Genomic DNA, 115,343 nt, shown 5'->3' with positions numbered 1-115,343 from the left:
AACTGCACCGCGATTGCTAAAGCGGCAAAAGAATTGGGGGCCACCTTAGTGATGGGCTCGGATTCCCATGTGGCTTTTAGTCTCGGCGGGTTTGACCGTGCCTTAAGTATTATTGAAGCGGTTGATTATCCAAAGGATAAGCTGCTCAATCGCTCACCGATGGCACTGCTTAACTTCTTAGCTCAGCGGGAGCATAAAAGCGTTGCCGATTTAATGCCGCTGTTTAGCGACGATATGGCTTGAGCCGCCGACGTTAATAATGCGAAAGGATAACAAGGCGATGCATGCGCCTAATGGCGAGTCAGAATCGACAGTTACAGTATTGTTAACTGGCGCAGATAGCCAACTGTCTAAGGCTCTAATACGAGTGCTTGCCAAGGCGGCATATCGATTCGATGGTCGCACCCTTCGTGTGCACGCGCTTAGCCATGCCGAGTTAGATATTGGTGATAAACAGAGCGTTGCCGTCGCCTTTGCCCACGTTAAACCTGACTGGGTGATTAACTGCGCCGCCTACAATGCGGTCGATAGGGCGGAAACGGCGGCTGAAGAGGCTTATCGTGTCAATAGCCTTGGGCCTGAGTTATTGGCAAGCGAATGCGCGCTCACGGGCGCGCGTTTGGTGCATATCTCCAGCGATTATGTGTTTAGCGGTGAGCCAGTGGGGGCTTCTGAACTGGCGTTAAATCAGAGCGGGTTAACCGATAGCTGCTTAAGTAATAGTGGCTTAATTGAAAGCGGTTTAACTGAACGCGGCTTAACCGAGAACGCCACGCCTGCGCCCTTATCTGTCTATGGCCAGAGTAAACTCGCGGGAGAGCAAGCGGTGCTGCGCATCTTGGCTGAGCGCGCGATTGTTATTCGCACCGCATGGCTCTACGGTGTCGATGGACATAATTTTGTGAAAACCATGCTGAGGTTGATGGCCACTGCGTCAGATGCTCAGCCACTTACCGTGATAAACGACCAAATAGGTTCGCCAACATGGGTAGATGCGCTCGCACATCTTATTTGGCAGTTGATAGCGAGTCCGTTAAACGTCGGTTGCGGATCAGGATTATTCCACTATGCCGGGCAGGGGCAATGCAGTTGGTATGAATTTGCTCTCGAAATCCAGCGCCAAGCCTTGGCACTGAAGTTATTAGATAAAGCGGTGCCGATTACTGCTATAGATAGCCTAAGTTATTCGGCAAAGGCGCTTGAGAAAGGCAATAAACTGGCAGCAAGACCCAGTTACAGTGCGTTAAATAGCGATAGAGTGCGCCAGTGCTTAACTGGGCAAAATTTGGCATTAACCCATTGCCCCGAGCTGTGGTGTGACTGGCGATGGCAGCTTAAGGCCATGCTTGAAGATTATGCCGCAAAAGGCCTTTAGCCATTATCTCTAACCATAAGTGGTTGTGAATGACGTTCAGATCTTTTGAATACAAGATAAGTTGTATGCCAGAAGCGCTCCATCCAAGCTACTGATTTATTTCTCCAACCTGTTTTATTTTCAAGGCTGTGAATACGAATGCAGCCTAGGCAATGTCTCTTTTCAGCGTATCCTGCTTGGCTTAGACTCGACTTATTTAGCATTTATGCCCGTGGCCTAAGCCTTGCGCCTAAGTGAATTAGTCAGTGCCTTAGTCGATTTTGCTCGATGAATGATGAATTTGTTCTTAATTATCAATTGCTGCCAGTGGCATAATGCCGAAAAGCAAATCGAATACAGGTGGCTAAGTGACAGATAATACAGCGATGGCAGCGCATTTTTCGAAGGCCGATTTACTGCGGGTGGTAAAGATTGCCCATGCGGCAGGCGACGCCATCATGGCAATTTATGCCCTAGAGGATTTTGCCGTTACGCAAAAGCGTGATGAGAGCCCGGTGACGGCGGCCGATTTGGCGGCTCACAAAGTTATCTTGGCCCAGCTTACCGAGCAATTTGCGGGTATTCCCGTGATGTCGGAAGAAGCGGCGGATATTGCCTGGGATGAACGTCAACACTGGCAGACCTATTGGCTGATAGACCCTTTGGATGGCACTAAGGAATTTATTAAGCGAAATGGTGAGTTTACCGTCAATATTGCGCTTATCCATCAAGGTGTTGCTATTGCGGGTGTGGTTTATGCGCCCGTGCTCAATACTGTCTATTTTGGCGCCAGACACTTAGGCGCTTGGCGACAGGATGGGCAACAAGAGCGAGAGCTACAGGGCTGTAACCCGCCAAGACAAGTACCAATTGTTGTCGGCAGTCGTTCGCATCTAAGCCCTGATGTGGCGGAATATTTAAAGGATTTCGGTCAACACGAGATGTTAAGCGTAGGAAGCTCGCTGAAGTTTTGTATGTTGGCTGAGGGCAAGGCCGATCTCTACCCCAGATTAGGGCCTACGAGCGAATGGGACACTGCAGCCGCGCAGGCCGTGTTGGAAAGCGCAGGCGGCAAAGTTGTGTGTTATGACTCAGGTTTACCCTTAACCTACAATCAAAAACCTGACATATTAAACCCTTATTTTATTGCCACGGCGCCAGGCTGGGCAGAATAACGAACAATGCCAAGGACGTCTGTACTGACGCCTTGGTCGAATAACAGTGGAGTAAGTCATTCATGATACGCATGGGCATCGATTTAGGTGGCACAAAAATAGAACTCGTCGCCTTAAGTGAGGAAGGTAATGAACTGTTTCGTAAGCGTATCAATACCCCTCGGGATTATCAGGGCACCCTGAATGCCATCGTCGATTTAGTGAATGAGGCCGAAGCGACCTTAGGTGAAAAGGGCTCGGTTGGCGTGGGGATCCCGGGAGTCATTTCTCCCTATTCAGGATTAGTCAAAAATGCCAACTCGACCTGGATCAACGGTCATCCCCTCGATGTGAATTTAGGGGAACTGCTCGGCCGCGAAGTGCGGGTTGCTAACGATGCCAACTGTTTTGCGGTATCCGAGGCCGTCGATGGTGCTGCTGCGGGTAAATCCGTGGTATTCGGGGTGATCATTGGCACGGGCTGCGGCGCGGGTGTGGCCATTAACGGTAAAGTACACGCTGGCGGCAATGGTATTGGCGGTGAGTGGGGCCATAATCCGCTGCCTTGGATGACCAAGGAAGAGTTTAATACTACCCGTTGTTTCTGCGGTAATCCCGATTGTATCGAAACCTTTATTTCGGGCACTGGCTTTGTTCGCGATTACAACGAGGCCCTAAGCCGTGCGGTGAATGTACAAGCTGCGCCCGCCAAATCTGGTACAGATATTATGGCCTTAGTCGATGCGGGGGATGAAATGGCGATCGCGGCCTTTGATCGTTACATGGACAGACTCGCACGCTCACTCGCCCATGTGATTAATATGCTCGACCCGGATGCGATTGTCCTCGGCGGTGGCATGTCTAATATTGAGGCGATTTATCCAAGATTACCTGCATTATTAACTCGTTATGTTGTGGGAAGAGAGTGTCGAACACCTGTCGTACAGAACCTTTATGGCTGCTCTTCGGGTGTGCGCGGCGCCGCTTGGTTATGGGAAAAATAACCTACTAACGTTACTTTTTCCCTCGTGACAACGCATCGCCTTGGCGATGCGTTTTGCTTTCTTTTGATGTTATGATTGCGCTCCTTTGAATAATTGGGCACTAACGCATGTTTTGGGTTAAGAAAGTTGTCTCTCAGGCAATCATGCCTATTCCATTTATCCTGTTGTTATTACTGCTATCTTTGTTGGTTTGGCGCAAACCTAGGTTAGCAAAATGGGCGATTGGCGGTGCGTTTTCGCTGCTCCTAGTGCTCAGCAGTCAATTGAGTGTCGACTATCTCGTTAAACCGCTCGAGACTCAATATCCCATTAATTCCACGCCTATTGCTGGTACCTGTGTGGTCATGGTGCTGGGGTCAGTACACTCGGATATCCCAGGTGCTACTGCGGTACAATCTTTATCGACGGTCGCCTTAGCGCGGCTAACGGAAGGGCTAAGGCAACTCCAATTAGGTCAAGACTGCACCTTAGTGGTCAGTGGTTGGGAGGGCGAGCTAACGCAGCATCCCCATGCCGAAGTGATGGCAAAGGCGGCGATTGAACTGGGTGTGGATGCATCACGTATCGTTCAATTGCCCCTGCCGCGCGACACGATTGAAGAAGCGCACTATTTTAAAGAACACTTAGGTAATCAAGCTGTGCGATTAGTCACGTCAGCCTCCCATATGCCAAGGTCGATGGCGATTTTTAGCGGTCAAGGATTAACGGCGAGCGCCGCGCCGACGGATTTTAGGGCAAGAGACGGTTTCTACTGGCGCTTGACTGCGGATAACTTACTCGCCTCGCAACGGGCGATACACGAATATATAGGCCGTTTGTGGCTCTGGATAAAACAGGGATAAAAATATGACGCAAGAGTCCGATGTTGTCTCGGTTCGCCCGCTCTCAAAACGTAATGGTTTAACCTTAACGATAGTGGGGGCTAGCGCCTTTGTCTTAGGTTTTGGTTTATTTGTTATATTTCCCGAGCTATTTGCCGTGGGCCTAGTGTTTTTCAGCTTAGGTGCGATTGCCTTGATATTGGGCTTAGCCAAAGTGTACGAGCCTGAGACCACCTTAAGCATGGATGAGCAGGGGCTGACCTATTTTCATCGCCGCGGCAAAGTGGCGGTAAGCTGGAGCAATATTCAACGGGTAGATATTCCCCGAGTTACTCAGGGTGTTGATACCATTGAGCTTTCCTATATAGGCATTAAGCTTAAACAGTTAAATCCTATCCTCGATAACATTTCATTGCGCCTTGCGGCGGGTTTATTGACTGAGCAGCGGCCGTTATTGGTGACTGCAGCCTCACAGCAGGAAGATTTGGCGACCTTAGAAACCTATCTTGGCGCCGAATTTAGCCCGCTCGTCATCGAGGGGGACCGTTACCGCGGCGTGTTGGCGATGTTTGGTCATCGCTGCGTGATGCTCAATACTCATCTTGGCTACCATCTCTATATTCCCCACGACAGTTTAGACCGTGATCCGAGAGAATTTATTAAGCTCTTAAGGCAACGTATCGCACAAAGTGCGACTCAAGTTGATGCCACAACACATTAAAAGTACCGATAAAAAAGGGGCTCCGAAGGAGCCCCAATAAGTTGCAGAGAGGAGACTCGGGTTGTGCAGGGGGCAACCCGAAGGTACTAGTACTAGTGTGCTACCTCTGCGTGTACCTTATCTATGCCATAGGTTTTACCTTCAGCATGGCAGGTCGCGCATGATTCTACTGGTAGGTTAGTATCGGTCACAGCATCCGCTTCGACAATCGCACCGTTACTTCTAAAGTGAGCTACGGCTGCTGCATCTGAGTGAGCGTGACAGGTGCGGCATGATTCAGCAACAGGGCTAATGTAGTTGCTGCCCACTTTGATAGAACGTTTGCCAGAAGTTAAACCACCGTCAGCTGCGAACAGGGTTGCACCATCTTTGTGACAGGCTGAACATGCGGTTTCTGGTGATGGATAACCTTCTAATTCGCCTGCTGCATTGCGGAAGATGCCTTCGACAACACCGAAGTTACCACTGTGGAAACGGTGAGCAACGGTGAATAGGTCTTTGTTGTTAAAGGTGACGTCTGGATTCACAACTAACTTGCCATCTTCGCCTTTGTAACCTGTCGCACCATGGCCAGAAGCACCAGTGGTATCGTTGTGACAGTTCATACATTGATCGAAGGTGTAAACCCCGTGTCTGTAGCCTTTCGCATAGTCTAAGCTACCATGGCATGCGTTACATTTTGCTTCTTCAACTGTGATGCGAGCTGGGTCGTTCATACGGGCTACCGCAGGTGTACCGCCGCTTAAGTTAAAGAATTTCACTGCAGAAGTGTTACCTACAGGGCTAGTTGGACCATATTCAAGTCCTTCAGTATTACAGCTAACCACTTTACCCGCTTTGGCACAGAAGTTGGCTTCAGAACCGACGTAGATAGTGCCAGTTGCTTGTGCATCAGGGATATCTTTCACGAAGGTTAATACGCCACCTGACAAGGTACCGTTTTCCAGTTTCAGGCTAACGGCAGTAGGTTTAACGTCACGCCATGAGTAAACAGTGCCATCGGTGGCCACGTTGCCCAGTAGCAAACCGTTCGCAGCAAGTATCGCTGTTGGGTTACTGGTGGCATTGTAGGTTTTCAGGCTAGTGCCATCGGCAATGGCAGCGCCATTGAGTGTGACGTTAGCTTTTAGCGTTAGACTTTGCATGCCCGCAACTGCTGAAGTGCCTAGTGTCGCGCTGGTAAAATCGACAGTCATTAATGACGCATATTCAGCACGTTTACCGACACTGTGGACTGCTTCAGGCGTTAAGCTGCCGCTACCGTGACAGGATTTACATTGAGTGTCATCGGCTTGAGCTAAACCAAACTCAGAGTGGTTTTCACCGGTTGCGAAGTTAACATTGATATGGCAACCCACGCAGGCCTGAGCGTAGATATTGGTGTTATAGCTTGGTTCACCATCGTGACAAGACTTACATTCTTTCAAGTCTGATGGGAAACCAATTTCACCGAAGTATTCTTTGGCTTCGCCAGACAGATAGTCCGCATTATGTTCGCCCGCATGGATACGGTGGATCATAGGTGCAAAGTCGAATACCCAACCTTCAGCAAGTTGCGCATCACTTGGCACTTGGTCTGGGTTGTGGCAGGTTACGCAGTTTTTAACGTCTTGGTAGTTATGGTGGGCTTCAATCTTAGCTATATGGCCATCCACTTCACCGTGACAGTTTTTACAAGCCGCGCTCGATACTGTGTCTTTACCTGATGCCGCTAACTCATCGGTTGCAGGGATAAAGTCTACAGGCACTGAGAGCACCTTATCAGACAAGGCTACGCCGGCAGCGTTGACGATATTGTAAGCGCGTAAAAAGACTCTGTGTACCGCATTAGGATTGTCATTTGGATTGATGATTGGCGCCGCGCCATCATAGGTCCAAGTGGCAGTGTAAGTGCCTGGATTTGCAGTGTCTTCGGTTAATGTACACGCGTTTTTAGTACCGTTAAGGCCATTGAGTGTACAAGTTAAAGAGGTGCCCGCATTGTTTGCCATGGCATTGTTTTGCCATTCAATGGGAGCGCCCGTGCCCGAGGTGTTTTCATTCGCCGTTAACGAATAGAGGGCAATTTTGTCGAGTCCCATAAAGGGCACATCTTTGCCTGAGCTTTTTCCGGTTAAGCTGAACTTAACGCTAAAGCCTTTGCTACTGGTGACTTTAATGTCTGCTGGGCTGAGGGTGAATTTCAGATCAGTAATGGAGTCAGCGGTTTTAGCAAATGAGCCTGCAGGAAGTCCGGGTGTTCCTGGCGTGCCGGGGGTACCTGGTGTGCCAGGGGTTCCTGGTGCACCATCTTGCCCGTCTTTGCCGTCCCCGCAGGCGGTTAGACACAAGGCGCTGGTGAGCGCCAGTGCCAGTAGAGATTTATTGTAGTTTTTCATCATCGCGTCCCTTTTTCTTCTATAAGACTGCGTGTGCAGTGACTCTACTATAGGTCGATTCACCTACTTATAAAGTGGTATTTATAGGTTTGTATCTGATATGTGAACGATGATTTAACACACCAAAACGGTAATTCTAAAATCTGAAAATCAATATTTTAAAAGTTGAAATTTGTTGGGAAATGTATGAGATATCTCGCAGATTTTTTACTTTGGTTTTAGTGTTTTAAGTGGATTAATTTTCAATTAATTTTATCGGGTGATAGTGGTGAAGCTTATATGCCATTTGTTTTTGGGCCGTAAAAAGGTATGAAAATGACTCTTGCGTTGAGCCAATTTCTATCCCTCTTTAGGTGGGGTTTAACATTCAGAAGCAGATTTGCAACAAAGCGAATAGCACCTGATGGCATGGCAATAGGGCGGGATTTAGGCGTAAGTTTGGCTAAGCGCCGTCAGTAAGGAACTGACGACGAGTTCACATTGGGCAGGGCTGTAACGTCGGTGGCTGCGAGGCTTTTCAACTAAATAATATTGCGGCGGCATAATAGTATCGTGCAGGCGATGCAGTTCGGTGAGCGGTAGCGGTGCTAATTTGAGCCCCGGCATATGTTTGACCGTGTGCATATCGATGCCAGAGCAGAAGGCCACACTCTGCATGGTCAGTAGATGAGCGTACCATTCTTCTCTATCTAGTACCTTTTCGAGCGAAGGCAATAAGATCCCTTGGCGCTGACAGAAGAGCTCGAGAGGATCGATTCTGCTGTTAAATCCTTTGAGTTCAATGCACAAGAAGGGATGGCGACATATCTGTTCTAGACTAATATGGGTTTGAACTTGCCATATGGGATGCTGCTTAGCGGCGACCACGTAAATCATCGAGATCCCACCCAAGCGACTGACGGTTAACTCTTTGCTCTCTGTATTCTCCAGTGAGATCCCAAAATCTAATTCACCGGCGTGGATTAATTCGGCACTGTTTTCCTGCCACTTATGTAACCTGACTTGCCCTAACTCATCCACGGCTTCGGGGGAACTGAGCTGCGGCGCTAAAAAACTCAACAACCCATTACTCACCGCTATTTGTAGCGGCCGCTCAACATGGCTCGTCGCATTTTGAATTTGTAGCGCGGATTGCTCTAAGTGATATACCGAATCGGTAAACTGGCAGATAGCAAAATAGAGGCTCTCGGCTAAAGGGGTGGGTTTGAGCCCCTGTTGACGGCGGTAAAATAGCTCATCGTTAAACGTTAATCGTAGGGCATTCAGGCAACGGCTAATCTTAGGAGCCGATACATTTAACGCTTTAGCCGCACTATTTGCATGGCCTGTATCAAAAATGCTTTTAAAGACGAGCAGGGTAAAGACGTCGAGTTCACAGATCTGTTTTAGTAAGGGATTGCTCATGGGGATTGCCTTGCCTGTGCGCCCGAAATGCAGACATTATTGATAGGCAAGGTTAGCAGTTGCCATACGGCTTAACTGTGATCTAATCGTTAAATTAACAAATGCGTAACTAATGACATAAATGAACAATAGTAAAGGCAGCCAGCGTTTTTACTTAGTCTTGGCTTTCGGGCACAAGAGATGCAGAGGTTGACAGTAATACATTTGCAGAGCCGGGCGAGGGGAGCGGATGGGCATGGATGGTTTGGTGATCTTCCTTAATCCTTAATCCAATAAACTGACCACCTTCGCTGATCTGCATCGAGGTACACGCCACATCGCCATCGACAATACCATGGCCTTGGATGACTAAGCGCTCGCAAATCAATCGACCTTTAAAGTAGCCATCGATAATCATTTCACGGCATTTAACCTCGCTATGAAGCTTACCTGTCCGCTCTACAATCACATTGGCCTGTGACAGGATTTGTCCTTGCACTTCACCACCAATCAACACATCACCGGTAAATTCCATATTACCCGTAAGCTTAGTCTCTTCGGCGATAAAGCTTAGTGCAGGGGAGGCGCTTCGAGTAAAGGTGAACTTTTTGCCAAACATGCTGATGAGAAACCTAGATGATTAGAGGAGACGGTACAGTGAAATACTAACCTAAATACGCTGTGAAGCCCAGTAACTCTCAGTCATAAGGCTATTCCGCAGGCTTAATACTGATGGCTTGGCTTGGACAGGGGGCGACACAGGCACCGCAGCCAGTGCAGAGCTCGCTATCAATCTTGGGCATCGGCGCGTGACCCACGCTTAAGGTAAAGCTAATGGCGCGAGGCTCACAGGCATCCTTACAACTTTGGCACCAAATGCCCTGATATGTTAAGCAGTTATCTTGAATAACCGCTTTGTGTTGCCAAGGAGTTTGGGTCAAATCAAACAGCTTTTCTTCCGGGCAGACGGTGGCACATTGGCGACAAAAAGTGCACTCATTGTCCTTAAAGGAGACTTCGGGAAAGCCGCCATCTCCCTTGTAGATAATCTTAGTTTCGCAGGCAGTGATACAGGCCGAGCATCGGGTACAGATGTCAGTAAACTCAATGCCTTCGCACACCCAAGGCGGTCTAATGGCCGAGGATTTACGGCGGCTAAAGAGATTACGGCGGCTGTGATTGATGCTTTCTGTCATAGGTCTTACTGAGTTTAATTGTGATAAGGGATAATAAAAATGGCTTGGGAGTTACCGCAAGCCATTTAGACGATTAGCCTTTATAACCATTTGGATTGGTAGATTGCCAATGCCAACTGCTGTTCGCCATATCTTCTAGGCTGTGAGTCGCCTGCCAGCCCAAATCGGTTTTAGCATGATCTGGGTTTGCATAACAGGCGGCAATGTCACCCGGACGACGCGGCGCAATTTGATAGGCAATCGACTTACCACAGGCCTTTTCGAAGGCCTTGACCATATCGAGCACACTGTAGCCTTGGCCTGTACCTAGGTTATAGGTGACAAGTCCTGGTTTGGTGGCCAGCTTTTCAAGGGCTTTTAGGTGTCCAAGGGCTAAATCCACCACGTGGATATAGTCGCGAACGCCCGTGCCATCGTGGGTTGGATAATCATTGCCAAACACACTTAACGCTTCGCGTTTACCGACTGCCACCTGCGCGATAAATGGCATCAAGTTATTTGGAATATCGTTAGGATCTTCGCCAATCAAGCCGCTGGCATGGGCGCCAACAGGGTTGAAGTAACGTAAACGGGCGATATTCCAACTCGGATCGCTATGGTGTAAATCCGCCAGTATATGTTCCACCATCAACTTAGATTGACCGTAGGGGTTAGTGGCACCCGTGGGGAAATCTTCGGTAATCGGTAGGCTGGCAGGGTCGCCATACACAGTAGCAGAAGAACTAAAGACGAGGTTTTTCACCTTAAACTCTGCCATCACTTGGCAAAGAATTAAGGTGCCAGTCACGTTATTCTCATAGTATTTCAGCGGTTTAGCAACTGACTCACCAACGGCTTTTAATCCTGCAAAATGGATAACGGCATCGATGTTATGGTCGCTAAAGACTTTTTGCAGTAAGGCCTTGTTGAGAATATCGCCTTGGTAAAAGGTGACCGATTTACTGGTAATGCGCTCGACACGGTTAAGGGCTTCGATGCTTGAATTAGACAGGTTGTCTAATACAATCACTTCACTCCCCGCATTGAGTAATTCCACTACGGTATGAGTGCCGATATAACCGGCGCCTCCGGTCACTAAAATCGTCATTATTTAATTCCTTTTACGACTGTTTTTAAATATTGCGCAAAATCTTCACCGATTTCGCTGTGGCGCAGGGCGTATTCCACGTTAGCGCGCATATAGCCTTGCTTGTTACCGCAGTCATGACTCTTACCTTGCATGTAGTAAGCGTTTACGGTTTCTTGTTTCATTAACATCGCAATGGCGTCAGTTAACTGGATTTCATCACCCGCGCCTGCTGGGGTTTTAGCCAGCAGTGGCCAAATGGCTGCGGGCAACACGTAACGACCCACAACGGCTAAGTTAGACGGTGCTTCGTCAACCGGTGGCTTTTCAACGAGTTCGACCAATGGCTCTGACTCACCAGGTTGTAGATCATGGCCATTCACATCCGCAATACCATATTGGTTCACTAGATGATGTGGCACGCCTTCAACCATGATTTGGCCCACTTGGGTTTCATCAAACAGGCTCACCATGGCGGCTAGGTTGTCTGTTTTCAGGTTGCAGCTAGCATCATCGATAATCACATCCGGCAGCAACACGGCAAACGGCGCATCACCGACGACGGATTTGGCACATAAAATCGCATGACCTAAGCCTTTAGCTTGGGATTGGCGCACGCTAATCACTGTCACGTCTTTCGGGCAAATGGATTGTACCGCTTCGAGTAATTGGCGCTTCACGCGGCGCTCTAATTGCGCTTCTAATTCAAAACTGGTGTCGAAATGGTTTTCGATAGAGTTTTTACTGGCGTGGGTCACGAGGACGATTTCTTTGATCCCCGCATCAATGGCTTCACTAACCACATATTGGATCAAGGGTTTATCAACAACGGGTAGCATTTCCTTAGGAATTGCCTTGGTCGCAGGAAGCATACGAGTGCCAAGTCCAGCGACGGGAATAACGGCTTTACGAATTTGATGTTGTTTCATTGCGAACCTTCAGATTAAGGAGAGGCGGTTATTGGGCAATATTGTAAATGACCCACGCAGAAAAGCCATTTGCAAACACCGAAATTTGTCGGTTTTTCTGCATATTATCAGTCTATCGTCGTCATTTTTGAGCGGCAGTGTCAAGGTTTGCTAGCAGTCAGGCTCAGATCCGATTTGGATTCACCAAGGGTTTTAAATGCTTTGTAATATTTGCTTTACGTTTGCTTCACATTATCGCGTAAACAATAAACTGTGAGGGAGTTAACAAAAATCGAGGCTTAGATCACTATGGAGGCATTAGCGTCAGCCATGAAGTGAATTTTATGACTAAAGAGATAGCGCACACCGCGCCCTATGTTGCGCGAAGTGCAGATGATTCAGGGTATATCCATTACCCGCAGGAAGAACATGATATTTGGAGCCAATTATATGCTCGCCAAGCGGTGAACCTACCGGGGCGTGCCTGTAAGGAATATCTCCAAGGGCTCGATGCCTTGGCGATGCCGAAGGACCGCATTCCACAATTGGCGGAGATAGACAAAGTATTGCAAGCCACCACGGGATGGAAAACCGCGGCCGTGCCGGCCTTGATTTCCTTTGGCCGCTTCTTTGAGTTATTAGCCAACAAGGAATTTCCGGTTGCGACCTTTATCCGTCGCAAGGAAGAATTTGATTACCTGCAAGAGCCGGATATTTTCCATGAGATCTTTGGCCATTGCCCCTTGCTGACCAATCCTTCTTTCGCCCATTTTTCCCATATCTATGGTCAATTGGGCTTAAATGCCAGCAAGGAAGACCGCGTCTTTTTAGCGCGTTTGTATTGGTTTACCGTCGAATTTGGCTTACTCAAACCTCAAGATGGCGAATTGTGTATCTACGGCGGCGGTATTTTAAGCTCTCCCGGCGAAACCTTGTATGCCATGGAAAGCCAAGTGCCGGAGCGTAAGCCCTTCGATCTCTTAGATGTACTGCGCACACCTTACCGTATCGATATTATGCAGCCGATTTATTATGTGATTGAACATATTGATATGCTGGATGAAATTGCCAAGATGGACATCATGGCCTACGTGGCTAAGGCGCGTCAGTTAGGTTTGTTTGCCCCTAAGTATCCGCCTAAGACTAAGAAAGCCAGCTAATGGCTGACCATTAAAAAAACGAATTGAATAAAGTGTAATAAGGGCAACGGATTGATCCCCTAATGTTGCCAAGAGGAGTATGTATGACAGCGTTAACCCAAATGAAATGTGAAGCTTGCCAAGCCGATGCGCCGAAAGTGACCGATGCAGAATTGGCCGAACTTATCCGCATGGTCCCCGATTGGGGCGTGCAAGTGCGTGATGGCATCATGCAATTGGAACGGGTTTATAAGTTTAAAAACTTTAAGTTAGCGATGGCGTTTACCAATAAGTTAGCGGATCTGGCCGAAGAGGAATTCCACCATCCAGGCATTTTAACCGAGTGGGGCAAAGTGACTGTGACTTGGTGGTCACATTCAATCAAGGGCCTGCATAAGAATGACTTCATCATGGCAGCCAAGACCGACCAGTTGTTAGATTAAAAAATTCAATTTTAAAATCAGCGCTTTAACTGTGTGTTAGCGCTGATTTTTTCTTCCTGTTACAAATACGCTGTAAACTAGACTTGCCACTTTGAGCGTAACCTTCTAACGTATACACGCCCAGCTATTAATCCTGCCTTTTACGTTTGCGTAAACTATAGAGGCTTCGTCAAACGAATGTCTTACGAGGCTAAGCCTGAGGGCGTCAACCTTGAGATAATAGCTCTGCACGGTTTATCCCAAAATTCGAATCAAAATAGGGAATATCAGTCATTATGCGCTTGGAAGTTAGCTGTCAAGATCGCGTGGGTTTAGCGAAAGACATCTTAGTCGTGTTAGAACGGTATGGCATTAATCTCATCGCCATCGATGCCAGTAACCAGGGCTTTCTCTACCTGCAATTTGCCGAGGTCAGTTTTGATACCTTAAGTGCTCTGATGCCGCAGATCCGTAAAGTGGAGAGTGTTCACGATGTGCGAACTGTGTCGTTTATGCCTTCGGAGCAGGAACACTACGCCTTAAAAACCCTACTAAAAACCCTCCCAGACTCAGTGTTCTCCATCGACGTGAAGGCGCGCATTCGTATCGTCAACGAGTCGGCGCTACTCAATATGGGCATGGGGGAGCACGAAGTGCTCGATGAATCCTTAAACCATTGGGTGCAAGGATTTAACTTCAGTCGCTGGCTCAGTGAGAGCCAAGTGTTGCCTCAGGCGGCGCGGGTCAATATCGGCCAAAACGAATATCTGGCCGAAATGTTACCGATTTACTTACCCGATGAGGATGATAAGACCATTCTCGTGGGTGCAGTCGTATCGCTTAAATCGCCTGCGCGGGTCGGTAAGCAATTCAATGCACTGCAAAATCAAACTGCGGGCTTTGAAAATGTGTTAGCCAGCAGCGACAAGATGAAAGAAGTGTTGAAACAAGCTCGCCGCATGGCGCAGCTCGACGCGCCGTTATTAATCACCGGTGAGACCGGTACGGGCAAAGAGCTAATGGCCAGAGCCAGCCATGATGCCAGCATGCGCCGCGAGAAACCTTTTATAGCTATTAACTGTGCGGCACTGCCCGATAGCGCCGCCGAAGAGGAACTCTTTGGCTACGTCAGCCAAGGCAAAGTGATTAAGCGCGGCTTTTTTGAAGAGGCGAAGGGCGGCACAGTGTTCCTCGATGAAGTGGCCGAAATGTCTAAGGCGGCGCAGGTTAAACTGCTGCGGTTATTACAGGATGGCACCTTTAGACGTATTGGCGGCGACGAAGAAGTTCGCGCCGATGTGCGGATCATCTGCTCGACCCAGAAAAACTTAGCCGAGCTTTGCCAAACCGGTGAGTTTAGGGAAGATTTATACTATCGCATCCATGTGCTTAGCTACCATATTCCATCACTGCGTGAGCGCAAAGTGGATATCATTCCGCTGACGGAGATGTTCCTCGAGCACTACAGTCAGCAACTCTCCAGCCCAGTGAGACGAATTTCAGCCCAATGCCGCGATCATCTCTTAACCTATGCTTGGCCGGGCAACGTGCGCCAGCTAAAGAATGCGGTCTTTAGGGCGGTATCTATGTGGGATGGCTCGGGCGAGCTGACCGTTGAGCAACTTAAGCTGCCATCCTACGCCGAAGGTTTTGGTTATTTCGATAATGCCTTCGAAGGCAATCTCGATGATGCGATGAAGCAATTTGAGGCCAGCTTGCTGCGCCGCTTATATCCGGCTTACCCCAGTACTCGCCAATTGGCGAAAAAATTAGGGGTGTCCCACACGGCCATCGCCAACAAACTCAGGGAATACAAGATAGCCAAGCCAAAGTAATCTTGCTTTAAGCTTAGGATGTAACAGTATCGTTCCACTTTGTTGCCGACTTTTTCACCATATCGTTCTGCGAAATAGTGACAAGCGGCAACAGGGTATGAAACGTAATGATTAGTTTACAAAATGTGAAATAACAGGGTGAAATGTGATTTTGCTCACGCTATAGGAATCCGTCGTCGCTTCGGGTATTTCTACGCGCAGCAAACCCTATACGGCGAGTCTAAAAAGGCTAGATTGCCCGCACTCGTTGTCACCCATTCCCGTTAGCTGAGCGTATCGGCTAACCATAAATAGATAAAAAGCGCAGTACGCCGAGCCGTAGAAGCACAGGAGCAGATATGAAACTTGCCAGTTATAACAATGGTCGCCGTGATGGCCAGCTGATGTTAGTGAGCCGCGATCTTACTCAAACGGTTGCTGTACCCGCGATTGCCCACACTATGCAACAATTACTCGATGGTTGGGATCTGCTCAAGCCGCAATTACAAGAACTGTATGATGCGCTCAACGAAGGCAAATTACCGAACGCGCAAGCCTTCGATGAAGCCAAATGTTTATCACCTTTGCCACGTGCCTATCAGTGGGCCGATGGTAGCGCCTATGTCAACCATGTGGAATTAGTGCGTAAGGCGCGCGGCGCTGAAATGCCAGAAACCTTCTGGACCGATCCGCTGTTTTACCAAGGCGGCTCTGACAGCTTTATCGCGCCAAAGGCGGATATACCGCTAGCAAGCGAAGATTGGGGTATCGATTTCGAATCGGAAATCGCCGTGATCACCGATGATGTGCCTATGGGGGTGAGCGTTGAAAATGCTACAGCGCACATTAAGCTGTTGATGTTAGTGAACGATGTGTCACTGCGTAACCTGATCCCCGCAGAGCTGGCGAAAGGCTTTGGTTTCTTCCAATCTAAACCTTCGAGCAGCTTCTCACCAGTTGCCATCACGCCTGACGAGTTAGGCCACCGCTGGGAAGATTCAAAGGTGCATTTACCGCTTATCACCCATTTAAATGGCGAACTATTCGGTCGCCCAAATGCGGGTGTGGATATGACCTTTAACTTTAGTCAGTTAGTTTCTCATGTTGCTAAAACCCGCCCATTAGGCGCAGGTGCGATTATTGGCTCGGGTACGATTTCTAACTATGACCGCAGTGCTGGTTCGAGCTGCTTAGCTGAAAAACGTATGCTCGAAGTGATCGCTGACGGCAAAGCTAGCACGCCGTTTATGCGTTTTGGCGACACAGTGCGCATCGAAATGCTCGATGATAACGGCGCCTCTATTTTTGGCTCTATCGATCAGAAAGTGGTTGAGTACAAGGCGTAAGGCTTTTGCGCTAACACAGTGACAGATAATATGGACGGGGCTTTTAGCCCCGTTTTTTCAGCATGACATAAGGACAGAGTGAGATGAAACTATACGGTTATTGGCGCTCTAGCGCCGCCTATCGTGTGCGTATTGCCCTCAATCTTAAAGGCGTGAGCGCCGAACAGCTGTCGGTGCATTTAGTGCGTGATGGTGGCGAGCAGCACAAGGCGGATTATATCGCCCTTAATCCGCAGGAGCTGGTGCCAACATTGGTTTTAGGTGATGCAGAAGAGGGTGATGCCTTATCCCAATCCTTAGCCATTATCGAGTATCTGGATGAGCTTTATCCAAAGACGCCGCTATTACCCGCATCGGCGCTTGAACGCGCCCACGTGCGCGCCATGGCGTTAACCATCGCCTGTGAAATTCATCCACTCAATAACCTGCGGGTATTGCAGTATTTAACTCAGAAGCTGAATGTCGACGAAGAAGCTAAAACCGCTTGGTATCACCATTGGGTGGCGAGCGGTTTTGCGGCGCTCGAAACCCAACTTGCGCGCCACAGTGGCCGTTATTGCTTTGGCGACAATGTGACGCTGGCGGATTTGTGTTTAGTACCGCAGGTGTACAACGCCCAGCGTTTTAATGTGGATTTAACGTCGTACCCCAATATCATGCGGGTATGGGCTGAGTGTAATCAGTTGCCAGCTTTTGCGGATGCGGCGCCAGAGCGCCAAGCGGACGCGGTGTAACCCGTGATTAACTGTAAATAAGTGCTCTGAAACCGATTACAAAGTAGTTTGAGTCGCTATCATTTTTTATGTGTTTGATATTAAAGTAGACTTTAGGCATGACTGAAACGGAATTAGCTGCACTATTACGCACCTGGCTAAGCCAAGATCGGGGGCGGATGAGGGCGCTTGAATTGGCGCAGCAATGCGCCCAAGCGCATACCTTGCCGCAGTGGTGCTTGGCGGCGGGGGTTGTCCGCAATCTGGTGTGGGACAAATTGCATGATATTAAGCAGCGTCCGTTAAACGATATCGATCTGATTTACTATTGCCCCTTGGATACTCGTACTGAGCGAGATAGGGCGATAGAAGCATACCTACATACACTGGCGCCAGACTTACCTTGGTCGGTAAAAAACCAAGCGCGTATGCACCTTAATAATCAGGATAATCCCTATCAATCGACACACGATGCGATGTGTTATTGGCCTGAGCAGGAAACGGCTGTCGCTGTGTATCTTGAACATATGCCTAACACAGAATCTTCCGTCGTCGATAATTTACAACTCATCGCTCCCTTCGGTTTAAGCTCATTATTTGCCTTGCAGTTAACCCATAATCCCAAGCGTGCGTTGGCGGTATTTGAGCAGCGAATTACCACAAAGAATTGGCTTAAACAATATCCGCGATTGACTTTGGCTAATGACCTTGGCTAATTAAGTTACTTCATCAATATGAGTGTTGATATTTATTCTCTGGTTAGTAGATAAGTATCGGATTCTTAATTAACACCGTCTCCATCGTTTCCTCATTATTTTCTTTACCGACTGTATTTCATTCTTCAGCTTTTTTGCTGTCAAACGACACCAATTCCAGCGTGTTTTGATTTCAATCCATGTAACTGAAATGTAAATGGCGAACCAAACTATTTATTCTTTATTACTCCTTGCGGAGGTTATTAGTGATGGCTAATTAATGCGACGAGTCACAAAAAATAAACTGGTATTGTCAATAAATGTTTAGATAGCGTGACTCAGATCCCATGGCTTATACCTCAAAATAAGTATCGCCACTTAATCTTGATTTGGATCAATAAGGTAAACGAATTTATCTGGCAGTGTAGGCGTCAATTGTTAAGGATGTAATGTAAAACAAAAACCTATGTTGTACATATGGAGTATGATGATGAATAAAACTACTGTTTCTACACTGATTGCCGCCACCCTGTTAGCCGCTGGTTTCTCTGCTTCTGTTGCTGCCCATCAAGCGGGTGATATTATTGTTCGTGCTGGTGCTGTCGTTGTTGCACCAAATGAATCAAGTGATGATGTTGTAATTCCTGGTGTAGGTAATTTAGGTGAGTTTAAAGTCAGTAACGATACTCAACTTGGTTTGAATTTCGGTTATATGCTGACTGATAACATTGGTATTGAGCTATTAGCTGCAACGCCATTTAGCCATGATGTGTCTCTAGCTGGTGTTGGTAAAATTGCAGAAACTAAGCATTTACCACCAACTTTAGTTGCTCAATATTATTTCGGTGATGCTCAGTCTAAATTACGTCCCTATGTGGGCGTTGGTGTGAACTACACTAATTTCTTCGACAATGACTTCACCAACGACTTAGGTGGTTCATTAACCGATCTAAGTATGAGCACTTCTTGGGGTTTAGCGGCGCAAGTGGGTTTAGATTACCAATTTGATAAAAACTGGTTAGTGAACGCCTCTGTGTGGTACGCACAAATTGATAGCGATGTTAAATTTAAATACCAAGGCACTCCCGTTACAATCAGCACAGATATTAACCCATGGGTTTATATGGTCAGCGTGGGTTACACTTTCTAATCATCTGATTTTAAAGTAACAAAAAGGAGCCTGTGGCTCCTTTTTTGTTTTTCGCCGTTTTATAAAGCTAAACGCGGCATAACACTACTTTTTGGCCTTTTTCGGCTTCCAGTGGCGAGTATTATAGATAAACTCCGGCAGTAACTTCGTTAGCCAAGCCACTAAGCGCCATCGCTTGGTCACATAGACTCGGCGTTTACCCTGCTGCATGGCCTTAATGATCTGCGCCGCCACTTGCGGCAGCGGGGCAAGCCATAACGCACTTTGTTGCATGGCGGCCTTATCCAGTAAACCGAGTTGGATATCGGTAATGGTAATGGGCAACTTAAGCCGCTGGGCATGCATGCTTAAGCCTTCTAAATAGTTTTGCGCAAAGGCTTTAGAGGCATGGTAAGCCACACTTGGGCCGCCGCGCAGACCGGCAATCGAGTTGATGGCGGCAAGTTGGCCATAACCTTGCTCGCGAAATAATCTAAACGCCGTATTGCAGATAGCAGCAAAGCCCCGCACATTGACATCGATAATGTCCTGCTCAGGTAGCCATGGCAGCTCAGGATCGTAGCTATTGAGTCCGGTATTCACTAAGACTAAGTGGGCGCCGCCTAAGTCGTGCCAAACGCTTTCGAGTTGCTTGATGATGGCGCTTGGCTGTTCAATTTGCAGAGAAAAGACCTGAACTTTAGTGGGCAGTGTCGAAGCAAATTCGCTGAGAGATTCGACATCTTGGGCAAAAAGGGCTAATTCAACCTGCTGATCGGCCAATTGTTTGGCAAGTTCGCGGCTTAAATGTGAGCTAGCGCCCACAATTATCGCAGTTGCTTGGGTCATAAATTTTTCGGCAACGAAATGGTGGCTTATCATAGGAAGATATGCCCAGCATGACAAGATTTATAGCTTAGGCGTATAGACATCCAGAAGTCTTTATGTATGATTAGGAGAAATGAAATGAGACAAGGGTTAAGGATTAGCGGACTGACATCTGCATGGCAAAAATTAGCGGCTATGGTGTTACTCGCCGTCACCACGGTGATTTCAGGTTGTGCCATACCTAATGCGATTGTCGAGATTAAAGGTGAGGCCATGTACCGCGAGCGTATCGCATTGCCCGCCGATGCCAAGTTGATAGTGCATTTGCTTGATGTCTCTAAGATGGATGTGCCCGCCGTAGTCATGGCAGAGCGCGTTTCCCAAGGGGCGAAAACCCCAACGCCGTTTAGTTTTTCGATGGGGCGTGATCAGTTTGAAGCGGGGCATACCTATGCCATTGGGGCAAGGATAATGCTCGGTGATAAGTTATTGTTTATTAATACTCAAGCCTATCATGTCGACCTCAATTCGACTGAGCCTATGACGATACTGCTTGAGAAAGTCGGTCGCTAATTTGTTTACTCTTTGATGAGTGGCATACGCGCGCCGGAACCTTTGATTGTTGAATAGAAGAGGCGCGGTATGCCAGTTAAAATTCCAGATCATCTGCCTGCAGCAGGGATTTTAGAATCTGAAAATATTTTCGTCATGTCCGAGACCCGGGCTGCCAATCAGGACATCAGACCGATGAAGGTGCTGATCCTGAATCTGATGCCCAATAAAATCGAGACAGAAACCCAGCTTCTACGCCTATTAGGTAACACGCCTTTGCAGGTGGATGTCGATTTACTGCGTATTCACGATAAAGAGTCGAAGCATACCTCAATCGATCATATGAACACCTTCTACCGTGACTTTGAGGACGTGCGCCATAAAAACTACGACGGCCTGATCATCACGGGCGCGCCCCTTGGACAAATCGATTTCGAAGAGGTCACTTACTGGGACCATATCCGCGAGATTATCGATTGGTCACAGCAGCATGTGACGTCAGTCTTATTCCTCTGCTGGGCGGCACATGCGGGGCTTTACCATCTCTACGGCTTAAATCGGAAAATCCTGCAGCAAAAGCGTTCAGGGGTGTTTGTGCATCGCCGCACTTGCCAACATTTCCCACTGCTGCGCGGATTCGATGATGAGTTCTTTGCGCCACATTCCCGCTTTGCCGAGATGGATGTCGAGGAACTTAAGCAACATCCTGAGTTGCAGGTGCTGGCAGAATCCGATGAGGCGGGGGCCTACTTAGTCCTCAGCCGCAACAATCGCAATCTGTTTGTCATGGGGCACCCTGAGTATCAAAAATCTACCTTAAACGATGAATATCATCGGGATTTAGCGCAGGGATTAAATCCCAATGTGCCGCAAAACTATTATCGTAACGACGATCCTCAGGCCGATGCCATTGCCCGTTGGCACAGTCATGGCAGCCTGCTCGTCAGTAATTGGCTTAACTATTACGTTTACCAATTAACACCCTATGACTTAAGCGATATGTCGGCCGTCACGCCGTGGGAATCGCAGTAGTTTTCTCTACGCATTCGGCGTAGCACTGTTTTAGCGTTTGTTTTGGCGTTTATTTTACTGCTCTCTTAAATCGAGTGGCTTTGGCTAACCAAGGTCACTCTGTTTATCACGCTGTGTTCGCCATATCGTTTTGTAAGCCTCTTTTATCCCGCCTCTTTTTCCTCGGTTTAAATTGATTACGGGTTTGGCAACTTCTGCCTCACCGTATTAACGCGACTTTTCACTCCCTTGACTGTAAATCCTGACTGACAATTTTTGTGGGATTTTCTCGACACATTAGACCAAGGAATACTTGCTTTACGTTCGCGTAAACGTCAGAGTGGTTTCATTGTCACTATTTATCCGCCGCTGGCGAGTGTTACCGCCAAGGCACATTTAGCTTGGAGTCCCCATGAGTACTGAACAATTTAACCTAGAGATCGTTATTGTTGCCGCTAAACGCACCCCAATGGGTGGCTTTCAAGGCAGTTTGTCTGGCGTAACGTCTCCGAGCTTAGCGGCCACCGCCATCAAAGCCCTGTTAGCCGATACCCAAGTTGCGCCTGATAAGGTCGATGAAGTGTTAATGGGTTGCGTATTGCCAGCGGGTCTGGGGCAAGCGCCTGCGCGTCAGGCGACCTTAGGTGCAGGTTTACCCCTGTCTGTAGGTGCCACGACCGTAAACAAAGTCTGTGGCTCTGGGATGAAAACCGTGATGCTTGCCCACGATTTACTCAAAGCGGGCAGTGCTAAGTTGGTGGTTGCTGGCGGCATGGAAAGCATGAGCCAAGCTCCTTACTTGCTAGATAAAGCCCGCTCTGGCATGCGTATGGGCCATGGCAAGGTCTTAGATCATATGTTCCTCGACGGTTTAGAAGATGCCTACACTGGCGGCGCCATGGGCACATTCGCCCAGAAAACTGCCGACGAATATGGTTTAACCCGCGAGCAAATGGACGCCTTTGCCCTAAGCTCTCTGGAAAAAGCCAACGCGGCCATTAATTCTGGCGCCTTCAAGGCGGAGATTGTGCCTGTCACGGTAAGCGATCGCCGTGGTGATGTGACTATCGATACCGATGAGCAGCCAGGTAACGCCCGTCCTGAAAAAATCCCCACGCTGCGCCCCGCTTTTGCCAAAGACGGCACTATTACAGCGGCAAACTCAAGCTCAATTTCTGACGGTGCGGCGGCGCTGATGTTAACTACTCGCGCCAATGCCGAGCAGTTAGGCTTAACAGTGCTAGCCACCATCAAGGGCCACACGACCCATGCGCAGGAGCCATCACTTTTTACCACAGCGCCCGTTGGCGCTATGGCAAAACTGTTGAGCAATGTGGGTTGGTCTAAGGATGAGGTTGACCTGTTCGAAATCAACGAAGCCTTTGCCATGGTGACTATGCTGGCGGTTTCTGAATTAGGTTTAGATATGGCCAAAGTGAACGTGAATGGCGGCGCCTGCGCCTTAGGTCATCCTATCGGTTGCTCGGGCGCACGTTTGCTGGTGACCTTAATCCATGCACTTAAAGCCCGTGGGCTTAAGCGCGGCGTAGCCTCACTCTGTATCGGTGGCGGTGAAGCGACCGCTATGGCTATCGAAGTCTAATCAAAGGCTTAATCGCGAATCACGGCAAAACAATCAACAAGACCAAGACTGAGCTGGCAAGGGCAAACATCCCGCTGAGGATAAACATAATATCGCACCGCTAGCTCAACCCTAAACAAGGAAAAGGATTGCAACATGACCACACAAGTTAAGCATTACATCGATGGCGAATTCACCACAGGCACAGGAACATCACAAATCGTGGTGACCAATCCTGCCAATAACGAGCCAATCGCCCTTATCAACAGCGCTACGGCCGATGAAGTGCACGCGGCCATTGCCAGTGCCAAGGCGGCCTTTAAGACGTGGAAAGAAGTGCCCGTGTCTGAGCGTGCCCGTGTCATGTTGCGCTACCAACACTTACTTAAAGAACACCACGACGAACTGGCGACAATCCTTGCCAAAGAAACGGGCAAAACCTTTGAAGATGCTAAGGGCGATGTGTGGCGCGGAATTGAAGTGGCAGAACATGCCTGCAACATTGCTTCATTATTGATGGGCGAAACCGTTGAGAACGTCGCGCGTTCAATCGATACCTACAGTTACACTCAGCCTCTGGGTGTATGCGCGGGTATCACGCCGTTTAACTTCCCGGCGATGATCCCACTATGGATGTTCCCACTGGCGATTGCCTGCGGTAACACTTTTATCCTTAAGCCATCTGAGCAAGACCCAATGACGCCGCAGCGCTTAGTTGAGCTGTTTGTCGAAGCGGGCGCGCCAAAGGGCGTATTACAACTGGTGCATGGTGATAAAACCGCAGTAGATATTCTGTTGGCCGATCCTGCGGTGAAAGCCATTTCCTTCGTCGGCTCTGTGGCTGTCGGTCAATACATCTACAAAACTGGTACCGATAACTTAAAACGCGTGCAAGCCTTTGCTGGGGCGAAAAACCACTGCGTGATCATGCCTGATGCGAATAAGCAGCAAGTGATCAACAACCTAGTGGGCGCATCGGTTGGCGCAGCGGGGCAACGCTGTATGGCGATTTCGGTCGCGGTATTTGTTGGCGCGGCCAAAGAGTGGATCCCAGAGCTCAAAGAAGCGCTAGCGAAGGTCCGCCCAGGTTTATGGGACGATAAAGAAGCCGGTTACGGCCCGCTGATAAGCCCAGCCGCCAAAGCGCGCGTGCTCAAACTTATCGCCCAAGGTAAGGAAGAGGGCGCAGAGTGTTTACTCGATGGCAGCGACTTTAGTGTGGCAGGTTTCGAGTCTGGCAACTGGGTAGGGCCAACCATGTTCACTAAGGTCACGACCGATATGAGCATCTACAAAGAAGAAATTTTCGGCCCTGTGCTTTGCTGTATGGAGTCCGATTCATTAGAAGAGGCCATCGAACTGGTTAACGCCAGCCCATACGGCAATGGTACCTCTATCTTTACCGCAAGTGGCGCCGCAGCCCGTAAATACCAACACGAAATCGAAGTCGGCCAAGTTGGTATCAACGTGCCTATCCCTGTGCCATTACCTTTCTTCTCATTCACGGGTTGGAAGGGCAGTTTCTACGGCGACCAACACGCTTACGGTAAGCAAGCGGTACGTTTCTACACTGAAACTAAGACCATTACCTCTCGCTGGTTCGAGTCGGACATTGCCGTGGCCGCAGGTCCAAATATGAGCATTAACTTGCGCTAAGCGGTTTACAAACAGTTTCAACGCATTGTGAAACGGCAGGTGATTCAGTCTAAACGTGGCGCCAGTGGGCTCCATTGATGATAAGCCTGCCGATAAATTCACTGTGTATTACGCAAAAGATATTGACGAAAAGAAATGGCCAAAGAGTCATAGGAGAGCCAAATGGATTTTAATTTCAACGAAGACCAACGCCAATTTGCCGATCTGGCCCGCCAGTTCGCGGCGGATGAACTCGCCCCCTTTGCTGCCAAATGGGACGAAGAACATCATTTCCCTAAGGATGTGATCCAAAAAGCCGGTGAGCTGGGTTTCTGCTCCCTGTATTCCCCCGAATCGGAAGGTGGCATGGGCCTGTCGCGCTTAGATGCCTCGATTATTTTCGAGGAGCTGGCAAAGGGCTGTACAGCCACCACCGCCATGCTGACGATTCACAATATGGCCACTTGGATGGTTACCACTTGGGGTACAGATGCTCTGCGTCAAGCTTGGTCTGAGCCTTTGACTACGGGCAAAATGTTGGCGTCTTACTGCTTAACTGAACCAGGTGCGGGCTCTGATGCGGCATCACTGCAAACCAAAGCGGTACGTGAGGGTGATGAATACGTGGTATCAGGCTCTAAGATGTTTATCTCGGGCGCAGGTTCAACTGAGCTTTTAGTTGTAATGTGCCGCACTGGCCAAGCCGGGCCAAAGGGCATTTCGGCCATTGCCATTCCTGCCGACAGTGAAGGCATTATCTATGGCAAGGCCGAAGACAAGATGGGCTGGAACGCGCAGCCGACGCGTTTAGTCACCTTCGATAACGTGCGTGTGCCCGTTGCGAACCTGCTCGGCGAAGAAGGCCAAGGCTTTACCTTTGCGATGAAAGGCTTAGATGGTGGCCGTATCAATATCGCCACTTGCTCTGTCGGAACGGCGCAGGCGGCTCTTGAGCGTGCGACTCAGTACATGAACGAGCGTCAGCAATTTGGTAAGCCGCTGGCAGCCTTCCAAGCCCTGCAATTTAAGCTTGCCGATATGGCGACCGAATTAGTGGCCGCGCGGCAAATGGTGCGTCTGGCCGCCTTTAAACTCGACAGTGGCGACCCTGAAGCCACCGCCTATTGCGCGATGGCGAAGCGTTTTGCCACCGATGTGGGCTTCCAAGTTTGTGATGCCGCGCTGCAAATTCATGGCGGATATGGTTATATCAGGGAGTACCCCTTAGAGCGTCACTTCCGTGATGTTCGTGTACACCAGATTTTAGAGGGCACTAACGAGATTATGCGCCTCATTATCGCCCGTCGTTTACTCGACGAAAATGCCGGACAAATCCTCTAAGCTGCCCAGATGGGACTGTAGGATTTGGCGATAACAGATTGGAAATATAAGGGAGCCGAAACAGATGGAATATTTAGTTGAGCGTATCGAAGGCCACACGGCCATTCTGACGATGAACAATCCGCCGGCCAACACTTGGACCGCCCAGAGTTTGCAGGCGCTCAAGGCCAAAGTGCTGGAGCTTAATGCCAATAAGGACATTTATGCGCTGGTGTTAACTGGCGAGGGCAACAAGTTTTTCTCCGCCGGCGCCGATTTAAAACTCTTTAGCGACGGTGATAAGGGCAATGCGGCGAGCATGGCAAAACACTTTGGCGAGGCATTTGAAACCTTAAGCCAGTTCCGCGGCGTGTCGATTGCCGCCATTAACGGTTATGCCATGGGCGGTGGCTTAGAAGTCGCGCTGGCCTGTGATATTCGTATCGCCGAAACCCAAGCCGTGATGGCACTGCCTGAGGCCACCGTTGGCCTGCTGCCCTGTGCGGGCGGTACCCAAAACCTGACCGCTTTAGTGGGCGAAGGTTGGGCGAAGCGGATGATCCTCTGCGGTGAGCGGGTGAATGCCGCCCAAGCGCTGAATTTGCGTTTAGTCGAGGAAGTGGTCGAAACGGGTGAAGCCTTAAATGCGGCGATTGCACTGGCCGCTAAAGTGGCGAATCAGAGCCCAAGCAGCGTCACCGCCTGTAAGAAGCTTATCCAAGCTGGGCGTCATATGCCGCGCAGCCAAGCTTTACCGATAGAGCGTGAACTGTTTGTCGGATTGTTCGATACTGAAGATCAGGCCGAAGGCGTGAACGCGTTTTTGGAAAAACGTAAAGCTGATTGGAAGAACCGCTAATGACACATTTAGTAGATAAGGCTGCACACACGTCCACCACACAAAATGTGGTTTTTCAAACCTTAGCCACCGCCTCGGGTAAATTAGTTGGGGTGGTGACGCTCAATGTTGAAAAAGCCCTCAACGCCTTGGATCTCGATATGGTTCGAGCCATGACGGTGCAGCTCAATTTGTGGAAAAAAGATCCGTTAATCGCCTGTGTGGTACTCGATGGCAGCGGAGAAAAGGCGTTTTGTGCGGGTGGCGATGTGCGGGCGTTATATCACGCATCTGTTGCTGCTAAGGGACAAGTGACTGAGGTCGCTAAAGTCTTCTTCGAAGAAGAATATCGTCTCGATTATCTACTGCATACCTATGGTAAACCTGTGCTGGTATGGGGCGATGGTATAGTGATGGGTGGCGGTCTGGGCCTGATGGCGGGCGCGAGTCATAGAGTCGTGACTGAAACCTCCCGTATCGCCATGCCTGAAGTCACCATCGGGCTTTATCCCGATGTGGGCGGCAGCTATTTCCTCAACCGCATGCCGGGCAAAATGGGGCTGTTTTTAGGGCTAACGGCCTATCAAATGAACGCCGCCGATGCCTGTTACGTTGGCCTTGCCGATCATTATCTAAATCGTGACGACAAAGAACTGATGTTCGATGCCATGGCGACCCTAGACTGGAGCGACACGCCAGCGCTGAACCATCAACGACTCGACTCGATGATCAACGAGCTGTCGAACCAAGTGGACATCCCTAAGGGCGATAGTTTACTGGCCGAGAGCCAAGAGATGATCGACCGACTGATGGCGGGCAGTTTGACGGATATCGTCAGCCGTATGTCAACCTTAAGCACCGAAGAAGCCTGGTTAAATAAAGCCTGTGCGACCATGCTCGCGGGCAGCCCTATCAGTTGGCATTTGGCCTATATCCAAACGCAACTCGGCACCAAACTCAGCCTAGCGCAATGTTTTAAATGGGAATTAACCGTCAGCGTTAACACCTGCGCTAAGGGCGATTTCTGTGAAGGCGTACGGGCACTGCTGATCGATAAAGACAGACAGCCCAAATGGCAATTTGCCGATGTGCAATCCGTGCCAAACAGCGTTATCGAGGACATATTGACCTCACCTTGGGGAGAAGAACATCCCTTAAGCCAATTAAGCTAAGCCAATTAAGCTAAGCCAATCGATGGCAGGCAAAACGAGCGCTTTGCCTGCCATTTTTGTCTGGAATAACAACTATCTGGAATAATAAAGACACCAGAACACAGGAGTGATGGCATGAGTACAGTAGCATTTATCGGTTTAGGTAATATGGGCGGCCCAATGGCGGCCAATTTATTAAAAGCGGGCATGACGGTACGTGTCTTCGACTTAGTACCAGCCGCCATGCAAGCCTTGGCCGACCAAGGCGCCTTAGTGTCGAGCACGGCATGCGGCGCAGCGGCAGGGGCCAATGTGGTGATCACTATGCTGCCCGCGGGCAAGCATGTTAGAAACTTATACTTAGGCAATGGTAGCGAGAAAGGCCTACTCGACGTAGTCGCTGGCGATACCTTGCTGATTGATTGCTCGACCATTGATGCCCAAAGCGCCCAATTGGTGGCGGCCGAAGCGGCTAAGAGTGGTATCGAATTTATCGATGCGCCAGTTTCGGGTGGTACCGCGGGCGCGGCGGCAGGCACCTTGACCTTTATCTGTGGTGGCTCGGATATCGCCTTTGAGCGGGCACAACCTGTACTTAACGCTATGGGCAAGAATATCTTCCACGCGGGCGGCGCAGGAGCTGGGCAGATCGCTAAAATCTGCAACAACATGCTGTTATCTGTGTTGATGGTGGGTACTTCTGAGGCATTGCAAATGGGGATTGACCATGGTCTCGACCCTAAAGTGCTGTCGGATATTATGAAGGTCAGCAGCGGCGGTAACTGGACGTTAGAGAAGTACAATCCTTGCCCGGGCGTAATGGAGAATGTGCCTTCTTCTAAGGGCTATCAGGGCGGCTTTATGGTAGATTTGATGGTTAAAGATCTCGGCCTTTCTCAAGAAGCTGCATTATTGAGCAATTCGAGTACACCCATGGGCTCACTCGCGCGCAGCTTGTATGTGAATCATGCAAGACAAGGCAATGGTCGTCGAGACTTCTCCAGTATTTTTGAACAATTTGCACCACTTAAAAAATAGATAAACAAGGGATAACCAGATGGATTTAAAAGATAAGGTTGTCGTCATCACTGGCGGCGCGGGTGGTTTAGGCTTAGCAATGGCGCACAATTTTGCGCAGGCGGGCGCTAAGTTAGCGCTGATCGATGTTGATCAAGAAAAACTCGAGCGCGCCTGTGCCGATTTAGGCTCAGCCACCGAAGTCCAAGGTTATGCGTTAGATATTACCGACGAAGAAGATGTGGTCGCAGGTTTTGCTTACATATTGGAAGATTTCGGCAAAATCAACGTATTAGTGAATAACGCCGGCATCCTACGCGATGGCATGTTAGTTAAAGCTAAAGACGGCAAAGTGACTGACCGTATGTCATTCGACCAATTCCAATCGGTGATCAATGTTAACCTCACTGGCACCTTCCTTTGTGGCCGTGAGGCGGCTGCGGCGATGATCGAATCGGGTCAAGCTGGGGTGATTGTCAACATTTCTAGCCTCGCCAAAGCGGGTAACGTAGGCCAATCTAACTACGCGGCCTCTAAAGCGGGTGTGGCGGCCATGTCTGTGGGTTGGGCAAAAGAGTTAGCCCGTTACAATATCCGTAGCGCAGCGGTAGCCCCTGGGGTGATTGCCACTGAAATGACTGCGGCGATGAAGCCAGAAGCGCTTGAGCGTTTAGAGAAGCTTGTGCCCGTTGGTCGTTTAGGCCAAGCGGAGGAGATAGCCTCTACCGTACGCTTTATCATTGAAAACGATTATGTAAATGGTCGTGTCTTTGAAGTGGATGGCGGTATCCGTCTGTAATATAGTATCTTATTGATATTAAAGAAAACCGAGCATTTGCTCGGTTTTTTATTGGGTAAAGATAAGCGTATTAAAAGCGATTTTAGCTCAGGGAATTGGTGGAACGGAGTTGACATTTACTGGCTATCCTTCAACAATCGCACTCCACTTTTTTTACATAACTTTACAAATAGGGTTGACATTATAGTGATGGAGTTGATTATCTGAATGTCATGGCAGGATAAGGCCCTTTGGCTTGAAAAAATCACTAAGCGCATGATGTTAATCGTCGGTGTCTTAGGTGTCATAGTGATCTACGGCGGCTTCTTCTTTCTTCTCTTCACAGGTCGTTCGGTCGAGGTGATCCCGTGGTTTTTTCTACTGTCACCTTGGATTTGTATTTACTTTGGTCTCACGCGAGTGCAGCAGGCCAATGTCATCAAGTGGTTTATTAAAAAAGTAAAAAAATAAGCCCGCAAAGGGCAGTGGCATATTTCGGTTTGTTTAGTTGGCAAACTTGGGGAATACAATGGGGTTAGGACGCTATTTACCGTATCTGCTGAGTGCAGTTTTGCTGCTGGGCGGGTGTGAGCGTACGGATACACACGATTTACCCGCCAAGGAAAATGGCGATATTAAAGTGGCACCCTATGGCAGCTGGCAATCACCCTTGTCTGCGGCCGAGGTGTTTGAACAGGCCGATGATATTGCCGAGTTGCAAAGTGTTGGCGACGCAATTTATTTTGCCGAGTCCAGTGGCAGCGCACAGGGCAAAGTTGGCATTAAACGCCTCGATGGCCTTGGCAAAGTGACCGAAGTGGTTCCCCCCGATTTTAATGTCAGATCTACCGTGCATGAGTATGGCGGTGCTGCATTCTTAGGCATAGGTCAGAGCTTGTTTGCCACTAAATTGCAGGATCAGCTGTTTTACCGTTTCGCCCCGAATCAGCCACCATTGCCGTTAACCCCCAATGGCACCCGCCATGCCGATTGTGTGGCGTATCCCAAGGGCTCACGGATTATTTGTGTGCGTGAAGACCACCGTCAGGGCGGCGAACCTAAAGCCAGCCTAGTGACCATCAATCTTAACTTTGCCGGTGAAGGCGATACCTTTGTCACTGGTCATGACTTTATCTCTTCCCCCACAATTTCCCCCGATAACACGCAATTAGCGTGGATCTCTTGGGAACATCCCTATATGCCTTGGGATAACAGTGTGCTTTGGCTTGGGGATCTTGACCGTAAAGGTCAGTTAAAAAATATTCGTCAGGTGAATACGCCCAAGGATTCTTCGGTGACTCAGCCCTTATTCGGCCCCGACGGCAACTTATATGTGGTGTCCGATCTCAGTAACTGGTGGAACATCTACCGCGTGACGCCACAACAAACTTTAGTGCCAGTGCTGAGTAAAAATGCCGAGTTTGCCGTGCCCGATTGGCGCTTAGGCAATCATAACTACGCCTTCGAAAATGCCTCGACCTTGATAGCCAGCTATGTCGAAGGTAATCGAGCGGCATTGCTGCGTATGCACTTAGATACGGGGTTAACCGAATCCCTTGCCGTTGATTTTGCAGAGATTACTCAGGTGGTGAAGGGCGAAGATGGGGTTTATTTTATCGGCGCTAAGGCGACGCCAGAGAAGGGCATTTATCGAGTTGTCGGCCGTGGTACTGAGTTAGTTTATGCCCCTGCGCTGCCGAATCTTGACCCGAATTACGTGTCGCGGGCGAAAAATATCGCCTTCGCGACGGGTAAAAATCAGCAAGCCTATGGTTATTTTTATGGTCCGGTGAATCCCAATTACATCGCGCCCCACGACACCAGGCCGCCGCTTATCGTGATGTTACATGGCGGGCCGACGGCGCGCGCTTCACTTGCCTATCGCAGTGAGATCCAATTCTGGACCAGTCGCGGCTTTGCCGTGTTGGATTTAAACTTCCGTGGCAGCAGTGGTTTTGGCCGCGCCTATCGCCAGAGCCTGTATGGCAAATGGGGAGAAAGCGATGTGGAAGATGCGGTCAATGCGGCCAAGTATTTAGTGGCTAAGGGCTGGGTCGATGCGAATAAATTGGCGATCCGTGGGATTAGTGCTGGTGGCTTAACCGTCATGTCCTCCTTGGCGTTTTATGATGTGTTTCAAGCGGGGGTGAGTTATGAGGGGATCAGCGATTTTGAGCAGCTCGCTAAGGGCACACATAAGTTTGAATCTGGCTATTTAGATCAGCTTATCGGACCCTATCCCGAGATGAAGCAACGCTATCGCGAGTTATCACCACTCAATCACTTAGATGGCTTGAATGAACCCTTGCTGATTTTCCAAGGCTTGAGAAACAAGATTGTACCAACGGCGCAGTCGCGACAAATTTATGAGGCACTGAAGGCCAAAGGCGTGCCGACAGCCTATATCGACTATGGTGATGATTCCGACGAGGGGCGAACACCTGAGCATAAAGCCGCCGGCTTAGAAACCGAGTTAGCCTTTTATGGCAAAGTGTTTCACTTTACCCCAGCGGGTAAATTACCCACATTAGCCCTCGATAATGTGATGGCGCTTAAGCATTAAAGCCTTAGTGATAACGCCTCAGAGCTCGCGATAACCCCATAAAAAAGCCTGCATCCAAGCAGGCTTTTTTATGGCTGCGTGTTAATGCAGATGATTAAGCATTTAGTGCTGGTGATTCAGGCTATCAATAATGGCGCAGTGAGGCTGCTCACCGCCTTGGCACTCGCTGACCATTTGCTGTAACTGGCTACGCAGATTCTGCAATTTACCAATTTGCTCCTCAACATAGGCCAAATGGTTGCGGGTGAGTTGCTTCACATCCTCGGCATTGCGGCTATCGTTATTGCGAAGGCCAAGCAGGAGTTTGCAATCCTCGAGGCTAAAACCTAAGTCGCGGCACTGGTGCACAAATTTCAGCGATTCGATATCCCGATGGCGATACACCCTGTATCCCGCCTCGTTACGCTCACCGCAGACAAGGCCGATATCGTGGTAATAGCGTATGCTTTTGACGCTTAACCCTGTGTGCTTCGCGACTTCACCAATTTTCATACTGACCTCGGTTCTTATCTGTTCTAAAAACTCATGCAGACAAGTGTGATACTTGCTACAAAAACACCCTTGACTCTCCCGTGATGGGAGACTTTATCTTAACCCTATAGCGGTTAAGTTCAAGTGAGGAATCTTCCATGTCGCAGATAAAACTCTATGTCGCCACCATGAATTGCGCAGGCTGTGTGGCCAAAATTGAAAAGGCCTTTGCGGCCGAGCCGAATGTGAGTGCCCGTATCAATCTCGCCGATAAACAAGTGACTGTGGATGGCAAGATGAGCAGCGATGCGGCGCTGGCAGTGATGGATAAGGCGGGCTATCCCGCCCAGTTGATTGTGGACGCAAAGGCGGCCGCAGAGGAAAAACGGGTCGAAGATGCGGCTGAGTATCGCCTGCGGATGCGTCAGGCCATCGCCGCGCTCGCTGTCGGTATCCCTATGATGTTATGGGGATTACTGGGTGGCGAAATGATGATTAATAGCCCTAGCATGCAGCTTGGCTGGGGCATTATGGGCTTAGTCACCCTAGCACTTTTAGTCGGTACCGGACGCCATTTTTATCAGGGAATGTGGCGCGCGCTTAAAGCCAAAACCACCAATATGGACACCTTAATCGTGTTAGGCACCAGTACGGCATGGCTCTATTCCATGCTGGTGGTGCTTATCCCGAGTGCGTTTCCCATGGACAGTCGCCACGTGTACTTTGAGGCGAGCGTGATGATTTTAGGCTTGATTAACTTAGGCCACGCCCTAGAACTCAAAGCTCGGGGCAAGACCAGCGAAGCGGTGCAGCGCTTGCTCGGCCTGCAATCTTCTACCGCGATTCGTATTGGCGACAATGGCGATGAAGAGGTGGAAATCGACCAGCTCAAACTGGGGGATAAACTCAGACTTCGCCCCGGTGACAGGGTCGCACTCGATGGCGTAGTGGAGTCCGGCCAATCATTACTCGATGAGGCTATGCTGACGGGGGAGCCGATCCCCGTGCCTAAGCATGTTGGGGATAATCTCAGTGCGGGGACAGTCAATGGTAACGGCAGTTTAGTCTATCGGGTGACCGCAGGGCAGCAGGATACGCGCCTTGCCAAAATCATCGCACTGGTGCAGGAGGCGCAAACCTCAAAGATGCCGATTGGCCGTCTGGCCGATAAAATTTCGGCGGTGTTTGTGCCAACAGTTGTGGTCATCGCCTTACTCTCGGCAGCGATTTGGTATCTTGTTGGGCCAGAACCCGCGCTCAGCCATGCACTTGTGGTGCTCACCAGCGTGCTGATCATCGCCTGTCCCTGCGCCTTAGGGTTAGCCACACCTATGTCTATCATGGTGTCCGTTGGCCGTGCCGCTCAAATGGGCGTCTTGGTAAAAAATGGTGAAGTACTACAAAGCGCCAGCAAGGTCGATTGTGTGGTGTTGGATAAAACCGGCACAGTGACTCAGGGGAAACCCCAAGTGACCGATATCCATTGGATTGAGGCTAATGACCAAGCACTCAGTGATGAAGACAAGCGTGCGCTGCTTGGCGCTATCGCCAGTCTTGAGCAGCATTCGGAGCATCCGCTGGCCAGTGCAATTGTCAGCCATGTTAAGCAAGCCTCGATTCCATTACCTGTGACCGAGATTTTTACCAATCATCAAGGTAAGGGCATCGAAGGGCGAGTCGATGGCGCTGACTTTTTAGTGGGTAATCAAGCCCTAATGGCAGCATTTGATGTGCAGTCAGGGGAGGGTGTGACAGGCAGCCACTCAGGCTTTGCGGTAGAAGCCGCCGCGCAATTTGCCAAACAGGGCAAGACAGCGATTTATGTCGCCAAGGCGGGCAAGTTAGTGGCCACTATCGCCATTGCCGATCCGATCAAGGCCGATGCTAAAGAAGCAATAAGCGCAATACGTTCACAGGGGATTCGTGTCGTGCTGCTGACAGGAGATAATCCGCAAACGGCGCAGGCGGTGGCCGCTCAAGTGGGCATAGAGGAAGTGATTGCGGGCGTATTGCCCGAGCAAAAACAGCAGCATATTAAAGCCTTACAACAGCAAGGCCATGTGGTTGCCATGGTGGGGGACGGTATCAACGATGCGCCCGCCTTGATGAGCGCCGATGTGGGGATCGCCATGGGATCGGGCACTGAGGTGGCGATCGAAAGCGCAGATATGACTCTGCTGTCCCATCAGCTGATAGTGATTGCTAACTTATTGGCACTTTCCCGCGCGACCATTCGCAATATTAAGCAGAACCTGTTTGGGGCCTTTATCTACAACAGTTTAGGTATTCCAGTGGCGGCGGGCGTCTTGTATCCGCTCACGGGGATGCTGTTAAGCCCAGTGATTGCTGGGGCGGCGATGGCGCTGTCTTCCCTAACTGTGGTCACCAATGCGAATCGGTTAAGACAGCAAAAGTTATAACGCTTGCGCTCGCATGAGTGATAACACTTTGCCTCGTTAAATCGTGAGGCAGTGAGTAAGCACTCCCAATACAGCCCGCATTTGGCGGGCTGTATTGTTTGAACATAAATCTACACTTCAGCCTACACACCTGTACAAACCTTACATTTCCCTCACATCTAAATAGCTAATCACTTGAGTGGATTCATCCTGCTGTCATCCAATTCCATTAGCTTGAATCATTCGGTAAAAATGTTGCTGAAATAAGCTGTGAGCTTAGATTCATATCAGCATTTAAATAAGCCTTCTAGCTCGTTATTTTGCTTGACGATTCGCGGCTAAGTAGGCCTTTTTAGTTGATAATTTAGCCCAAACTGCTATAGTGCCACGTTTATTTTTACCCCCTCAGGTTAGACAACTTGGCTTTTGCAAATAGGTTTATACTTAGTTGCCTTGCCAGACGTCCGGCCAACCTAACTCGATTTGGAAGTTCATTTTGATCACTACAGCGAATATCACCATGCAGTTTGGCTCTAAGCCACTGTTTGAAAACATCTCAGTTAAATTCGGCGGCGGTAACCGTTACGGTCTTATCGGTGCGAACGGCTGCGGTAAATCAACCTTCATGAAGATCCTTTGCGGTGATCTAGAGCCGAGCAGCGGTAACGTATCCTTAGACGTCAACGAGCGTCTGGGTAAGTTAAGCCAGAACCAATTCGGTTATGAGGAATTCACCCTCATCGACACAGTGATCATGGGCCACCGTGAACTGTGGAAGGTGAAGCAAGAGCGTGACCGTATTTATTCTCTGCCAGAAATGAGCGAAGAAGACGGCATTGCCGTGGCAAACCTTGAGATGGAATTTGCCGAAATGGACGGTTACACCGCCGAATCTCGCGCGGGTGAACTCTTGCTCGGTGTGGGTATTGGTATCGAAAGCCATTTCGGCCTGATGTCTGAAATCGCTCCAGGTTTAAAACTGCGGGTGTTATTGGCGCAGGCGCTGTTCTCAGACCCAGACGTACTGCTGCTCGACGAACCCACCAACAACTTGGACATCGACACCATCCGCTGGTTACAGGACGTACTGAACCAACGCGACAGCACCATGATCATCATTTCGCACGACCGTTACTTCTTAAACTCAGTCTGTACCCATATGGCGGACTTAGACTACGGTGAACTGCGCGTTTACCCAGGTAACTACGACGAATACATGCAAGCGGCCTCTCAAGCCCGTGAGCGTCTGCTGGCCGACAACGCTAAGAAGAAAGCGCAAATCTCTGAGCTGCAAACCTTCGTGGCGCGCTTCTCTGCTAACGCTTCTAAGGCAAAACAAGCGACTTCTCGCGCGCGTCAAATCGATAAGATCAAGCTGGAAGAAGTTAAAGCCTCTAGCCGTGTTAACCCATTCATTCGTTTCGATCAGGAAAAGAAACTGTTCCGTAACGCATTAGTGGTTGAAAACTTAGCCAAAGGTTACGACACGCCGCTGTTTAAAGACTTAAACCTTATCGTCGAAGTGGGTGAGCGTATCGCCATCCTCGGTGAGAACGGTGTGGGTAAAACCACACTACTGCGTACCTTAATCCATGATATTCCTCAGGATGAAGGTCTGATCCAATGGTCTGAAAACAGCAACATCGGTTACTACGCGCAGGACCATGAGTCAGATTTCGAAAACGACATGACCCTGTTCGAGTGGATGAGCCAATGGCGTAAACCAGAGGACGACGACCAAGCGGTACGCGGTATTTTAGGCCGTATGCTGTTTAGCGCCGACGACATCAAAAAGTCAGTTAAAGTGCTGTCGGGTGGTGAAAAGGGTCGTATGTTATTTGGTAAGCTCATCATGCAAAAACCAAATATCCTGATGCTCGACGAACCTACCAACCACATGGATATGGAATCGATCGAATCATTAAACAACGCGCTGGAAAAATACGAAGGCACATTACTGTTCGTGAGCCACGACCGTGCATTCGTATCGTCACTGGCCAACCGTATCCTTGAAATCACCCCGAACGGCGTGAATGACTTCAAGGGCACCTACGATGAGTTCCTCGTGAGCAAAGGTATCGAAGGCTAATCACTGGTTTTGCCTTAAGGGTTCAGATAAAAACGCCGCTTATTAGCGGCGTTTTTGTTGCTGAGGTTTGAATTGCGCGCTTAATTTTGCGTTTAACTTCACCTTTAACTATGCGCTTAACTGTACGCTTAAGTCGGGCAATCCTTTAAGGTTTTGCTGGCCGTGTGGCGCTGGCTTAAGTAGCCCTGTGCCATGCCCGCCAGCATAATCAGCGTTACCCCCAGCATTTGCTGCGTTGTGAGCGCCTCATCAAATAACCACCAAGCCAGTGCGACCACCACCACAGGTTCGACATAGGAAAGGGTGCCATAGGTGACTGAAGGCAGCTGCGCGAGGGCTTTTACCGCAAACAGAATGGCTAAAAATCCCGGAAAGAAGCCAATCGCCAACAGCCAAGCAAATTGATCCAGACTCGGCACTAAGGGCGTCGTTAACACTAAGGGCAGTAAACAGAGGGCGCCGACACTGAGCTGGACTAAGGTGCTTTGATAGGGCGAGGCGGCGCTCGGTTTACGGTTGATTAAGATAAAACCGCAATAGGTGAGCAATGCGAGCAGGGCATAAAAATATCCCATAATTTCATTGTCGTAGAGTGACTGACTCGAGGTCACGGGCAGCATCAGCATAAAACCCATCAAGGCGAGCACCACAGTGGCGATGCTGGATCGCTTAAGCCTTTCGTGAAACACAAAATGGGCAAAGAGTGACGCCAGCACAGGGGCGAGATAGATAATCATGATCACCGTTGCCATTTGGGTGTATTCAATGGCCTCGATATAAAAAGCCATAAATCCCGCCAACATAGCGCCATTTATTAAGGTGCGCTTGCTCGGTTTATGGCGAATTTGCCGTCCCTTACCCGTTAACAGCATATAGGCCATTAAAAACAGCGCGCCGAGTAGCAGGCGGTAAAAGGTGATATGTTCGGCGGGCAGGGCGGCAAAACGGGCGAATACGCCAATGGTGCCCATTAGGCTCGCGGCCAGCAGGGCAAGCACTATGGCCAGTGCGGGTGGCGGTGTCATGTATCACCTTTAATGCAAATAATTCAACGACGAAGGAAGCTGAGTTTGCCTTAAAATTGCCGCCTAGGCGAGCGCTATTGCGAACGCCGTGTTGGTGTGGTGTTGCAAAGATGCTGACCACCCCACACCAGCAGAGATTGATGAGTTGACTGCGCTAGCAAGCCATCAATCCTCTGCTATACAATCGATTTGCGCGAGCGAAAATGATTCAAGGGATCTTGGCAATAACTGGCCTTAACCTGCTGCAACATTTGATAATTTTGCCCAAAGTAGCGTGCGGTCGGGATGGTATTGTCCTTAAAGCTGATAAAGGCGCCAGAGCTATTGGCAATGCAGGCATCGCGGCAGGTGTCTATCCAGTCGAGCGCCTTATTCACTCTAGGATACACAGAGTTAACCTGCATTAAGGCTTGCTCTTGGAGTTCGCTGTTCCACCATGCTTGATACTGAATAATGTAGGCCTGCTCCTTGTAGGGGAAGGCGCTCTGGCTTTTTTGTACCTCACCAAGCGTGCGATAAAAATCGCCGGCAATGGCACTTAGGGTGACATAGGTAAACAAGCCTAATTGCCGATTGCCATCAATCAGTTGAGATGTGGTGAGGCTGTCGATAAGCGCGATGTGCCCCTGTTTTAGCCCCTGTGCATGGGCCAAGCGCGATGTCACCCTATGGGGCGCGGGCTTGAGCAAATCCTGCGAATGTTGGCGCTGATTTTTATACAGCTGTATATCCGTATCATTAATCAATTCGGCCATTCTATGGTTTAAGACGGGTTGTAAATCCCGAATCGCCTCACGGTTCCAGCTCTCCATCAATTCATCGCCATAGGATTGGCTTAATCCACCCATGGCCGCCATTTGCACTCTTTTGGGTTTTAAGCCGACCTCGCTAAACTGGGTCTTGATAAAGTGCGCAAGGCTCGCAGGATTACCCTCCCAATAGCCGTACATAATGCAGTTATGTTTGGCCTCTTGAGGATCCTGCACGCCAGTGTTTAATGGCGGTTTTACCCCTGGCAAAACGGTGGGTTTGGCTTGGATTTTAAGATTGGTGCCCAGCAAACAAGGCAGATTATCGGCCAAAATAATCTGTTCCCAACGCTCCAATAATCTTAAGGTTGGGGTGGTTTCTCGTAGCTGTTGGCTATCCTGTTGATACGGGTTCCATTCCAGTTCAAATTTCAGCAGGCTTGGGGGCAGGGCAAAAGTTTGAATAAAAAAACGGGTTACAATACCGTAGCTTAAACCGCCTCCCCCTTTGAGCGCCCAGAGGAGTTCGGGCTTATTGGCCGCCGACACCACTTGGGTTTCACCTACGCCCAACACGATTTCTGCCTGCATTAAGCTTTCGCAGCACATGCCGTATTTTCGACACCAAGGTCCCCAACCGCCGCCCATAATAAAGCCCGCTAAGGCATGGGAGGCGCTGGTGCTGTGGGGCAGCATTAGGCCCTTTTGCGCCAGATAACTGGTTAAGGCTTGCATAGTGCAACCTGGCCCAACGGCGACAATGCCGCTGATGGGGTCGAGTTCGATGCTGTTCATCAAGGATAGGTCGATCACTATGCTATTGGTCTCGCCACTTTCCCCTTCGTGATCATGGCCGCTGGAACGCACACTAATGGCTAAGTGATAATCGACCGCCGTCTTGTAGACCAGTTTGACCTCTTGGCTGGTGTGGCATTTGATGATGGCGAGGGGCCTTTTTTGCAAGCGGCGATTAAACAGTTGGCAGGCATTTTCGTAGGCCAGCATCTGTTGTCCCGTGCTTACCCAAAAATCCTGCTCGGCATAATACTGGCCATCGGTAATGATATTGTCGCTGTCAATATGGCTGCGCACTTCGTTAATAAAGCGCATAAAATGCTTAGCTTGGCGGGTGACCACATTTTCGCTGATACGGATCTCGGCCGTTAATCGGTTCGAAGTTGATTGGCTGATAAAGCAATCAAATTCCAGCTCATTGCTCAGCTGTAAATCAATCTGTGACCGATGTGGTGTGAGGGATTTTAAAATATCAAAGCTCAGTTTAATATCGGTGCTTTCTTTGGCTTGATAGTTCGCCTTATAAATAAAATGTGGCCAGTTATCACTGCTGGATTCAATCATATAAGCGCAGCGTTCATGGGCGGGTATAATATTAGGTAGCTGCTTGTTAAAGTTATTGCTGTTTAAGTTCTGCTTACTAAAATTATATTCGGTATCATTAAAAATAATCAGCATGACTTCCTGTCTTGCTAATTGAGCTGGCATTAAGTTGAGATCCTGCTTTGAATGTTGTTTTGGATAAATATATAGGTTGCTGTCAATCAGCGCCGCTTGTTGCTGTGGATGTAAATAACAATCTAAAATTTCTGTGTCGGTTAAACAGGTTTCAATCAAATTAATATTAACGATTTCCCCATCTAAATTCGCGGTAGTTTGTTTTTCGGTTTTTAATTTAGCCTCATCCGTTAAGGGCGTTGTATGCTGCTGTAAATGGATTTGACCGCCATCGATAAAACAGCTTAATTCATGGTATTGATAAGTGATGGATAATAAATGCCAATAACCATCATTTAAGCCGCCTAAGGTGGATATAGTATCAATCTGTAATAACTGGCTGTTTACTCGAATATCGATATGCCCAAGTGGCGTTATTTGTACCGTAAAGCAGGGATTATTGGCTTGGTCGCAATATTGAAATACCGTCCCGCCCTGTTGAGTGTTAACCCAAGCTTGGAAGGTAAACACATCTAGGGTGTGACTGAGAGAAAATGGTGTTAAGGAAAGTGAATTCATCGAGGCTGCTGTCTCTTGACCCTGTGCTTGAGCCACAGTGTTAGTCGAGGTATCCGAAGTGTTATGGGGTGTATTCGGCGTTTTCATGGGTAACATCCTTGTTTAATTTCATTCCCTTACGATTGCTTACGCTGCAATCACCACTGCCTACAGTGAGGCGTTTATCCGGTCACGACCATCGGCCTTGGCGCGGTAAAGCGCGGTATCGGCGGCGCACACCATGGCGAGTGAAGTACGGAACTGGCCATTAACTTCACTGGCAATCCCTTGGCTGGCACTTACCGAGACATAATCCCTAAGTCCTTGGTCAGTAAAGCGAATATCATTAATCTCTTGCTGAATTTTTTGCGCTATGGTCAGCGCCATTTTGGCATTGTGATTAGGCAGGATCAGCGCAAACTCTTCGCCGCCGTAACGGGCCGCAAGACCGATGTCGATAGGCACAATATTGGCGATTACTTTGGCGATTTTTCTAAGGCATTCATCACCTTGGACATGACCAAACTGGTCATTGAACACCTTAAAATAATCCACATCGATAATGACTACGCTGATGGGACGCAGTTTGGCGGTACATTCTTCCCATTGCTGTTGCAGCATTTCATCAAAATAGCGACGGTTTGCCAGTTGGGTGAGGGAGTCGGTGGCGGCCAATTTACGCAGCTTGAGGTTTTCCGCCTTATGCTGGGTTAAATCGTGCATCACCATCACAAACACAGGTTCATGGCTGGGAATATAAGAGATAGACAATTCAACATCTTTGGCCTTGCCAGAGGCGCAGATCAGCGTGGTTTCCTGCGCAGGGTGCTGCACGGGGTGACCACAATTGGTGCCTAGTTGCACATCGTGACTCAGGAGATTGTCGTAGCGCGCTTGATGATGTTCGGTCAAAAAATTGCGCCAGTCTTGGCCCTTTAAACTCGCCTGCGGGCAATCGAGCAACTCGGCACTACGTTGATTGCACGAACGGATAAAGCCATTGGCATTCACTAGGATCACCGGCTCGGTTAAATGTTGAATAAAGAGTTCAATGGTCTCGAGGGAAGAATGCTCGAAAAAGTTCAGCGGTAGCTCCACAGCCTTTGCATGCTGAGTTGCGGCCAATGCAGCATCATCGACAATGGATAAGGCGGGTTGTTGGCGTGCCAGTTTCGGTGAGTTTGTCATTGTTATCTTTCTCCGTGAACTTTAATCATCTGCGCTAGGCGCTTTTCTGAGGATGACTTTATTCTGGTGGAAGAAAAGATACCTTCTGCTTACCTTCTGGTTTAACTTGTTGTTTATAAATGAATAAAAATTTAGCTTCCGAATGATTTAGGGGAATCTTCACGTCGATTCGCTGCGATTTGTGTCGTATGAAGGGGAAATGATGCGCAAATTTGTAAAGCAGAATTGGTTAAAAGTAGAGGGAATTGGCTAGCTAAGACGTTTGGCTGTGGCAAGCAGAGGGGACAGGAAGGGGAAAAGGGGACTGCTTAGCAGTCCCTTTATCCAAAATTAGTTTTGTGGGCGATTAATAATTTCAGGATCAGGACTTAATACCAATAGAGTATTGGTGGTATTGCTCAATACAAATTGGAACTTAGTAGTACCAGGCGTTCTATCAAGGTCAACAAGTTGCACTAGCATACCATCGCTGCTAATGGTGACTGCATCAACAATTTCATCGAACGGGGTCACAAAACCTACACCGACAAATTTTAGCCCTTTACCTGTTTGGTCATTAAGTAGGTAAGTTACAGTACCAGCTTGAGTGATGGTGACATCACCTGGGCACTGCTCGCCGCTAGCATCTGTGTAGATAAATACAGGTTCACCATTTTCTAGGGTGACATTCACTTTAACAAATTGAGCTAAACCTTGTGGTGCAAACATATTAATTTCCTTTCTTTTTTATTAAAACCTAATGTTTAGTATTTGAGATTCTAGTAATAACTTCTGTAGAGTCTCATCATTAATAACTTCACCCAAGCAGTCAAGAGATTTAATGTATGAAACAGTGAAACTTGGTGATTTGTCTTTCTCAATTATTGGTGAAAGTAAATTTTTTGAATAGAGACACAACGTATGTTGGGTGTGCTTATCTTTAGATGTTTTTGCTTCTAATAAGATGCTTTCTGATAATTTTGATATATAAGTTGTGTTTTGGTGGTATTTTTCAGATAGTTTAAGAAATTCTTTTTTTGCTTGAATAGCGAATTCTAAACTTTCAGTTGGTTTGTCTTGTTGCTCAAGGTTTTTTGCAGCAGCTAGAAAAAAACTTGCATAAATTTCATCTTTTCTTGATGAAGAATTTAACTCGGCATCAGAATCAAGTGTTGACTTTAAATTTTTAACTTCATCTATATCAGCATGAGAAAGTGCCAAGATATTAAATTTTTGATAATATTTTTGTTTAATCCAAATTTCATTTTTGGGATCTTTTTCTAGAGCAGTAGATATTGCTTCTAAACCAAGCTTGGTTTGCTCAAGAGCTTTTTTGGGTTGGTTTTGATAGTCATACAAATCAGCAAGGGTTTGATGGCTTGCAGATAGCCTGTCTAATATGTATGGCTGTTTGATATTTTTGCCTAATTCTTGTTGAAGCTGAGTGTGGATTTGTATTGCGGAAAGTACATCTCCTTGTGAAACTGCCGCACTCGCTAACCAAGAACGTGCATTGGCCACATCGGCAATCAGTTGGCTATCTTCGGGGGCTTTGGCCAGTGCCAATAGCTTTAATCGTAATGACTCCTCAAAATCTTGCTGTGCCTTGGCAAAGTCCTGTTGCTTCATCGACACTGAGCCCAAGGTGTTATGGGCATAGGACAGCTCCATCAGCGCATCTTTATCCTCTGGCGCTAAGGCATACATGGTTTGGCTATAGGCTAAATACTGCTCGAAGAACGGACGCGATGCCGCCCAATCACTCACATCATATTTAAGCTGACCCAACCAGAAGGCATTGGCGCCTAAGGTTTTTAGCAGGGCTAAGTTTTCTGGCTGCAATTCGAGCAGCGGTAGCATTTTTTCCTGTGCGGCGAGTAGGGCGCTGCGGGCCTCATCGATTTTATTGCGTGAATAGGCGACTTCGCCCATGGCCTCTAAGGTTTGTCCATGCTGGAAGCGGGCGTCGAAGCTTAAGTACTTCTCATCGTCTTGGCTGGAAAAATCCGTGAAATATTCCAATGCCTTATTGCTGATCCCGTCGAGTAAGTCCATCCGGCCGATGCCGCGCATCTTATCGGCGAAGTCACCCACCATAAACCCGAGCAGATCTTCGGCGGCGAGGCGTTTTTGCTGGGCCAGCTTTTCGGCTTCGATACTGCGAACGCTCATAATGACTGAGGTTAAGGTGAGTACGCACAGCAGGGCGACGGTGATGCGCCTCGTCCAGCGCAGCATAGTGGCGCGTTTACTGGAGGCGGCAATAAAGTCGGTTTCCCGCTCGTCTAAGTCAAACAAGGGGTTTTGCCTAAGGCTTTGGGCCTCTTTTAAGGGTTTACCCTCGGCCAGCAAATAGGCGCTGTGTTTGGCTTCGCTGAGCCAGCGCTGGGATAAATGCTGTAGTCGGCTCTTAATGCTAAGGCTGTCGTTATGTTCGCTGATCCACGCCGTCGCCCTTGGCCAGCGGCGCAGCAGGGCTTCGTGGGCGATGCTAAAACAGGGCTCACCATTTTGCAGATGGGACACAAATAAGCGGCTATCGACCATGGCTTGCACTAGGGCGGTTTCGGCCGCGCTTTGCAACTGCGACCAGCGTGCAGTGCGGCTGGTGATGGATTTTTCATCCTCACGCAGGGTGACTAACAGGGACAAAATCCGTGGCAGACTGGCTTTTTCGGCCTCGGTTAAATGGGAGATGGCCTGCTCGGCATTTTTACCGATAGCGCCTTCGATACCGCCCAAGGTGCGATACACAGAGACCAATAGTTTGTCGTCGTCGCTGCGTTGCAAATACAGCGCCTGCAAGGTGTATTGCAGCATAGGCAGCGCATCTGGGTTGCTGGCGGCATCGCTACAGAGCATTTCATCGAGCGGCATGGCGGTGTCGCTATCGATTTCCCAAGTTAAATTGGCGGCAACGGCTGGCAGGCGGATCATCTGCAACAGCTCGGTGCGAGTGGGCGGTGCTAAGTCGAAATGGGCGCCGCGCGCTTTGCCTGCCATCAGGCTGGGGTAATTGACCAGCAACGGATAAAAGTCGTTGCGACAGGCACTTAAAATTAACACCGCATGGGAAGTGGCAAGACGCTCTAACAGCTCGATAAAGGTGCTGCGCTCGGTATCGCTAAACAGCGGCGATGATAATAAGACCTCTAATCGGTCGATAAATAAGGCAAAGCGTGGTGTAGCATAGGTCTGATTTTTAAGGCTTTGTTTACATATGTCGACAATGCTCTGCGGATCTTGTTCAAGCTTGGCGGCAAGAGAGTCTGCGCTCATTCCCTCAAAGACTGGGGTCTCGTTTAGCTCCCAGTCGAGCATGGCACTGGCCAGTACGGTGAGCAGTTGTCCCTTGCTGACATCGGCAAAATCGAGGCTGCTGTAGGCCACAACCCCAACGCCATTAAAGCCATTGGCGGCCATAAGGTTAGGCAATACACCGGCATTAATTAAGGAAGATTTACCGCTACCACTGGGGCCCAAAATTAAGCAGAAGGCGCGGCCAAACTGGATTTGTTGGCTAATGCGATTCAGCAGCGTGCTAATTTGCTCGCTGCGGCCGAAGAATACGTCGGCATAGTTGGCGCTGTAGGCTTGCAGGCCCGGAAACGGCGAGCCGCCTTGCCAAGTCTGTGGCGTGGCGCTGGCCTCGTGGCCAACGGGAAAGCGAACCTCGGCTAAGGTACGATAGCCACGTTTGCGAATGGTCTCAATGTAACGGGATTCGGTGGCGCTATCGCCAAGTGCACGTCGTAACTGGTTGATAATCTTGTGCAGTGGATTGTCGCCCGTGTCGACCCCCGGCCAGCAATGGCTAACAATTTCGTCGCTGCTGACCACTTCACCGGCGTTTTGGCAGAGAAACAACAACACATCCATCGCCTTAGGTTCAAGTTGCTTAACTTGTTTACCAAGGAGCAGGCTGTTGGCGCTGGGATTGACTTGCCATTCACCAAAAAAAAATGTGCTGTCACTCATAGGATTTCCATTGCTTGAGCATCGACTAAGGCGGGGGAATCGCGGTGCCGTTAGTCATTGTTATTTTTATAGGTAGCGCGTGTTGAACATTGAGTGTCATCAATTTGCATGACGTCAAAACATTGACATTATGCCTAGACACTTTGTTATTTAAAAGGAATAACCTTCGGTAATCAATGTAAATTTTATATCGTCATTGTGACGATATTGCGTCCTGTGGCACCTGCTTTATCACTCATTTGTGATCTTGCGCGGCACTTTGGAAACCTTTGTTAGGGATTTGTCTGGTGCTTTTCTGTCTGGCTTTAACTGAGGCTGACAGCACCAAGCTAAAAAAAGAGTGCCCGGGTGGGCACTCAAAACGGTTGGGAAGGGAGAAGTGAAAAATGAAAAGTGAATTAGCGGCTAAACACAGTCGTTAGCGGCTAAGTACCAGTGCGTTGGCCTGAAAACTTAACCGCGCCATTTGCCCTTGGTCTTGCAGCTCTAGCTCGTTGAGTTCAAAGGGCGGTTGCAGACCCGAGGCTTGGATAAGTGTTGGGTCAAACATCAGCTTGAGTTTGGGGGATTCGGGCGTTAACCAAGTTGCCGCTTGGGTGCGCATAATCGCCACTTTTTGGCCTTCGGTATTGGTGCCCGTGAGCACGCCACTCAACCCAAAGCGTCCCGCTTCGGCGACATTTAGCTCAAAGTTGACTTGATTCGGTACGCCTTTGTCCCACACGGTCAATACTTCTGGCTTGATGCTGGCCGAGTTCACATAGGACTTAAACGCGGTTTTCACCGTGCGCTGCACTGGGCGGCCATCGACCTGAGTCTGGACTGTGACTTCGATTTCACTCAGCCCCGCATTGCTGCTGGCAAGGGGCAAGTCTGCGGGCACTAAAGCCTGCCATTCATCCCCCTGTTTCACCATGGCCAGCGCTTGCTCTGTGCCATCGGCTTGTTTGAGTTTGGCCAGAGGCGCAAATTGATTATCGCTTTGGCTTAAATTGAGTTTAACCCCAACCGTTTGGGCATCGGCCGCAATTGCACTGGGCGCCTTGATGCTCAGTTGATAGGGCGAGCCTTTTTCCTTCACGTTGACCAGATAGTTGGCCTTAGCGACCAAGGGCTGGCTGACTTGTAGGCGATATTCTCCGGCCGTGGCCTTGTCAGACATTTGCAGCGCGCTGGAATCATCGGCGAGTCCCGCGCTGGCTAAGGCGTCGGCGCTCACCAGCGATTTAACTAAAGATTCTGTTGCTTGCGGGCTGCTGGCGTTTTTCCCCTGCGGCGTTTGGCCTATCCGCTGAATTTGCACCCGCTCAGGGGCAACGGCATCGGCATGCATTAAGGCGCCTGTGCTGACATCGCCGCGGGGCGCAATCCGCACTAAGCTGCCCGCTTGGCTTAAGTTAAGCTGCACGCCAGCATTCAGCTCGGCGCCGGTGACATTAAGCCAATACTCATCACTCTGGCTTGCCTGCTCAAGCACGGGCTGACTGGCTTGGTATTCGCCATAGAGTGGGGTGATAAAGCTGACGTAATCGGTACTGGTGTTAATCGGCGCGAGGGTTGGCGCGGCGATATTGGTATCGACAAGATCGCTATCCGTTGGCGCTGATAAGGTTAAGCCCTTGGCATACATTGGGCTGGCTTCTTTTTGTGGCTCAGGCGTGGTCGATTCATCCTGACAGGCACCGAGCAGGCCAGCTAAGATGACCAAGCTGACCGCTTTGCTTAAGGTGCGGAGTGTGAAAGGTGGCATAGTTGGCTCCTTAAATATGGTTGCGGATCAGCGTGTCTAAGTTAAAGCAGGCACGGCGACTCTGCTGATGGCTTAGCGGTTCTTGGCCTCGGGTCTTTTGTTTATCGGTAAACCAGACTGTGCCTGCGGCTTTTTGAGAGCTGCAATTTAAGAAGCCGTCGGAGCAGCTATCGAGCCAGTTTTGGGTGGTTTCGAGGGCGACCTGATATTGATAGCCTGCGCAGTAGCTGTCGCTATCCCAAATGGCGGAATCCACATCCGAGCCGACAACCACCTCGAAGGGTTTACCTAAACTCGGGCGACCAGCTGTGCCGTATAGCAAGGTGTTGTTGTAGTTTGCCATCCAGCCGACTTGCTGTTGTTTGACCGCATTGCTGTCATAGCCTAAGAGCCAACCTAGGCTGGTTTCGAACACATTGCCCTGATTGACCGCATCGGCCAGCGGCGTGCCGCCACTCGATGGCGCAAGGGCGATGACTCTGGAGGTGGCGTTGATCACCGCTGGATAGCGGCTGTCCCAGGTGGGATTGGATAAAATCCAGCGCACCACATTGCCGCCATTGGAGTGGGTGAGCAGGATTAAATCATCAATATTCTTCGCTTGAATAAAACTATTGAGCTGAGTGGCAAGACAGCCTGCGGCCGTTTCTTCCCACATATATTGGTCGAAGTCGCAGTTGATGACAGTGTAATTATTGGGGACGGGGATCCCTTGGCGCACTGAGTTAACAAACTCCGATGTCCAATAGTCGGCTAACGCATTGGTTTGATGCCCAGTTCCGTGGACAAAGGCGATACCCGTTGCAGCAAATACCGCGGGGCTGACAGCTAACAGACCCAAGAGCATTAAGGTGTTTTTTATCTTCATGGGTGTTTCTCATCTCTTAGTGATTGAGCACGGCCTTGCAGTCCATTGCTAACGGCCATTGAGTGTCGGGTGAATGGCGTTAAGTCGCAGCGTTCGGCATGGCAATCATTTGTCAGGTTTAAATCAATACGGCGAAACCTTGGGAGTAGTAGCCTAAAACACATTACCGCTTTGGCTTTAGCGTTGGGGCTAAACTGGCCCGACTTCCACTCTGGGTTATTAACCTAGTCGCAACATTTTCTGCTGGCAAGCAAAAATTCACTATACAATTTAATGACATAGCGACAATCTTTTGACTGTGTTTTAATAGGGGCAAGGGACACGCTAATTACTTGATCAGTAAACGCTAATAAAACGCATGGCGTATTAAGCTGTTTAAATTTGCCTAAAGCTGTGGGAAATTATTTTTATTAACACTGATAGGCTAATCAGTTTATTGTTCTGTATATCAAGATGTTTACACTTTCAGGAGGCACTTTTGGCTATTACACAACAGGAAATGAGCCGCTGTTTAACCGAGCTGCATTGCCGCAGCAATTTTTCGGTGAAGAGCATTACCGAATATATGTTGCCGGAAACCAAGGAAGCTTTTTATCTGCATATGGAGGGCAAAACCGCACAGCTGATTATTCGCCCGGCCTTTGAGGTATTTTCCAGCGAACTGGCCACCTTAGCGGGCGTTCATGCCAAGTATGACTATTACCACAATGCGGAAATGACGCGTTTTCCTAAGCGCTTACATAAGAGCCTTAACGAAACCCACTACGGATTGGCGTTTAGTTTCGATACCCTTGAAGCTGTGCAGCAATTTATCGCACGTTTAAGCGCCATCGTGAAAGGGACTTAGGATTTCAAAATACCAGCCTTAAAAATGGTTTTAACCGTCTGATATCTTAGGCATAAGCCTTTTAGGTTAAATTCCTCAATTTTAATCAAAATGAGGAATTTAACTGCTGCCTTTTCCAGCAGCTTTTCAGTATATTCATCAGTAGATGAATTCTGCTGGAGTGGCTTATGTCGCTTATTCCCCGTCGCCCAAGAGGTGTGGTTCCCTTTGCCGCTCAACCTGGGCAGTCCATGACTGCGGGTCGCCCGAAAGGCAACTCTGATGCGCGCCAACGGCTGATCGCCGCCGCGGTGACGCTCTTTAGTGAACGCAGTTATCCCACTGTTTCTACCCGTGAAATAGCCCGTGAAGCCGAGGTGGATGCGGCGCTTATCCGCTATTACTTTGGCTCTAAGGCTGGCTTATTCGAGCAGATGGTGCGGGAAACCCTAGAGCCTGTGATTGCGCGTTTGCGTGAAATTTCCAGCGCTCAAGCACCCAATGATATAGGTGAACTGATGCAAACCTATTATCGGGTGATGGCACCTAATCCCGGATTACCCCGATTAATAGTACGTGTGTTGCAGGAAGGCGATGGCACCGAGGCGTATCGAATTATGTTGTCGGTGTTTGAGCAAATTCTGTCCCTCTCGCGCCAATGGGTCGAGTCGGCATTAGTAAACGCGGGATTACTCAAAGAAGGGCTAGACCCCAATTTAGTGCGCCTGAGTTTTATCAGTTTGATGGTGTTTCCGCTGATCGCGCCCCCGGTTTTAATGCGTCAGTTTGGCCTGTTTAGTGCCAATACTGCGGATTTACAACGCTTAGCGCTGCACAATATGCAGGTGTTTACCCAGGGTGTATTACGTGAACCTAGGAGTGAATGATGATTTTAACCAATAGGTTAACAGTGATGTCGGTTATGGCGCGGCGACTTTCTCCTCAAAGATGGGGCAAGATGTTGGCGAATCTTTTGGGCGCGGCATTGTTGCTGCAATTGACGGCCTGCGGAGATGAATCCCCCCGCGTGCTGGGCACAGTCGAGCGCGACAGGTTAACCCTCACCGCACCCGTGGGGGAGCTGATCAACCAGATTAATGTGGTCGAAGGCCAGCAAGTGCAGGCGGGGGACGTGTTACTCGAGTTGGACAGCACAGCCGCCAAGGCGCGCCTTGGTCAACGTCAAGCCGAGCTTAAGCAAGCGCAGGCCAAGTTGGAAGAAGCCGTGACGGGGGCCCGCTCGGAAGATATAGATAAAGCCCGCGCCGCCCTCGACGGCGCCAATGCCAGTGTGAAAGAGGCGCAGCAGAATTTTGAGCGCACGCAGCGGTTATTTAAGACTAAGGTGCTTAGCCAAGCGGACTTAGATGCGGCGCGCGCGGCGCGTGATACCAGCCTTGCCAAGCAGGCCGAAGCCGAGCAGAGCCTAAGATTGCTGCAAAACGGCACCCGTAGCGAGCAACTCGAACAGGCCAGAGCCGCAGTCGAGGCGGCCATGGCTGGCGTGGCGCAGGAGCAAAAGGCCCTCAAGGATTTAAGCCTAGTGGCGGCAAGATCCGCAGTAGTGGATACCTTACCTTGGCGGGTGGGCGACAGGGTGGCCGCAGGCAGTCAACTTATTGGTTTATTGGCGATTGAGCATCCCTATGTGCGGGTATATCTGCCAGCAACTTGGCTCGATAGGGTCAAGGCGGGTAGCCAAGTGAAGATCCTTGTAGATGGCCGCGCGCAGCCTATTGCAGGAACAGTGCGTAATATTCGCAGTCAACCGGCTTACACCCCTTTTTATGCCTTAAATGAACGCGATAGGGCGAGGTTGATGTATCTCACCGATATCGATATTGCGCCAGATGGGCAGGATTTACCCACGGGAATGGCTCTTGAGGTACAGCTGCCATGAGCGCTCAACAGGCTTCAGTAGGGAGAACAGTCGCTGGGACATCAGCGGCAGAAACATCAAGCGCGACTCCTGAATTTGCTATCGAAACCCGCGGTATGACCCGCGCCTTTGGCGGCATCAATGCGGTCGAAGATCTCGATTTGGCAATCCCTAAGGGCACGATTTATGGTTTTTTAGGCCCCAATGGCTGCGGCAAATCGACCTCCATTCGGATGTTGACTGGGCTGCTTAGCCCAACCTCGGGGGATATTCGGGTGCTGGGGGAAACCTTGCCCGGCGCCGAGGAAAAACTGCGCCGCCGCATTGGCTATATGACGCAAAAATTCTCCCTCTACGACAACCTGTCGGTGCGGGAAAACCTCGAGTTTGTGGCGCAAATTTATGGGCTGAATCGTCGCCAAACCAAGGCGCGTTTAGCCGAGTTATTAAGCTTGTACGATCTGGCGGGGCGCGAGAAGCAAATGGCGGGCTCTATGAGTGGTGGGCAAAAGCAGCGTTTAGCTTTGGCCGCCGCGACCTTGCATCACCCCGAGCTGTTATTTCTCGATGAGCCAACATCGGCGGTCGACCCTGAAAATCGCCGCGAGTTTTGGGAGCGGCTGTTCGATCTCTGCGCCCAAGGCACCACGATTTTAGTCTCGACCCACTATATGGATGAGGCCGAGCGTTGCCATGGTCTGGCGATTTTAGAGCGCGGGATAAAACGCGCCGACGGCTCGCCGCAACAATTAATGGCGGCCATGGGCGCGCGGGTTATTGAAGTGTCGGGGGAGGATTTACGCAAGCTTAAACAGTCGCTTATCAGCGACGCCAAAGTGTTATCGGCGGCGCAGATTGGCAGTCGTTTACGGGTATTAGTGCAAAGTTCGATTGCAGATCCGCTGGACTGGTTAAGCCCAAGGGTTGCGGGGCGAGCATTGACCGAGGTGCGTCCAAGCCTTGAGGATGTGTTTGTCACCTGCACGGGCGGGCGTGCCCAGCTAACGCCGCCAAACGGCAGTCAGGCCACGACAGTGGAGGCTCAAGATGCTACGTAGAATTTGGGCCGTGGTGGTCAAAGAACTCAGGCAGCTATCGCGGGATCGCATGACCTTCGGCATGATAGTGATGATCCCTTTAGTGCAGTTGATGTTGTTTGGTTATGCCATCAATACCGATGCGCGCCATTTGCCCGCAGGTTTAGTGAACTTAAGCGACTCCGCCTATAGCCGCGCCTTGGTTAAGGCGGTAGAAGCGACTCAAGTCATTGATTTTAAAAATCGCTACTTGAGCGCGGCCGAAGCGGATGAGGCCATTACTCGGGGCGAAGTGAAAGCCGTGTTGTATTTAGGCGCCGATCTCGACGAGCGTTTAGTGCGACATCCCGCCTTTGCGGGGCAGGCCTATTTTGCCGAGCCTGTGGGGCAATGGTTGGTGGATGGCTCGGATACTGTGGTTGCCTCCACCATTCGCAGTTTAAGGCAAATGCCACTGGATGAAATTGCGGGCAGGGCGGTCAAATCGAATCCCCCCAGTTTTGAGGTCGTGCAGTATTTTAACCCTGAGCAGCGTTCTGTGGTGAATATCGTCCCCGGCCTCTTAGGGGTCATTTTGACTATGACCATGGTGATGTTCACCTCGGCCGCGATTGTGCGCGAGCGAGAGCAGGGCAATATGGAGTTTTTAATCACCACACCAGTGCGGCCGCTCGAGCTAATGCTAGGTAAAATCACCCCTTATGTATTAGTGGGTTTCGTGCAATTGGCCATTATTCTTAGTGCCGGACATTTGCTGTTTGCAGTGCCGATCCGCGGCGGTTTGGACTCGATTGCGCTGGCGGCCATGTTGTTTATCTGCGCAAGTTTGACCTTAGGCCTAGTGATTTCGACCATAGCGAAAACCCAGTTGCAGTCGATGCAGATGACGGTGTTTATCCTGCTGCCGTCGATTCTGTTGTCGGGCTTTATGTTCCCCTACGAGGCCATGCCCGTGGCGGCGCAGTGGATTGCCGAGGCGTTACCCGCGACGCACTTTATGCGCATGTCCCGCGCGATTGTGCTGAGGGATGCCGAGGTGAGTGACTTGCAATTTGATGCGCTGTGGATGATTGGCTTTACCTGTTTAGGCCTGCTGGTGGCCAGTCTGCGATTCTCCAAACGTTTGGATTAAGGCTCTTGCTTTGGGCGCGAGTTTTGACTTAACGCAAAGTATTGGTAAAGAATCGGACTAAGTCGTTGAAATGGATGTTAGTTACTTTAGAACTCGCTTACACTGCTGCTATTAAAATGTTCCTTTGCGGTATTGGCTTTGCGTAACCCTTGGGGGAGCGGAGACGCAAAGCGTGTGGCGCATCCTCGCCACAACATGCGCAAAGGAATGGGGATCAGCTAAGCGAAGGAATTCTGTATGCCTGCGATTGTGTGTCAAAGTGCCCTCGAAGCGGTATCGCTCATTCAAAGTGGCGAAACCCTGTGGACCCATTCCATGGGGGCGACCCCCAGAGTCTTATTAGATGCGCTGGCAAAACATGCGCTCACCCTTGAAAATCTCACCTTATTACAGCTACATACCGAAGGCGCTGAGTCCTTAAGTCATCCCGATTTGCGTGGTCATTTGCGCCATCGCTGTTTCTTTGGCGGGGTGCCGATTCGGCCATTATTGCAAAGTGGTGATGCTGACTATGTGCCGATTTTCCTCTCGGAAGTGCCTAAATTGTTCCGCAGCGGCGAGCAAAAAATCGATACCGCGATTATCCAAGTGTCGCCACCCGATAAACACGGCATGTGTTCCTTAGGGATTTCGGTGGAGGCCACCTTAGCCGCCTGCCAAGTGGCGGGTAAAATCATCGCCCATATCAACCCGCAAATGCCCCGCACTCACGGCGATGGCTTTATTCATATCGACCGTTTTGCCGCCGTGTATGAACAAAGCGCCAGTTTACCCATCCATGCCTTTGCCACCGGCGATGCAGTGAGTTTGGCGATAGGGAAAAATGTGGCCGAGCTAGTGCGTGATGGCGATTGTTTGCAGATGGGCATTGGTGCGATTCCCGATGCGGTGTTGTCTTGCCTGACCGAGCATAAAGACTTAGGCGTGCATACCGAGCTATTTTCTGACGGGATTTTGCAGCTGGTCGAAAAGGGCGTGATTAACAACAGCAAGAAACGTTTTTACCCCGGAAAACTGGTCACAGGTTTCGCCTTAGGAAGCCAGAAGTTATACGACTATGTGGATGATAATCCTGCGGTCATTTTTATGGATATCGAGCAGGTGAACGATACTGCCATCATTCGTAAAAACCCCAATGTGATGGCGATTAACTCGGCATTACAGGTCGACCTTTCTGGCCAAGTCTGCGCCGATTCGATAGGCACTAAGATTTATTCGGGTGTTGGCGGGCAGATGGACTTTATTCGCGGCGCAGGGCTGTCCGAAGGCGGCCGCTCTGTGATTGCCTTGCCAAGTACCGCCTCGGGCGGCAAGGTTTCCCGCATTGCTCCTGTGTTATCGCCAGGTGCAGGGGTAGTGACAACGCGTGCCCATGTGCATTACATAGTGACCGAGTATGGCGCGGCAAACCTACGTGGCCGCTCCCTACGCGAGCGGGCGCAGGCGCTGATCAATATCGCTCATCCGGATTTTCGTGAGCAGCTTTGCCGCGATGCCTTCGAAGTGTGGGGATTAAGTCTCTAATTCTATCAGTCAGTTACTCATGAGTGCCGAGTTTGCGACTGCGCAGGCTCGGAACTGTGCTAAGTGCCAGCTTTGATGCCAATTGTGGGATGTTTTACTCGATTCGACGCCCTCAATGTTTTACCATGCCCACGCGATTTAATCTGGTCAGTGTGAATCGAATGGTTAAAAATTATTTTTAACTCTTTGATAGTAAAGGACTGAACCGCTTAATAACAGGAAGTTTGCCAATGTTGTACACCCTAGAAGCGACAACCCCACTCGAACAAATTTTTGTGAAGGCCCTCCAAGACAATCTGTATGCGGCCGAGTTTTATCAACAACTTAGCCAATCAACCCTGTTTATCTTGAGTGAGAGTAGCACTGAGGCGCCCGAGGCGGGTGAAGGTGCGATGGCTATCGGCATCACCCAGTGGTATGTCCCCCTCGAGGATGGCAGTGATCATCCTTTTACGCCGATTTTCACATCTCAAACCGCCGTCGATAAGGCCATCGAATTGATGAAGAGCGAAGGCACTGCGCACCATGGGGTGATGACGCTCGATGCCGAGACGCTGTTCCAAGTGTTGCTGCAATCGGGGAGCGATATGGCGCTGAATCCTAACAGCAATATGTCGAAATCCTTGGATGCACACGAAGTACGCTTGATGCTGTCATCACAGCTTGAGTTGGTTGAGCACAGGGGCGCACTCTCGTTATTTGGCAATATCGAGCCCCATGAGTATCCCCATTTCGCCCAGCTCAAAGGGTTATTGTCGAACTATAAAACTGTCGAGAAGGCCTATCTGCTGGAATCGTCACGCTTGGACTTTATTCGTAGTACTTCGGATCACGCCTTAAGCCTAGTGATCCAATTACCCGCTGAAAACTCAGAGGATATTAATCGTATTCGTGGCGATGTGAAGTTGCTCGAGCGTCAATTAGAGCAGGACAGCTGGCTCATTAAGGTGCACCATTTACATGGCGACAGCGTCGAGCCTATTGCGACATTTTGCCAAGCCAAGAGCGCGCCTTTTTACAGCCGCTCACTGCTGAGCAGTATCAAAGGTTGGTTTAAGTAATCTTCCGATAGACAATAAAAAAACCAGCACAAGTGCTGGTTTTTTTATTGGGATTATCTTGGCTGATTATCTTGGCTAAATACTATTTGCCAGAGCAGCCATAGGTGGTGAGGTAAGCATCGGCCGCTTTCGCGTTGACGATACCATAACCGAAGTAGTTATCCTTACCCACAGTACCCGCATCCATTGCCGTTGCTTTGAGTGCGTTACGGATTTGTGTGCCGGTACATTGTGAATGGTTAGACCATACCAATGCCGCCATGCCCGATACTGCTGGTGTGGCCATTGAAGTACCGCTCATAAAGCCGTAGTCAACCGAATCGATTGAAACCGTAGCGTTTTGGGCAGCGATTAGGCTCGCTCTATCTTCAAACGCTGCGCCAACGGCAGGAATGGTGGTGGCGTTGGTATCACCCAAAGTGCCGTAAAGCATGCCCGCAACGTTGTTGATAACGATTGCGCCGACACCGCCTGAGTTTTCACAGTTAAGCACTTTATCGTGGAAGGAAATCACGCCGCGATCGATAACACAAATCTTACCGTTCGCGCCAGAATCCACTGCCTGAGCCGTGCCCATAAAGTAGGTGTTACCTGTGGCTGAACCTGGGTTTTCCATTGCTGATGAGGCGACTGTCGCGCCATCGGCAGTTAAGGTTGAGGCCGTTGCCATGCCTGCAGGGTAGGTTGATAGGGTATCGACACCGCCTGCGGTCACTTCAACGCAGATGCCATCATCGTTGACGGCTTTTTTACCACGACCGCTGACGCAGCTTGGGTATTGGGAGAAGTCGGCAATCTTATTGTTGGCATCGTTAGCACCGATCATCATCACAGATGGATAACCCGCTGGATAAGAGCGCACTGAGTTACCGTCGTTACCTGCAGCCGCGACCACTAAACCACCCGCCGCAGTAAAGGCGTCGAAGGCATTCTTTTCAGTATTGTTGGCTGCGCCGCCACCTAAACTCATGCTGATGATCTTAGCGCCAGCATTGCTACATTTGTTGGCAGCATAGGCTAAGTCAGAGGAGTAACCCCAACCCGAGGCGTTGAATACTTTTACGATATGCATAGGTACGCCAGGCGCCATACCTACTACACCGATATTGTTATCCGCCGCACCAATGGTACCCGCTACGTGGGTGCCGTGTGGGCCACCGTTTTGATTCCAGTTACCCGTACCAGAGTCGTTATCGCCAGTGATGTTGTTCCAGTTAAAGTCTGGGTTTGAGCTATCTAAACCAGAGTCAATAATACATACCTTCATGCCCGCATTTGGGTTAAAGGTCACTTCGTTGGCATGGGATTGATATACGGCATAGGGCGTGACTTGCTGGGTCATTGGATTGCCCGCATCATCGTTAAATAGCGCCATTGGATGACGGCGAACGTCTTCTTCAATCAGGGTGATATGTGGGTTGTTTAGCAGGCCTTTTACTTGGGCGAGATCTTTGCCAGTAAAAGTCGCAGCGATAAATTCATCCCCTTCAAGGTTGATTTCTGCGCCCAATTTTTTGGCCAGTGCTTTAACAATGCCTTTATGACCCGCTTCGACTTGAATGACATAACGATTATCGTCGGCATGGGCTTGGGCAATAACGCCCACAGATAAGGCAATAACGGCACTGGCGATTTTGGTTAATTTCATTGTGCTTGCTCCATTTGTTATCAAGGTTGTAAGACCTAAGCGACACGGAGCATCTACTTGTGCTCCTATGGGCAGACGGGCGTCTGCTGACTTAGGTGATTTCAACCTAACACAGGAATTTGTTTTTAACAAACAAATAACAAAAGTAGCAATTTGTAAACATTTTGAGCTGTAAATAAAGAATGACAATCATGGCAGCGTTAACAGCCAAGCTATCTAGGGGAAAATATGCTGGCTAATTCACCCTAAGCTAATGAATTATCATTATGTTTTTTATTGATGTGATAGAGAGCTAGGCTTGTGACCGACAGGCCGTTTGATTATAGTGTCCGCCGTAAGTATTCCTAGGAGAGGACGAGATAATCGACATGGATGAGATTGAATTAAAAGCGTATTTAACACAGCGTGTGTTATCTTTCTGCCAAAGTTGGAATGAGATCGAAAATAATCTTTATGCCAAACGGCAAGCAGAAGAAGACGCCTTAAGAAAGGCCGTGCCCGAAACTGAGTTCCACTATGCAGAGCGGACCGATTGGTTTGCACTGCTCAATGAACAAATCTCCCCCTTATTCGATGGGTTTTGTACCGATAAGCCCCGTGTTTACGGCGGTAAAGTTCGCAACTCCTTTGGTTTTCCCTCAAAGTTTAATGGTTGTGACCATCCCCTTGAGCTGCTCGTTAACTTAAAACATAAGAGCAGAGCCGAAATCTATGTCAAAACCAACACTCACTTCGAAGATGAGTATCTGTTTATCGTCCTTAAAAAGGCCGATGAATGGCGTATCGATAGCTATAAAAATCGTCGCTATGGCAATGAGAAATGGAGCACACAAATCCTGTGATTGGTGTAAACAGTGCGACCTTTCCCAATGCCTAAGCTTAGGCTTTTTTGGGTTTATTACTTTGAAATAAAAGCTATTTTTCCATACATTCGGCGAGTAATTTAATAAAAAACTCGCTGCCTTTACGCTCACAAAATTGAATATTGCGCTCGGGAATTGATTCGGGGTCGTTGTAGTTAGCAAGGGCTAACTCCATACTAGCCTCGCGAATAATATGCAGGGTTGGATAGGGAGCGCGGTTGGTAAAATTGGCGGCCGAGTCCTGTGGTTCATCCTCGAAGCAATAATCGGGATGAAAATGCGCGAGCTGATACACGCCTTCATAGTCGTTGTCGAATAAGGCGTCGTTCGCCATATCGACCAGATCGAGGTAAGTGTAAAAGCCATCAAAACCCCGCGGCAGAATAAACAGCGTAGTTTCGGCTTCGGGATGCGCATCTAGGTATTGGCATTCTTCAATCAAGGCTTTGAGCACTAGCTTGACTTTGGTTTGTTCAACAACGAGATAGCGAATACTGCCGCGCTCAACCTCACGTCTGGCGAAGGGGCAAATATTGTATTTCATGATCACTTTTTTCACCCAGTTATCGGTTTGTTGAGTGATCAGTTCTATTTCATTCATGCTAGTGCTTAACTCTTACGGCCAAAATTAGGGGGCGATCATAGGGATGATAGACGCCACAAGCAAGATGGCCATAGTGATATTAAAGATCTTCTGCTGGCGCTCGTTTTTCAAAATACGTTTAAGCGCCACGCCAAACCCAAGCCACACTACGGCGCAGGGAAAGGCCACACATAAAAACACTGTGGCAATGGTGACCACTTGCGGCGTGAGATCCTGTTGCACCGAGGTAAAAGTGGCAATTGCGCCCACGGCCATAATCCAGCCTTTAGGGTTAACCCATTGAAATGCGGCGGCCTGCAGAAAGCTAAAGGGTTTAGCTATACTCTTGCCCTCCATCTTGCTACTGCTGTTGGCAATCAGCCAAGACAGGTACAGGAGATACACAATCCCAATGATTTTAATCACTTGGTGGATAATCGGGTAGGCTTGAAATAGGGCACTTAAACCTAGGCCGATGGCGAGGATCATAGTGGGAAAGCCAAGGCTAATCCCCATCAGATGCGGAATACTGCGTTTAACGCCAAAGTTGACCCCAGAGGTCATCAACATAATGTTGTTAGGCCCAGGGGTGATCCCCGACGAGAAGGCAAACAACGCGATAGCGAGTATTAACTCCATAGATCTATTTCACACCTTTTGTTGTCGTTATTGGCATTGTGATAAGGGCATATTCCCTCAATTTTTGCGCCGTAATTATGCAAGTTGCAGTCGCTCGGCGAGGCATTCTAGCGGGTAAATTGAGCCGCGCCTATACGCCCTGCGGGCATAATAAAGTAACAAATCATAACGAATTGGGAAGCTATGAATGCCTGAGTACAAATTAGCCACAAGGCTTGTCGAGAGCGATGATTTAACACTATGATGCATATCGACTTTCAGTCTTGGAAATAGCAACTATCCTTAAGCTGTAAAAATCGCAATAAGGGAATAAGTATGTATTTACCACAAACTATTGGGCGTTTATTGACGCTATTAACCATAGGTTTTGCCGCGCTGACGGCCTGTGTGAGTGTGGATGATTCGCAGGCGCTGCGAACCACAATTGTGACTTCGGGGGATTTGAGCCAATTACCGCCGAGCGCCATGACCTACAGTTGGCACCCAACACTCCAGAAAATCTTTGTCGACAGTCGATTAGACAAACAACAAGTCCAACAACATATGCAAGATACGCTAAAAAAAGTGCTGCTGACGAAAGGTTATCGTTGGGTTGAAGATCCGCAGCTGGCGGACTTTCAAGTCGGGTTTGGCGTCGCCATGGGCACACAAATGTCGGACGAGCAGATTCTCGCCGCCGCAGGTTTAGTGCCGGGTTTATCGAACCAAGGTGTTGACCCTAAAAAGTACGATAAAGGCTCAGTGCTGATTAGCTTTTTTAAACCGACGGGCATCGCGGGGCAACCCACGGAAATGGTCTGGCGAGTCCTTGCCCAAGGCTTTGCCAACATTAAGGATATGGATGAAGTTAAGGCCCGCTTCGATGGTTTAATCGATGAAATGCTGTTATCGCTGCCCGCCACCCATGCGGTGCAATAGTGCGGTTATCCCAGTTCGGTTGCAAACTGACTCTTATAAACAGATAGCTATAAAGAGAAGGTTATAAACTGACAGACTTAAGGCTGAAAGCTTAAGATCACTGCCATAAGGTATCCTCATAAGGCGAGTAAGATACTCGCCTTATGCTCTTGTGGGAATATAGGTTTAGGATGCCGCAATGATTGACTAGACTGTTCTCTGAGCTATTTACAGTTACAAGTATTTTTACAGGACAGGATGTGACGTCCGCAGAGGATTTTTAAAGGGAGATTATGATGGCACAAAGTATCTTTGTTAATTTAGCGGTTGAAAATGTTCAACAATCACGGGCTTTTTACGCCGGCCTAGGGTTTGGGATTAATGAGCAATACAGCAATGAGCAGGCTGCTTGCGTGGTCATCGCCGACAATATTTATGTGATGCTGCTGGCGAAGCCTTTTTTCGCGGGTTTTACCGATAAGCCGATTGCCGATGCCCGCACCACGACAGAAGTGCTCAATTGCCTAGACTGCGACAGTCGGGAACGTGTCGACCAACTGGTTAAGCTTGCCGAGCAGCAAGGCGGCAAAACCTATCGTCAAGCGCAGGATCAAGGATTTATGTACGGCCACGCGTTTGAAGATCCCGATGGACATATCTGGGAACTTGTTTATATGACGGCGCAACCAAGTTAGAGCAAATCCTCAGTTCAATTGCTTCAATCTCATCAACATCAGGCTTATCCAAGAATGGCGAGCGTTGCGTGGGGCTTATGCTTTACACAACGCCGCTATGCCTAATCAAGCTAGCTTAAGCTGGCTTATTTTCTTGCCTTATTCTCTTGATTAGCTACATGAGTTTCGAGAAATTCCTTCAGATAATCAAAATTATCCATATTTATTTCCCTATTCGTGAACGACACTTGGCCGGAAATCTGGACAAAGTTGATCGTCAAGCGGCGTGTGCCTCTATATTTAAAGTATTTTGTACTGGCAATCTCATCCAATGGGACAAACTGTTGTTTCATATCAAAAAGATGAAACTCGGCATCGTAGAGATTACATATAAGGCCTTCTTGATAGATATCGATGTAATAACCATCAGGTCCAGCTTCAGCTAATCTAAGCTGTTCATCTTTAGCGGCTTTGCTCAATCTTATCGTTTCAGAAATGATCATGAAGGCGAAGAAAAATGCCACCACAACGGCTAAAACGACAACAATTGTAAATCCTATATCCCATGGTTCTGTCGATAGCGATGCGGTCAGTTCCTTCCAAGGACCGCTTGCTATTATCAGCGGGATTATCCAGAGCAACATTATCCCAGATTGCTTACTACGTAATTCTTGTTGGAATGCACAGCGACGGATAAAATTTTGAGGTCCTTGTTTCATAAAATATATTCCATATAAAGATTTTTACCTTGGAAAAGGTGAGCGCCATTTTATCCATGTGGGATGCTGGGTGCGACTGAGTGATTGCAAGATAAGGGTGATCATAATGCTTTAGGTATGAGTATATCGAGGTTCAACCTAAGCGATTTAGACGCTTCACTACTGTCATCTAACGGTTTAGCAATAAGTGTGCTGACTGCCATAGCGGCGCTCAACACACTAATTTAACTGGAGTTTTAACTTATATTAGTCAGCTAACGCTACGCTGACTTCATAGGCGGTGAATTTGCGAATATTAATCACGCCCGTATCGAAGATCAGATACTGACCTTTAATCCCCTGTAAAATCCCGCTTACCACCGCATTTTTATCGAAGTTGTGGGAAGTGATTTTCTTCGGAAAGGTGTCGATGGGATAGTGAATCGACTGAATCGTTTCATCTAAACGTTCGATACTGTAATCGCCTTTTTGCATGCCGATTTCGTGCAACTTAGCCTCAATTTGCGGGATCAGTTCCGCAGCCTTAGCATTTAAATCGATATCATCGGCGTGGCCCTTAAGCATGGTTTGCCAGTGGGTTTTATCGTTGATGAGTTTGGCTAATTCCACTTCCACTAAACCCGAGATTTGTCGTGTCGACACTTTGAAAATCGGTAACCCTTGAGTCGCGCCCTGATCTATCCAGCGAGTAGGCAATTGGGTGTGGCGAGTGATACCGACCTTGATGCCCGAAGTATTGGATAGATAAACATAATGCGGCACAAAACAATGGCTTTGCGCCCACTCTGGCTCGCGGCAAGTACCTTGGTCAAAGTGACAGGTTTCGGGCTTCATAATGCACATATCGCAGCTGGCGAGCTTTTGCATGCACACAAAGCAATGGCCTTGCGAATAGCTTTTTTTGGTCTTTTTGCCGCAGTTACAGCAGAAGATGTTACCTGTGTGGGTCAGGGTCAGCGGCTTGCCAATTAAGGGATTCAGTGGCAGCAAGTCGTCGCCAACAACCAGTTGATATTGTACTTGTTGCGCCTCATCTAAGTGTGCGCGCAGCTTTTTTAGCGTTCCTAACATAGGTGTTCCTAGTTTTTTATGGTGTCACTGGAGTTGGTAAGACATCCCAGCGCACTTATGCATTCGTCATTGCGTGGTGTGCAGTATACAAGATTATCCCGCCGAATTTAGATAGGAATTCTCGATTGAGAGCCTGACTGCAATATGTGGCTAATCAGGGCTTTCTGGTGGCGTAATTATGTTAATAAATTGATTGTATTGATAAAAACCAGTAAGTTAGCAGCCATTGTTCATGGAGGTTAACGATGCGGATTGTATTAGGGCTGATTTTTTTCTTGTCAATGCAGGTGATGGCGCAGGCTGGCAAGATGCAGATCCATTCTGAAATATTGAATGACGACATTAACTTGCAAATCAAACTCCCCGAAACCTATGGCCATTCCAGCGATTTTCGTTATCCCGTTTTAGTTGTCTTGGATGGCTCGACACAATTTGAGCATATTGCCGCGAATGTCGGTTTTTTAAGTAGTTATGCCATTATCCCTGAGCTGATTGTCGTGGGTGTCAGCTCGAATAATCGTTTAAAGTCGTTTACGCCGACCCAATTAGAACAGTTTAAAGACCGAAGTGGTGGAGCAGAGAATTACAGGCAGTTTTTAGAAACAGAACTACTCAGCAGCTTGGGCCAGAAATATCGTATTGCCGATTACCATATACTGTCGGGACACTCTATGGCTGGGCTATTCAGCAGTTATGTGGCGTTGACGCCCGATACTCGGTTTAATGCGGCGATATCCATCAGCCCAAGCCTGTGGTGGGACAATAATTGGCTTGTCCGCGAGTCCGCGAAGCTAGCCGTTGCCAAACGGACAAAACCAATGCGCTGGTTTTTGAGTATGGCCAGTGAACCCAACGAGATGGCCAGCGCCTTTGCAGCCCAAATCACCCAATTGCAAAATACCTTGGGTAATAGCCCGTCAGTGAAGCCTCCTTCAACCCAAATGTTGCAATGGTTTGATAAACGCTTCCCCGAAGAAACCCATGACAGCACCGCGCTTATTGGCAATGTTGAGGCATTAAAGACGCTGTTTGCGAATTGGAATGCGGTGCCCGAAATCGCGGTGATGCCGCTAAAGGCGTTAAAGCAGTTCTATCACCAGCAAACGGCGGTCTTCGGCTATGAGTTTCCGCTTTCTGCCCAGCAGTACAATGTCTATGGTCTCAAGGCCAGCTATGAGCAAAAAACGGCGTGGGGTGTGGAGATTTTACAGGAGGGGACAAAGGTGTTTCCCATGTCTGAGGTGCTATGGGATAGCTTAGCAACCGCCTACGATCTTGATGGTCAAACCGCCCTCGCGATTGATGCTTCCAACAAAGTGGTGCAGTTGGCAAAGCAATCAGACTCAGTGTTTTTAAATGAAATCTTGAGTCAGGCCAAAAGTCTACAAGGCAAGACTCGCCAGTAGCGCGCGGTTTAAACGCTAACAGTATCGCAACATATTTGGACAAGCGCCCAGCATCTGGGTAATCTTGTCATCCTTTTCAATGATTGAGACTGTATCTTGCCTGCCAATTTTTTACTCCTGCTCGCCGCCGCCATTTGGGGCTTTGGTTTTGTCGCCCAAACCTTAGGGATGGAGCATTTATCGCCCTTTGCATTCAACGGGCTACGTTTCTTAATTGGTACTGTGTCACTTGTTCCTCTGGTGTGGTACTTGGCTCGGCAAGGCAAAATTCATGTCGGTACGCCCAAAGACTTCGCCATGGGCTGCGGGGTGGTGGGCGGACTGTTATTTGCTGGCGCATCGTTACAGCAGGTGGGGCTGCTTTATACCACGGCGGCTAATGCGGGTTTTATCACTGGGCTTTATATCGTGTTAGTGCCGATATTGGGCTTAGCACTGAAACATGCTACTGGCGCAAATACCTGGGTGGGCTGCGGTATCGCCGTGGTCGGGCTGTATTTTTTAAGCATTAAAGACGGCTTTCACCTCGGTTATGGCGATACGTTGCAATTGATTGGCGCACTGTTTTGGGCGATGCATATTCTGGCGGTGGACCATTTTGCCAAGCGAATTTCGCCAGTGTTACTCGCGATGATGCAATTTTTGGTTTGCGGCGTATTAAGCCTGCTGGTGTCGGCGGCCATTGAGGTGACGACTGTCGATAAGGTGATTGCAGCTTGGGGCTCACTGGCCTACGCGGGGCTCATTTCAGTGGGTATTGCCTACACTTTACAGGTGCTGGCGCAAAAGCATGCACATCCTGCGCACGCGGCGATTATTTTAAGTTTAGAAACCGTGTTTGCAGCCATCGGCGGTATTATGTTCCTTGGAGAGAGCTTAGGTCTGCGCGCCTTGTTGGGTTGCGGTTTGATGCTGCTGGGGATGTTGATTTCTCAAGTGCCGCTGCGATATTTGATTAAGTCTCGGCACCAGAAAGTCAGTTAGCTCACCATAAAAAATGCCGCAGGTTTGCCCGCGGCGTTTTTTGTTGAAGGTGTTGAGGGTTAACGGCTGAGTTTATCCAGCACTAAGTCATCACCGAGTGCGTAAAGGGATTGCACCAGTTGTTCCTCTTGGGCGAGGTCGGTTAAGCCTAAACCTATGGTGGCGCGAAACAGGGCAATGCCGGTATGGCCTGCGGTCTCAAACTGGCTGCTAAACTGTTCGATATTGATACCTAGTGCGGTGATGCGATTGGAAATATCCAGCACTAATCCGGGTCTGTCGTAGGACACTAGGCTGTAGGTTAGCCGCTTAATGGGTTTGAGGGCGACCGAGGTTTTTGAATAGGTGAGGGTGAGGCCGTCGATGCATTCCAAGGCTTCAATCAGCTCGTCCATTTTCAGGGAAGGCACCTCGAGTAACAATATGGCGGCAAAAATCCCGTCGATATGGCGCAGCTCTGAGTCTAACCAGTTGCCGCCATGGCGACTCACGGCGTGGGCGATTTGCTCGACTAATCCTTTTCTATCAGGTGCTTGAAGCGTGATTAAATATCGTAGCATGGCGACTGACTCCTATTTTTTGTAAAAGGCACCTGTTTTAAAATCGGGTGTAACACAACTGTCATCTTTGCGTCATATAATTCAACGCACTTAGAATGAAGGGTGTTGTTATTGCTCAGTTTATGCTCAAACAGTGTAAGCATAGCATTTCGCAATTCCTAGCGAAAAAACTCACAGGCTTTAATAATAGAGGTTCTTAATGGAAAGTCAGGTCATTCAACCTGGTTCTGCGCCGCAAAGTATGCTGAAAGGCGGACGTTCAAGTCGCAGGGCATTTAAGGATAAAGCGGCTCAAATTGGGGTCACGATTGGCGGCACTATGGTGTTTGTCGCCTTATTGTTGATCTTCTTCTATTTGCTGTACGTGATTAAACCCATTTTCGACAGCGCGGATGTGACTCCGGTAAAAAGCGTGAGTTATCAACATGCTGAAGTCGCGACCCTGATGGTCGGTGCCGACGAGCAAAATGAGGTCATGTATCGCGTGGCCGCCGATGGCCAAGTGGATTTCTACACTGTTGCCGATGGCAGCTTACTCTCCAGTTTTACACCGCCATTACCTGCGGGTGTGAGCGTCACCAGCGCCGCGATTGCCGCGCCGAGTGAGCAACGCTTCGCACTGGGGTTAAGTAACGGTCAAGCCTTAATCGTGGGAATCGAATTTGGCTTAAGTTACCCTAACAACAAGCGCCTTATTACCCCAAAACTGCGTTACAGCGCGGGTGAAGCGCCGATCACTATCGATGAGTCGGGCAGCGCTATCCATCATTTAGCCTTTAGTTACAGCAACGATAAAATCAGCTTCGCCTACCAAGATGACAATGGCGCTTGGCGTTTAAGCCGTCTCGAAGGTCAAGAAAACATGATGACCGAAGAGGTGGAATGGACCACCACGGGTGCACTACTGCCCGATGCACCTAAAAAAGTCGCACACCAATTGATGACACCGGATCAACGTCAATTGATGCTGCAAATGGGCAACAAGGTGTTTATCTACAATATCCGTGATGTTGAAAGCTTGGACTTAATGCAGGTAATTGATGCGGAAAAGGAAAAGTCTAAGGTTAACAACATTGCCTTACTCGCAGGTGCCAGCTCGATTCTGGTGAGCTATGACTCAGGTGTGGTGACCCAGTATTTTCAAGTGAATGGTCCAAAAGGCCGTTTATACAAAGAGATCCGTGAGTTTACCGACTTGGCGCCAGTGGCCTCGATTGCCTCTGAGTTCTACCGTAAAAGCTTTGCCGTGGTAAGCCCTGAGGGTGAGTTATCACTCCTGTATACCACCAGTGAGCGCGAACTGTTTGATGAAAAGTTTGACCTTAAAAACCCAGGCGTGATGGGCTTTAGCCCACGTTCTAACGGCCTAGTGGTCGAAGCGAACAACCAACTGAATATCTTCCACGTGGAAAACTCGCACCCAGAAGTGTCTTGGAGCGCGCTGTGGAATAAGGTGTGGTACGAAGGTTACCCAGAGCCTAAGTTTGTGTGGCAATCCACCTCGGGTAGCGATGACTTTGAAGCCAAACTCAGCTTAATGCCATTGGCCTACGGCACCATGAAGGCGGCGTTCTACGCCATGCTGTTTGCCGTGCCATTAGCGATTGCGGGCGCCATCTATACTGCTTACTTTATGTCGCCAAAGGTGCGCGGCATTGTTAAGCCAACGATTGAAATCATGGAAGCCTTACCGACGGTTATCTTAGGTTTCCTCGCCGGACTTTGGTTAGCTCCGCTGATTGAAGAGCACTTGCCGGGCATCTTAGTGCTGCTGGTACTGCTGCCGACGGCGATTCTGGTATCGGCCTATTCTTGGAGCAAATTACCTGGCACTTGGAAACAACGTCTGCCTGAAGTGTATCAGGAGCTGATGCTAATTCCGGTTATCTGCTTTGTGGGTTGGTTCTCCTTTGCTATTAGCCCGATGATCGAAGTGGCGCTGTTCGATGGCAACACTCGTCAATTTATCACTAACGAATTAGGCATCACCTTCGACCAACGTAACGCGCTGGTAGTGGGTATCGCCATGGGCTTTGCGGTTATTCCAACGATTTTCTCGATTGCCGAAGACGCGATTTTCTCTGTGCCACGCCATTTATCCAACGGCAGTTTGGCGCTGGGCGCGACGCCTTGGCAAACCCTGACACGTGTCGTGCTGTTGACCGCAAGCCCAGGGATTTTCTCTGCGGTGATGATGGGTCTAGGCCGCGCTGTGGGTGAAACCATGATCGTACTGATGGCAACGGGTAACACCGCCATCATGGAATGGAGCGTGTTTGAGGGTATGCGTACGCTGGCGGCTAACATTGCGGTGGAAATGCCAGAGTCGGCGATTGGCAGCTCGCACTACCGTGTGCTGTTCCTCGCGGCCTTCGTTCTGTTCGTATTTACCTTCTTCTTTAACACGATTGCCGAAGTGGTAAGACAGCGTCTGCGTGACCGCTATAGCTCGCTGTAATGGAGATAAGATAATGATACTAAATACTATTTCGCCAATGACCTTGAGAGGTTTGTGCAATGGGTAAGTGGGTAAAATCAGGCTCGCCATGGATTTGGATGACAGGTGGCGCGGTGAGCATCAGTTTGATTGCAGTATTAGGCCTGTTACTGCTCATTGCATGGCGCGGATTAAGCTACTTTTGGCCTGCAACGATTTATCAATGGGAACTCGAAGATAACACAGGCGCGCGTTCAACCTTAATCGGTGAGATTTACGATAGGGAGGAAGTGCCAACCGAACGCTTAACCGCCGCGGGCCATGTGTTTAAACAACCACCCGGTGAGTTTGTGACACGTTACTTAGTGAAAACCGGTAACCGTGAGTTTGTGGGCTTAGATTTCCGTTGGATTTTAGCAACAGACATTATCAGCCGTAGCGAGCCAGCCGATGTGGCCATGCTCGAGCGTGCTAAAAACGGTAACTTTTATGGCTACCCAGTGGCCGTGATTGAAAACGGTAAACGCTTAGAGCTTAAAAACGATGCGCTTGAATCCTCCTTAATGGAGCATATCGACCGTGCCGTTACTTTGTCTGACAAAGCGTTATCACTGCAAAAGCAAGATATTGGTGCGATTAACTACAAGATTGAAAAACTGCGTTTAAAAGAGCGCCGTTACGAGTTAGATGGTGAGTTGACCGATAGCCGTAAGCAAGAGTTAGCTGCGGCGAAAGTGGCGCTCGAGCAAGACTATAAACTGCTTGAAAAAGAGCTGTTTGCCCTGCGTGATGAAGCTGCTCGCGACTCTGTTATCGTGCGTGATATGCGTGGTGTTGAGGTCGAGCTTAAGCTGGATTCGGTTCTCGATGTCACCTACGTCAACCACTTAGGCTTGATGGGGAAAATCGGCAAATGGTTTGTGGGACTGGGCCGCTTTGTCAGCGACGACCCACGCGAAGCCAACACCGAGGGCGGCGTGTTCCCTGCGATTTTCGGTACCGTGTTTATGGTGCTGTTGATGGCGATTATCGTGACGCCATTCGGGGTGATTGCTGCGATTTACCTGCACGAATATGCCAAAAAAGGCCCTATCACTAAGATGATCCGCATTGCGGTAATCAACTTGGCGGGTGTGCCATCGATTGTGTACGGGGTGTTTGGTTTAGGATTCTTCGTATACATGATGGGCGGCTCGATTGACCAACTGTTTTACGCCGAAGCCTTACCGTCACCGACCTTTGGTTCGCCAGGGGTGATTTGGTCGGCGTTAACCTTAGCGATTCTGACCCTGCCAGTGGTGATTGTATCGACCGAAGAAGGCTTAAGCCGTATTCCTAGCGCTGTGCGTCAAGGCAGTTTGGCACTGGGCGCGACCAAGGCCGAAACCCTGTGGCGGATTGTGATCCCGATGGCAAGCCCTGCCATTATGACGGGTTTGATTTTAGCCGTGGCCCGCGCTGCGGGTGAGGTGGCACCGTTAATGCTGGTGGGGGTGGTGAAATTAGCACCGACATTGCCACTGGACTTAAACTTCCCGTTTGTGCATTTAGAGCGTAAATTCATGCACTTAGGTTTCCATATTTATGATGTGGGCTTCCAGAGTCCTAACGTTGAAGCGGCACGTCCTCTGGTATACGCCACCTCCTTCTTGCTGGTAACAGTGATTGTGGCACTGAACTTAACCGCGATTAGTGTGCGTAACCACTTACGTGAAAAATATCGTTCGCTTGAGCATTAATCAGCGATTATCCTGAAAGTATTAGGACTGAATATGATTTCTATAGATTCGACAGCCATGAAAACCAACAACTTTGACTTAGCAAACTTGAGCCAGAACGATACCGCACTGGAGATCCGCAACTTAGACCTGCGCTATGGTGACAAGCAAGCGCTGTTTAATGTGTCGATGAAGATCCCAAAGAAGCAAGTTACGGCGTTTATCGGCCCCAGCGGTTGTGGTAAATCCACCTTATTGCGCTGCATTAACCGCATGAACGATCTGGTGGACAACTGCCATATCGACGGCGAGATTTTGCTGCACGGTCAAAATATTTATGACAAAAAAATCGACGTTGCCGCTCTGCGCCGCAACGTAGGTATGGTGTTCCAGCGTCCTAACCCATTCCCTAAGTCGATTTACGAAAACGTGGTTTATGGTCTGCGTTTGCAGGGCATTAACAACCGCCGTGAACTCGACGAAGCGGCCGAGCGTTCGCTACGCGGCGCGGCGATTTGGGATGAAGTGAAAGACCGTCTGCACGATAACGCCTTTGGCTTATCTGGCGGTCAGCAGCAACGTCTGGTCATTGCCCGTGCGATTGCCATCGAGCCTGAAGTATTACTGCTCGACGAACCGACGTCGGCCCTCGACCCGATTTCAACCTTAACCATCGAAGAGCTGATCACTGAGCTTAAAACTAAGTACACAGTGGTTATCGTTACCCACAACATGCAACAGGCGGCGCGGGTGTCGGACCAAACGGCCTTTATGTATATGGGCGAATTGGTGGAATACGCCGATACCAACACCATTTTCACCACACCGAAAAAACGTAAGACCGAAGATTACATTACCGGCCGTTACGGTTAATCACCTTGCCTTTGGCAGTGGTGATGTGAGTGATAAGCGATTAACGAAATAAGCCACCGCCTAGAACAGAGTTAAGCATTGCAAACTCCATCTAGGCGTTGATACAGTTGAGTAAAAGGTTGGCCAAATGGAAAATATGAATTTAAACAAACATATCTCTGGGCAATTTAACGCCGAGTTAGATGATATCCGTAACCGCGTACTCGCCATGGGTGGCTTGGTTGAGCGTCAGTTAGAGCAAGCTATCGACGCCTTAAGCACCTTAGATGCCGAATTAGCGCAAAAGGTGATCACCGGCGATCACAAAGTGAATGGCATGGAAGTCTCGATTGACGAAGAATGCACCCGCATTATCGCCAAACGCCAACCGGCAGCGAGCGATTTACGTCTGATCATCGCGATTTCAAAATCGATTGCCGATCTTGAGCGTATCGGTGACGCTTGTGTGCGTATCGCCAAGGCCGCATTAGATAAGCGCTTGAATAATCAGCAGCCATTATTAGTCAGCATTGAGAATATGGGCCGCCATGCGATTCGTATGCTGCACGCAACGCTCGATGCCTTAGCCCGTATGGATGCCGATTCGGCGCTGGAGCTTCACAAAGAAGATGCCAAGCTCGACCGTGAATACGAAGGCATTATCCGTCAATTAATGACCTACATGATGGAAGACCCACGTTCAATCCCCGATGTATTAGACGTACTCTGGGCAGCCCGTGCGGTTGAGCGTGTCGGCGATCGTTGTAAAAATATCTGCGAATACATTATTTACTACGTGAAAGGCAAAGATGTTCGCCATACTTCCTACGAAGATATGGAAAAGGATTTAAAGGACTAAACGCCTTTTATCACACGGCTTCACCCACAAACGCTCTGCCTAACCGCAGAGCGTTTTTGTTTGTGCCTCTTTGGAAGGATAAAGTGAACTGTGAGTCTGACAATAAGTTTGGTTTACGCCTCTGACGTATAAGAGGGGCTGCCAATTAGCAAGTCTATCTTTTTGCATAAATCGTTGTTTGAAATTGTTATTTACAATAAATAACCCTTTGTTTAATCTGACACTTGCGATAGGTTACTCTCGGAGTTAACCGACACTCGAGAGTAGGAACTGCCCAATGGAATGGGTGCTGTATCGGCGATTACAAGGATAAGTAGATGAGCCAATTTTTGTATTCTTTAAAGCAGGGATTCGAAGCCCTGAAAAGTATTCGCAATCATATAGTAGAAGCGAATTTACCCGCAGATTTCCCTCGACCCGAATTACCGCCGATATCAGAAGAGGCGAAAGCGGCACTGTTGCAACTACTCGCGCCGCTAGAAGCTTATCGAGTTGAAAAACTTGAAACGAAAATCTCTCGGAAGAAATGGGCCAAGCGTGTTGGCTGGCTCCTGTGCTTGCCTGCACTGGCTGTTGATTTGATGTCGTTAGCCTCTAATAGTGACCCAAGCATTCTGAGCTTGATTGTTCTCGCAGGTATTTTGATGTGGGTTAAGTGGCCTGAAATACAATATAAGCGCCATTATAAGAGTAAGATTTTACCTGTTTTACTCGATAAATTAGGGGATTACCATTATAGCGCCGATTCCTGTGTCAATCTCGACGCCGTGGCTGATTTTGAACTCATGCCCAGTTTTAGCAAGAAAGAAGCTGAAGACCATATTCGCGGCAAGGTAGAAGATGTTAGCTTCGAATTTTGCGAGTTAACCTTAAAATCCCGAGGAAGCAAGTCAGATAAAATCCAATTTAAGGGTGGGGTGGTGATTATCACTATGCCCTTTCGTTTTGAATCCCACACCATTGTTAGCCAAGACTATGGCTCCTTAGGGAATGCCATTTCAGGCATCAAGCAACCCAGAGTTAAACTCGAAAGTGTCACCTTTGAGGCCATGTTTGAAGTGTATTCACACGACCAACATTATGCGCGATATTTATTGTCACCCGCCGTGATGGAACGATTGGTTGAGCTGGAGCAATTATTCCGGAAAACCGCGCGTGGCTCAGGGATAAGCATAGAGTTTAAAAACAATACAGTGCTTATTATGGCGAGCTATTTTGGTAATTTATTTGATAACGTGGACATCAACTTGCCCACACATGATATGTCAAAGATCCCATTGTTACAGCAGGAGCTGGTACTCATCACTAGCATTATCAAACAGCTAAAATTGGATTATCTCGCGGCACAAAATATGGCAGCACAAAAAATGCATGCGAGGATGGAGACATTAGCGAGTTAACGATAATAGAGTGCTGACCTGTTGTGCCTTTGCATAGTTTTATACAGAGGATGAAACAGCAAGCATTTCTTCATTATCACGCCGATGATTATTTGAGTCATTCTACAGAAGATTCGCCAGCGCAATGCTAGTCATTTCTTGAGCTTCATCGCAAGACTAACCATCGGATATAAAGCGAGCTGTTCAAGACTTATCAGGGGGCGGCTAGGGCGCGGCATATAAACCCCTTGTTCAATGCTTCACCGAGCATAGTAGGAGGTTAACTACCGCGTTATTAAAGTTTGGAGTGTTTATTTTAAGTACAGTCTAGTGCTCTGCTCATGGAATGGAGTCAAGTGGAGTAGTTTTCGTGGCTTTTAGGGGGTATACGGCACAAAGCGAATATCGCCACCAGCCCATTCTTGTGGAATGGCTTTACAAGAAATTGAACCATTAAGTAGACCATTTATAAAGCTTGTAAATGAAACTTCAAATTCCTCAGGTTCTGAATGCCTACCTAAAACGACAATTTTCCATTTTCCACTTACACCAGCGGTAGACCAACAATAAATATCTCCATCAATGGAAATCCCCCATGGAAGTAAACCTCCAGGCTCAAATAAAAGAGGAAATGGATAGGTTTCTGGAAATTCTTCTTTTAGGGTTGAAACAGACGAAAGAATAGGTGCGAATTGGTGGAGTAGATTGATATAAGTATTGTTTGAAAATGGGTTAAGCACAGTTAACCACCCGCCGATTTCACCTGAACCATAATGCTCTATAAACATCATGTAATCAGTTGGTAATGACTTACCATAAAAATTGGTAACTAAGCCCCAGTTTAAACCTTTACCTGCCTCGCATGGTGAAGAAGGAATAGTGAGGTAATTACTCATTTCTTCGAAATTTTTCATATATACCCTAAAGCTAAATTCAGAAAATAAATCCGACCACCATTTTAAATCAACAACATACTGCACTTTTCGTTTCCCTACAACTTGCCCGAGTTTAAATGGCTTAAATAAGACCATCAACAGTCGCCGGGACAGGATTGGGACAATAAATTGCACAAAATTCTTAAAAATAGGGTATTTCAGACGAGCTATAATGTCCCATACTATTTGGAAAGTGCTAGGTAATGATTGTTTTCGACGTGATGTAAATAGCTGTCAGTTGCAGTGAAACTGCTGACTTTTGGCGGCAAAGTGCTGTCGTCGATTTTGATATGTTTGCAGTAATCGGTCTGTTTGAGTCAATTATCATGGGGGAATATTTTATCAGGTCAGTTAATTGGCTAAAGCATCCGTGTTTATCGCTGCGAATGATTTGGCTCGTATCATCCACCAATTCGAGGTAATCCGTTAAGGTAAATGCAATACCCTTGGATTGCAGAGTAGCTAGCTAATAATAAAGGCGAGAACTTCCCGCCTTGATTACGTTATCTGCAGTTTGGCTAGGATTCAGGGCACACTTTGGGTTCGCGTTTAAACCGTACAATTCGTGGCAGCAGTAAGCCTGCGATAACAACGATAATCCCTAACAGTTGCAATTCGGTAACAGCTTGGCCGAGCATAAACGAAGTTAATACGGAGAAGATGGGGACAAAGTTAAAAAACAGTGCTGTGTTGGCTGAGCCTAACTGGCGCACGCCATTTAGCCACAACAGATAGCCTGCAACCGTACCAAATACGCCGATATAGACGACTTCAGCCATGCCTAACGCCGAACTATTTACTAACTCTGCGAAGGGATGCACCTCTGGCGAAGCCAAACATAAAGCGCCAATCACGGCAGCGCCACTCAACATGCCGATAAAGGTATAAGGGATGACTGGCATCCAGCGGCTGATACCTTGACTGAAATAGGTGTAAAAACTCCAGGCCAGCATGCCACCAAATATTAATTTATCTCCGTGGTTTATCTGCATCGAGAAGAGGGTTTCAAGGTGCCCATTGGTGATCACCATCAGCACGCCGGTGAGACTCACCAGCAGACTAAAACACTGGGCAAACGATGGCAGAGTACGCAGGGCAACACAGGCAATCAGTGACGTGATGAGCGGGCTAAGGGCCATGATTAATGAGCCGTTTGTCGCATTAGTTGACGCCAATCCCGTAAACAGGCCAAGGTTAAGGCCGCCAATTCCTACCGCGCTGACCAGAATAATCCACAGCCATTGATTGATGCTTAAGTGCAATTTCGGCATCCGGACGAGCTTGAGGTAGATAGCCAGACAGGCCGCGGCAATCACAAAGCGCCAGAACACTAAGGTCAAGGCATGCACTTCGCTTAACACTTGTTTACCAATGGGAAAGCAACTCCCCCAAAAGAAGGTACAGATAATCAGCAGGAACACTGCTTTCATCGTTGGATCAGATTTCATTGCCACTCCAGATGACTTGTCAAATTCTGAGTCTTAGTGTATTGATTTCAATAATTGGATAAACAAGCAAAAGTAAGACGGTAAATGCCAATAATGAAACCTAACTATTCGTTGGACGATCTGCGCTGTTTTTGTGCCGTTGCGCGGTCTGGCAGCTTTAAGGAGGCCGCCCAATCCTTAGGTATGCCGCTCTCCACCTTGAGTCGCCGTATCCGCCAGCTAGAGACCGATTTGCAACTGAGATTGCTTAATCGAGATGCTCATCGCGTCATCTTAACCAGTATTGGTGAGCAGTATTTTGAGCGTTCTGTAGCCCTGTTTGATGAACTCAATAATATTGACGAAGATTTGCATCGGGATAAGTACCAGCCACAGGGGAAAATCCGCATTTCCGCACCCATCAACTCTGGCACTCATTTTCTGCGGTCGATTTTTTATGATTTTCTGCTGCAATATCCCGATATTCAGTTGGATTTGAGCTTTTCAAACTCGCTTATCGATATTGAAGCGGAAGGCATGGATGTGGCGTTTAGAGTGGGCAATCCAGTGGTTGAAAATTGGATTGCCAGACCGTTAAAGCATATTCACTTTATTTTGTGCTCTCACCCTGACTACGACATTTCGAGTATTACTACGCCAGACAAGTTATGCGGTCATCCAACCATTATTTGTCGCCCTATGATACCTTGGCAATTGGTGCATAAAACGACTGGCGAAGAGTTTGATTATCACCCGAACAAGGGCGTCAGGCTGGAGGTGGATGAACTGATGCTACTGACCCACGCCATTAAAACTGGGATAGGTATCGGATACGTGCCGGATTATTTTGCGCTACCTATGATAGCGCAGGGGGAGGTGAATCATGTCCTCCCTGACTGGAGTAGCAAAGCCCGTACCTTGTCCATGTTATATCGGGACCGCGACCACCTCCCCATGCGGGTACGGTTGTTTATCGAGTTTGTGAAATTGCACTTTAACTAGGGCTCGCGTTATTCCGCCAGCCAAGGAACACCGACATTTGAGCGCGTTGGGTTTATAGCGCGCAGGCCGGCAGATATTCGGATAATTCCAATAGATTCAAATCGGGATCGCGGATATAGACTGAGTTGATGCGGCCAGTGGCGCCGGTGCGCAGTACTGGGCCTTCAATAATCGCAACTTCAAGGCTATTTAAGTGGTTAATCACTTCTTCGATATTGTGGCTGACCACAAAGCAGAGATCGGCACTGCCGGGCGTGGCAAGGTTTGCCTTAGGTTCAAATTCGGCGCCCGCTTGGTGAAGATTGATTTTTTGATCGCCAAAGCTTAAGGCGATTCGGCCCTGACCAAATGCGGACTTTTTCATCCCTAATACGCGTTGATAAAAGTCGACGCTGGCCTCGATATCTTTCACGGTTAACACTAAATGGTCTAGACGGGTCACGCGCATATTCTTTCCCTCGATGCCGTAGCGGTTTGTTATTAGGGCGTGTTGATGTTTCATGGTTATTTTTGTAGCAATTTGGCTGGCGTTTATGCAAGGCAAAGTCCGTGCGGTGTAGTTATTCTACATAAACGGACGATAACGCAGCAGAAACGTCAGCCAAATGCTGCCCGAAGGGTTCGTCTGGCAAGCCCTTGCTCTTTGTCACTCGTCATTTGAGTAGAATAACTACACATCATTCCTCGTTTCGCGAGCACGTACTTGCCAGAACGAACAAAATCTAATCTCGAAACGTCAACACGCCCTAATGTTCTGCGCCTTACCTTACATCAAGTGCTGGTGCAAAAGTGTCTCTGTGGTAGCATTTAACGCGCTTTTTAGCGTAAATAATTTATGCCTTTTTTTATCCCATTGGATTTGATGAGATTGTAATGAAGAAAACCTTAGCCCGTGGTTTGATGAACCTGCTGCCGATGGCTTTAAGCCTGTGGTTGTTTTGGTCATTGTTTGTATCGTTAGATGGTTTAGGGATTTTTATTTTAGAGTTGGTAGGGATTAACCAACATTTTGTCGGCGCGGGCTTTATCTTAGTCGTGGCCATAGTGTTTGCGGTGGGCCTGTTGTTTTCGGTGAGTCCTATTGTGTGGCTCTATGGCTGGATTGAACGTCAGCTGATGCGTTTTCCGCTGTTTAAATCTGTCTATGGTAGTATCCGTGATATCGCTTCCTTAATGAACCGTGAGGGAAAACCCAATACTCAGCAAACCGTGTTGGTTAAACAGGCTAATGGCGGGTTTGTGGTGGGCTTTATTATGACGGATACGCCGCCGCAGCCATTGCTCGATGCCTTACCCGAAGGGGATTGGGTGCCTGTGTTATTTCAACTCAGTTACCAAATGGCGGGGGTCACTAGCCTAGTTAAACGTGAAGATTTGATTTTAGTGGATTGGTCTTTTGAAGAGGCGATGCGCTTCAATTTAACGGCGGGGATCTCGCAAACGCCGGGCGCGGCAACGGTAAAAACTAAAGCTGAATAAGTGGGTTTTGGTCTTTTGTGTCAGTTTTTTGCGTCAAATAGAGGTATTTTTGTGATACAATCCGATGGAGACTTAATAGGTCGCCATTTTTTATGCTAATTCAGCGACTGCTGTTTAGCATTATCTGTGTCTCTATTGAGTCAGTTTTCGACAGCATGTGGTCTCTGTTCGAAGGCACTCCAGTAGAGCTTAAGCAAGGCCGAGTCGTTATTTGCTACTGGTTAACCGTTAGCAGTTAATCGCGCTTTGCATCCTCATCCTCGATATCACGAATATCGAACCGCTTATATGCATTATGTCGCCATTGAGGTTGAACCCTGCGATTCGCTCGCATGGTGTCGAAGTTCGCTGTCTTTTGAGAGGGCTATTGGTTCTGAAAGGGCATTGTATAGCAGTGGGTTAGCTGTTTATCGAGCCAACTGTTTATTACCTTTGCTATTCAGCAAAAGCGTTGAGCAAACGGGGAAGTGGGGAAGCGTTTTCAACATGAGTATGACATCACAAGGTATTGCCGACCGCGAGCCCTTGTCATGGATTATTTGTGCATATTTCATCCTGATCACATACTGCTGAGGCTAGAGTTATCTATTATTGAGCTATCTCTTCAAAATCGAAGGGATTTTAATAGGGAACTGGCTAGAACAAGGGAGTTTTATGTCTATTAAGTCGAGTATTAATCCACCGGTTTTTTATTCGTCGGTCTTTTTTATCACCTTAATGGTGATGATCTGCGCCATTTGGCCTACCGAGGCCAATCACTTTTTCAAATCCATGCAGTCTTGGCTAGAAGCCAAAGCGGGCTGGTTATATATCCTTGGTGTGGCGATTTTTCTGATTTTTATCATCTTTGTCATGGTCAGTCGCTTTGGTGATATTAAGCTTGGCCCCGATCATGCCGTGCCAGACTATAGCTATAAGAGCTGGATTGCCATGCTGTTTTCGGCGGGGATGGGGATTGGATTGATGTTCTTCGGCGTTGCCGAACCCGTGATGCATTACTTAGCGCCGCCCGATGCAACGCCTGAGAGTTTGGCAGCCGCCAAAGAAGCCATGAAGATCACCTTCTTCCATTGGGGCATACATGCGTGGGCGATTTACGGGGTGGTTGCGCTGAGTTTGGCCTATTTTGCCTATCGGCATAAGTTGCCCTTGTTACCTCGCAGCGCCCTCTATCCCTTAATCGGTGAGCGCATCCACGGCCCGATTGGCCACTGCGTCGATACCTTTGCGGTATTGGGAACAATGTTTGGGGTCGCGACTTCCCTAGGGTTTGGGGTGTTGCAGGTTAACTCTGGCCTAAGCTATTTATTCGAGCAATTGCCGAATAACACCACGGTACAAGTGTCGCTGATTATTGGCATTACTTTACTCGCTACTCTGTCGGTATTTTCGGGGCTCGATAAAGGGGTGAAGCGCTTAAGTGAGCTTAACTTAGGCTTAGCCCTTATTCTGCTGTTGATTGTGTTAATCCTTGGCCCAACCGTGATGTTGCTGCAGGCTTTTGTGCAAAATACCGGTAGCTATCTGAGTGATATCGTTAATAAAACCTTTAATCTGTACGCCTATCAACATAAGGAAGATTGGTTAGGCGGTTGGACACTACTCTACTGGGGCTGGTGGATCTCTTGGTCACCTTTTGTCGGCACCTTTATTGCGCGGGTGAGTCGCGGCCGTACCATACGTGAGTTTTTAGTCGGCATTTTATTTGTGCCTTCGGCGCTGACCTTTTTATGGATGACGGTATTTGGTAACTCGGCCATCGACGCCATTATGAACCAAGGCGCGACCTACCTGAGCGAAGCGGTGAATACTAATGTGCCCGTGGCTCTGTTTGTGTTTTTTGAACATATGCCGTTCCCGCATCTGTTATCGGGCATTGGGATTTGTTTAGTGGTGACCTTTTTTGTGACCTCATCTGACTCTGGATCCTTAGTGATCGACAACCTGACCTCGGGAGGTGATAACAATGCGCCAGTCTGGCAGCGGGTGTTTTGGGCATTGCTGCAGGGCGTGGTGGCCTCGGTGCTGCTCATCGCGGGCGGTTTACAGGCACTCCAAACCGCCGCCATTGCCAGTGCGATGCCATTTTTATGTGTGATGCTGCTGATGTGTTTAGGGCTGTATAAGGCGCTGAAGGACGATTGGCTGAAGATCAACAGCGTGCAGCTCCATACCACCAGTGTGCAATACGCTAAGACCAATATCAGCTGGGAGGAGCGTATCGAAGTCTTAGTGTCGCATCCTACCGAAGATGAGGCGCGTATCTTCCTCAATAATGTCGCGACACCGGCGTTATCTAAGGTGTGTCAGCAATTTATGAGCAAGGGCTTAACGGCGGATCTTGAGTATCTTGATGGCAAAGTGCGATTGGTGATCAGCAACGAAGCCTATCAACCCTTCGTATACGGTGTGCGGATGCGCTGCTTTGAAATCGTCAATCCCGTCGGTGAAGAGTTAGAGCAGGGCAACAATTGGTATTATCGCGCCGAAGTGTACTTAGAGCAGGGCGGCCAGCACTATGACGTGATGGGCTATACCGAAGAGCAGCTATTGGCGGATGTGGTCACCCAATACGAGAAATACCTGCATTATTTGCACTTGTCCAATGCCGACCAAGGACATGTCGCCTAAACGCTTTGCGTGTCAGAAATATTGCCCCAAGGAATAACTCGGATTATCCTTGGGGCACTTTTTTAAGGGTCATCAGTTAGGTGTGAGCATGTCAGCAAATCCAGGCCAGAGTAAGTTAGATCAAGTCTTAGCCCAAGAGCGGGAATACCGTGCAAAGCGTGAGGGCGGTTACCGCGAGCAGGCGCTCAAATTGTATCCTTGGATCTGTGGCCGCTGTACCCGCGAATTTACCTCAAAAAACTTAAGCGAGTTGACGGTTCACCATAGAGATCACAACCACGATAACAACCCATCCGACGGCTCGAATTGGGAATTATTGTGCCTGTATTGCCACGATAATGAGCATTCACGCTTTGAAGAACTTATTCGCTACGGTAGCACTACCGAAACCAAGCAAGTTGCCGCGACCTATAATCCCTTTGCGGATTTAAAGGCGATGATGAAAAAGTAGTGATAAAAGTAAAAAGCCTGAAATTTTCAGGCTTTTTTCGCAAGTCGTGCCTCGGCTTCCAGCCATTTGGCGCGGCTTAGCACCTGTTGATTTTCGTCGCCTTCGAAATGGGCTTTGCGGGCGGGAAGCTGCGCGATAATCGCGGCGTGTTCTGCATCGCTGGCATCGCGCCAAGCGACAATCTCATCGATATGGCGAAAACAGCCCATGCAATAATCTTCATCATTTAAGCCGCAGCGGGCGACGCAGGGGGAGAGCATAGTTTTCCTCTTAACTCGTTTTCGTTATCGGGTTTAATGGGGGAAACCGCTACGTTAAATGTTGCTGCGTCAAGGCGTATCTCCCATGCATGCCAGCGAGTAAAACAGGCTGACAAAAATTGTGGCGATACTAGCAGCTTTAGCCGCCATTTGGGCAGCGATATTAAGTGAAATGCACCTTGATATTCGTAAAGGCTTAATGACGGCACTGTTTTCAAACTGGTTTTAAAACAGTGTTGTTGTGAAGATGTGGCGGTTAAGGCCAATAAGAGAGTCAAATGGAACACTTCAGAGTAAAGCAAATTTAGCATGGCAATTAAGCGCGATAATCATACGCTCGGCAACTGTAATAGTGACAGTCAGAACACACTCAGGGCGCATTTTATCCAATTGGATAAGCTACTTGAGCAGAGCCGAGCCCTGTGGCAAGTGCGCGCCTTTGAGGCAAAAGTACTGCCTTGGGCGGCACAATTCCCAAGGCTCGCAACTGCCCTTTGGGCGCTTGATGATGCCGTGCTCGATACTTTGGATGCCGAGCAATCGGCGTTAGTCGATGCCTTATCGCCCGCACTCCAGCAGGATCTTGCCGCGTTAGGCTTAGACTGGGATCTGTCTTTACTTCTATCCTCCTTTGCCGAACTTTCACTTGGCTCTGATATTGACTCAGATATAGGTTCAGATAGTGGCTCAGATATTGGCTCTGACAATAATGAAACAGCTACTTCACCTTGTATTGATCTTACCGAGATGGCTCACTTTAGCGCCCATATAAAAGGCCGTAAGTGGGAGCAGATCACTGCCTTTGTGCAGCATTTGCCCGATGCGGGATTACCCGTGCTCGAGTGGTGTGCGGGCAAAGGGCACTTGGGCCGTTTGATTGCCAAGGCACGTGGTGTGGATGTGTTAAGCCTAGAGTGGCAGGCGATGCTCTGTGAAGAGGGCCAAGCCTTTGCCGATAAATGGCATTTATCACAGCGCTTTATCTGCGCCGATGCCTTTGCTATCGAAGATAAAGCCGACGAAAATACCGCTCATCAGACCAATCCTTTTTGCGCCCAGCAACAGGCGGTGGCGCTGCATGCCTGTGGTGATTTGCATGTGCGTTTACTGCAATTGGCCGCTGCGGCGGGCACTCAGGCACTGGCGATTTCACCTTGCTGCTACCATTTAATTCAAGCTAATCAATATCAAGGCCTATCGACACTCGCCAAAGACAGCGCCCTGCATTTAACTCGCCATGACTTGCAATTGCCTTTACAACAGAGCGTGATCGCCAATCCCAAGCAGCAGGCGCTGCGACATCAGGAAATCGCCTGGCGGCTGGGGTTTGATGCGCTGCAGCGAAGTTGCCGTGGTATAGATGCTTATTTACCCTTGCCCGCCATAAAGCAAAGCCAGCTGAGCGGCGAGTTTGCCGAGTTTTGTGACTGGGCGGCGACGCAAAAGGCGGTTACCTTAGCCGCAGATTGTGATTTTGGCGCTTGGCTTGAGATAGGCAAACAGCGACAAAGGTTAACCCGGCGCATCGATTTGGCTGCGCATTTGTTTCGCCGTGCGCTGGAGCTGTGGTTAATTCTCGATCGCTGCTGTTTTTTGCAGGAAAGTGGCTATCGGGTAACCCTGAGGGAATTTTGTGCAACCAGCGTGACGCCTCGAAATGCGCTGATTTTGGCGCAAAAATCGAGCGATTGAAAAATCATCTGAATAATGAGGCCATACTTGCCTGTTTTTTATGAAGTATTTCTTTATTAGTTCATTTTGAATTAACGGATAGGCGGCATGATCTGCACAAGGGCTTATAAGCTCTGTGAGACAAGTCTAAGACGAAAGATGGTTTTTTATTGAATCATCGGGCTTTTCTTGTTCAAATGTCGCCTTAATGACAAATAACAACTAAAAACTGACCTAAAAGATCAGTGATCTTAGTGAGCGAATAAAACAGTTTCATGAAATATTCCCGCGTATTTATTAATAGCCTTGCCTATGAACTGGCACCTGTGGTGGTTTCCAGTAGCGAGCTAGAATCTCGCCTTGCGCCTCTATATCAAAAATTTCGCATTCCTATGGGGCAACTTGCGGCGTTGACGGGTATTACCGAACGCCGTTGGTGGCCTAAAGGGCATCAATTATCCGATGGAGCGATTAAAGCGGCGCACAAGGCGATTGCAGAAACGGGAATAGAAGTCGCCGAACTGGGCGCCGTGGTGTACACCGGCGTGTGCCGTGACCAGCACGAACCTGCCACCGCCTGCCGGATTGCGGCGGCCTTAGGTGTGTCGAAGGACACGGCGATTTACGATATCAGTAATGCCTGTCTTGGGGTGTTATCGGGCATTTTAGACATTGCCAATCGTATCGAGCTTGGCCAAATTAAGGCGGGCATGGTGGTGTCCTGCGAATCGGCGCGGGATATTGTCGATGTGACCATTGATAATATGCTCGCTGATCCGACCATGCAGAATTTTGCTCAGTCGCTGGCGACCTTAACCGGCGGCTCTGGCGCGGTGGCGGTGATCCTGACCGATGGCAGTTTGCCGCTGACGAATGTGCGTAAGCATCAGCTGCTTGGCGCCTCCCATTTATCTGCGCCGCAGCATCACCAACTGTGTCAGTGGGGCTTACAGGAAGTAGGGCACAATATTTACCGTGAGTTTATGCGTACCGATGCGGTGACCTTGCTCAAAGAAGGGGTCGAGCTGGCAAAACACACGTGGGAGCATTTCCTCGCTCAGCGGAATTGGTTGGTCGAGCAGGTCGATAAAGTGATCTGTCATCAGGTCGGCGCTTCAAACCGTAAACAGGTCTTGAGTGCGTTAAATATTCCGCCTGAAAAAGAATTCCCAACATATCAGCTGCTTGGCAATATGGGCACAGTCTCTTTACCCGTCACTGCGGCCATGGCACATGATCAAGGTTTTTTACGCCCTGGGGATCAGGTGAGCTTTTTAGGTATTGGCAGTGGTTTGAACTGCATGATGCTGGGTATTAAGTGGTAGTTTTCCAAGATTGTTATCTGCCTTAGCCGACGCTTGAGAGCTAGGTTTGCTAGGGCATTTTTATGCTTATGGGTTTAGCTATAAGCAAGGTGAAGGCGAAGGCGAATTTGCCAGCACAGGCTACCAATACAAAAACAATTAGAACAAAAGATAGGAAGCGTCATGTTAGACACTCTGTTGCCGTTTAAACGTCATTTTCTTAGCCGTAATGGCAACAAGCTGCATTACATCAATGAAGGCCAAGGTGAACCTGTGGTCATGGTGCACGGTAATCCAAGTTGGAGTTTTTATTACCGTAATCTCGTGAGCGCCCTTAAGGATACTCACCAGTGTATCGTGCCAGACCATATTGGTTGTGGCCTGTCGGATAAGCCGGATGACAGCGGTTACGATTACACCCTTAAGAATCGCATTGACGATCTAGAGGCGCTGCTCGATAGCCTAAAGGTAAACGAAAACATTACCTTAGTCGTCCACGACTGGGGCGGCATGATAGGCATGGGCTACGCGGCGCGTTACCCTGAGCGAATTAAACGTCTGGTGATTTTAAATACTGGCGCCTTCCACTTACCCGAGACTAAGCCTTTACCGCTGGCGCTGTGGATCTGCCGCAATACACTGCTCGGCACGGTGTTAGTGCGTGGTTTTAATGCGTTTTCATCGATTGCCTCCTACGTTGGGGTGAAGCGTCAGCCGATGTCCAAGTACATCCGTGAGGCCTACGTCGCGCCGTTTAACTCATGGGCAAATCGCATTTCGACTCTGCGTTTTGTACAGGATATTCCGCTAAAACCGGGTGACAGAAACTATCAGTTGGTATCGGATATTGCCGCCAGTCTGCCAAAGTTTGCCAAGGTACCGACACTGATTTGCTGGGGATTACAGGACTTTGTGTTCGATAAGCACTTTTTAGCCAAATGGCGCGAACATATGCCCCATGCACAAGTGCATGAATTTGCCGATTGTGGTCACTATATCCTCGAAGATGCGAGCGATGAGGTGATTACCCATATCAAACACTTTATGGCTGAGGCGCAAACACCTGAGCCAGCAGTGCAGTCCGTTGAAACGGTACAGATCACAGAGCCTGAGGCAGAGACTCAAGCGCCACAGGCCGCACATTAATGGCTAGGGTGGAGGATGCGCAGCTCGGCCATGGGACTCCTGCTGTTGAGCAAGCAAGCGATGCCAATATCTGTCGGCATTTAAAGCAGGCCGCCCATCACATTCCCCATCATCTCGCTGTTGCGGTGCAACAGGGCAAGGGTAAGTCCCTTGCCAATCTGACTTACCAAGAACTCGACTTTATCAGTCTCGATAAACAAAGCGATGCCATTGCCTTCGCGCTCAATGCCCATGGGCTGACGCGGGGGATGAAGGCGGTGCTGATGGTCACCCCGAGTCTGGATTTTTTTGCGTTAACTTTTGCCTTATTCAAGGCGGGGATTATTCCCGTGCTGGTTGACCCGGGCATGGGGATTAAAAACCTTAAGCAATGTTTTATTGAAGCTGCGCCCGATGCGTTTATCGGTATCCCTAAAGCCCATATCGCCAGACGCTTATTAGGCTGGGGCAAGGGCAGCGTGAAGCACCTTATCAATGTGGATGGCAATCCAAGCGGACTGGCAGGCACTTTATCGCGCTTACTCACGGGCGCGCCAAGTTTAGCGACGATACTCTTATCAACTGCTAAGTCGTTTACAACGAAGGCATCTGCGGCAAACTTGCCGGAACAGGGCGAGTACCCGATGGCACTGCTTAGGCATGACGAGATGGCGGCGATTCTCTTTACCAGCGGCAGCACGGGGACGCCAAAGGGTGTTGTCTATAGTCACGGCATGTTTGAGGCGCAAATTCAGGCGCTAAAGCAGGATTATGGCATTGCGCACGGCGAGCGTGATTTGGCGACATTCCCGCTATTTTCCCTCTTTGGTCCGGCGCTCGGTATGGCATCGATTGTGCCTGAGATGGATGCCAGCAAACCTATCACGGCCAATCCTGAATTTTTATTTGCCGCTATTGAGAAATATCAATGCAGCAATATCTTTGTTAACCCAGCCTTGCTTGAGCGTTTAGGTCGTGCCGGTGAGCAAACCGAATCGAAGAACCAACACAAACTCAGCAGTGTGAAACGCGTGATTTCCGCAGGGGCGCCCGCGACCATTGCCTCGATTGCCCGTTTTAGCAAAATGCTCAGTGTCGGCGTGCCTGTACTCAATTCCTACGGCGCTACCGAATCCTTACCCATCAGCATGATTGCCAGCGACGAGCTATTTACCACGACTCAAACCACGGACAATGGCGGTGGAATTTGTGTCGGCCGCGCCATCGATGGCGTCAGTATCGAGATTATCGCCATCACTGAAGCTGATATCCCTGAGTGGGATAATGGTTTGCGTCTTAACGCGGGGGAAATTGGTGAGATAGTGGTAACAGGCCCTATGGTGAGCCAGTCCTATTATCGCCGCGAAAAGGCCACGACGGCGGCTAAAATCTGGGACCGCGAGCAGCAAACCTTCAGGCATAGAATGGGCGACCTTGGCTACCTGGACGACAGTGGCCGGTTGTGGATGTGTGGCCGCAAAGCCCATAGAGTGGATGTCACCCAAGGTGGGCAGTGTGTTAAACGTTATTATTCCATTCCGAGTGAGCGTATTTTTAATACCCATCCGAATGTAAAGCGCTCGGCGTTAGTGGGGATCAAAGTAAAGGGGCATGGTGGCGCAAGTGAGATTGAACCTCTCATCTGCATCGAGCTTGACCAATCCTTGGTGTGCAATAAAAGCGCGCAGCTTTATCAAGAGCTGATGGCGATTGCCGAGCAGTATAGCCAAACTCAGGGGATTCGGCGTTTTCTCATTCATCCCGATTTCCCCGTGGATGTGCGCCACAATGCCAAAATATTTAGAGAAAAATTAGCCGTTTGGGCGCAATCGCAAACCAAAGGCTGATTTCAATTTAGCTCATTTTTAACTTAAATAGGGTCGAACTTTCGGCTGTTTGTTCGTGGCACGTTTTGCCGCGAGTGGTGCCTTGTTGCACTTAATCAATGAATTGAATACTAAGATGACACTCACTGTCACGGAATGCGATATGACTGACAATCCAGCTTTTCCCCAAGCCGATGCGACGCAAACTGGCCCTGATAACCTCGCTCAAGCAGGCTTTGATCCGCGTGAGCAAGCCGCGCTTCATGCCTTGGCGGCTAAGGTCAGCCATGCCTTTGTGACTGGCGCGGGCGGATTTTTGGGTAAGGCTATTTGCCTACGTTTGGTCGCGGCTGGGATTAAGGTTACTGGTTTTGCCCGTGGCCATTACCCTGAGCTTGAAGCCCTTGGCGTGACTATGGTGCAGGGAGATTTAGCCAATTCTGAGCAAGTCAAACAGGCGATGCAGGGCTGCGATATGGTGTTCCATGTGGCCTCAAAAGCGGGTGTCTGGGGCGACAGAGACAGTTATTTTTGCCCCAATGTGAAGGGCGCCGCTAATGTTATTGCCGCATGTAAAGCGCTTAAAATCAGTAAACTAGTTTATACCAGCACTCCTAGCGTGACCTTTGCGGGTGAGGATGAATCGGGTATCGATGAGTCGACGCCCTACGCCAGCCGCTTTTTAAATTATTATGGTCACTCCAAGGCGATTGCCGAGAAGATGATGCTAGATGCCAATCAAGCATCGATAACCGCGTCGGCGTATGCGTTAAAGACGGTCGCCCTGCGGCCGCATTTGATTTGGGGGCCCAATGATCCGCATCTGGTGCCTCGGGTGCTCGCCCGCGGTCGTTTAGGTAAGCTCAAGCTGGTGGGGCGCGAAGATAAACTGGTCGATACCATTTATATCGATAACGCCGCCTATGCCCATATTTTGGCGGCCGTGGAGCTTTGCCAAGTCTCGCCTAAGTGCCAAGGCAAAGCCTATTTTGTCAGTAACGACGAGCCTGTGACTATGGCCAAGATGCTGAACCTCATCCTAGCCTGTGATGGCCTCCCGCCTGTGACCGTGCGAGTGCCACAGACCCTAGCCTATGTGGTGGGCGCTGTGCTAGAAATGGTGTATCGACTGCTGAATAAGCAAGAAGAGCCGATAATGACGCGCTTTGTCGCCAAACAGCTTTCCTGTAGCCATTATTTCGATATCAGCGCGGCAAAACGGGACTTTGGCTATCATGCCTTAGTGTCGATAGAAGAGGGTATGAAGCGACTTAAAGCATCGCTCTAGTGCTTATTTAGCTCTGGGGAGGCTTGGTGATATCCTATGCCGTCACGGTAACTTACTGGATTAAAAAGTTAATGGCCTGCGACGATTGTAATACTTCGATTTTTCGGCAAAAGATTGGCCGCTGCAAACGCTGCATGTGGCAGTTGACGCTGCTGTCGCTTATCGGTTGGCCACTCTGGTGGTATCTCTACAGTGACGCTCCTCGAGAGGTCAACTCCATTGCCTTACTGTTTTTCTGCTTAGCCTTTAGTGGCTTGTTGTTACTGCATCTTGTGGTATTAGTCGCGCGCCGTCTACTCGGGCGCGAATAGTTTTTACTTCTCATCGAATCACTTTTTCATTCCTTGTGGCGAGTGGTCACGCTTACCATTCTCGCTATTTCAAACGGCTATTCTTGCCAGCGAACTTTTTCATTTTCGCTTAATGCTCAAGTGTTACACAGTGCGCTGAAACACCTCGATTTTCACTGCGTTAGCGACAAATACCATCGATTTGTGTCTGCTAAAGCGTGAGTAGTGATGAACTCACGCGATTATTTTACTCCGTGATCCCGTGAGCGTTAGGGCTAGGCTTAAATCTGAACAGAGTACGATAAATGCTCTGATGATAGGGCCTAGTGTAACGAGTTGATTTGGCTGCGTAGTATGGATTTAAACAAATTTTAATCTGGCATTTTAAGGTTTTTACCCTGTTTCACTGTTTTTGGTATCGCCAAGTACTAAGATCGAATGTGGCGATGAAGCCGAGATAACTCGGTACTTTTTAGGTTTTAGGGAGTGTTATGGAGTTTTTAACCACGCTATTTGTGGGTTACCCGATATGGGTTTGGTTAATGTTTTTTGGCTTTGTGTTGGCATTGTTAGCCTTCGACTTGGGCGTGTTACACAAAGAGCAGCACGAAATTACCGTGGCAGAGAGCCTTAAATTATCGGCCTTTTACATCTGTATGGGGCTGTTGTTCGGCGCTTGGTTATGGTGGTACAAGGGCTCGACCGCGGGGATGGAATACCTCACGGGTTACCTTATCGAAAAGTCCTTATCTATGGATAACGTCTTCGTTATCGCGCTTATTTTCAGTAGTTTAGGCATTCCCCGTTTGTATCAACACCGAGTCTTATTCTGGGGTATCATGGGCGTTATCGTGCTGCGTGCGATTATGATTGGCTTAGGCGCGGCGCTGGTGGCGCAATACCAAGGCGTGTTGGTGTTATTCGGCCTGTTCTTGATTTTCACGGGTATTAAGATGCTCTTTTCCGATGATGAGCATGGTGATATCCAAGATAATAAGTTTTACAAATGGTTACGCTCCAAAATGCGTTTTACCCCAAGTCTTCATCAAGAGAAGTTTTGGGTCAGGGGAGAGGAGCATCAACTCAGCAAAGGCTGGTGGGCAACGCCTCTGTTTTTGGCATTGATCTTAGTCGAAACTGCGGATCTGGTGTTTGCAGTGGACAGTATCCCGGCGATTTTTGCGATTACCCAAGATCCCTTTATCGTCTATACCTCTAATATCTTTGCTATTTTAGGTCTGCGGGCATTGTATTTCGCCCTCGCGGCCATGGTGCATCGTTTCGAGTACCTCAAGTATGCGCTATCGGTGGTGTTGGTGTTTATCGGCGTGAAAGTCGGACTGGTATACTTTAATCATGAAGGCATTGTGGACTTTAAGATCCCAACGGCCTTATCCCTTGGTGTCACCTTCGGCCTCTTGCTGGCGGGGGTATTATTCTCCCTGTGGAAGACGCGCGAGCAGAAGTAAGCCTAATCACTTTTTGATGTCTCAAGGCCATTTAGCCCATGCTAAATGGCCTTTTTACTGTCTACTGAAGGCAAAAGAGAAAAATCCGTGGAACCGGATCTCACCCCTTGGACTTATGTGGGGCAATGATACTCCTCCTGCAAACGTAGGCGCGGCCGCCTTTCCACAAAACCCAGTGTCAGGCCTTAAAGATAGTGCGGTGTTTCAAGAGGTGGTTGGACGTTTAAATGAGAAAACCAACGCAGGGCATCTAGGTTGTAATGGCAGGCTAAACGGTCCGGCGGATAATGCGTTAAGTAGTTGCTTATCTTGCCATCAAACAGCTTCTGTGCCCGATAGCAGCAACAATACCCCGGCGATTATGTACCAATTTGCTTCTTATCAGGAGCCTGGAAGCGGTCAATGTATGACGACGCCGAGTAAGCTCGATCTGGCGAACGACCAAGTGTACTTCAAGCCCTTCCAATGCTCTGAATCCTTCTATGGTCCTAAAAATATTGTGCCACTGCCATAATATGCGCGGGGACAGACACAATGGATCTCCACGGATTTTTCATTGCAGCTGAGCATAAGCCTCACCCAGTGGCAGGAATGGCAACAGGATCAGGAAAATCTGAAGAAGAACATTAAAGTGCGAGTGTTTGATGGCACGCTGCCTTCCCGTTAAGGGATATCTATAAGGTGTTGTATTTAAAGATTGCTGTAGGAACTAGCCCCAATCAATACAAGCAAAAACTGGCGCCATAGTGCGCCAGTTTTTATTCGGTTATCCCAAAGATGGGTTGTGAATTGCCCTAGTTATCGGCCGATGAAATAATTTCTATTTGCGGTTTTCGGTTTGGTAAAAGTGCGCAAACTGTTCTATTTTTCGTATAGACAGACGTTTGGTTCGGGCTTCCTTTCTACCTGAGTAGTCGTTCGCATAACAGCGCACTGAGCCAAATATAAAGAGTCTGTTTTCATCAATTTTGTACTAATAACAATAAATTATTAGCACCATCAAATTTGTGGCTTAGCTCATTATCTGCTGGAATGGGGCGACAGTTTGACTCATTCTAAGATGTTGAGCATTACGCCACGCCATCATTACAAATAATCGAACAAATGACAGCGAGCCAGGCCGTTATTGCCTAGGGTCGTACGAGGAGAAAGATCATGTCTATGGTGAGTGCGAAGGAATTTGCTCATTGGCTAAAGAAACGCTTCGAGGGTGTTGAAAAGGGCGTGAGTTTAACTCGAGAAGATATCAATCAGCTGACCGGACGCCAAAATTTTTCATTGGTGTTTGTCCATGATATTCACTACGAGTTGATGCGTTTCGGCATCGCCTTTGTGACAGACACTGGGCGTGATACTTACTATCTTGTGCGGGTTTTCGATAAACCTTGGCGCAATCAATTGGAGCAGGACTCTGAAAAGGAGCTGTTTTCTAACGTAGTGTCGATTAATTTACTGCGTTAAGACGGCAATTCGTGGCATTTATCTGTGCAATTTTGCTTGAGGTGGTGAGTGCTTTCGCAGCACCACAGCGCGCGGCTGCGCAAGTTAGACAGCCTCTGTTGCATAAGGATTAACAGGGTTAATAAATCGCATTTTTGCGTGACTTCACTTCTCCTAAGTTCGTTACACTCTCCCTCTTTACACTTAAATCCGCCGCGAAAAGTGCAAATTCGCTTGTTCTTCGGCATGGATTTTCCTAAGGTGATTGAAAATGATTTTCACTGAGGCCCCCTATGAATACCCATTTGCAATTACAGGTTAAGCATTGGCTCGAAAATGACCCTGATCCCCGCACTCAGGCACAACTGCAAGCTTTAATCGACGCCGGAAATGACGCCGAACTCGAGGCTCGTTTTGCGGGACGTTTAGAATTTGGAACCGCCGGGTTACGCGGTGTGGTGGGCGCAGGTCCTATGGGCATGAATCGCTTGGTTATCCGCCAAACGTCAGCAGGACTTGGTGCCTATTTACTCGAACAAATTAAAGATGCTGCCGAGCGCGGAGTCGTGATTGGTTACGATGGCCGCCACGATTCACGCACTTTCGCCCATGATACCGCCAGTGTGCTCACCGCGATGGGCATTAAGGTGCGCCTCACCGCCAAAGTGGCACCAACGCCGCTGGTGGCCTTTGGGGTTAAGCATTTTAATGCTGCTGCGGGTATTGTGGTGACCGCCAGCCATAACCCGCCACAATACAATGGCTACAAAGTGTATTGGGAAAACGGCGCGCAGATTATCCCGCCCCATGACTCAGGCATTGCCGCTCAAATTGAGCTGGCGGCAACTCAAGCGATTCCGTTTATGGATCAGGTGGAGGCGACCAAACAGGGCAAGCTTATCTGGTTGCAGGACGATTATTACGAAACCTATCGCCGCGGCGTGATGCACGCCAATGTGCTGCAAAATAACACCGCGCACGAAAAAGTCAGCCTTGCCTATACTGCCATGCACGGTGTGGGCGCTGAAATGGCGGAAACCGTGCTCAAGGATGCGGGTTTTGCCCAAGTCTACTCGGTGGCGGCGCAGCGCGAGCCCGATGGGGATTTCCCAACGGTTAACTTCCCGAATCCGGAAGAAAAGGGGGCGATGGACTTAGTCATTGCCGAAGCGAAAAAGCATGGCGCCATGCTCGCCTGTGCCAATGACCCCGATGCCGACAGATTTGCGGTTGCAGTACGTAAGGATGATGGCGAGTATCAAATGCTAACGGGTGACCAAGTGGGAGTGCTATTTGGCCATTATCTGTTAAGCCATGCGAGCAAGGAGCAACGTTTGGTGGGCACGACTATTGTGTCCTCCAGTCTATTATCTAAAATCGCCAAAGGCTTTGGCGTTGAAAGCTATACCACGCTCACCGGTTTTAAGTGGCTGATGAATGTGGGAATTGCGCAGAGTCAGCCTGACAATCAATTCCTGTTTGCCTACGAAGAGGCACTGGGTTACACCGTCGGTAACATGGTGTGGGATAAGGACGGTCTATCGGCCTTAGTCGCCTTTGCCCAATTAACCGCCGAGCTTGCCGCTAAAGGGCAAACCATTTGGGATAGACTCGAGCAGATTTACCGCGAGCAGGGTTTCCATCTCAATGCTCAAGTTAGCATTGCCTTAAAACCCGACACGCCCAAGATCGGCGCGTATCTGCGTGAACATCCACCGCTGGCAATTGGTGAACATGCCGTAGTGTCGACCGATGATCTCAAGGCATTAGAGCGCCGTTTTGCCGATGGTAAGGTTGAGAAAATCAATCTGCCCGCCAGTGATGTATTAACCTATCGCTTAGCCAATGGCGCGCGGGTGATAGTCAGGCCGTCAGGCACTGAGCCTAAAATCAAGTGTTACTACGAGGTGGTCGAACCTATGACGGCGCAAGACACCTTAGCCAGCGCCCAAGCACGGGCAACTCTGGCGATGGAGGCGTTTATTTCAGCCCATCAGGCGAGCTTGCCTAAATAAGTGCCTTGAGCGCACTCAATAAAATCAGCTTCACTCAAAGGCTACTGACATGATGTTGTCAGTAGCCTTGTTTTATTCTTGTTGTCGTCCGCTGGTGAACCACATTTATAACATGATGAATCATCGGCATTTTTCAACAAGGAGAAAGTGAAAATGTTATCAATTGCACCGTTAGTCTGGGGTGAAATTCCTGTCAGTGATATGGATCGTGCCATCGCTTTTTATCAACAACATTTCGGGGTTGAATTTAAGCGTGACGATATGGAAGACATGCAATACGCGACGCTCGTAACAGAGGAAGAAGGCGCCGCCAGCATTGGTTTGGTTAAATGCAGCATGAGCAAACCGTCGATGGACGGTAGCACTGTATACCTGCATTTCAGCGCGCAATTGCAACCTTTAGTGGATAAACTCGTGGCCGCCAATGTGACTATGCTATTGCCTGTGACGCCTATCAAGGACGGCGGTTGTGGCTATATCGCCCTGTTTGTGGATAGCGAAGGCAATAAGGTCGGTCTCTGGTCGCAAAATCATTAATGTAAACTCAGTAGAGTCGTGCCTTGGCACGGCTCTTGGTACTGATTTTTACGTCGTTCCTTAATTCAAGTGGATACAGTCAGTTCTGCGGATAATAGCGACGAGCAATAACGTTTTGCGATGAACCTAAAACAAGCAACAGCAATTTTCAGTGATGAAGGTGAAAGGATAATGGAACAGGTTTTTATGGCGGCTCAACCTATGCTTGGGCTGAGTACGCGCACCAATAATAGCGCCGAAATGGCGGCTGAGGGCGGCAAGATTGCAGCGCTGTGGCAGACATTCTTTGAATCATCACAACTCACATCGATGCTCGACTCTCCCATGTATGGGGTCTACTACGACTATGAATCCGATATGACGGGAGACTATTCGGTTTTAGTGGGGAAAAGTGTTGAATCTGTCAGCGAGACCGGCCCTTTTACGGCGTTGCAGTTGCGTGAGGGAAACTACCTTAAGTTCAGTGCGCAAGGGGAAATGCCTCACTGTGTGGTTGACCTTTGGGGACAGATTTGGCGCTACTTTAGTACGCCTGATTGCCCGCACCAGCGTGATTATCAAACGGATTTTGAAGTGTATCGAAGTGCCGATAAGGTCGAGATTTATATCGGGATTGTGTAGGCCGAATCCATAACACTGTGCCAATACACTATCGCTTGGGTTAGCCCACTTTAGCGGGTAAGATCCCTTAACTTTCACAACAAGCCAATTTGAGGTGTGATTACTGTCCATGCGCCGTGCCGATCGCCTATTTCAAATAGTGCAAATTCTTAAACATCGTCGACTGACGACCGCCCAAGTGCTGGCGGATCGTTTAGAAGTCTCGACCCGCACCGTGTACCGCGATGTGCAGGATTTGTGTTTGAGCGGCATTCCCATTGAAGGGGAGGCGGGCGTGGGCTATCTATTGCGCCACGAAGTGAATGTGCCGCCACTGATGTTTAACGAGGCCGAATTAGAGGCGATACAAGTTGGCATGCGTATGGTGCAAACATGGGGCGGCAAAGAGCTTGGCAGTGCGGCGCGTCAGGCGATGATAAAAGTGGAGGCCGTGCTACCTAAGCGTTTGCAAGCCTATCAATCCTTGATGTTTTCGCCGGATTTTTATTTAGATTCCAACGAGTTTCAGTTTCTCGATCCGCTGCGTAATGCGGCACAGCGCCGTGAATACGTCAAACTCTTCTATCAAGATGTGAATAAAGCCCTGACCGAGCGCGAAGTGCGGCCGCTCGCCATCTATTTTTGGCGTGGCACTTGGACCTTGCTGACCTGGTGTGAATTACGCCAGGATTTTCGTAACTTTCGGGTTGATCGTATCACAGGGTTATTAAGGCTTAACCGCCATTTTGCCCCGACGCCCGGGCAGGAATTAGAGGATTATATTTGCCTGATGGACGCCCAAATGCGCGAGCGTGAAGCCGAAAAATAAAGCCACTCAATGAGTGGCTTTATTGTTGTTAAATTTACGAATTTTGCTTAGAAACTGCCGCGGATCCCGAGGGCGATTTGGGTGCCAAAACGCTCAAGATAATTCACTTGGTCCTCATACTTCACATAACCTGAATAGCGGTTATTGGTCAGGTTAGAAGCCTCGGCGAAAATCGACACATTTTCGAAAATATCATAACTCACGCTAGCATCGAGCTGGCCGTAGTCTTGGATCCAAGCAGGACCACCCCAAGCTTCGGGATCGACCAGAAACTTACTGCGCCAGTTATAGGCAACCCTAGCCTGCAGACCATATTGCTCATAGTAAAGGACGGCGTTGTAAGAGTTTTTCGACATGCCCTTAAAGGGTAAGCCTTTCGCATCGATTTCGGGATCATCGTAGCTGCTGTCCACATAGGTGTAGTTCAGCTGGAAACCTAAACCATTAAAGGGCTCTGGCAAGTATTCGTCGAGGGATTGTTGCCATGCGGCTTCCACCCCTTGCACTTTGGCACCGTACTTACCCGATACGGGTTGAGTGACATAATATTCAGTCCCTTCAACCATTTGAGGTCCTTTTTCGTCGGTGATAAAGGATTCAATGTCTTTGATAAAGATGGCACCACTCAGTGAGCTACTCTCGTGGAAATACCATTCGAGGGAGATATCCCCTTGGCGCGCCTTTTCGGGGGCGACACTTGGGTTACCGCGTGTCAGTGTCGGTAGGCCATTCTCACGGGTCGTGAAACTCGGTGCAGCCCAGACTCGCAGCGCATACAGTGATGGACGGCTTAACACTTCGGCGGCGGAGACACGTAGCAGCAAGTCATCCTGCAGATTGAGCTTAAAGTTCATGCTCGGTAACACATTGGTATAGCTATCGTCGTAACTGGCTTGGACGACGTTTTTCCAATCGTTGTTGGTGGGTTGGCCGGCACTGTCTAACTCAACCTTAGCTAAATCATAGGCATAACCGTCGGAGGTGACTTTAGTCTGGCTGGCTCTGAGGCCTAAGTTCAACATATAAGGCAGATCGAAAATTTCCTCTTCGATATTCACCTGCACATAGGCGGAGGTCACTGCTTCTGTGACTTCATAGCTCCCCGCCTTATTGAGGCTAGCGACAATGCTCTTATCCGCCGCTTCTTGGTTAATGCTGCGGTAGTACTCAAGCAGTTTGTCGTAGTCGAAGCTTGGCCAGGGCTCTGGGGAGATGCTGTTTTCACCATCGAGGAAGTTATCGAAGTTGGCGGGCACAAATACACTCGAAGGAATTTGGAACAGTTCAAATTCGCCCTGGGTAAAGACAGTGCTGTTATCGAAGGTATAACCGTCGCGGGTCAGGTAATAGCCACCTCGGCTGAATTGACTTGAGTTGGCGGAAGCAAATTCGGTCTGCTTCTTCACTTGCTTGACATAATTGACGCCAAAATCGACCTTGCTGATGATGCCTTCATCGGGGATGTATTGGCTGATCAGTTTGATGTCAGTAATTTTATCGTCCACATCGACGCCACTGTTACGGCTGTAGTGGGCACCGTATTTTTGATCGGCGCTCAGACCTGGGCTTATCACTACATCGGGCAACATATTGCCACGCGTGTAATCGATGTCGATGCCGTCGACAAAGCCACGGGCAACCACGAAGCGGTTATCGCCATTATTGGCATTTTGCGCGGCGGAGTAGGCAACATCGGCGGTAATCGACCAATTGGGCATGACATACCAGTCGGCCTTAAGACCCATTTGGTAGGTATCGGTTTTTCTTGGGGTACTGAGGTTGAGCAATTCAACCATAGTGTTATCGCCCGTTTGGTTCATGCTCACCACACGGCCCTGATCGTCAAATATGGCGTCGGTAAATAGCGGTGTGCCCGGCGTCCATTCTTCGTCGTAGTTCACGAAGCCGATTTGGTACTTATGGCCATCGGTGTTGTAGCGTGAATAGAGACCGTCGAAGTTGATGTCGAGATTATCCAGTGGGCGCCATTGCAGGGCGAGTGTGCCGCCTACGCGTTCACGCACGTCTTGGGCGTTTGCAAAATACATATAGCTGGGGATCTTAGAGGCATAAATCTCACCTGGATCGATCACGCCGTTATTGTTGGTATCGACTGGCACCCCGGCACTGTCGACACCCCAGCCTTCATCTTCATCGAAGAAACCCTCAGCCGAATAGGTGTCTGCCCGCAGGGTTTTACGGGAATATACCGCCGAGACCAGCGCGCCAAAACTATCGTCATCCGTCTTATCACCGATGATCAGTGAGGCGTGGGGATGAATATCCTCGGTACGGGATTCGTAAATACCCTTAGCAGAGGCTTGAATGGTACGGCCTTCTAAATCCAGCGGTTTACGGGTTTGGATATCGACGATAGCGCCAATGCCACCTTCGGTCAGTCTGGCTTCGGGTGACTTATACACCGCCAGCACATTCACCAGCTCAGAGGCGATGGTGTCGAAGTTAAAGTCTCGGCCTGCATTTTCTGAAGCCAGCTTACGGCCATTAAGAGTGGTGACGTTATAACCATCGCCAAGGCCGCGAACCAGAATATTTTGTCCTTCACCGCCGTTACGGGTAATGGTCACCCCTGGAATACGCTGTAGCGCCTCGGCTAAGTTTTCATCTGGAAATTTGCCAATGTCATCGGCGACCACAAGGTCGACCACGCTCACGGCATTCTGCTTTAGGAACATCCCTTCCTTAATACTGTTTCTGATCCCTGTTACCTGAATGCGTTCGACCTCGGCATCCTGGGCTTGCGCAGTATCCTTCGCTTGAACTTGCTCTTTCGTTTCGGTTTGTTGCTCTGCTGGTATTTCATTGGCAGCGCTGTGAGTTGCTGTCAGAGCCGCTGCGATAGCTAGGGCAATCGCGGCAGGCTTGGTGGTTAAGAGTTTCATAGTATCCCCGCATGAGAGTGATGCACGGTCGTTGCCGTGTCTTTTAATACAATTTCGAAAGCGAAAGAAACTGCGCAAACCTTTCGAAGTCTTATTTATAGCGTTAAATTCTGTAATCGATCAATAAAAAAATGTAAAAATACTTTCAAAAAGTTTCACATTCATGCATGATGAAAATCAACTTATGGCAAAAACTTGAGCTAAAAATGCGTAAGTTATTGTTAATTTGGTTGTTTGTTTTTGCGGTGGTGAAAAGTGATTTCGAAAGTGTTTGAAAGTTGTTCCTGGCGTGTTACCTTTCAATCGATAGTTAATCGAAAGAATGGAGAAGCTTGTGAGTACTTTGAACACGATAGAAAGGCAGCAGGAAATTGTGCGAATGACACAGTTACAGGGAAAGGTCTCTGTTGCCGAACTCGCAGAACACTTTGGGGTATCTGAAGTCACGATCCGCAGCGATTTAGCCATGTTGGATCAGAAGCAGTTACTGGTGCGCTCCCGCGGCGGCGCTATGGTCAACAGTGAGTTGATCCGGGAGTTATCACTCAAGGAGAAGGGCAGTTGCCATTCGGCCTTAAAGCAAGAGTTAGGTAAGGCTGCGGCGGCCTTGGTTCAAAACGGCGATCGCTTATTGCTCGACTCTGGGACGACCACCCAACAGGTGGCGGCAAACCTGATGGAGCATAAGGATCTGATCGTGATGACCAATGGCCTGAATATCGCCACCGAATTGGCTAAGGCCGACGAAGTGGAGGTGATGTTAACCGGCGGCCTGTTACGTAAAAAATCGTTGTCGTTCTACGGCAATATCGCCGAGAACAGCCTGCGGGATTACAACTTTAACAAGTTGATTTTAGGGGTAGATGGTTTCGATTTGCGGGTGGGATTAACCACTCACTTTGAAAAAGAGGCCAGCCTCAACCGAATGATGTGTGAGATAGCGAGTGAAATTATCGTTGTGACTGACTCATCAAAGTTTGATCAACAAGCATTCCACGTTATTTGCAGCAGTCGCCGTATTACGCGCCTAGTGACAGATACCGGGATCCCAGAGCGCTATGTTGATGAATTAACTAAACAAGGTGTGCAACTACACCTCATTGAGAAAGCTAATTTATAACGGGGAATTACTATGTCGGGTTTTGATCGTCGTTCGTTTTTAAAGGCTTCTATGGTAACCGCTGCGGCAACGGCCCTGGCGGCCTGTGCCAGCAGTGAACGTGCTACAGGCACAACACCTAAGGCTGCGGGTAAATCTGTGATGGGGTTGGTCGTGCCCAAAATGGATGAGGTTCGAGTAGGGTTAATCGGGGTGGGTGAGCGCGGCATTGGGTTTGTGCATCATTTCAGCCGTATCGAAGGCGCCCGCATTACCGCCATCTGTGATACCGATACCTTAGTGCTGGCCCGCGCTGAAAAAGCTATTAACGAATATGGACGTGACAAACCTGCCTATTTTAGTAAGGGCGACCATGCGTACCGCGATCTGTTAAACCGTGATGATGTGGATATCGTCGTGATTGCCACACCATGGGCCTGGCATCACCCCATGGCGAAAGAAGCCATGTTAGCGGGCAAGCATGCCTTCGTCGAAGTCCCGATGGCGGGCACGATTGAAGAGCTATGGGATCTGGTGGATACCGCCGAGCTGACCCAACGCAACTGCATGATGATGGAAAACGTCTGTTACGGCCGAGATGAGCTGATGGTGCTTAACATGGTGCGCCAAGGGTTGTTTGGCGAACTGCTCCACGGTGAGGCGGCCTATATTCACGAACTGCGCTGGCAAATGAAGGAAATCGACCGTAAAACAGGCTCTTGGCGTACGGCTTACCATGCAAAATACAATGGTAACCTCTATCCCACCCATGGATTAGGCCCCGTCGCCCAGTATATGAATATCAACCGCGGCGACCGTTTAGACTATTTAACCTCTGTGAGCTCTCCTTCATTAGGTCGCGCTGCCTACGCCAAACGTGAGTTCCCTGCGGATCATCAGCGTAACCAACTCAAGTACATTGGTGGCGACATGAACACCAGTCTGATTAAGACGGTAAAAGGTCGCAGTATCATGGTGCAGCATGATACGACCACGCCTCGTCCTTACAGCCGCCATAACTTGATCCAAGGGACAAACGGCGTGTTTGCAGGTTTCCCTAATCGTATCGCACTGGAAAACGGTGGCTCTGGTAGTTATCACGAGTGGGATGAAAACATGGACTCATGGTACGCCAAATATGACCACCCTCTGTGGACCCGAATGGGCAAAGAGGCGGAGGAAAATGGCGGGCACGGTGGCATGGACTTCTTGATGTGCTGGCGGATGATTTACTGCCTGCGTAATGGCGAGGCACTGGATCAGGATGTGTACGACGGCGCGGCATGGTCGGCGGTATTCCCCTTGTCGGTGGCCTCAGTCGGTGACCGTGGTAACTCCAAGGACTTCCCAGACTTTACCCGTGGTGTCTGGCAAACCGCGAAACCCCTCGGCATTGTGGGGTAAGCGCTATGTCAGTGATTCAAACTATCATTGACGCCAATAAAGCAGGTCAGCAGGCGGGCATTTTTGCCGTCTGCTCGGCCCAGCCCTTGGTGTTACAGGCGGCGCTCTTGCAGGCAAAGGCGAATGGCACGCCCCTACTTATCGAGGCGACCGCCAACCAAGTGAATCAGTTTGGCGGTTATACCGGGATGAAACCACAGGATTTCATCGACTTCGTCACTCAAATGGCCGTTGAACTTGGCCTTAATCCGTCGCAGTTACTCTTTGGTGGCGATCACTTGGGCCCCGTCGTTTGGTGCCAGCAAGCCGCCGAAGAGGCGATGCAATTAGCCGAAGACCTTATCGCCGAATATGTTAAGGCGGGATTTACCAAAATCCACCTCGACACCAGTATGGCCTGCGGCGGTGATGTGCTTCCCTTAGCGGATGAACTCATAGCTGCACGTGCGGCGCGGCTCTGTGCTGTGGCCGAAGCCCACCGTGCACCAGAGCAAGCACTCTGTTATGTGATAGGCACTGAAGTGCCGGCGCCCGGCGGCGTGAGTGAAATGGAGGCCGAACTTGCGGTCACGCCCGTCAGCGCCATTGAACATACCTTAAATTGTCATCGCGATGCCTTTGCTGCGGCAGGGCTGGGTGAGGAGGTTTGGCAAAAGGTGATTGCGGTCGTCGTTCAGCCTGGGGTGGAGTTTGATAACAGCCAAGTGCATTTGTTTGAACCCGAGGCAACCCATGCCCAAAGCGAGTTTATTCGCGGTTATCCCAGATTAGTGTTTGAGGCGCATTCGACCGATTATCAGCTCAGCATGGGGTATCAAGCCTTAGTGCAGCAGCATTTCGCGATTTTAAAAGTGGGCCCACAGCTTACCTTCGCACTGCGGGAAGCCTTGTTTGCCCTGTCCCATATCGAAAATGTGCTGTGCCAGCCTGAACAATGCTCGGATTTACGCCAAAGCTGTTTTGAATTGATGCGAGATAACCCTAAGTATTGGCAAGGGTTTTATGCCGACAACGAGGCATTAAAGTGGCAACTTGGCTTTAGCTTTAGTGACCGAGTGCGTTACTACTGGCCGAGTCTGCAGAGTAAGGTCGAGCAGCTACTGAGCAACTTAGCTCAGAGCATTCCTCTGCCGCTGATCAGCCAGTATTTACCGAACCAATATACGGCGGTGTTGGCGGGGGAACTTAAGCCCACGGCCCGTGAACTCGTACTGCATAAAATTACCGAAGTATTGGCCGATTACGCCAATGCCTGCCAGCTTCCTGTGATGCAATCACCTTTAAAGGGATGATATTTTGATGTTAACCAGTCCTCTTTCTCCATTCGAACATGAAGATAGCAACCTGTTATTGAGTGCAGAGCAATTAACCCAATATGGCGCCTTTTGGACGGCGAAGGAAATCAGCCAGCAGCCGAAAATGTGGCGCAAAGTGAGCGAGCAGCACAGTGATAATCGCACTATTGCTGCTTGGTTGACGCCGATTCTGGCAAAGCCGCAGTTAAGGATTATCCTCACTGGGGCAGGGACGTCGGCCTATATAGGAGATGTGCTCGCGGCCCATATTCAGCAGCATTTACCTTTGGCAACCCAACAAGTTGAAGCCATCAGCACCACGGATATTGTGAGTCATCCAGAGCTGTATCTGCGGGGCAATATTCCCACACTGCTGATTTCCTACGGCCGCTCGGGAAACAGCCCCGAGAGTATGGCTGCGGTCGAACTGGCGGAGCAATTGGTCGATGATTGTTACCATCTGGCGATCACCTGTAATGGTCAGGGAAAGCTCGCCAACTATTGCGCCGACAAATCCCACTGCTACTTGTATAAGTTGCCCGATGAAACCCACGACGTGAGTTTTGCCATGACCAGCAGCTTTACCTGTATGTACTTGGCGACATTACTGATTTTTGCGCCAAATTCTCAGGCATTGATGCAATGCATCGAGATGGCCGAGCACATCTTAACTGAGCGGTTAGCTGACATCCGTCTGCAATCCGAGCAGCCCAGCAAGCGGGTGGTGTTCCTCGGGGGCGGGCCACTTAAGGCCATCGCCCAAGAGGCGGCGCTTAAGTACCTTGAACTCACTGCTGGGCAAGTGGTGAGTGCCTTTGAGAGCCCGCTCGGGTTTCGCCATGGGCCAAAATCTTTAGTCGATAGTCATACGCAAGTGCTAGTGATGGTGTCGTCGGATCCCTATGCTCGTCAATATGATAACGATTTAATTCAAGAGCTTAAGCGAGATAATCAAGCATTATCTGTATTGACGCTCTCCGAAGAACTGTTAACTGGCAGCAGTGGCCTTAACGAAGTCTGGTTGGGATTACCCTTTATTTTGTGGTGTCAAATCCTAGCCATCTATAAAGCGATTCAACTTAAAGTATCGCCAGATAATCCTTGTCCTACGGGGCAAGTTAATCGAGTTGTGCAGGGTGTCAATGTATATCCCTTTGTAAAATAAATATAAATAAGGGCAAGGGCATGTATTACGGTTTAGATATAGGTGGAACAAAGATTGAGTTAGCGATTTTTGATACTCAATTAGTGCTACAGGACAAGTGGCGTTTAAGTACTCCTAGGCAGGACTACAGTGCCTTTATGGCAACGCTGGCCGAGCAAATCGAAAAGGCGGATCAGCAATGTGGTGAGCGCGGTACCGTTGGGATTGCGCTCCCCGGAGTGGTGAAAGCCGACGGGACTGTGATTTCGAGTAATGTGCCTTGCCTTAATCAACGCCGTGTTGCCCATGATCTTGCTCAGTTGCTCAATCGGACCGTGGCAATCGGTAATGATTGCCGCTGTTTTGCCCTCTCCGAAGCGGTACTCGGAGTAGGCAGGGGCTACTCCCGCGTACTGGGGATGATTCTCGGCACGGGCACTGGCGGGGGGTTATGTATCGATGGCAAGTTGTATCTCGGCGCAAACCGACTCGCTGGAGAATTTGGTCATCAAGGCGTGAGCGCCAATGTTGCCCATCGACATCAACTGCCGCTCTATGCCTGTGGCTGCGGGCTTGAGGGCTGCGCCGAAACCTATGTGTCAGGCACTGGACTTGGCAGACTCTACCAAGATATCGCGGGGCAAACGGCCGATACCTTTGCATGGCTGAGTGCATTGCGCCGCAACGACCCGCTCGCCATCAAAACCTTTGAAACTTATATGGATATTCTCGGCAGCTTAATGGCTTCGTTAGTGCTGGCGATGGACCCGGATATTATCGTGTTGGGCGGCGGATTATCCGAGGTGGAGGAAATTCTCGCCGCCTTACCCCAAGCGACCAAGGCCCATCTTTTTGATGGCGTGACGTTGCCGCAATTTAAATTGGCTGACTTTGGTTCGGCCAGTGGCGTGCGCGGCGCGGCCTTGCTCGGTCACGGGCTCGATGCGGGGATAAGCTATGAAGCCTAATACGGATTTTATGCTGATAGCCGACGGCGCTAAGGTGCTAACTCAAGGCAAACTTGCTGAGCAGTGCGCGATTGAAGTGTCGGATGGCATTATTTGCGGCCTTAAATCCTCAATATCGGCAGAGTGTGCAGCGGATAAAGCACTCTACCGATTGACCTCTGGCACGCTGGTGGCGGGATTTATCGATACGCAAGTCAATGGTGGTGGGGGCGTGATGTTTAATCATGCACCAACGCTGGAAACCTTAAGGCTGATGATGCAGGCCCATCGCCAGTTTGGCACCACGGCCATGCTACCGACGGTGATCACCGACGATATTGAGGTGATGCAGGCGGCGGCCGATGCGGTGGCCGAGGCGATAGATTGCCAAGTTCCAGGGATTATCGGTATCCATTTTGAAGGCCCACATTTGTCAGTCGCAAAACGCGGTTGTCACCCTCCCGCACATTTACGCGACATCACTGAGCGCGAGTGGCAGTTGTACTTAAGGCAAGATCTCGGTGTTAGGCTCATCACCCTAGCGCCAGAATCTGTCACTCCAGAACAAATCAAACGCCTAGTGGCCTCCGGCGCCATTGTCAGCCTTGGGCATTCGAATGCCGATGGTGAGACAGTCCTTAAGGCCATTGAGGCCGGCGCATCGGGTTTTACCCACCTCTACAACGGCATGTCGGCACTGACGTCCCGTGAGCCGGGCATGGTGGGTGCGGCATTGGCCAGTGAAAACACCTACTGCGGGATTATTCTCGATGGTCAACATGTGCATCCCATCTCGGCACTGGCAGCGTGGCGAGCAAAGGGTACTGAGCACCTGATGTTAGTCACCGATGCCATGTCGCCCTTAGGGAGTGAGCAAACGGAGTTTCAGTTCTTCGATGGCAAAGTGGTTCGTGAAGGAATGACGCTGAGGGATCAACATGGCTCCTTAGCGGGCTCTGTGCTGGATATGGCAAGCGCGGTGCGTTATGCCGCTACCGAACTCAATCTTGGCCTTAGCAACGCAGTACAGATGGCGACACGCACGCCAGCCGAGTTTATTCAGCGGCCGCAATTGGGGGACATTGCCGAAGGTAAACAGGCAGATTGGGTCTGGCTGGATGATGACCAGAGAGTCTTAGCTGTCTGGATTGCTGGGGAGTTACAGTATCAAGCCGAGCAGGCTCGGTTTGCGTAAGTTATGGATATATCAATTAAACCAATAATTAAAGCGGCATTCATTTGGGTGAGCTAAGTACTCAACCCATGGCCCATTCAACAAGCAAAATAACAATAAACCAATAACAAAAGGTGAAACGATGAAATTCACGTCCGACAGTACCCAGCCTACGGCCTCGCCGCAGGGCAGTTTTATTCCTATGTTATTGATAGGGATTTTATTTTTTGTCTTTGGCTTTGTGACTTGGCTCAATGGTGCCTTGATCCCATTTTTAAAAATCGCCTGTCAGTTGAATGAGTTTGAAGCCTATTTAGTCACCTTTGTGTTTTACATTGCTTATTTTGTGATGGCGCTGCCGACCTCATCCATCCTCACGCGTCTTGGCTATAAGATGGGCATGACCTTAGGTTTAGGGATTATGGCGGCAGGAGCGGGCTTGTTTATTGTGGCGGCTTTGGTAGGCCATTTTGCGACCTTCCTCTTGGCGTTATTTGTGTTGGGTACAGGCTTAACCTTGCTGCAAACGGCGGCCAATCCTTACATTGTCTGTATTGGCCCACGGGAAAGTGCGGCAATGCGGATAAGTTTAATGGGGATAGTGAATAAGGGCGCGGGCTTTATTGTGCCAATAATCTTCACGGCCTGGATTTTAACGGGTATGGAACCTTACAGTGAAACGGCATTGGCCAGCCTGTCCGAGGCGCAGCGCCAATTGGCGTTAACGGAATTAGCCAATCGTTTAGTGCAACCCTATTTAATGATGATGTTTGTACTTTTGGGGTTGATGGCCTTTGTGTGGTTTTCGCCGTTGCCAGAGCCCGAATTAGGAGAGCGAGTCGAGCGAACTCAAGCCGATTGGAAGGCAATTCTGCAGTATCCGCAGGTGATCTTAGGGGCGTTAACACTCTTCTGTTATGTGGGCGCCGAAGTGATTGCTGGCGATAGTATTGGTCTATTCAGTCAGGGACTGGGTGTCGCGCACTTTGGCATGATGACCTCCTACACCATGGGATTTATGGTACTGGGCTATGTGCTCGGAATCCTGTTGATCCCAAGATGGATCAGCCAGCAAACGGCATTAGTGGGCTCGGCTATCGCGGGCTTGTTATTTACCCTCGGGGTCTTGCTCAGCGACAGTCAAAGTCTAGCTTTGTCTGAGCTGTTACTCGGTTGGTTAGGCGTCTTACCCGTGCCCGATCCCGTGCTTTACTTAGCCCTGCTTGGGCTGGCAAACGCCTTGGTATGGCCTGCGGTATGGCCATTAGCCCTTGAAGGACTCGGGCGTTTAACGGCCACCGCATCGGCGCTACTGATCATGGGAATTGCGGGCGGTGCTATTTTGCCATTGCTCTATGGCTACATCGCCCATAGCCAAGGTGACAGCCAAATGGCGTATTTCTTACTGTTACCTTGTTACGGCTTAATTTTTTACTACGCCATTTGGGGCCATAAGTTAACGGCCAAAGTGGCCTCAAGCACCGCTATGGTTAATGAATAGCAAAGAAAAGCCCCATGCTCAGCACTGTGGTCAATAGGGTATTGCGCGTGACAAATGCTAATACCGTTGCGACCACAGCGCATATCAAGTAGCTGTTATCTAAGCTTAAATCGAGTTTTCCCTCCTGCACAAATACGATAGGTGCAAAGATGGCCGTGAGTACCGCGGGCGCCGAATAACTCAAAAAGGTCTGGGTATTTTTACTCAGCCTTAGCGGCAGTTTTGGTTCGAGCAGTAAATGCCTACTGATAAACACCACCGCCGCCATTGAAAAAATCATTAACCAGATCATAGGGTTTCCTCAGCTTGGGTGGCAGTCGTGTCGGTTTTTGGGGCTGGTTTATCTTCGCCCGTGACTTTGGCATAGAGCACGCCAGCGCTCATCCCCGATAGGGCGGCAATTAACAGTCCCGCCTGAATATCCAGCACGGCGCACACCACAGCTAAGGTGAGCGAAACCAGCACACAGACTAGGATTGACGGCTTTTTCACTGTGGGGACTACGAGCGCAATAAAGGTCGCGGCAATGGCAAAGTCGAGTCCTAATTCGCCTAAGTTATCGATAGCATTGCCGGCGATAATGCCGAGCAGGGTGGCGAGGTTCCAGCCGAGGTAAAAACTCAGGCCGCCGCCCAACGCGTACCAAGGATCGAATTTGTGCAGCTTGCCTTGGTTGGCAATGGCAAAGAGTTCATCGGTCAATAAAAAGCCCAGAGTGAGGCGCCATTTGAGTGGTAAGGGGCTGATTTGGCTGCGCATCGCCATGGCATACAGCAAGTGACGCGAGGTGATCAGCAAAGTCGTGATTAAAATGCTCCACAGACCAATCCCCGCCTTAACCATGCCGAGTGCGACCAATTGTGCAGCGCCCGCAAAAATAATCGCCGACATGGCCTGACTTTCTATTGGTGTCAGTCCGACTTCTATCGCGAACGAGCCTGCGAGGATCCCCCAAGGCACCACGGCAATAGTGAGTGGCAACATGGCGAGTGTGCCTTTGAAAAACGCCTTGGTTTTACTGGATGTTTGGGTGTGGACAATATACGGCTCTGACACTCTGACTCCTCACAACGGCTGGGATAAAAAGAATATAAGGGGTTAAGGCTAACGTAAAATCAGGGTTTAAGCTTGGATAATATTGCGGCCAATCCCCTTGGCAAATTGCCCCGGGGTGAGCCCGACAGTCTTTTTAAAATGGCGGTTTAAATGGCTTTGATCATGAAAGCCACACTCCATGGCAACATCCAGCAGCTTAATACCTTGGCCTATTTTTTGTTTTGCAAGTCTGACTCTGGCCTGAGTTTGATAGGCGTGGGGCGGCAGACCATAACAACGTTGGAATTGTCTGAGCAAATAATAGGGGCTTAATCCCGCGAGTGTTGCCAACTCTTCGAGGGAGATATCGGCTGCGGGATGATCGTCAATAAAAGATTTCACCAAGGCTAATGCGGGCTTAGCATTTGCACCCAAGTGTTCACTGGGATAATTACGGCCATGGCGCGCCATAAGTTGCGTCAGGCTCGAATAGACTAGACTTTCGCGCAGTAGGCGATTGTCCGAGGTATCTAAGGTGCTAAAGGTGAGGCGCAGCAATTCGGCAAGCTCGGGATCCTGCACTACGGGTTGCGGGAAATAGGGCGCGCCGCGACTTGAAGTGAACTCCTGAGTCATATTGGCAAATTGAGCAGGGACGGGATACATAGCACGATAGGACCAGCCGTCCTCGGTGGCGCTACAGCCATTATGCACTTCGTCGGCATTGACAAGAATAATGCTGTGCTTTGGCGCCACATGGTTGCCACCAGTACGATAAAAACGCTGGGCGCCCGTTTCAATTACGCCAACCGTGTAACCTTCGTGGGTGTGGCGACTAAAATTTTGCTTATGGTAGTGGGCATTAAGTAGCTCAAGACCCCCAAGCTCATTGGCGATGTGGTAGGCCGCATGTTCAGTGTTCATTCGGCCTCCTTTATCGACTGGATGAATGGGCGAGTGCGTTTATCAAGATCAAGGCGTTTAACGCTTGTTTTGCCAGATAGTAACCCAGAACGCCTCGACACTTTTGTACAAAATTGCGCTTTGCCGTGTTTTTGGGGAAGTTTTGGGCGCTGTCTTCTGATGCAAACGCTTAGGGCCGCGAGTGAATCTCATCGGCCAAGTGGTCTAACAGGCTAAGATCTGCGCCCACAATGGCAGGTAAATGCTCGCTGATTTTCTCAATCGGCCAGTCCCACCACGCAATGGCGAGTAACTTATCTATTACCTCGGGCTCGAATCGCAACTTAATCACAGTCGCGGGGTTGCCGCCGACAATCGCATAGGGTGGCACATCCTTAGTGACCACGGCTTGGCTGGCAATAATGGCGCCGTGGCCGACGTTGACGCCGGGCATAATGGTGGCGTTATAACCTATCCACACATCATGGCCTATGCGGGTGTCGCCCTTAAAGGGTAAATCTTTGGGGGCTGGCGCCGCCTTTTCCCAACCATTGCCGAAGATATAAAAGGGATAAGTGGAAAAGCCCGATACCTGGTGATTGGCGCCATTCATAATGAATTTAACGTCCCTAGCAATGGCACAAAATTTACCGATAATCAGTTTATCGCCAATAAAGTCAAAGTGATAAAGCACGTTTGACTCGAAACGCTCTGGCCCCGCTGGGTCGTCGTAATAGGTGTAATCGCCGATAATAATGTTGTCACGGCTAATAAAGTTCTTCAGAAACCCCACCTGAGGGAATCCTTTTAAGGGGGATTTGTCATTCGGGTTAGGTCCCAGTTGAGATGGGGAATGCGTCGGCATGTTTGCCTCCCTGATTATGCAATGGCTAAGAATTGGGTAATAGCGCGCCGTTAAGAGTCGCGCACAGTTAATAACAGAAAAGCTCAGTTAAACCTGCTGGTGGATCTTTTTACTCACAATAGGCTGCTTCCCTTGCCAATATGGCATGTTTGCGGGTTTCACCCCAGCGATAGCCGCCAAGTTCACCACTTTGACGTAACACTCGATGGCAGGGGATAAGTAATGCCACCGGATTAGCGCCAATCGCCGTACCGACGGCACGTGAGGCCTTAGGCTTGCCAATGGCCTTGGCAATATCTCCGTAGGAGGCAACCTTTCCCCTAGGTAAATTCAGCAGGGCGCGCCACACATTAAGCTGAAAATTGGTGCCTTTTACCCAGAGTGATAACGGGGCTGGCTCGCCTTGGTGAATAGCCTGAGTATTAGGCGCTGTTAAATTCAGCGCTGCGGCACTCGAGCCCGCAAAGTACTGGCTAAAAAGGTTATCGATTAAGCTTGCCGTTTGCGCCGTGTCCTCATAAATGGTGGCCTGACTCCAGCTCTGCTTTAAACGTTCTAATGGCGATTGAATTTGCTGCATATCGACAAAATCAAACTGGCAAATGCCCCGTGCCGTTTGGGCGATAAAGGCCAACCCGAAGGGCGTAGGATGATAGCCATAGGCAATGCTGATCCCTAAACCTTGCTGGCGATATTCGAAGGGGGTGACCGCCTCGAGTTGCACAAAATGATCGTATAAGCGCGAGCCACTGCTCAGGCCTAACTCATAACTGGCACTCAAGGTCGAGTGGGACGGCTGCTGCAATAACTGTTTTGCCCGCTCTAGGGTTAAGGCCTGCAAATAACGCTTGGGAGTGATCCCCGCCCAGCGACTAAAGAGCCGCTGGAAATGGAATTCACTTAAATGGACGTGCGCCGCAATCTCGGCCAGTGAGGGTTGATGACCCACATGCTGACGAATAAAGTCAATGGCACGCGCAATTCGCTCGTAATCTTGGGTCATCGTTATCCATTCCCTAGGTTTTACAGATGGACACACCACCATCGACCAATAAGGCTATCCCTGTGGTAAAACTGGCCGCATCGGAGGCGAGATATAGCGCCGATTGGGCAATTTCCGCGGGATCTGCGAGGCGCTTGAGGGCATGGAGGTTCTTCACAAAGGCCATGGCCTCCGGGGTATTAGCAAACTCCCGCCCCATTGGGGTATCTGTACCGCCAGGCAATAGCGCATTGACCCTAATGCCGCGCGCGCCGTATTCAACGGCCAAGGATTGGGTTAAGCCAATCATCCCCGCTTTACTCGCCGCATAGGCCGCCGTTTGCGGAAAGCCTATGGTATAGCCAACAAAGGAAGATGTAAAAATAATCGACCCTGCGCCACGTTTAAGCATTTGTGGTAATTGATATTTTGCCGCTAAAAATGCACTGGTAAGGTTGGTTGTTAGGGTGTTTTCCCATTCGGCACGGCTAAGCGCATCCGAATCCACACCTAACTCGCCATTAATGCCGGCATTGTTAAAGGCGATATCCAATCCACCATACTGCTCGACGGCAAGCGCCACTAAGTCACTGGCATACACCTCATCAGTCACATCGCCCGCCAGATAAACCGCTTCACCGCCTTGAGTGATGATCTCATCCACCAATGAGGCCAATATGGCGCCGCGGCGCGCCCCCAGTACCAGTTTTGCGCCTTCACGGGCAAAAAGTTTTGCGGTGGCATAGCCAATCCCCGAACTTGCCCCAGTAATGATTGCGACCTTTCCCTGTAACACTGCCATAGATATGTCTCCATTGATTGCCTCGGCCAATATGCGCCGATAGAGACATAGTGAAGGGTTAGGGGATGCAACTCGACCCGAATCTTGCGCTTTTACACTCGGCGCTAAAGTCGTGGAATTCTGTATGGATTGTCACTGGGTTTTAGACAACGCCAGCAGCATAAATCAGTAGCAAAGAGAGCGGGACGGATACAACACCGATTAAGCGAAATTGATTCTTAAACGCTTGGGCTGACCATAGGGCAAATTTACGATGCTTACTCGGTGGCGTACATGCCAAGCCTATTCCCACACAGAGTAAGACAATGCCTATCGCAAGAATGATCTGTGGAAATCGGGTATCGGCGCAATATTGGATAAAAATCACACCCGCAATAATTCGGCTAACCACCTCAACAATATGGAAGTAGGGCCGCTCGCTAAATGCAATGATACCGTTAGCGAAAACCGTAGGCCTGACGACCATCACAAGGCTAAAGAACAGCATCAATAGGCCAAAAGCCGCAATAAAGTACATTGCCAGTCCTTGTCTTGTGAGGTGTATTAACACCTTTATTCAATGGTTTAATCGATACTTTTCAACTCAATAGTTAAGCCTGTATCGGTTTACCCTTTTATCGAATAAGCCTTACCACAGCTCTTTTACCTGGGAGATTTTGCCATCGGTAAAGCCAAATAAGACGAGCAGAGGCTGCTCTTGCTGCCATTGTCCATTGGGTTGAATGCTGCCGTGGGCATATTCGACGGCGACATGGTTTTTACCCACAATGTAATTTAATATCCGCTGCTCCTTTGGTTGTTGATAGGCGCCCCGAGCAATATTGCGGATAAAGGCACTGCGCCAACTCGCCCTATCAAAATTAGCGCCATATTCGAGGTGGATATAATTCACATTGGGATGCAGTAATCCCAGAAAATCATCGACATCTTGTTCGCTAGAACCCGATTGGCTGACCTTATCTAATGCTTTAAAGTAGGCATGAATTTGCGGTAATTGGCACTCAGCACCACAGGTTTGGCTCGCGTTTGCGGATGGACTCAGCAGACAACAGAGGGTGAGCAACATCGATAAATAGTATTTCATCGCAACTCCTTTGCATTGGTTATTTTGTATTTGTTCTACTTTAACTTGAGTCGTAATTGTTCTATCTGCCTATCGATAGACGCAACCTGTGTATCTGCTTGCTGCGCCACAGCCGACATTTCTTGCGCCAAGCTTTGCTCCCAAGTCGCACCGGCAAGATTGTTATTGGCGTAACTTCTATCGTTTCTTAGCTCGACAATACGTTTATCCCTTTGGTCGATAATGAGTTTACGGTCGTTTTCTAGTTTAGTGATTTCACGGCTAATACGTTGTTTATCAATAAAATCGCTAATTTCTTGTTTTTTATCCGAGTGAGTAACTGCGTTTGCATGGGCAATATTAGGGCCTTTAACTACGCTACCGACGCCGCTGAGATCTATGGGTTGGCTATTTTCATCACAGGGATCGGCCTGATATTTTCCATCGGCACATTGGTATACGGTGGCATTGGCCGAAAAAGGCAGGATAAGTGTCACTAGCAATAATGATTTTCTGTCCATAGAACACCCCATTGTTGATTTTGGCTAGATTACTCTGTCGTGGTGTAAAAACCAACAGCGAGGTCATGGGGTTTCACCCCATACCCCAATCCCATTAAGCCTTTGGTACGGCTGATAGTCTGTTACTTACAATTAGGACATTCTAAGAATTTAACAATGGGTGTCCTGTTTTTTCTGTTGCAGGCAAATCTAAAGAGCATTATGTTGTTGATCTACAAAGGCTAGATTTATTTATAATGTGAATTTTTGAAAATGGAGATTTCATGCAGAAACTATTAATTTGCTTGGTAAGTTTAACTTTAACTTTCTTAAGTACCCGTATTTTAGCTGATGATTTTAACTATGATGCATTCGTTAAAGCTTATTACCAAGCTGAGGTGATGACTCAGCAACCGCATGCCACAAAGGAAGATCTTGAACACTATTTGTCCTTTCTTACAGATGACGTCGGATATCAGCATTTCCCCAATGCACCCGATGATTCGCGTGAGCCAAATGGAAAAGCTATGCTGCGTAAAGGTATGAGCTACTACCTTGGCGTTAACACAGAGTACAAATCGGAACTCATCGACTATCAGTATGGTTTCAATGTTGTTTCTATCAAGCAGAAGTTCTCTGCTAAAGGTAAGCGACCAGATGGTTCTGAATTCAGCTTCAGCAAAATTGCTCTGGATGTACTGGAACTTGAAAATGGCAAAGTATCTGTTATCCGTCGGTACAGTGAATAATTCATATAATCGGGTAGCTGGAGGTATCTAGCCTCTAGCCCCTTCTAATGCGGCTTCGCAGAGAATTTAACAATGGGTGTCGCGTTAAAGTCATTGGTTCTTATCTATTTGGCATGGGAAAGCTTGAGTAGCTGCACTTTATCTACTTTAACTTGAGTCGTAATTGTTCTATTTGCCTATCGATAGACGCAACCTGTGTATCAGCTTGCTGCGCCACCGCCGACATTTCTTGTGCCAAGCTTTGCTCCTAAGTCGCACCGGCAAGATTGTTATTGGCGTAACTTCTATCGTTTCTTAGCTCGACAATACGTTTATCCCTTTGGTCTATAATGAGTTTACGGTCGTTTTCTAGTTTAGTGATTTCACGGCTAATACGTTGTTTATCAATAAAATCGCTAATTTCTTGTTTTTTATCCGAGTGAGTAACAGCGTTTGCATGGGCAATATCAGGGCCTTTAACGACGCTACCGACGCCGCTGAGATCTACGGGTTGGCTATTTTCATCACAGGGATCGGCCTGATATTTTCCATCGGCACATTGGTATACGGCGGCATTGGCCGAAAAAGGCAGGATAAGTGTAACTAGCAATAATGATTTTCTGTCCATAGAACACCCCATTGTTGAT

The 115,343-nt window shown here is 49.1% G+C and carries 103 protein-coding genes and 2 pseudogenes (1 of these 105 running past the window's edge); 68 read left to right on the top strand and 37 right to left on the bottom strand.

From position 1 onward, the window contains the following. The 6 genes from K0H59_RS14105 to K0H59_RS14080 all read left to right on the top strand — a co-directional run. Nucleotides 1-243: the end of a phosphatase gene (locus tag K0H59_RS14105; RefSeq protein ID WP_220053478.1), read on the top strand. Its footprint begins 516 nt before the window's first position; only the last 243 of its 759 coding nucleotides appear in the window; its start codon lies beyond the left edge, outside the window; the stop codon is at nucleotides 241-243. Nucleotides 244-280: 37 nt separating this feature from the next. Further along, nucleotides 281-1,375, top strand: coding sequence for a sugar nucleotide-binding protein (locus K0H59_RS14100; protein WP_220053477.1), 1,095 nt, complete (start codon nucleotides 281-283; stop codon nucleotides 1,373-1,375). 347 nt (nucleotides 1,376-1,722) lie between these two features. Next, entirely contained in the window at nucleotides 1,723-2,529 is an 807-nt protein-coding gene (gene cysQ / locus K0H59_RS14095) for a 3'(2'),5'-bisphosphate nucleotidase CysQ (RefSeq protein ID WP_220053476.1), read from the top strand. Nucleotides 2,530-2,591: 62 nt separating this feature from the next. After that, a complete protein-coding gene (gene mak, locus K0H59_RS14090; protein WP_088210659.1) occupies nucleotides 2,592-3,512 on the top strand; it encodes a fructokinase in 921 nt (306 codons plus the stop codon). Nucleotides 3,513-3,619: 107 nt separating this feature from the next. Beyond that, nucleotides 3,620-4,354, top strand: a complete 735-nt coding sequence (locus tag K0H59_RS14085; RefSeq protein ID WP_088210660.1) for a YdcF family protein — start codon at nucleotides 3,620-3,622, stop codon at nucleotides 4,352-4,354. A 4-nt stretch (nucleotides 4,355-4,358) separates the two neighbouring features. Beyond that, nucleotides 4,359-5,054 carry a DUF2982 domain-containing protein gene (locus K0H59_RS14080; protein ID WP_220053475.1) on the top strand — a complete coding sequence of 232 codons (696 nt, stop codon included), beginning with the start codon at nucleotides 4,359-4,361 and terminating at the stop codon, nucleotides 5,052-5,054. Nucleotides 5,055-5,146: 92 nt separating this feature from the next. Here the strand turns inward: K0H59_RS14080 and K0H59_RS14075 are convergent, their stop codons facing one another. From K0H59_RS14075 to galU, 6 genes are all read right to left on the bottom strand, one after another. Further along, nucleotides 5,147-7,435: an OmcA/MtrC family decaheme c-type cytochrome gene (locus K0H59_RS14075; protein ID WP_220053474.1), complete on the bottom strand. Its 2,289-nt coding sequence runs from the start codon at nucleotides 7,433-7,435 to the stop codon at nucleotides 5,147-5,149. A gap of 423 nt (nucleotides 7,436-7,858) precedes the next feature. Continuing rightward, entirely contained in the window at nucleotides 7,859-8,836 is a 978-nt protein-coding gene (locus tag K0H59_RS14070) for a LysR family transcriptional regulator (RefSeq protein ID WP_220053473.1), read from the bottom strand. Between the two features lie 154 nt (nucleotides 8,837-8,990). Further along, nucleotides 8,991-9,434 (bottom strand): polymer-forming cytoskeletal protein, encoded by a 444-nt coding sequence (locus K0H59_RS14065; RefSeq protein WP_220053472.1) that lies wholly within the window; start codon nucleotides 9,432-9,434, stop codon nucleotides 8,991-8,993. Nucleotides 9,435-9,525: 91 nt separating this feature from the next. Next, entirely contained in the window at nucleotides 9,526-10,011 is a 486-nt protein-coding gene (napF, locus tag K0H59_RS14060) for a ferredoxin-type protein NapF (RefSeq protein ID WP_220053471.1), read from the bottom strand. A 73-nt stretch (nucleotides 10,012-10,084) separates the two neighbouring features. Further along, nucleotides 10,085-11,098: a UDP-glucose 4-epimerase GalE gene (gene galE, locus K0H59_RS14055; protein ID WP_220053470.1), complete on the bottom strand. Its 1,014-nt coding sequence runs from the start codon at nucleotides 11,096-11,098 to the stop codon at nucleotides 10,085-10,087. Next, complete coding sequence (gene galU, locus K0H59_RS14050) at nucleotides 11,098-12,006, bottom strand: UTP--glucose-1-phosphate uridylyltransferase GalU (protein WP_011717661.1); 909 nt, start codon at nucleotides 12,004-12,006, stop codon at nucleotides 11,098-11,100. The genes galE and galU overlap by 1 nt, the downstream gene beginning before the upstream one ends. A 323-nt stretch (nucleotides 12,007-12,329) precedes the next feature. On the opposite strand from galU, the gene phhA reads away from it, so the two are divergent. The 7 genes from phhA to ompW all read left to right on the top strand — a co-directional run bounded on the left by phhA (nucleotide 12,330) and on the right by ompW (nucleotide 19,264). Continuing rightward, nucleotides 12,330-13,145, top strand: a complete 816-nt coding sequence (gene phhA, locus K0H59_RS14045) for a phenylalanine 4-monooxygenase (protein WP_220053469.1) — start codon at nucleotides 12,330-12,332, stop codon at nucleotides 13,143-13,145. 83 nt (nucleotides 13,146-13,228) lie between these two features. Continuing rightward, a complete protein-coding gene (locus K0H59_RS14040; protein WP_011717659.1) occupies nucleotides 13,229-13,567 on the top strand; it encodes a 4a-hydroxytetrahydrobiopterin dehydratase in 339 nt (112 codons plus the stop codon). Between the two features lie 275 nt (nucleotides 13,568-13,842). Then, a complete protein-coding gene (gene tyrR, locus K0H59_RS14035; RefSeq protein ID WP_011717658.1) occupies nucleotides 13,843-15,381 on the top strand; it encodes a transcriptional regulator TyrR in 1,539 nt (512 codons plus the stop codon). Between the two features lie 338 nt (nucleotides 15,382-15,719). Continuing rightward, nucleotides 15,720-16,706, top strand: a complete 987-nt coding sequence (locus tag K0H59_RS14030) for a fumarylacetoacetate hydrolase family protein (RefSeq protein ID WP_011717657.1) — start codon at nucleotides 15,720-15,722, stop codon at nucleotides 16,704-16,706. Nucleotides 16,707-16,789: 83 nt separating this feature from the next. Then, nucleotides 16,790-17,440 (top strand): maleylacetoacetate isomerase, encoded by a 651-nt coding sequence (maiA, locus tag K0H59_RS14025; RefSeq protein WP_088210668.1) that lies wholly within the window; start codon nucleotides 16,790-16,792, stop codon nucleotides 17,438-17,440. Nucleotides 17,441-17,538: 98 nt separating this feature from the next. Further along, entirely contained in the window at nucleotides 17,539-18,135 is a 597-nt protein-coding gene (locus tag K0H59_RS14020; protein WP_088210669.1) for a nucleotidyltransferase family protein, read from the top strand. A gap of 466 nt (nucleotides 18,136-18,601) precedes the next feature. Next, nucleotides 18,602-19,264: an outer membrane protein OmpW gene (gene ompW, locus K0H59_RS14015; RefSeq protein WP_176399862.1), complete on the top strand. Its 663-nt coding sequence runs from the start codon at nucleotides 18,602-18,604 to the stop codon at nucleotides 19,262-19,264. Between the two features lie 84 nt (nucleotides 19,265-19,348). On the opposite strand, the gene K0H59_RS14010 is transcribed toward ompW, so the two are convergent. Continuing rightward, complete coding sequence (locus K0H59_RS14010; RefSeq protein ID WP_220053468.1) at nucleotides 19,349-20,092, bottom strand: SDR family oxidoreductase; 744 nt, start codon at nucleotides 20,090-20,092, stop codon at nucleotides 19,349-19,351. Nucleotides 20,093-20,209: 117 nt separating this feature from the next. On the opposite strand from K0H59_RS14010, the gene K0H59_RS14005 reads away from it, so the two are divergent. The 11 genes from K0H59_RS14005 (at nucleotide 20,210) to K0H59_RS13955 (ending at nucleotide 32,518) form a co-directional block, all read left to right on the top strand. Beyond that, nucleotides 20,210-20,644 carry a YbaY family lipoprotein gene (locus K0H59_RS14005; protein WP_220053467.1) on the top strand — a complete coding sequence of 145 codons (435 nt, stop codon included), beginning with the start codon at nucleotides 20,210-20,212 and terminating at the stop codon, nucleotides 20,642-20,644. Between the two features lie 69 nt (nucleotides 20,645-20,713). Further along, a complete protein-coding gene (metA, locus tag K0H59_RS14000) occupies nucleotides 20,714-21,655 on the top strand; it encodes a homoserine O-succinyltransferase (protein WP_220053466.1) in 942 nt (313 codons plus the stop codon). A gap of 391 nt (nucleotides 21,656-22,046) precedes the next feature. Further along, nucleotides 22,047-23,237: an acetyl-CoA C-acyltransferase gene (locus K0H59_RS13995; RefSeq protein ID WP_220053465.1), complete on the top strand. Its 1,191-nt coding sequence runs from the start codon at nucleotides 22,047-22,049 to the stop codon at nucleotides 23,235-23,237. Between the two features lie 135 nt (nucleotides 23,238-23,372). Further along, a complete protein-coding gene (locus K0H59_RS13990; RefSeq protein ID WP_220053464.1) occupies nucleotides 23,373-24,872 on the top strand; it encodes a CoA-acylating methylmalonate-semialdehyde dehydrogenase in 1,500 nt (499 codons plus the stop codon). Nucleotides 24,873-25,034: 162 nt separating this feature from the next. Beyond that, the gene (locus K0H59_RS13985) at nucleotides 25,035-26,192 is read left to right on the top strand and encodes an acyl-CoA dehydrogenase family protein (RefSeq protein ID WP_220053463.1); all 1,158 of its coding nucleotides are present in this window, start codon (nucleotides 25,035-25,037) and stop codon (nucleotides 26,190-26,192) included. Nucleotides 26,193-26,256: 64 nt separating this feature from the next. Beyond that, nucleotides 26,257-27,030, top strand: a complete 774-nt coding sequence (locus K0H59_RS13980; RefSeq protein WP_088210675.1) for an enoyl-CoA hydratase — start codon at nucleotides 26,257-26,259, stop codon at nucleotides 27,028-27,030. Further along, on the top strand, nucleotides 27,030-28,181 hold the full coding sequence (locus K0H59_RS13975; RefSeq protein ID WP_220053462.1) for an enoyl-CoA hydratase/isomerase family protein: 1,152 nt from the start codon (nucleotides 27,030-27,032) through the stop codon (nucleotides 28,179-28,181). The genes K0H59_RS13980 and K0H59_RS13975 overlap by 1 nt, the downstream gene beginning before the upstream one ends. Before the next feature lie 114 nt (nucleotides 28,182-28,295). Further along, nucleotides 28,296-29,198, top strand: a complete 903-nt coding sequence (gene mmsB, locus K0H59_RS13970; RefSeq protein WP_220053461.1) for a 3-hydroxyisobutyrate dehydrogenase — start codon at nucleotides 28,296-28,298, stop codon at nucleotides 29,196-29,198. A 19-nt stretch (nucleotides 29,199-29,217) separates the two neighbouring features. Further along, nucleotides 29,218-29,976 carry an SDR family oxidoreductase gene (locus tag K0H59_RS13965; protein ID WP_011717645.1) on the top strand — a complete coding sequence of 253 codons (759 nt, stop codon included), beginning with the start codon at nucleotides 29,218-29,220 and terminating at the stop codon, nucleotides 29,974-29,976. Between the two features lie 207 nt (nucleotides 29,977-30,183). Further along, nucleotides 30,184-30,426, top strand: coding sequence for a hypothetical protein (locus tag K0H59_RS13960; RefSeq protein WP_088210678.1), 243 nt, complete (start codon nucleotides 30,184-30,186; stop codon nucleotides 30,424-30,426). 58 nt (nucleotides 30,427-30,484) lie between these two features. Beyond that, nucleotides 30,485-32,518 (top strand): prolyl oligopeptidase family serine peptidase, encoded by a 2,034-nt coding sequence (locus tag K0H59_RS13955; RefSeq protein WP_088210679.1) that lies wholly within the window; start codon nucleotides 30,485-30,487, stop codon nucleotides 32,516-32,518. 102 nt (nucleotides 32,519-32,620) lie between these two features. On the opposite strand, the gene K0H59_RS13950 is transcribed toward K0H59_RS13955, so the two are convergent. After that, nucleotides 32,621-33,010 carry a MerR family DNA-binding protein gene (locus tag K0H59_RS13950; RefSeq protein WP_011717642.1) on the bottom strand — a complete coding sequence of 130 codons (390 nt, stop codon included), beginning with the start codon at nucleotides 33,008-33,010 and terminating at the stop codon, nucleotides 32,621-32,623. 137 nt (nucleotides 33,011-33,147) lie between these two features. Here K0H59_RS13950 and K0H59_RS13945 point away from each other — a divergent pair, with 137 nt between their 5' ends. Continuing rightward, nucleotides 33,148-35,409 (top strand): heavy metal translocating P-type ATPase, encoded by a 2,262-nt coding sequence (locus K0H59_RS13945; RefSeq protein WP_220053460.1) that lies wholly within the window; start codon nucleotides 33,148-33,150, stop codon nucleotides 35,407-35,409. 475 nt (nucleotides 35,410-35,884) lie between these two features. Further along, a complete protein-coding gene (locus K0H59_RS13940) occupies nucleotides 35,885-37,477 on the top strand; it encodes an ABC-F family ATPase (RefSeq protein WP_083757913.1) in 1,593 nt (530 codons plus the stop codon). Nucleotides 37,478-37,605: 128 nt separating this feature from the next. On the opposite strand, the gene K0H59_RS13935 is transcribed toward K0H59_RS13940, so the two are convergent. From K0H59_RS13935 to K0H59_RS13905, 7 genes are all read right to left on the bottom strand, one after another. Further along, on the bottom strand, nucleotides 37,606-38,502 hold the full coding sequence (locus K0H59_RS13935; RefSeq protein ID WP_220053459.1) for a DMT family transporter: 897 nt from the start codon (nucleotides 38,500-38,502) through the stop codon (nucleotides 37,606-37,608). A gap of 176 nt (nucleotides 38,503-38,678) precedes the next feature. Then, complete coding sequence (locus K0H59_RS13930; protein ID WP_220053458.1) at nucleotides 38,679-41,369, bottom strand: FAD-binding protein; 2,691 nt, start codon at nucleotides 41,367-41,369, stop codon at nucleotides 38,679-38,681. 60 nt (nucleotides 41,370-41,429) lie between these two features. Then, nucleotides 41,430-42,449 carry a diguanylate cyclase gene (locus K0H59_RS13925; protein ID WP_220053457.1) on the bottom strand — a complete coding sequence of 340 codons (1,020 nt, stop codon included), beginning with the start codon at nucleotides 42,447-42,449 and terminating at the stop codon, nucleotides 41,430-41,432. Between the two features lie 330 nt (nucleotides 42,450-42,779). After that, a complete protein-coding gene (locus K0H59_RS13920) occupies nucleotides 42,780-43,157 on the bottom strand; it encodes a DP-EP family protein (RefSeq protein ID WP_037416891.1) in 378 nt (125 codons plus the stop codon). Nucleotides 43,158-43,178: 21 nt separating this feature from the next. Next, nucleotides 43,179-46,406 (bottom strand): winged helix-turn-helix domain-containing protein, encoded by a 3,228-nt coding sequence (locus K0H59_RS13915; protein ID WP_220053456.1) that lies wholly within the window; start codon nucleotides 46,404-46,406, stop codon nucleotides 43,179-43,181. A gap of 418 nt (nucleotides 46,407-46,824) precedes the next feature. Then, on the bottom strand, nucleotides 46,825-48,156 hold the full coding sequence (locus tag K0H59_RS13910; RefSeq protein ID WP_220053455.1) for a DUF4785 domain-containing protein: 1,332 nt from the start codon (nucleotides 48,154-48,156) through the stop codon (nucleotides 46,825-46,827). Between the two features lie 10 nt (nucleotides 48,157-48,166). Next, on the bottom strand, nucleotides 48,167-49,024 hold the full coding sequence (locus K0H59_RS13905) for a hypothetical protein (RefSeq protein ID WP_220053454.1): 858 nt from the start codon (nucleotides 49,022-49,024) through the stop codon (nucleotides 48,167-48,169). Between the two features lie 499 nt (nucleotides 49,025-49,523). Between K0H59_RS13905 and K0H59_RS13900 the strand changes: the two genes are divergently transcribed. The 7 genes from K0H59_RS13900 to K0H59_RS13870 all read left to right on the top strand — a co-directional run bounded on the left by K0H59_RS13900 (nucleotide 49,524) and on the right by K0H59_RS13870 (nucleotide 56,483). Then, nucleotides 49,524-49,871: a hypothetical protein gene (locus K0H59_RS13900; RefSeq protein WP_023267442.1), complete on the top strand. Its 348-nt coding sequence runs from the start codon at nucleotides 49,524-49,526 to the stop codon at nucleotides 49,869-49,871. Nucleotides 49,872-50,038: 167 nt separating this feature from the next. Beyond that, a complete protein-coding gene (locus tag K0H59_RS13895; protein WP_220053453.1) occupies nucleotides 50,039-50,737 on the top strand; it encodes a TetR/AcrR family transcriptional regulator in 699 nt (232 codons plus the stop codon). Then, nucleotides 50,737-51,750, top strand: coding sequence for an HlyD family secretion protein (locus K0H59_RS13890; protein ID WP_220055609.1), 1,014 nt, complete (start codon nucleotides 50,737-50,739; stop codon nucleotides 51,748-51,750). Before K0H59_RS13895 ends, K0H59_RS13890 begins: the two co-directional genes overlap by 1 nt. Before the next feature lie 95 nt (nucleotides 51,751-51,845). Continuing rightward, entirely contained in the window at nucleotides 51,846-52,787 is a 942-nt protein-coding gene (locus K0H59_RS13885) for an ABC transporter ATP-binding protein (protein ID WP_220055608.1), read from the top strand. Further along, nucleotides 52,777-53,898, top strand: coding sequence for an ABC transporter permease (locus K0H59_RS13880; RefSeq protein ID WP_220053452.1), 1,122 nt, complete (start codon nucleotides 52,777-52,779; stop codon nucleotides 53,896-53,898). The genes K0H59_RS13885 and K0H59_RS13880 overlap by 11 nt, the downstream gene beginning before the upstream one ends. Nucleotides 53,899-54,135: 237 nt before the next feature. After that, nucleotides 54,136-55,422 (top strand): acetyl-CoA hydrolase/transferase family protein, encoded by a 1,287-nt coding sequence (locus K0H59_RS13875; RefSeq protein ID WP_220053451.1) that lies wholly within the window; start codon nucleotides 54,136-54,138, stop codon nucleotides 55,420-55,422. A 230-nt stretch (nucleotides 55,423-55,652) separates the two neighbouring features. Next, on the top strand, nucleotides 55,653-56,483 hold the full coding sequence (locus K0H59_RS13870; protein ID WP_220053450.1) for an SseB family protein: 831 nt from the start codon (nucleotides 55,653-55,655) through the stop codon (nucleotides 56,481-56,483). Between the two features lie 82 nt (nucleotides 56,484-56,565). Here the strand turns inward: K0H59_RS13870 and K0H59_RS13865 are convergent, their stop codons facing one another. Beyond that, nucleotides 56,566-58,131 (bottom strand): S8 family serine peptidase, encoded by a 1,566-nt coding sequence (locus K0H59_RS13865; RefSeq protein ID WP_220053449.1) that lies wholly within the window; start codon nucleotides 58,129-58,131, stop codon nucleotides 56,566-56,568. A 368-nt stretch (nucleotides 58,132-58,499) separates the two neighbouring features. Between K0H59_RS13865 and K0H59_RS13860 the strand changes: the two genes are divergently transcribed. Then, nucleotides 58,500-58,973, top strand: a complete 474-nt coding sequence (locus tag K0H59_RS13860) for an NTF2 fold immunity protein (RefSeq protein ID WP_220053448.1) — start codon at nucleotides 58,500-58,502, stop codon at nucleotides 58,971-58,973. Nucleotides 58,974-59,046: 73 nt separating this feature from the next. Here the strand turns inward: K0H59_RS13860 and K0H59_RS13855 are convergent, their stop codons facing one another. Together K0H59_RS13855 and K0H59_RS13850 are read right to left on the bottom strand one after the other, a co-directional pair. Then, nucleotides 59,047-59,595: a DUF1415 domain-containing protein gene (locus tag K0H59_RS13855; protein WP_220053447.1), complete on the bottom strand. Its 549-nt coding sequence runs from the start codon at nucleotides 59,593-59,595 to the stop codon at nucleotides 59,047-59,049. Nucleotides 59,596-59,622: 27 nt separating this feature from the next. Further along, nucleotides 59,623-60,216 carry a LysE family translocator gene (locus tag K0H59_RS13850; RefSeq protein WP_011717623.1) on the bottom strand — a complete coding sequence of 198 codons (594 nt, stop codon included), beginning with the start codon at nucleotides 60,214-60,216 and terminating at the stop codon, nucleotides 59,623-59,625. 315 nt (nucleotides 60,217-60,531) lie between these two features. On the opposite strand from K0H59_RS13850, the gene K0H59_RS13845 reads away from it, so the two are divergent. Together K0H59_RS13845 and K0H59_RS13840 are read left to right on the top strand one after the other, a co-directional pair. Then, complete coding sequence (locus K0H59_RS13845) at nucleotides 60,532-61,134, top strand: DUF4136 domain-containing protein (RefSeq protein WP_220053446.1); 603 nt, start codon at nucleotides 60,532-60,534, stop codon at nucleotides 61,132-61,134. Nucleotides 61,135-61,409: 275 nt separating this feature from the next. Next, entirely contained in the window at nucleotides 61,410-61,808 is a 399-nt protein-coding gene (locus tag K0H59_RS13840; RefSeq protein ID WP_220053445.1) for a VOC family protein, read from the top strand. A 125-nt stretch (nucleotides 61,809-61,933) separates the two neighbouring features. Here the strand turns inward: K0H59_RS13840 and K0H59_RS13835 are convergent, their stop codons facing one another. Both K0H59_RS13835 and K0H59_RS13830 read right to left on the bottom strand, forming a co-directional pair. After that, on the bottom strand, nucleotides 61,934-62,506 hold the full coding sequence (locus K0H59_RS13835) for a hypothetical protein (RefSeq protein ID WP_220053444.1): 573 nt from the start codon (nucleotides 62,504-62,506) through the stop codon (nucleotides 61,934-61,936). Nucleotides 62,507-62,752: 246 nt separating this feature from the next. Further along, nucleotides 62,753-63,577 carry a DUF2797 domain-containing protein gene (locus K0H59_RS13830; RefSeq protein WP_220053443.1) on the bottom strand — a complete coding sequence of 275 codons (825 nt, stop codon included), beginning with the start codon at nucleotides 63,575-63,577 and terminating at the stop codon, nucleotides 62,753-62,755. Nucleotides 63,578-63,822: 245 nt separating this feature from the next. Here K0H59_RS13830 and K0H59_RS13825 point away from each other — a divergent pair, with 245 nt between their 5' ends. Beyond that, nucleotides 63,823-64,983 (top strand): alpha/beta hydrolase, encoded by a 1,161-nt coding sequence (locus tag K0H59_RS13825; protein WP_220053442.1) that lies wholly within the window; start codon nucleotides 63,823-63,825, stop codon nucleotides 64,981-64,983. A gap of 96 nt (nucleotides 64,984-65,079) precedes the next feature. Beyond that, a complete protein-coding gene (locus tag K0H59_RS13820; protein WP_220053441.1) occupies nucleotides 65,080-65,967 on the top strand; it encodes a DMT family transporter in 888 nt (295 codons plus the stop codon). Nucleotides 65,968-66,026: 59 nt separating this feature from the next. On the opposite strand, the gene K0H59_RS13815 is transcribed toward K0H59_RS13820, so the two are convergent. Next, nucleotides 66,027-66,527: a glycine cleavage system protein R gene (locus K0H59_RS13815; RefSeq protein ID WP_220053440.1), complete on the bottom strand. Its 501-nt coding sequence runs from the start codon at nucleotides 66,525-66,527 to the stop codon at nucleotides 66,027-66,029. A gap of 199 nt (nucleotides 66,528-66,726) precedes the next feature. On the opposite strand from K0H59_RS13815, the gene K0H59_RS13810 reads away from it, so the two are divergent. From K0H59_RS13810 to K0H59_RS13790, 5 genes are all read left to right on the top strand, one after another. After that, a complete protein-coding gene (locus tag K0H59_RS13810; RefSeq protein WP_220053439.1) occupies nucleotides 66,727-68,985 on the top strand; it encodes an ABC transporter permease subunit in 2,259 nt (752 codons plus the stop codon). A 59-nt stretch (nucleotides 68,986-69,044) separates the two neighbouring features. After that, nucleotides 69,045-70,703, top strand: a complete 1,659-nt coding sequence (pstA, locus tag K0H59_RS13805; RefSeq protein ID WP_220053438.1) for a phosphate ABC transporter permease PstA — start codon at nucleotides 69,045-69,047, stop codon at nucleotides 70,701-70,703. Nucleotides 70,704-70,736: 33 nt separating this feature from the next. Next, nucleotides 70,737-71,555 (top strand): phosphate ABC transporter ATP-binding protein PstB, encoded by an 819-nt coding sequence (gene pstB / locus K0H59_RS13800; RefSeq protein ID WP_011623310.1) that lies wholly within the window; start codon nucleotides 70,737-70,739, stop codon nucleotides 71,553-71,555. A 127-nt stretch (nucleotides 71,556-71,682) separates the two neighbouring features. Then, a complete protein-coding gene (gene phoU / locus K0H59_RS13795; protein ID WP_011623309.1) occupies nucleotides 71,683-72,393 on the top strand; it encodes a phosphate signaling complex protein PhoU in 711 nt (236 codons plus the stop codon). A gap of 317 nt (nucleotides 72,394-72,710) precedes the next feature. After that, nucleotides 72,711-73,793 (top strand): DUF3137 domain-containing protein, encoded by a 1,083-nt coding sequence (locus K0H59_RS13790; RefSeq protein ID WP_220053437.1) that lies wholly within the window; start codon nucleotides 72,711-72,713, stop codon nucleotides 73,791-73,793. A gap of 356 nt (nucleotides 73,794-74,149) precedes the next feature. Here K0H59_RS13790 and K0H59_RS13785 read toward each other — a convergent pair whose 3' ends face one another. The 3 genes and pseudogenes from K0H59_RS13785 to K0H59_RS13780 all read right to left on the bottom strand — a co-directional run bounded on the left by K0H59_RS13785 (nucleotide 74,150) and on the right by K0H59_RS13780 (nucleotide 76,155). After that, nucleotides 74,150-74,842 (bottom strand): SMI1/KNR4 family protein, encoded by a 693-nt coding sequence (locus tag K0H59_RS13785; protein WP_220053436.1) that lies wholly within the window; start codon nucleotides 74,840-74,842, stop codon nucleotides 74,150-74,152. Nucleotides 74,843-75,073: 231 nt separating this feature from the next. Next, nucleotides 75,074-75,161 (bottom strand): annotated as a pseudogene (locus tag K0H59_RS21380) (transposase); the annotation flags it as partial. A gap of 64 nt (nucleotides 75,162-75,225) precedes the next feature. Next, the gene (locus K0H59_RS13780) at nucleotides 75,226-76,155 is read right to left on the bottom strand and encodes a DMT family transporter (protein ID WP_220053435.1); all 930 of its coding nucleotides are present in this window, start codon (nucleotides 76,153-76,155) and stop codon (nucleotides 75,226-75,228) included. An 84-nt stretch (nucleotides 76,156-76,239) separates the two neighbouring features. Here K0H59_RS13780 and K0H59_RS13775 point away from each other — a divergent pair, with 84 nt between their 5' ends. Next, complete coding sequence (locus tag K0H59_RS13775; RefSeq protein ID WP_258405845.1) at nucleotides 76,240-77,136, top strand: LysR family transcriptional regulator; 897 nt, start codon at nucleotides 76,240-76,242, stop codon at nucleotides 77,134-77,136. A 52-nt stretch (nucleotides 77,137-77,188) separates the two neighbouring features. Here K0H59_RS13775 and K0H59_RS13770 read toward each other — a convergent pair whose 3' ends face one another. Beyond that, nucleotides 77,189-77,584 carry a VOC family protein gene (locus tag K0H59_RS13770; protein WP_220053434.1) on the bottom strand — a complete coding sequence of 132 codons (396 nt, stop codon included), beginning with the start codon at nucleotides 77,582-77,584 and terminating at the stop codon, nucleotides 77,189-77,191. A 425-nt stretch (nucleotides 77,585-78,009) separates the two neighbouring features. On the opposite strand from K0H59_RS13770, the gene K0H59_RS13765 reads away from it, so the two are divergent. The 3 genes from K0H59_RS13765 to K0H59_RS13755 all read left to right on the top strand — a co-directional run bounded on the left by K0H59_RS13765 (nucleotide 78,010) and on the right by K0H59_RS13755 (nucleotide 81,697). Next, nucleotides 78,010-78,615: a DUF502 domain-containing protein gene (locus tag K0H59_RS13765; protein ID WP_011717603.1), complete on the top strand. Its 606-nt coding sequence runs from the start codon at nucleotides 78,010-78,012 to the stop codon at nucleotides 78,613-78,615. Between the two features lie 654 nt (nucleotides 78,616-79,269). Continuing rightward, nucleotides 79,270-81,246 (top strand): BCCT family transporter, encoded by a 1,977-nt coding sequence (locus tag K0H59_RS13760; RefSeq protein ID WP_220053433.1) that lies wholly within the window; start codon nucleotides 79,270-79,272, stop codon nucleotides 81,244-81,246. Between the two features lie 88 nt (nucleotides 81,247-81,334). After that, complete coding sequence (locus K0H59_RS13755) at nucleotides 81,335-81,697, top strand: YajD family HNH nuclease (RefSeq protein ID WP_220053432.1); 363 nt, start codon at nucleotides 81,335-81,337, stop codon at nucleotides 81,695-81,697. Nucleotides 81,698-81,723: 26 nt separating this feature from the next. On the opposite strand, the gene K0H59_RS13750 is transcribed toward K0H59_RS13755, so the two are convergent. Further along, nucleotides 81,724-81,957: a DUF1289 domain-containing protein gene (locus tag K0H59_RS13750; RefSeq protein WP_011717600.1), complete on the bottom strand. Its 234-nt coding sequence runs from the start codon at nucleotides 81,955-81,957 to the stop codon at nucleotides 81,724-81,726. 309 nt (nucleotides 81,958-82,266) lie between these two features. Between K0H59_RS13750 and K0H59_RS13745 the strand changes: the two genes are divergently transcribed. The 13 genes from K0H59_RS13745 (at nucleotide 82,267) to K0H59_RS13685 (ending at nucleotide 96,351) form a co-directional block, all read left to right on the top strand. Beyond that, on the top strand, nucleotides 82,267-83,649 hold the full coding sequence (locus K0H59_RS13745; protein ID WP_220053431.1) for a methyltransferase: 1,383 nt from the start codon (nucleotides 82,267-82,269) through the stop codon (nucleotides 83,647-83,649). A 254-nt stretch (nucleotides 83,650-83,903) separates the two neighbouring features. Then, on the top strand, nucleotides 83,904-84,953 hold the full coding sequence (locus K0H59_RS13740) for a 3-oxoacyl-ACP synthase III (protein WP_011717598.1): 1,050 nt from the start codon (nucleotides 83,904-83,906) through the stop codon (nucleotides 84,951-84,953). Nucleotides 84,954-85,115: 162 nt separating this feature from the next. Beyond that, on the top strand, nucleotides 85,116-86,078 hold the full coding sequence (locus tag K0H59_RS13735) for an alpha/beta fold hydrolase (protein WP_220053430.1): 963 nt from the start codon (nucleotides 85,116-85,118) through the stop codon (nucleotides 86,076-86,078). Next, on the top strand, nucleotides 86,078-87,904 hold the full coding sequence (gene oleC, locus K0H59_RS13730) for an olefin beta-lactone synthetase (protein ID WP_220053429.1): 1,827 nt from the start codon (nucleotides 86,078-86,080) through the stop codon (nucleotides 87,902-87,904). The genes K0H59_RS13735 and oleC overlap by 1 nt, the downstream gene beginning before the upstream one ends. Nucleotides 87,905-88,046: 142 nt before the next feature. After that, nucleotides 88,047-89,171 carry a 2-alkyl-3-oxoalkanoate reductase gene (gene oleD, locus K0H59_RS13725; protein ID WP_220053428.1) on the top strand — a complete coding sequence of 375 codons (1,125 nt, stop codon included), beginning with the start codon at nucleotides 88,047-88,049 and terminating at the stop codon, nucleotides 89,169-89,171. Between the two features lie 71 nt (nucleotides 89,172-89,242). Beyond that, nucleotides 89,243-89,482, top strand: a complete 240-nt coding sequence (locus K0H59_RS13720; RefSeq protein ID WP_109285294.1) for a DUF3624 domain-containing protein — start codon at nucleotides 89,243-89,245, stop codon at nucleotides 89,480-89,482. A gap of 470 nt (nucleotides 89,483-89,952) precedes the next feature. Further along, on the top strand, nucleotides 89,953-90,930 hold the full coding sequence (locus tag K0H59_RS13715) for a TerC family protein (RefSeq protein ID WP_011717593.1): 978 nt from the start codon (nucleotides 89,953-89,955) through the stop codon (nucleotides 90,928-90,930). A gap of 16 nt (nucleotides 90,931-90,946) precedes the next feature. Then, nucleotides 90,947-91,444: a hypothetical protein gene (locus K0H59_RS13710; RefSeq protein WP_258405844.1), complete on the top strand. Its 498-nt coding sequence runs from the start codon at nucleotides 90,947-90,949 to the stop codon at nucleotides 91,442-91,444. Between the two features lie 641 nt (nucleotides 91,445-92,085). After that, nucleotides 92,086-92,391, top strand: coding sequence for a hypothetical protein (locus K0H59_RS13705; protein ID WP_055646780.1), 306 nt, complete (start codon nucleotides 92,086-92,088; stop codon nucleotides 92,389-92,391). A gap of 272 nt (nucleotides 92,392-92,663) precedes the next feature. After that, nucleotides 92,664-94,385: a phospho-sugar mutase gene (locus K0H59_RS13700; RefSeq protein ID WP_220053427.1), complete on the top strand. Its 1,722-nt coding sequence runs from the start codon at nucleotides 92,664-92,666 to the stop codon at nucleotides 94,383-94,385. Nucleotides 94,386-94,538: 153 nt separating this feature from the next. After that, a complete protein-coding gene (locus K0H59_RS13695) occupies nucleotides 94,539-94,922 on the top strand; it encodes a VOC family protein (RefSeq protein ID WP_220053426.1) in 384 nt (127 codons plus the stop codon). A 171-nt stretch (nucleotides 94,923-95,093) separates the two neighbouring features. Beyond that, nucleotides 95,094-95,543, top strand: coding sequence for a GyrI-like domain-containing protein (locus K0H59_RS13690; protein ID WP_220053425.1), 450 nt, complete (start codon nucleotides 95,094-95,096; stop codon nucleotides 95,541-95,543). Nucleotides 95,544-95,652: 109 nt separating this feature from the next. Then, entirely contained in the window at nucleotides 95,653-96,351 is a 699-nt protein-coding gene (locus K0H59_RS13685; protein ID WP_220053424.1) for a YafY family protein, read from the top strand. Between the two features lie 47 nt (nucleotides 96,352-96,398). Here the strand turns inward: K0H59_RS13685 and K0H59_RS13680 are convergent, their stop codons facing one another. After that, nucleotides 96,399-99,254: a TonB-dependent receptor gene (locus K0H59_RS13680; protein WP_220053423.1), complete on the bottom strand. Its 2,856-nt coding sequence runs from the start codon at nucleotides 99,252-99,254 to the stop codon at nucleotides 96,399-96,401. Nucleotides 99,255-99,588: 334 nt separating this feature from the next. Here K0H59_RS13680 and agaR point away from each other — a divergent pair, with 334 nt between their 5' ends. From agaR to K0H59_RS13645, 7 genes are all read left to right on the top strand, one after another. Further along, nucleotides 99,589-100,374 (top strand): transcriptional repressor AgaR, encoded by a 786-nt coding sequence (gene agaR / locus K0H59_RS13675; RefSeq protein WP_011623288.1) that lies wholly within the window; start codon nucleotides 99,589-99,591, stop codon nucleotides 100,372-100,374. A 12-nt stretch (nucleotides 100,375-100,386) separates the two neighbouring features. After that, entirely contained in the window at nucleotides 100,387-101,757 is a 1,371-nt protein-coding gene (locus K0H59_RS13670; protein ID WP_011717585.1) for a Gfo/Idh/MocA family protein, read from the top strand. 5 nt (nucleotides 101,758-101,762) lie between these two features. Next, complete coding sequence (locus K0H59_RS13665; RefSeq protein ID WP_220053422.1) at nucleotides 101,763-103,049, top strand: class II D-tagatose-bisphosphate aldolase, non-catalytic subunit; 1,287 nt, start codon at nucleotides 101,763-101,765, stop codon at nucleotides 103,047-103,049. Nucleotides 103,050-103,056: 7 nt separating this feature from the next. Then, nucleotides 103,057-104,217 (top strand): D-galactosamine-6-phosphate deaminase AgaS, encoded by a 1,161-nt coding sequence (agaS, locus tag K0H59_RS13660; protein ID WP_220053421.1) that lies wholly within the window; start codon nucleotides 103,057-103,059, stop codon nucleotides 104,215-104,217. Between the two features lie 20 nt (nucleotides 104,218-104,237). Further along, nucleotides 104,238-105,164: an N-acetylgalactosamine kinase AgaK gene (gene agaK / locus K0H59_RS13655; RefSeq protein WP_220053420.1), complete on the top strand. Its 927-nt coding sequence runs from the start codon at nucleotides 104,238-104,240 to the stop codon at nucleotides 105,162-105,164. Continuing rightward, on the top strand, nucleotides 105,154-106,338 hold the full coding sequence (gene agaAII / locus K0H59_RS13650) for an N-acetylgalactosamine-6-phosphate deacetylase AgaAII (protein ID WP_220053419.1): 1,185 nt from the start codon (nucleotides 105,154-105,156) through the stop codon (nucleotides 106,336-106,338). The genes agaK and agaAII overlap by 11 nt, the downstream gene beginning before the upstream one ends. 121 nt (nucleotides 106,339-106,459) lie before the next feature. Beyond that, nucleotides 106,460-107,818 (top strand): sugar MFS transporter, encoded by a 1,359-nt coding sequence (locus K0H59_RS13645; RefSeq protein ID WP_220053418.1) that lies wholly within the window; start codon nucleotides 106,460-106,462, stop codon nucleotides 107,816-107,818. On the opposite strand, the gene K0H59_RS13640 is transcribed toward K0H59_RS13645, so the two are convergent. The 9 genes from K0H59_RS13640 to K0H59_RS13600 form a co-directional block, all read right to left on the bottom strand. Then, the gene (locus K0H59_RS13640) at nucleotides 107,808-108,110 is read right to left on the bottom strand and encodes an AzlD domain-containing protein (protein WP_011623281.1); all 303 of its coding nucleotides are present in this window, start codon (nucleotides 108,108-108,110) and stop codon (nucleotides 107,808-107,810) included. The genes K0H59_RS13645 and K0H59_RS13640 overlap by 11 nt on opposite strands. Beyond that, complete coding sequence (locus K0H59_RS13635) at nucleotides 108,107-108,802, bottom strand: AzlC family ABC transporter permease (RefSeq protein WP_244096623.1); 696 nt, start codon at nucleotides 108,800-108,802, stop codon at nucleotides 108,107-108,109. Before K0H59_RS13635 ends, K0H59_RS13640 begins: the two co-directional genes overlap by 4 nt. 138 nt (nucleotides 108,803-108,940) lie before the next feature. Next, entirely contained in the window at nucleotides 108,941-109,777 is an 837-nt protein-coding gene (locus K0H59_RS13630) for an AraC family transcriptional regulator (protein ID WP_220053416.1), read from the bottom strand. 169 nt (nucleotides 109,778-109,946) lie between these two features. Continuing rightward, the gene (locus tag K0H59_RS13625; protein ID WP_220053415.1) at nucleotides 109,947-110,621 is read right to left on the bottom strand and encodes a Vat family streptogramin A O-acetyltransferase; all 675 of its coding nucleotides are present in this window, start codon (nucleotides 110,619-110,621) and stop codon (nucleotides 109,947-109,949) included. Nucleotides 110,622-110,730: 109 nt separating this feature from the next. Then, complete coding sequence (locus K0H59_RS13620; RefSeq protein WP_220053414.1) at nucleotides 110,731-111,624, bottom strand: bifunctional transcriptional activator/DNA repair enzyme AdaA; 894 nt, start codon at nucleotides 111,622-111,624, stop codon at nucleotides 110,731-110,733. 13 nt (nucleotides 111,625-111,637) lie between these two features. Next, nucleotides 111,638-112,405: an SDR family oxidoreductase gene (locus K0H59_RS13615; RefSeq protein WP_047537685.1), complete on the bottom strand. Its 768-nt coding sequence runs from the start codon at nucleotides 112,403-112,405 to the stop codon at nucleotides 111,638-111,640. Nucleotides 112,406-112,547: 142 nt separating this feature from the next. Then, a complete protein-coding gene (locus tag K0H59_RS13610; protein WP_220053413.1) occupies nucleotides 112,548-112,922 on the bottom strand; it encodes a hypothetical protein in 375 nt (124 codons plus the stop codon). Between the two features lie 111 nt (nucleotides 112,923-113,033). After that, on the bottom strand, nucleotides 113,034-113,489 hold the full coding sequence (locus tag K0H59_RS13605) for a nuclear transport factor 2 family protein (RefSeq protein ID WP_220053412.1): 456 nt from the start codon (nucleotides 113,487-113,489) through the stop codon (nucleotides 113,034-113,036). Between the two features lie 35 nt (nucleotides 113,490-113,524). Continuing rightward, the gene (locus tag K0H59_RS13600; RefSeq protein ID WP_220053411.1) at nucleotides 113,525-113,989 is read right to left on the bottom strand and encodes a hypothetical protein; all 465 of its coding nucleotides are present in this window, start codon (nucleotides 113,987-113,989) and stop codon (nucleotides 113,525-113,527) included. Between the two features lie 263 nt (nucleotides 113,990-114,252). On the opposite strand from K0H59_RS13600, the gene K0H59_RS13595 reads away from it, so the two are divergent. Next, nucleotides 114,253-114,717, top strand: coding sequence for a nuclear transport factor 2 family protein (locus tag K0H59_RS13595; RefSeq protein ID WP_220053410.1), 465 nt, complete (start codon nucleotides 114,253-114,255; stop codon nucleotides 114,715-114,717). A 142-nt stretch (nucleotides 114,718-114,859) separates the two neighbouring features. On the opposite strand, the pseudogene K0H59_RS13590 reads toward K0H59_RS13595, so the two are convergent. Next, nucleotides 114,860-115,324: pseudogene (locus tag K0H59_RS13590) on the bottom strand (hypothetical protein). Between the last annotated feature and the right edge of the window lie 19 nt (nucleotides 115,325-115,343).

Origin of the sequence: Shewanella sp. FJAT-51649, from assembly GCF_019457435.1 — a bacterium.
GTDB classification, from domain to species: domain Bacteria; phylum Pseudomonadota; class Gammaproteobacteria; order Enterobacterales; family Shewanellaceae; genus Shewanella; species Shewanella mangrovisoli.
This window is presented reverse-complemented; position numbering and strand designations above follow the sequence as displayed.

What these genes read in the sequence shown, in the direction of transcription:
- K0H59_RS14100 (WP_220053477.1), top strand. Translation starts at nt 281, where the DNA reads ATGCATGCGCCTAATGGCGAGTCAGAATCGACAGTTACAGTATTGTTA.
- mak (WP_088210659.1), top strand. Translation starts at nt 2,592, where the DNA reads ATGATACGCATGGGCATCGATTTAGGTGGCACAAAAATAGAACTCGTC.
- K0H59_RS14085 (WP_088210660.1), top strand. Translation starts at nt 3,620, where the DNA reads ATGTTTTGGGTTAAGAAAGTTGTCTCTCAGGCAATCATGCCTATTCCA.
- K0H59_RS14080 (WP_220053475.1), top strand. Translation starts at nt 4,359, where the DNA reads ATGACGCAAGAGTCCGATGTTGTCTCGGTTCGCCCGCTCTCAAAACGT.
- K0H59_RS14075 (WP_220053474.1), bottom strand. Translation starts at nt 7,435, where the DNA reads ATGATGAAAAACTACAATAAATCTCTACTGGCACTGGCGCTCACCAGC.
- K0H59_RS14070 (WP_220053473.1), bottom strand. Translation starts at nt 8,836, where the DNA reads ATGAGCAATCCCTTACTAAAACAGATCTGTGAACTCGACGTCTTTACC.
- K0H59_RS14065 (WP_220053472.1), bottom strand. Translation starts at nt 9,434, where the DNA reads ATGTTTGGCAAAAAGTTCACCTTTACTCGAAGCGCCTCCCCTGCACTA.
- napF (WP_220053471.1), bottom strand. Translation starts at nt 10,011, where the DNA reads ATGACAGAAAGCATCAATCACAGCCGCCGTAATCTCTTTAGCCGCCGT.
- galE (WP_220053470.1), bottom strand. Translation starts at nt 11,098, where the DNA reads ATGACGATTTTAGTGACCGGAGGCGCCGGTTATATCGGCACTCATACC.
- galU (WP_011717661.1), bottom strand. Translation starts at nt 12,006, where the DNA reads ATGAAACAACATCAAATTCGTAAAGCCGTTATTCCCGTCGCTGGACTT.
- phhA (WP_220053469.1), top strand. Translation starts at nt 12,330, where the DNA reads ATGACTAAAGAGATAGCGCACACCGCGCCCTATGTTGCGCGAAGTGCA.
- K0H59_RS14040 (WP_011717659.1), top strand. Translation starts at nt 13,229, where the DNA reads ATGACAGCGTTAACCCAAATGAAATGTGAAGCTTGCCAAGCCGATGCG.
- tyrR (WP_011717658.1), top strand. Translation starts at nt 13,843, where the DNA reads ATGCGCTTGGAAGTTAGCTGTCAAGATCGCGTGGGTTTAGCGAAAGAC.
- K0H59_RS14030 (WP_011717657.1), top strand. Translation starts at nt 15,720, where the DNA reads ATGAAACTTGCCAGTTATAACAATGGTCGCCGTGATGGCCAGCTGATG.
- maiA (WP_088210668.1), top strand. Translation starts at nt 16,790, where the DNA reads ATGAAACTATACGGTTATTGGCGCTCTAGCGCCGCCTATCGTGTGCGT.
- K0H59_RS14020 (WP_088210669.1), top strand. Translation starts at nt 17,539, where the DNA reads ATGACTGAAACGGAATTAGCTGCACTATTACGCACCTGGCTAAGCCAA.
- ompW (WP_176399862.1), top strand. Translation starts at nt 18,602, where the DNA reads ATGATGAATAAAACTACTGTTTCTACACTGATTGCCGCCACCCTGTTA.
- K0H59_RS14010 (WP_220053468.1), bottom strand. Translation starts at nt 20,092, where the DNA reads ATGACCCAAGCAACTGCGATAATTGTGGGCGCTAGCTCACATTTAAGC.
- K0H59_RS14005 (WP_220053467.1), top strand. Translation starts at nt 20,210, where the DNA reads ATGAGACAAGGGTTAAGGATTAGCGGACTGACATCTGCATGGCAAAAA.
- metA (WP_220053466.1), top strand. Translation starts at nt 20,714, where the DNA reads ATGCCAGTTAAAATTCCAGATCATCTGCCTGCAGCAGGGATTTTAGAA.
- K0H59_RS13995 (WP_220053465.1), top strand. Translation starts at nt 22,047, where the DNA reads ATGAGTACTGAACAATTTAACCTAGAGATCGTTATTGTTGCCGCTAAA.
- K0H59_RS13990 (WP_220053464.1), top strand. Translation starts at nt 23,373, where the DNA reads ATGACCACACAAGTTAAGCATTACATCGATGGCGAATTCACCACAGGC.
- K0H59_RS13985 (WP_220053463.1), top strand. Translation starts at nt 25,035, where the DNA reads ATGGATTTTAATTTCAACGAAGACCAACGCCAATTTGCCGATCTGGCC.
- K0H59_RS13980 (WP_088210675.1), top strand. Translation starts at nt 26,257, where the DNA reads ATGGAATATTTAGTTGAGCGTATCGAAGGCCACACGGCCATTCTGACG.
- K0H59_RS13975 (WP_220053462.1), top strand. Translation starts at nt 27,030, where the DNA reads ATGACACATTTAGTAGATAAGGCTGCACACACGTCCACCACACAAAAT.
- mmsB (WP_220053461.1), top strand. Translation starts at nt 28,296, where the DNA reads ATGAGTACAGTAGCATTTATCGGTTTAGGTAATATGGGCGGCCCAATG.
- K0H59_RS13965 (WP_011717645.1), top strand. Translation starts at nt 29,218, where the DNA reads ATGGATTTAAAAGATAAGGTTGTCGTCATCACTGGCGGCGCGGGTGGT.
- K0H59_RS13960 (WP_088210678.1), top strand. Translation starts at nt 30,184, where the DNA reads ATGTCATGGCAGGATAAGGCCCTTTGGCTTGAAAAAATCACTAAGCGC.
- K0H59_RS13955 (WP_088210679.1), top strand. Translation starts at nt 30,485, where the DNA reads ATGGGGTTAGGACGCTATTTACCGTATCTGCTGAGTGCAGTTTTGCTG.
- K0H59_RS13950 (WP_011717642.1), bottom strand. Translation starts at nt 33,010, where the DNA reads ATGAAAATTGGTGAAGTCGCGAAGCACACAGGGTTAAGCGTCAAAAGC.
- K0H59_RS13945 (WP_220053460.1), top strand. Translation starts at nt 33,148, where the DNA reads ATGTCGCAGATAAAACTCTATGTCGCCACCATGAATTGCGCAGGCTGT.
- K0H59_RS13935 (WP_220053459.1), bottom strand. Translation starts at nt 38,502, where the DNA reads ATGACACCGCCACCCGCACTGGCCATAGTGCTTGCCCTGCTGGCCGCG.
- K0H59_RS13930 (WP_220053458.1), bottom strand. Translation starts at nt 41,369, where the DNA reads ATGAAAACGCCGAATACACCCCATAACACTTCGGATACCTCGACTAAC.
- K0H59_RS13925 (WP_220053457.1), bottom strand. Translation starts at nt 42,449, where the DNA reads ATGACAAACTCACCGAAACTGGCACGCCAACAACCCGCCTTATCCATT.
- K0H59_RS13920 (WP_037416891.1), bottom strand. Translation starts at nt 43,157, where the DNA reads ATGTTTGCACCACAAGGTTTAGCTCAATTTGTTAAAGTGAATGTCACC.
- K0H59_RS13915 (WP_220053456.1), bottom strand. Translation starts at nt 46,406, where the DNA reads ATGAGTGACAGCACATTTTTTTTTGGTGAATGGCAAGTCAATCCCAGC.
- K0H59_RS13910 (WP_220053455.1), bottom strand. Translation starts at nt 48,156, where the DNA reads ATGCCACCTTTCACACTCCGCACCTTAAGCAAAGCGGTCAGCTTGGTC.
- K0H59_RS13905 (WP_220053454.1), bottom strand. Translation starts at nt 49,024, where the DNA reads ATGAAGATAAAAAACACCTTAATGCTCTTGGGTCTGTTAGCTGTCAGC.
- K0H59_RS13900 (WP_023267442.1), top strand. Translation starts at nt 49,524, where the DNA reads ATGAGCCGCTGTTTAACCGAGCTGCATTGCCGCAGCAATTTTTCGGTG.
- K0H59_RS13895 (WP_220053453.1), top strand. Translation starts at nt 50,039, where the DNA reads ATGTCGCTTATTCCCCGTCGCCCAAGAGGTGTGGTTCCCTTTGCCGCT.
- K0H59_RS13890 (WP_220055609.1), top strand. Translation starts at nt 50,737, where the DNA reads ATGATTTTAACCAATAGGTTAACAGTGATGTCGGTTATGGCGCGGCGA.
- K0H59_RS13885 (WP_220055608.1), top strand. Translation starts at nt 51,846, where the DNA reads ATGACCCGCGCCTTTGGCGGCATCAATGCGGTCGAAGATCTCGATTTG.
- K0H59_RS13880 (WP_220053452.1), top strand. Translation starts at nt 52,777, where the DNA reads ATGCTACGTAGAATTTGGGCCGTGGTGGTCAAAGAACTCAGGCAGCTA.
- K0H59_RS13875 (WP_220053451.1), top strand. Translation starts at nt 54,136, where the DNA reads ATGCCTGCGATTGTGTGTCAAAGTGCCCTCGAAGCGGTATCGCTCATT.
- K0H59_RS13870 (WP_220053450.1), top strand. Translation starts at nt 55,653, where the DNA reads ATGTTGTACACCCTAGAAGCGACAACCCCACTCGAACAAATTTTTGTG.
- K0H59_RS13865 (WP_220053449.1), bottom strand. Translation starts at nt 58,131, where the DNA reads ATGAAATTAACCAAAATCGCCAGTGCCGTTATTGCCTTATCTGTGGGC.
- K0H59_RS13860 (WP_220053448.1), top strand. Translation starts at nt 58,500, where the DNA reads ATGGATGAGATTGAATTAAAAGCGTATTTAACACAGCGTGTGTTATCT.
- K0H59_RS13855 (WP_220053447.1), bottom strand. Translation starts at nt 59,595, where the DNA reads ATGAATGAAATAGAACTGATCACTCAACAAACCGATAACTGGGTGAAA.
- K0H59_RS13850 (WP_011717623.1), bottom strand. Translation starts at nt 60,216, where the DNA reads ATGGAGTTAATACTCGCTATCGCGTTGTTTGCCTTCTCGTCGGGGATC.
- K0H59_RS13845 (WP_220053446.1), top strand. Translation starts at nt 60,532, where the DNA reads ATGTATTTACCACAAACTATTGGGCGTTTATTGACGCTATTAACCATA.
- K0H59_RS13840 (WP_220053445.1), top strand. Translation starts at nt 61,410, where the DNA reads ATGGCACAAAGTATCTTTGTTAATTTAGCGGTTGAAAATGTTCAACAA.
- K0H59_RS13835 (WP_220053444.1), bottom strand. Translation starts at nt 62,506, where the DNA reads ATGAAACAAGGACCTCAAAATTTTATCCGTCGCTGTGCATTCCAACAA.
- K0H59_RS13830 (WP_220053443.1), bottom strand. Translation starts at nt 63,577, where the DNA reads ATGTTAGGAACGCTAAAAAAGCTGCGCGCACACTTAGATGAGGCGCAA.
- K0H59_RS13825 (WP_220053442.1), top strand. Translation starts at nt 63,823, where the DNA reads ATGCGGATTGTATTAGGGCTGATTTTTTTCTTGTCAATGCAGGTGATG.
- K0H59_RS13815 (WP_220053440.1), bottom strand. Translation starts at nt 66,527, where the DNA reads ATGCTACGATATTTAATCACGCTTCAAGCACCTGATAGAAAAGGATTA.
- K0H59_RS13810 (WP_220053439.1), top strand. Translation starts at nt 66,727, where the DNA reads ATGGAAAGTCAGGTCATTCAACCTGGTTCTGCGCCGCAAAGTATGCTG.
- pstA (WP_220053438.1), top strand. Translation starts at nt 69,045, where the DNA reads ATGGGTAAGTGGGTAAAATCAGGCTCGCCATGGATTTGGATGACAGGT.
- pstB (WP_011623310.1), top strand. Translation starts at nt 70,737, where the DNA reads ATGATTTCTATAGATTCGACAGCCATGAAAACCAACAACTTTGACTTA.
- phoU (WP_011623309.1), top strand. Translation starts at nt 71,683, where the DNA reads ATGGAAAATATGAATTTAAACAAACATATCTCTGGGCAATTTAACGCC.
- K0H59_RS13790 (WP_220053437.1), top strand. Translation starts at nt 72,711, where the DNA reads ATGAGCCAATTTTTGTATTCTTTAAAGCAGGGATTCGAAGCCCTGAAA.
- K0H59_RS13780 (WP_220053435.1), bottom strand. Translation starts at nt 76,155, where the DNA reads ATGAAATCTGATCCAACGATGAAAGCAGTGTTCCTGCTGATTATCTGT.
- K0H59_RS13775 (WP_258405845.1), top strand. Translation starts at nt 76,240, where the DNA reads ATGCCAATAATGAAACCTAACTATTCGTTGGACGATCTGCGCTGTTTT.
- K0H59_RS13770 (WP_220053434.1), bottom strand. Translation starts at nt 77,584, where the DNA reads ATGCGCGTGACCCGTCTAGACCATTTAGTGTTAACCGTGAAAGATATC.
- K0H59_RS13765 (WP_011717603.1), top strand. Translation starts at nt 78,010, where the DNA reads ATGAAGAAAACCTTAGCCCGTGGTTTGATGAACCTGCTGCCGATGGCT.
- K0H59_RS13760 (WP_220053433.1), top strand. Translation starts at nt 79,270, where the DNA reads ATGTCTATTAAGTCGAGTATTAATCCACCGGTTTTTTATTCGTCGGTC.
- K0H59_RS13755 (WP_220053432.1), top strand. Translation starts at nt 81,335, where the DNA reads ATGTCAGCAAATCCAGGCCAGAGTAAGTTAGATCAAGTCTTAGCCCAA.
- K0H59_RS13750 (WP_011717600.1), bottom strand. Translation starts at nt 81,957, where the DNA reads ATGCTCTCCCCCTGCGTCGCCCGCTGCGGCTTAAATGATGAAGATTAT.
- K0H59_RS13745 (WP_220053431.1), top strand. Translation starts at nt 82,267, where the DNA reads ATGGCAATTAAGCGCGATAATCATACGCTCGGCAACTGTAATAGTGAC.
- K0H59_RS13740 (WP_011717598.1), top strand. Translation starts at nt 83,904, where the DNA reads ATGAAATATTCCCGCGTATTTATTAATAGCCTTGCCTATGAACTGGCA.
- K0H59_RS13735 (WP_220053430.1), top strand. Translation starts at nt 85,116, where the DNA reads ATGTTAGACACTCTGTTGCCGTTTAAACGTCATTTTCTTAGCCGTAAT.
- oleC (WP_220053429.1), top strand. Translation starts at nt 86,078, where the DNA reads ATGGCTAGGGTGGAGGATGCGCAGCTCGGCCATGGGACTCCTGCTGTT.
- oleD (WP_220053428.1), top strand. Translation starts at nt 88,047, where the DNA reads ATGACTGACAATCCAGCTTTTCCCCAAGCCGATGCGACGCAAACTGGC.
- K0H59_RS13720 (WP_109285294.1), top strand. Translation starts at nt 89,243, where the DNA reads ATGGCCTGCGACGATTGTAATACTTCGATTTTTCGGCAAAAGATTGGC.
- K0H59_RS13715 (WP_011717593.1), top strand. Translation starts at nt 89,953, where the DNA reads ATGGAGTTTTTAACCACGCTATTTGTGGGTTACCCGATATGGGTTTGG.
- K0H59_RS13710 (WP_258405844.1), top strand. Translation starts at nt 90,947, where the DNA reads ATGTCTCAAGGCCATTTAGCCCATGCTAAATGGCCTTTTTACTGTCTA.
- K0H59_RS13705 (WP_055646780.1), top strand. Translation starts at nt 92,086, where the DNA reads ATGTCTATGGTGAGTGCGAAGGAATTTGCTCATTGGCTAAAGAAACGC.
- K0H59_RS13700 (WP_220053427.1), top strand. Translation starts at nt 92,664, where the DNA reads ATGAATACCCATTTGCAATTACAGGTTAAGCATTGGCTCGAAAATGAC.
- K0H59_RS13695 (WP_220053426.1), top strand. Translation starts at nt 94,539, where the DNA reads ATGTTATCAATTGCACCGTTAGTCTGGGGTGAAATTCCTGTCAGTGAT.
- K0H59_RS13690 (WP_220053425.1), top strand. Translation starts at nt 95,094, where the DNA reads ATGGAACAGGTTTTTATGGCGGCTCAACCTATGCTTGGGCTGAGTACG.
- K0H59_RS13685 (WP_220053424.1), top strand. Translation starts at nt 95,653, where the DNA reads ATGCGCCGTGCCGATCGCCTATTTCAAATAGTGCAAATTCTTAAACAT.
- K0H59_RS13680 (WP_220053423.1), bottom strand. Translation starts at nt 99,254, where the DNA reads ATGAAACTCTTAACCACCAAGCCTGCCGCGATTGCCCTAGCTATCGCA.
- K0H59_RS13670 (WP_011717585.1), top strand. Translation starts at nt 100,387, where the DNA reads ATGTCGGGTTTTGATCGTCGTTCGTTTTTAAAGGCTTCTATGGTAACC.
- K0H59_RS13665 (WP_220053422.1), top strand. Translation starts at nt 101,763, where the DNA reads ATGTCAGTGATTCAAACTATCATTGACGCCAATAAAGCAGGTCAGCAG.
- agaS (WP_220053421.1), top strand. Translation starts at nt 103,057, where the DNA reads ATGTTAACCAGTCCTCTTTCTCCATTCGAACATGAAGATAGCAACCTG.
- agaK (WP_220053420.1), top strand. Translation starts at nt 104,238, where the DNA reads ATGTATTACGGTTTAGATATAGGTGGAACAAAGATTGAGTTAGCGATT.
- agaAII (WP_220053419.1), top strand. Translation starts at nt 105,154, where the DNA reads ATGAAGCCTAATACGGATTTTATGCTGATAGCCGACGGCGCTAAGGTG.
- K0H59_RS13645 (WP_220053418.1), top strand. Translation starts at nt 106,460, where the DNA reads ATGAAATTCACGTCCGACAGTACCCAGCCTACGGCCTCGCCGCAGGGC.
- K0H59_RS13640 (WP_011623281.1), bottom strand. Translation starts at nt 108,110, where the DNA reads ATGATCTGGTTAATGATTTTTTCAATGGCGGCGGTGGTGTTTATCAGT.
- K0H59_RS13635 (WP_244096623.1), bottom strand. Translation starts at nt 108,802, where the DNA reads ATGTTGCCACTCACTATTGCCGTGGTGCCTTGGGGGATCCTCGCAGGC.
- K0H59_RS13630 (WP_220053416.1), bottom strand. Translation starts at nt 109,777, where the DNA reads ATGAACACTGAACATGCGGCCTACCACATCGCCAATGAGCTTGGGGGT.
- K0H59_RS13625 (WP_220053415.1), bottom strand. Translation starts at nt 110,621, where the DNA reads ATGCCGACGCATTCCCCATCTCAACTGGGACCTAACCCGAATGACAAA.
- K0H59_RS13620 (WP_220053414.1), bottom strand. Translation starts at nt 111,624, where the DNA reads ATGACCCAAGATTACGAGCGAATTGCGCGTGCCATTGACTTTATTCGT.
- K0H59_RS13615 (WP_047537685.1), bottom strand. Translation starts at nt 112,405, where the DNA reads ATGGCAGTGTTACAGGGAAAGGTCGCAATCATTACTGGGGCAAGTTCG.
- K0H59_RS13610 (WP_220053413.1), bottom strand. Translation starts at nt 112,922, where the DNA reads ATGTACTTTATTGCGGCTTTTGGCCTATTGATGCTGTTCTTTAGCCTT.
- K0H59_RS13605 (WP_220053412.1), bottom strand. Translation starts at nt 113,489, where the DNA reads ATGAAATACTATTTATCGATGTTGCTCACCCTCTGTTGTCTGCTGAGT.
- K0H59_RS13600 (WP_220053411.1), bottom strand. Translation starts at nt 113,989, where the DNA reads ATGGACAGAAAATCATTATTGCTAGTGACACTTATCCTGCCTTTTTCG.
- K0H59_RS13595 (WP_220053410.1), top strand. Translation starts at nt 114,253, where the DNA reads ATGCAGAAACTATTAATTTGCTTGGTAAGTTTAACTTTAACTTTCTTA.